At 40.3% G+C, this 115,343-nt stretch carries 74 protein-coding genes (2 of these 74 cut by a window edge); 27 read left to right on the forward strand and 47 right to left on the reverse strand.

Annotated features, from left to right (window positions below):
* The 6 genes from ABJD64_RS16850 to ABJD64_RS16875 form a co-directional block, all read right to left on the reverse strand.
* Nucleotides 1-2,605, reverse strand: partial view of a glycosyl hydrolase family 18 protein gene (locus tag ABJD64_RS16850; RefSeq protein WP_348181753.1) — the 5' portion only. The gene continues 2,084 nt to the left of window position 1, outside the view; the window shows 2,605 of its 4,689 coding nt (coding positions 1-2,605); its start codon is at nucleotides 2,603-2,605; its stop codon lies off the left edge, out of view.
* A 1,959-nt stretch (nucleotides 2,606-4,564) separates the two neighbouring features.
* Entirely contained in the window at nucleotides 4,565-5,008 is a 444-nt protein-coding gene (rplI, locus tag ABJD64_RS16855; RefSeq protein WP_348181754.1) for a 50S ribosomal protein L9, read from the reverse strand.
* Between the two features lie 9 nt (nucleotides 5,009-5,017).
* A complete protein-coding gene (gene rpsR, locus ABJD64_RS16860) occupies nucleotides 5,018-5,269 on the reverse strand; it encodes a 30S ribosomal protein S18 (protein WP_263050496.1) in 252 nt (83 codons plus the stop codon).
* Nucleotides 5,266-5,622: a 30S ribosomal protein S6 gene (gene rpsF / locus ABJD64_RS16865; protein ID WP_348181755.1), complete on the reverse strand. Its 357-nt coding sequence runs from the start codon at nucleotides 5,620-5,622 to the stop codon at nucleotides 5,266-5,268. The genes rpsR and rpsF overlap by 4 nt, the downstream gene beginning before the upstream one ends.
* An 86-nt stretch (nucleotides 5,623-5,708) precedes the next feature.
* On the reverse strand, nucleotides 5,709-6,479 hold the full coding sequence (surE, locus tag ABJD64_RS16870) for a 5'/3'-nucleotidase SurE (RefSeq protein ID WP_348181756.1): 771 nt from the start codon (nucleotides 6,477-6,479) through the stop codon (nucleotides 5,709-5,711).
* Between the two features lie 105 nt (nucleotides 6,480-6,584).
* On the reverse strand, nucleotides 6,585-7,217 hold the full coding sequence (locus ABJD64_RS16875; protein ID WP_348181757.1) for a DUF4136 domain-containing protein: 633 nt from the start codon (nucleotides 7,215-7,217) through the stop codon (nucleotides 6,585-6,587).
* A gap of 176 nt (nucleotides 7,218-7,393) precedes the next feature.
* Here ABJD64_RS16875 and ABJD64_RS16880 point away from each other — a divergent pair, with 176 nt between their 5' ends.
* Nucleotides 7,394-8,599, forward strand: a complete 1,206-nt coding sequence (locus ABJD64_RS16880; protein ID WP_348181758.1) for a saccharopine dehydrogenase family protein — start codon at nucleotides 7,394-7,396, stop codon at nucleotides 8,597-8,599.
* A 12-nt stretch (nucleotides 8,600-8,611) separates the two neighbouring features.
* A complete protein-coding gene (nspC, locus tag ABJD64_RS16885) occupies nucleotides 8,612-9,730 on the forward strand; it encodes a carboxynorspermidine decarboxylase (RefSeq protein WP_348181759.1) in 1,119 nt (372 codons plus the stop codon).
* 13 nt (nucleotides 9,731-9,743) lie between these two features.
* Here nspC and ABJD64_RS16890 read toward each other — a convergent pair whose 3' ends face one another.
* Together ABJD64_RS16890 and ABJD64_RS16895 are read right to left on the reverse strand one after the other, a co-directional pair.
* A complete protein-coding gene (locus ABJD64_RS16890) occupies nucleotides 9,744-11,609 on the reverse strand; it encodes a T9SS type A sorting domain-containing protein (RefSeq protein ID WP_348195185.1) in 1,866 nt (621 codons plus the stop codon).
* A gap of 53 nt (nucleotides 11,610-11,662) precedes the next feature.
* A complete protein-coding gene (locus ABJD64_RS16895; RefSeq protein ID WP_348181761.1) occupies nucleotides 11,663-12,520 on the reverse strand; it encodes a PASTA domain-containing protein in 858 nt (285 codons plus the stop codon).
* A gap of 255 nt (nucleotides 12,521-12,775) precedes the next feature.
* Here ABJD64_RS16895 and ddlA point away from each other — a divergent pair, with 255 nt between their 5' ends.
* Nucleotides 12,776-13,855 (forward strand): D-alanine--D-alanine ligase, encoded by a 1,080-nt coding sequence (ddlA, locus tag ABJD64_RS16900; RefSeq protein ID WP_348181762.1) that lies wholly within the window; start codon nucleotides 12,776-12,778, stop codon nucleotides 13,853-13,855.
* Between the two features lies 1 nt (nucleotide 13,856).
* On the opposite strand, the gene ABJD64_RS16905 is transcribed toward ddlA, so the two are convergent.
* From ABJD64_RS16905 to ABJD64_RS16915, 3 genes are all read right to left on the reverse strand, one after another.
* Nucleotides 13,857-16,718: a choice-of-anchor J domain-containing protein gene (locus ABJD64_RS16905; protein ID WP_348181763.1), complete on the reverse strand. Its 2,862-nt coding sequence runs from the start codon at nucleotides 16,716-16,718 to the stop codon at nucleotides 13,857-13,859.
* Between the two features lie 229 nt (nucleotides 16,719-16,947).
* Nucleotides 16,948-17,211, reverse strand: a complete 264-nt coding sequence (locus tag ABJD64_RS16910; RefSeq protein WP_348181764.1) for a NifU family protein — start codon at nucleotides 17,209-17,211, stop codon at nucleotides 16,948-16,950.
* A 27-nt stretch (nucleotides 17,212-17,238) separates the two neighbouring features.
* Nucleotides 17,239-18,327, reverse strand: a complete 1,089-nt coding sequence (locus tag ABJD64_RS16915; RefSeq protein WP_348181765.1) for an Mrp/NBP35 family ATP-binding protein — start codon at nucleotides 18,325-18,327, stop codon at nucleotides 17,239-17,241.
* Nucleotides 18,328-18,457: 130 nt separating this feature from the next.
* Between ABJD64_RS16915 and dnaG the strand changes: the two genes are divergently transcribed.
* The 7 genes from dnaG (at nucleotide 18,458) to ABJD64_RS16950 (ending at nucleotide 25,898) form a co-directional block, all read left to right on the forward strand.
* Complete coding sequence (gene dnaG / locus ABJD64_RS16920; protein WP_348181766.1) at nucleotides 18,458-20,377, forward strand: DNA primase; 1,920 nt, start codon at nucleotides 18,458-18,460, stop codon at nucleotides 20,375-20,377.
* Nucleotides 20,378-20,388: 11 nt separating this feature from the next.
* Nucleotides 20,389-21,594: a bifunctional 3,4-dihydroxy-2-butanone-4-phosphate synthase/GTP cyclohydrolase II gene (locus ABJD64_RS16925; protein WP_348181767.1), complete on the forward strand. Its 1,206-nt coding sequence runs from the start codon at nucleotides 20,389-20,391 to the stop codon at nucleotides 21,592-21,594.
* Nucleotides 21,587-22,201, forward strand: coding sequence for a hypothetical protein (locus ABJD64_RS16930; RefSeq protein ID WP_348181768.1), 615 nt, complete (start codon nucleotides 21,587-21,589; stop codon nucleotides 22,199-22,201). Before ABJD64_RS16925 ends, ABJD64_RS16930 begins: the two co-directional genes overlap by 8 nt.
* 82 nt (nucleotides 22,202-22,283) lie before the next feature.
* Nucleotides 22,284-22,805, forward strand: coding sequence for a hypothetical protein (locus tag ABJD64_RS16935; protein WP_348181769.1), 522 nt, complete (start codon nucleotides 22,284-22,286; stop codon nucleotides 22,803-22,805).
* A gap of 206 nt (nucleotides 22,806-23,011) precedes the next feature.
* Nucleotides 23,012-23,620 carry an RNA polymerase sigma factor gene (locus tag ABJD64_RS16940; protein ID WP_348181770.1) on the forward strand — a complete coding sequence of 203 codons (609 nt, stop codon included), beginning with the start codon at nucleotides 23,012-23,014 and terminating at the stop codon, nucleotides 23,618-23,620.
* Nucleotides 23,607-24,431 carry a hypothetical protein gene (locus tag ABJD64_RS16945; protein ID WP_348181771.1) on the forward strand — a complete coding sequence of 275 codons (825 nt, stop codon included), beginning with the start codon at nucleotides 23,607-23,609 and terminating at the stop codon, nucleotides 24,429-24,431. Before ABJD64_RS16940 ends, ABJD64_RS16945 begins: the two co-directional genes overlap by 14 nt.
* 9 nt (nucleotides 24,432-24,440) lie before the next feature.
* A complete protein-coding gene (locus tag ABJD64_RS16950) occupies nucleotides 24,441-25,898 on the forward strand; it encodes a hypothetical protein (protein ID WP_348181772.1) in 1,458 nt (485 codons plus the stop codon).
* A gap of 55 nt (nucleotides 25,899-25,953) precedes the next feature.
* Here the strand turns inward: ABJD64_RS16950 and ABJD64_RS16955 are convergent, their stop codons facing one another.
* Nucleotides 25,954-27,399 (reverse strand): aminotransferase class V-fold PLP-dependent enzyme, encoded by a 1,446-nt coding sequence (locus tag ABJD64_RS16955; protein WP_348181773.1) that lies wholly within the window; start codon nucleotides 27,397-27,399, stop codon nucleotides 25,954-25,956.
* Nucleotides 27,400-27,570: 171 nt separating this feature from the next.
* Here ABJD64_RS16955 and ABJD64_RS16960 point away from each other — a divergent pair, with 171 nt between their 5' ends.
* Nucleotides 27,571-29,490: an ATP-binding protein gene (locus ABJD64_RS16960; RefSeq protein ID WP_348181774.1), complete on the forward strand. Its 1,920-nt coding sequence runs from the start codon at nucleotides 27,571-27,573 to the stop codon at nucleotides 29,488-29,490.
* Between the two features lie 23 nt (nucleotides 29,491-29,513).
* Here ABJD64_RS16960 and ABJD64_RS16965 read toward each other — a convergent pair whose 3' ends face one another.
* From ABJD64_RS16965 to ABJD64_RS16985, 5 genes are read right to left on the reverse strand one after another with little or no spacing between them, the layout of a single operon-like run.
* The gene (locus ABJD64_RS16965) at nucleotides 29,514-30,947 is read right to left on the reverse strand and encodes a DUF4302 domain-containing protein (protein ID WP_348181775.1); all 1,434 of its coding nucleotides are present in this window, start codon (nucleotides 30,945-30,947) and stop codon (nucleotides 29,514-29,516) included.
* A gap of 3 nt (nucleotides 30,948-30,950) precedes the next feature.
* Nucleotides 30,951-31,850, reverse strand: a complete 900-nt coding sequence (locus ABJD64_RS16970) for a putative zinc-binding metallopeptidase (RefSeq protein ID WP_348181776.1) — start codon at nucleotides 31,848-31,850, stop codon at nucleotides 30,951-30,953.
* A 1-nt stretch (nucleotide 31,851) separates the two neighbouring features.
* Nucleotides 31,852-33,351, reverse strand: coding sequence for a RagB/SusD family nutrient uptake outer membrane protein (locus ABJD64_RS16975; RefSeq protein ID WP_348181777.1), 1,500 nt, complete (start codon nucleotides 33,349-33,351; stop codon nucleotides 31,852-31,854).
* Between the two features lie 49 nt (nucleotides 33,352-33,400).
* On the reverse strand, nucleotides 33,401-36,727 hold the full coding sequence (locus ABJD64_RS16980) for a SusC/RagA family TonB-linked outer membrane protein (RefSeq protein WP_348181778.1): 3,327 nt from the start codon (nucleotides 36,725-36,727) through the stop codon (nucleotides 33,401-33,403).
* A gap of 41 nt (nucleotides 36,728-36,768) precedes the next feature.
* On the reverse strand, nucleotides 36,769-37,368 hold the full coding sequence (locus tag ABJD64_RS16985; RefSeq protein WP_348181779.1) for a hypothetical protein: 600 nt from the start codon (nucleotides 37,366-37,368) through the stop codon (nucleotides 36,769-36,771).
* A 659-nt stretch (nucleotides 37,369-38,027) separates the two neighbouring features.
* On the opposite strand from ABJD64_RS16985, the gene ABJD64_RS16990 reads away from it, so the two are divergent.
* Nucleotides 38,028-40,862, forward strand: a complete 2,835-nt coding sequence (locus ABJD64_RS16990) for a PD-(D/E)XK nuclease family protein (RefSeq protein WP_348181780.1) — start codon at nucleotides 38,028-38,030, stop codon at nucleotides 40,860-40,862.
* A gap of 105 nt (nucleotides 40,863-40,967) precedes the next feature.
* Entirely contained in the window at nucleotides 40,968-41,507 is a 540-nt protein-coding gene (locus ABJD64_RS16995) for a DUF2911 domain-containing protein (RefSeq protein WP_348181781.1), read from the forward strand.
* 74 nt (nucleotides 41,508-41,581) lie between these two features.
* Here the strand turns inward: ABJD64_RS16995 and trxA are convergent, their stop codons facing one another.
* From trxA to ABJD64_RS17030, 7 genes are all read right to left on the reverse strand, one after another.
* On the reverse strand, nucleotides 41,582-41,905 hold the full coding sequence (gene trxA, locus ABJD64_RS17000) for a thioredoxin (RefSeq protein ID WP_348181782.1): 324 nt from the start codon (nucleotides 41,903-41,905) through the stop codon (nucleotides 41,582-41,584).
* Nucleotides 41,906-42,024: 119 nt separating this feature from the next.
* Nucleotides 42,025-42,606, reverse strand: coding sequence for a toxin-antitoxin system YwqK family antitoxin (locus ABJD64_RS17005; protein ID WP_348181783.1), 582 nt, complete (start codon nucleotides 42,604-42,606; stop codon nucleotides 42,025-42,027).
* Between the two features lie 40 nt (nucleotides 42,607-42,646).
* Nucleotides 42,647-43,237, reverse strand: coding sequence for a TIGR04282 family arsenosugar biosynthesis glycosyltransferase (locus ABJD64_RS17010; protein ID WP_348181784.1), 591 nt, complete (start codon nucleotides 43,235-43,237; stop codon nucleotides 42,647-42,649).
* The gene (locus ABJD64_RS17015) at nucleotides 43,230-44,528 is read right to left on the reverse strand and encodes a glycosyltransferase family 87 protein (protein WP_348181785.1); all 1,299 of its coding nucleotides are present in this window, start codon (nucleotides 44,526-44,528) and stop codon (nucleotides 43,230-43,232) included. Before ABJD64_RS17015 ends, ABJD64_RS17010 begins: the two co-directional genes overlap by 8 nt.
* On the reverse strand, nucleotides 44,521-45,975 hold the full coding sequence (locus ABJD64_RS17020) for a cellulose synthase family protein (RefSeq protein ID WP_348181786.1): 1,455 nt from the start codon (nucleotides 45,973-45,975) through the stop codon (nucleotides 44,521-44,523). The genes ABJD64_RS17015 and ABJD64_RS17020 overlap by 8 nt, the downstream gene beginning before the upstream one ends.
* Nucleotides 45,976-46,674 carry a glycosyltransferase family 2 protein gene (locus tag ABJD64_RS17025; RefSeq protein ID WP_348181787.1) on the reverse strand — a complete coding sequence of 233 codons (699 nt, stop codon included), beginning with the start codon at nucleotides 46,672-46,674 and terminating at the stop codon, nucleotides 45,976-45,978.
* Nucleotides 46,674-47,042 (reverse strand): hypothetical protein, encoded by a 369-nt coding sequence (locus ABJD64_RS17030; protein ID WP_348181788.1) that lies wholly within the window; start codon nucleotides 47,040-47,042, stop codon nucleotides 46,674-46,676. Before ABJD64_RS17030 ends, ABJD64_RS17025 begins: the two co-directional genes overlap by 1 nt.
* A 440-nt stretch (nucleotides 47,043-47,482) precedes the next feature.
* Here ABJD64_RS17030 and ABJD64_RS17035 point away from each other — a divergent pair, with 440 nt between their 5' ends.
* On the forward strand, nucleotides 47,483-50,392 hold the full coding sequence (locus tag ABJD64_RS17035; protein ID WP_348181789.1) for a reprolysin-like metallopeptidase: 2,910 nt from the start codon (nucleotides 47,483-47,485) through the stop codon (nucleotides 50,390-50,392).
* A gap of 322 nt (nucleotides 50,393-50,714) precedes the next feature.
* Here ABJD64_RS17035 and ABJD64_RS17040 read toward each other — a convergent pair whose 3' ends face one another.
* Both ABJD64_RS17040 and ABJD64_RS17045 read right to left on the reverse strand, forming a co-directional pair.
* Nucleotides 50,715-51,431, reverse strand: a complete 717-nt coding sequence (locus ABJD64_RS17040) for a hypothetical protein (RefSeq protein ID WP_348181790.1) — start codon at nucleotides 51,429-51,431, stop codon at nucleotides 50,715-50,717.
* Nucleotides 51,432-51,788: 357 nt separating this feature from the next.
* On the reverse strand, nucleotides 51,789-53,762 hold the full coding sequence (locus tag ABJD64_RS17045) for a lytic polysaccharide monooxygenase (protein WP_348181791.1): 1,974 nt from the start codon (nucleotides 53,760-53,762) through the stop codon (nucleotides 51,789-51,791).
* 826 nt (nucleotides 53,763-54,588) lie between these two features.
* Between ABJD64_RS17045 and ABJD64_RS17050 the strand changes: the two genes are divergently transcribed.
* The 3 genes from ABJD64_RS17050 to ABJD64_RS17060 all read left to right on the forward strand — a co-directional run bounded on the left by ABJD64_RS17050 (nucleotide 54,589) and on the right by ABJD64_RS17060 (nucleotide 60,765).
* The gene (locus tag ABJD64_RS17050; protein WP_348181792.1) at nucleotides 54,589-54,918 is read left to right on the forward strand and encodes a PadR family transcriptional regulator; all 330 of its coding nucleotides are present in this window, start codon (nucleotides 54,589-54,591) and stop codon (nucleotides 54,916-54,918) included.
* The gene (locus ABJD64_RS17055; RefSeq protein ID WP_348181793.1) at nucleotides 54,915-57,500 is read left to right on the forward strand and encodes an ABC transporter permease; all 2,586 of its coding nucleotides are present in this window, start codon (nucleotides 54,915-54,917) and stop codon (nucleotides 57,498-57,500) included. Before ABJD64_RS17050 ends, ABJD64_RS17055 begins: the two co-directional genes overlap by 4 nt.
* A gap of 595 nt (nucleotides 57,501-58,095) precedes the next feature.
* A complete protein-coding gene (locus ABJD64_RS17060) occupies nucleotides 58,096-60,765 on the forward strand; it encodes a CHAT domain-containing tetratricopeptide repeat protein (protein ID WP_348181794.1) in 2,670 nt (889 codons plus the stop codon).
* A 149-nt stretch (nucleotides 60,766-60,914) separates the two neighbouring features.
* Here ABJD64_RS17060 and ABJD64_RS17065 read toward each other — a convergent pair whose 3' ends face one another.
* Together ABJD64_RS17065 and ABJD64_RS17070 are read right to left on the reverse strand one after the other, a co-directional pair.
* Nucleotides 60,915-61,604, reverse strand: coding sequence for a hypothetical protein (locus ABJD64_RS17065; RefSeq protein WP_348181795.1), 690 nt, complete (start codon nucleotides 61,602-61,604; stop codon nucleotides 60,915-60,917).
* Entirely contained in the window at nucleotides 61,601-62,167 is a 567-nt protein-coding gene (locus ABJD64_RS17070; RefSeq protein WP_348181796.1) for a sigma-70 family RNA polymerase sigma factor, read from the reverse strand. Before ABJD64_RS17070 ends, ABJD64_RS17065 begins: the two co-directional genes overlap by 4 nt.
* A gap of 123 nt (nucleotides 62,168-62,290) precedes the next feature.
* Here ABJD64_RS17070 and ABJD64_RS17075 point away from each other — a divergent pair, with 123 nt between their 5' ends.
* The 4 genes from ABJD64_RS17075 to ABJD64_RS17090 all read left to right on the forward strand — a co-directional run bounded on the left by ABJD64_RS17075 (nucleotide 62,291) and on the right by ABJD64_RS17090 (nucleotide 77,941).
* Entirely contained in the window at nucleotides 62,291-65,476 is a 3,186-nt protein-coding gene (locus ABJD64_RS17075; RefSeq protein ID WP_348181797.1) for an RHS repeat domain-containing protein, read from the forward strand.
* Between the two features lies 1 nt (nucleotide 65,477).
* Nucleotides 65,478-69,626 (forward strand): DUF6443 domain-containing protein, encoded by a 4,149-nt coding sequence (locus tag ABJD64_RS17080; RefSeq protein WP_348181798.1) that lies wholly within the window; start codon nucleotides 65,478-65,480, stop codon nucleotides 69,624-69,626.
* Between the two features lie 28 nt (nucleotides 69,627-69,654).
* Entirely contained in the window at nucleotides 69,655-76,281 is a 6,627-nt protein-coding gene (locus ABJD64_RS17085; protein ID WP_348181799.1) for an RHS repeat-associated core domain-containing protein, read from the forward strand.
* A gap of 190 nt (nucleotides 76,282-76,471) precedes the next feature.
* On the forward strand, nucleotides 76,472-77,941 hold the full coding sequence (locus ABJD64_RS17090) for an IPT/TIG domain-containing protein (protein WP_348181800.1): 1,470 nt from the start codon (nucleotides 76,472-76,474) through the stop codon (nucleotides 77,939-77,941).
* A 310-nt stretch (nucleotides 77,942-78,251) separates the two neighbouring features.
* Here the strand turns inward: ABJD64_RS17090 and ABJD64_RS17095 are convergent, their stop codons facing one another.
* The 19 genes from ABJD64_RS17095 to ABJD64_RS17185 form a co-directional block, all read right to left on the reverse strand.
* Nucleotides 78,252-78,944, reverse strand: coding sequence for a LytTR family DNA-binding domain-containing protein (locus ABJD64_RS17095; RefSeq protein WP_348181801.1), 693 nt, complete (start codon nucleotides 78,942-78,944; stop codon nucleotides 78,252-78,254).
* A 151-nt stretch (nucleotides 78,945-79,095) separates the two neighbouring features.
* Nucleotides 79,096-82,365 (reverse strand): two-component regulator propeller domain-containing protein, encoded by a 3,270-nt coding sequence (locus ABJD64_RS17100; RefSeq protein WP_348181802.1) that lies wholly within the window; start codon nucleotides 82,363-82,365, stop codon nucleotides 79,096-79,098.
* Entirely contained in the window at nucleotides 82,362-83,231 is an 870-nt protein-coding gene (locus ABJD64_RS17105; protein ID WP_348181803.1) for a two-component regulator propeller domain-containing protein, read from the reverse strand. The genes ABJD64_RS17100 and ABJD64_RS17105 overlap by 4 nt, the downstream gene beginning before the upstream one ends.
* Before the next feature lie 1,039 nt (nucleotides 83,232-84,270).
* The gene (locus ABJD64_RS17110) at nucleotides 84,271-85,416 is read right to left on the reverse strand and encodes a cobalamin-independent methionine synthase II family protein (protein WP_348181804.1); all 1,146 of its coding nucleotides are present in this window, start codon (nucleotides 85,414-85,416) and stop codon (nucleotides 84,271-84,273) included.
* 33 nt (nucleotides 85,417-85,449) lie between these two features.
* Entirely contained in the window at nucleotides 85,450-86,469 is a 1,020-nt protein-coding gene (locus ABJD64_RS17115; RefSeq protein ID WP_348181805.1) for an ester cyclase, read from the reverse strand.
* A gap of 7 nt (nucleotides 86,470-86,476) precedes the next feature.
* Entirely contained in the window at nucleotides 86,477-87,217 is a 741-nt protein-coding gene (locus ABJD64_RS17120) for an SDR family NAD(P)-dependent oxidoreductase (RefSeq protein ID WP_348181806.1), read from the reverse strand.
* Nucleotides 87,210-88,064: an SMP-30/gluconolactonase/LRE family protein gene (locus ABJD64_RS17125; protein WP_348181807.1), complete on the reverse strand. Its 855-nt coding sequence runs from the start codon at nucleotides 88,062-88,064 to the stop codon at nucleotides 87,210-87,212. The genes ABJD64_RS17120 and ABJD64_RS17125 overlap by 8 nt, the downstream gene beginning before the upstream one ends.
* Nucleotide 88,065: 1 nt before the next feature.
* The gene (locus ABJD64_RS17130) at nucleotides 88,066-89,673 is read right to left on the reverse strand and encodes a sodium/solute symporter (protein ID WP_348181808.1); all 1,608 of its coding nucleotides are present in this window, start codon (nucleotides 89,671-89,673) and stop codon (nucleotides 88,066-88,068) included.
* A gap of 56 nt (nucleotides 89,674-89,729) precedes the next feature.
* Nucleotides 89,730-91,031: a histidinol dehydrogenase gene (gene hisD, locus ABJD64_RS17135; protein WP_348181809.1), complete on the reverse strand. Its 1,302-nt coding sequence runs from the start codon at nucleotides 91,029-91,031 to the stop codon at nucleotides 89,730-89,732.
* 68 nt (nucleotides 91,032-91,099) lie between these two features.
* Nucleotides 91,100-92,167 carry an alpha/beta fold hydrolase gene (locus ABJD64_RS17140; RefSeq protein WP_348181810.1) on the reverse strand — a complete coding sequence of 356 codons (1,068 nt, stop codon included), beginning with the start codon at nucleotides 92,165-92,167 and terminating at the stop codon, nucleotides 91,100-91,102.
* The gene (locus ABJD64_RS17145) at nucleotides 92,167-93,180 is read right to left on the reverse strand and encodes a cupin domain-containing protein (RefSeq protein ID WP_348181811.1); all 1,014 of its coding nucleotides are present in this window, start codon (nucleotides 93,178-93,180) and stop codon (nucleotides 92,167-92,169) included. Before ABJD64_RS17145 ends, ABJD64_RS17140 begins: the two co-directional genes overlap by 1 nt.
* A gap of 23 nt (nucleotides 93,181-93,203) precedes the next feature.
* A complete protein-coding gene (locus ABJD64_RS17150; protein WP_348181812.1) occupies nucleotides 93,204-95,474 on the reverse strand; it encodes an arylsulfatase in 2,271 nt (756 codons plus the stop codon).
* Nucleotides 95,467-96,474, reverse strand: a complete 1,008-nt coding sequence (locus ABJD64_RS17155; protein ID WP_348181813.1) for an ester cyclase — start codon at nucleotides 96,472-96,474, stop codon at nucleotides 95,467-95,469. Before ABJD64_RS17155 ends, ABJD64_RS17150 begins: the two co-directional genes overlap by 8 nt.
* A gap of 101 nt (nucleotides 96,475-96,575) precedes the next feature.
* A complete protein-coding gene (locus ABJD64_RS17160; protein ID WP_348181814.1) occupies nucleotides 96,576-97,565 on the reverse strand; it encodes an ester cyclase in 990 nt (329 codons plus the stop codon).
* Nucleotides 97,562-98,335: an aldolase/citrate lyase family protein gene (locus tag ABJD64_RS17165; RefSeq protein WP_348181815.1), complete on the reverse strand. Its 774-nt coding sequence runs from the start codon at nucleotides 98,333-98,335 to the stop codon at nucleotides 97,562-97,564. Before ABJD64_RS17165 ends, ABJD64_RS17160 begins: the two co-directional genes overlap by 4 nt.
* A 7-nt stretch (nucleotides 98,336-98,342) precedes the next feature.
* Complete coding sequence (locus ABJD64_RS17170) at nucleotides 98,343-99,032, reverse strand: alpha/beta hydrolase (protein ID WP_348181816.1); 690 nt, start codon at nucleotides 99,030-99,032, stop codon at nucleotides 98,343-98,345.
* A 61-nt stretch (nucleotides 99,033-99,093) separates the two neighbouring features.
* Nucleotides 99,094-100,557 (reverse strand): SusD/RagB family nutrient-binding outer membrane lipoprotein, encoded by a 1,464-nt coding sequence (locus tag ABJD64_RS17175; protein WP_348181817.1) that lies wholly within the window; start codon nucleotides 100,555-100,557, stop codon nucleotides 99,094-99,096.
* A gap of 11 nt (nucleotides 100,558-100,568) precedes the next feature.
* Nucleotides 100,569-103,688 carry a SusC/RagA family TonB-linked outer membrane protein gene (locus ABJD64_RS17180; protein ID WP_348181818.1) on the reverse strand — a complete coding sequence of 1,040 codons (3,120 nt, stop codon included), beginning with the start codon at nucleotides 103,686-103,688 and terminating at the stop codon, nucleotides 100,569-100,571.
* A 154-nt stretch (nucleotides 103,689-103,842) separates the two neighbouring features.
* Complete coding sequence (locus ABJD64_RS17185; protein ID WP_348181819.1) at nucleotides 103,843-105,057, reverse strand: ROK family protein; 1,215 nt, start codon at nucleotides 105,055-105,057, stop codon at nucleotides 103,843-103,845.
* Nucleotides 105,058-106,140: 1,083 nt separating this feature from the next.
* Between ABJD64_RS17185 and ABJD64_RS17190 the strand changes: the two genes are divergently transcribed.
* From ABJD64_RS17190 to ABJD64_RS17215, 6 genes are all read left to right on the forward strand, one after another.
* On the forward strand, nucleotides 106,141-106,515 hold the full coding sequence (locus ABJD64_RS17190) for a hypothetical protein (protein ID WP_348181820.1): 375 nt from the start codon (nucleotides 106,141-106,143) through the stop codon (nucleotides 106,513-106,515).
* Entirely contained in the window at nucleotides 106,508-107,371 is an 864-nt protein-coding gene (locus ABJD64_RS17195) for a hypothetical protein (protein WP_348181821.1), read from the forward strand. The genes ABJD64_RS17190 and ABJD64_RS17195 overlap by 8 nt, the downstream gene beginning before the upstream one ends.
* A 293-nt stretch (nucleotides 107,372-107,664) precedes the next feature.
* Nucleotides 107,665-108,132 carry a T9SS type A sorting domain-containing protein gene (locus tag ABJD64_RS17200; RefSeq protein ID WP_348181822.1) on the forward strand — a complete coding sequence of 156 codons (468 nt, stop codon included), beginning with the start codon at nucleotides 107,665-107,667 and terminating at the stop codon, nucleotides 108,130-108,132.
* 10 nt (nucleotides 108,133-108,142) lie between these two features.
* Complete coding sequence (locus ABJD64_RS17205; protein WP_348181823.1) at nucleotides 108,143-110,518, forward strand: hypothetical protein; 2,376 nt, start codon at nucleotides 108,143-108,145, stop codon at nucleotides 110,516-110,518.
* Nucleotides 110,519-110,572: 54 nt separating this feature from the next.
* Complete coding sequence (locus tag ABJD64_RS17210; RefSeq protein WP_348181824.1) at nucleotides 110,573-111,871, forward strand: DUF3500 domain-containing protein; 1,299 nt, start codon at nucleotides 110,573-110,575, stop codon at nucleotides 111,869-111,871.
* A 256-nt stretch (nucleotides 111,872-112,127) separates the two neighbouring features.
* Nucleotides 112,128-115,343, forward strand: the beginning of a protein-coding gene (locus ABJD64_RS17215) for a LamG-like jellyroll fold domain-containing protein (RefSeq protein WP_348181825.1). 6,816 nt of this gene lie beyond the right edge of the window; the window shows 3,216 of its 10,032 coding nt (coding positions 1-3,216); its start codon is at nucleotides 112,128-112,130; the stop codon falls past the right edge of the window.

Raw genomic sequence — 115,343 nt, forward strand, 5'->3', positions numbered from 1 at the left:
TAATACCGACAGTAGGTGGCACATTACTACCAATTGCTGTCACCGTAACATTCACAGTTGACGAGGTAGCTGTTGCCCCAAGATCATCAGTAGCTACTACAGATAAAGCATAACTTCCGGCTAAAAAAGATTGAGAAAAGCTGTATGGTGCTGAATTATCATCTCCTACTTTGGTTCCATCTACAAAGAACTCTACAAGCGTGACTGTGCCATCTGAATCACTGGCACTAGCATCTATTACAACATTTCCTTCATTAAAAGAGGAGTTATTGACTGGACTTGTAATTGAAACCGTTGGAGCCTGATTTTGAGGGTCTCCACAGGGGCCCAAGTCTAGCCAATGTGCATATTGTCCATTATGCGTAGATGGGTCATTGTTTTGCGTCCAATAATTCGCTTGATACAATATGCCATTATGAGAAACCTGATCTCCTCCGTTATAAACAGTACTCGCGTCCCAGGCGGGAGCCGAACAGGTACTTGGAGTAGAAGAGGTCACAGTTACTTGATCCGTTTCAGTCAAACCATCATTATCCGTGGCAGTAGCCAAGATGGTATGAGAACCATCGGCACTTGGAGTCCAGTTAGCTGTGTAATTACCTCCACTCAAAGTAGCCGCATAGCTCTGCCCATCTACGGTAAAAACAACACTGGCTATTGTACCATCACTGTCAGACGCATTAGCTGTCAAGATAGCTGACGCACCTGTCGTCAGTTCTTCTCCCGCTGATGGACTTGAAATAGATACCTGTGGGTCTATTCCTGTACCATCAGAAACACTTATCGCAATCGCAGATGAGGTTCCGGAAGCAGCCTCATTATCAATTGCCTTTGCAGTCAGAGCATAGTTACCAACGGCAGCATTGTTCCATGTAAAACTATATGGAGACGAAGTATCTTCGCCCAGCTTCGTAGTTCCTGCGAAGAATTCAACTTTGGTCACTGTTCCATCTGTATCAGAAGCACCAGCCTCCAAAGTGATTGATTCTCCTACTTGAAAAGAAGTTCCGTCTAGTGGAGCAGTTAAGGTTGCGGTAGGTGGTTGGTTTAGGGGTGTGCCTCCATCTGCGAATACTTCATTGATTTTATTGACTAATTCAGAGTTGACATTGGACCAGCGCTTCAATTTGGTTCCAAATGATTGAGCTGTACCACTGAACTCAAGATCGCCATAAACTGTCCATACAATCGTACCTGCCAGATTATTGTCTTTCACATACTGTGCTTTAAGTCCGATAGATTGCTCATTGTCATAACTCAGAAAGAAGTTGTCCTTAGTCAAATAAGGTACCTTGGCCTGATCATCCCAATGCTCAGTCCATCCACTACTTGCCCCAAGTGCTTGTTGCTTGATGAAGAAATAGTTTGGTGTGCCATCATAGACATCCTTCGGCCAATTTGTAAAATCAGCACACGTACTAATAGGACCATCCGGTTGCACATTTTCGTTACGCTTTACCGTAGCAGCGTTCAATGAAGCAGAGCCATTTGTAATCACTCCTCGACCATAAAAAGCAGACCCCATGTTGATCTTGGCTGCAGGAACACCCATTGCGACCAATCCATTAAACGTATCATGCCAGTTGGCCTGAGGGGCCTCTGCATTGTCATAGGTATAAAGTGGCGAATTATGTCCGGCCTTATTCGACCAGCCTCCGTTGTAATCATAGGACATCATATTGAAGTAGTCCATGGTGTTTGCCAATCCGGCCCAATCAAATCCTTGCAGCTTAGGAACAGCTGCAGAGAAAGCGGCAGTTATTAGTTTATCCGGACCTATGGCTACCCGAATTTCCTCTACCAAAATTTTGAAATTATTGTAGTCAGCAGTCGTTCCTGTAAAATTCATACCACTGTATGGTCCCGGATACTCCCAATCCAAATCAATCCCATCAAATCCCATATTGATAAGCTTTTGGCAATCTGCGATAAAAGTGGCCCTCTTTACCGGATCAGCAGCCATTTCAGGAAAATGCTTACACATACTCCATCCACCAATTGATGCCATAACTTTCACGCCATTCTGATGAGCCATCTCAAGAATCCCTGGAGCTCCTCCCTCTTTTGGTACCGGAATAGGTAGGGCACCGCTCAAACCCCAAGCGGGATGACTCCAGGTATTTCCACCCAGTTCTACCACATATCCATGCGATTCAGCCCTTAGCTTCGCCGCCTCATTGACATGTTGAATGGGATCGAGTTCACCAAATAGAATGTGGAAATCCCAGCTGCTATAAATGTCAGTGAACAGAATATCAGCTGGCGCCTGAACGGCTCCAGATTGATAGATATTCTTATTCCTGTGATCACCACTATGTAAAGAACCATCTTGTGCTACTCCAAAAAATGAATAGTTTAGAATTGTGTATTTGGAGTAATCAATATTCATGTGCGTAAGAGCACCTGCCGATGGCAGACCGGCATTCGCCGCTTTCCATGCATCCCATTGTGTGATATACCCAATAATCTGCTTCGAATGATTAGCCGTAGTTGCATTTCCGCCTGTATCAACCTGTGCGAAGGTCATAGGTACAAGCAATACTTGAAATAGTAAATAGAGAGATAATTGGTGCAGTTTACGATGGACGCACCTCTTCCAGCTCATAGTTTTATATGAGTGTTTCATAGTTAGTTTGGTATAAATGAATAATTAATTTACCTGGTATGCGCTTACCAATTTAGAAGCTAGCCAATCATTTATCCGTTTTAGAATTATTTAGCTCAATGGGGACAAGTCATCGCGGAATTGCAGATATATTCCATTGTTAAAAAAAATGTAGGATGTTTGTCGGAAGAGGTGCTTCGTATTTTTCAACGAAGGCCCGCATTCGAATTATTTATTGCACTTGCCATTCAATATTCACTTCAAAAAATTCCTTTTTAGTAATTCCAAGAATACATTTTTCCTTTAGGTAGGTAGAATTTATCCTTCTCAATGCATTTATCATTCAAATGAATCAACCGCTTTAACCTGCACTATTTATTATCTGATATAAAGTAATACAAACCATTTTGTGGTTAAAATATTATTAAAAGATGAAAGAGAAGTTCAGAAGTGTTTGCTATGCGTTTTGCGCCGTTTTATTGTTGACTGCGGGGCTTAATAATCAAAGCAGAAGGCTTAATAAGAAAAGCACTGATCTTTCATCTATCATTTCTGAGAAGTTATTCCTTATTCAATGCTATCGCACAAATAGTATAAAAAAAGAATCCGAAGTGATTCTAAGTTATCAAGAACATCTGATACAGAAAGTGGATAGCGCCCTATTCATCGTTTCGAAACCATAAACCAGCATCTAATTTTTTCTTATTAAAAATTTAATACATGACCACATTCTTTAAGATTTCACCCACGGTTATAATCTGTCTGTTTCTCTCAATCGCTTCATCATGTACGCAAAAAATATGTCCGACGTACGATGGAGCCGTACCTCCCAAAATGATTAACTATTAAAATAAAACCATCATGACGACTTGTTTAAATGATTTCAAACTGAAGCACTGTATGGCCCAGCTGGTTATAGACCTGACATCGCCTATTGAACTCTTATTGGCTATTTATCTAATTGCGACTTGCCAAAACCGTAATCCACATCAACTTAAAGTTCCTGATCTGAATCAGAACAATGAATTGAATATTAACCTAAATAGAAACCGATTTTAGATTGAAAAATATTAACTAAATAATTAATGACAGCTATTCTAAGGATAATAAGGAGCTATTATAGAAAAGTTAGAAGAGGTCGACCGGAAATAATTGACGTAGCCTATTTTCTCACAAGAAAAAATGTCCCTGACCAATAATTTTTATGTGATTAGTTAAGATACGAATTCGGGGCACCTTCTTATTTTAATCAATATTGGCAAAATAGGCAAATTGTATCCGAATCGGAATTGTTTGAATTTAGAATTGGATGGTACGGCTTAACGAAGTGAGGTGCTATAAATGAAATATTGAAAGGCCCATTTATCGAGCCTTATTTTGGTACTGAATTTATTCCATTTAAAGTTAGATAGGCTCATGGAGAGCACACTATGAGAAAAAACAATGAAAACCGATGGGAAGCAAATCGAAAATATTTTTTACGATTCAGATACTCTCCTTTCTTAGAGAGGCAAAATCTAAACAGCATAAATTAGGATTTCATAAAGGGTATGAATATACAAACTTGCGGGATGCAATGTTCAATTTATTGTTAGAACATGATTACCCCCTATGCATAGACACCTCTAGGTACAATTCGATCGATACTTCAAAACTAAAGAATCAGCTAGCAAAGGGCATAGCAGCAATTGTTAAAAACAAACTAAACCTTGAACGCCCAAATGTGAATAACTCAAAAAATGTTTATTCGATCGCAAAAGTTTTGCTTCTAAGAAGTGGTTAAGACTTTGTTGCCAAATTCAGCAATTTCCAATCAAGATACTTCATATCGATTATAGCAGATATTTAAGCGAAAATTGGCTTGATCCTCAATTTATGGCAATGTATCAATAATGAGAAAATAAAAAAAACGACCTCAAATTGAAGTCGTTTTTTTTTATTTTCTAGCTTTATATATTTCTATTCAGCTACGACGTTGATTGTTACATTGTGTTGAACTTCCTTGTGTAAATCCAAAGACACTTTATATTCACCTACGTTCTTTACCTGACCCTCAAAGCTTATTTTTTTTCTGTCTATTTCAAACCCTTTAGCAGCTAAGGCATCAGAAACTTGTAGTGCAGTAATAGCACCAAAAATCTTACCGCTTTCGCCAGCTTTAGTTTTGATTTCTAATACAACTTCTCCAATTGAATTGGCAAGATCCTGAGCATCTTGTCTTAGCTTCTCAGCCTTATGAGCTGCTTGTCTGATATTTTCAGCAATCATCTTACGATTAGAAACATTTGCTATCATAGCGAACCCTTGCGGGATCAGGTAGTTTCTACCGTACCCTGGCTTTACGTCTACCGTATCATTTTTATATCCAAGGCCTTTGATATCTTCTTTCAATATAATTTCCATGTCCTTGTTTTATTTAAGTGAATCAGTAACATAAGGTAACAAAGCAATATGTCTGGCTCTTTTAATAGCTTGAGAAACTTTACCTTGAAATTTCTGACTTGTTCCAGTCAATCTTCTAGGCAAAATCTTACCTTGTTCGTTTACAAACTTCAATAGAAAGTTGGCATCCTTGTAATCAATATACTTGATACCATTCTTTTTGAACCTACAGTATTTTTTCTTCTGATCGGCTCTGTTAATTGGCTCGTTTACTAGTGTCATGATTTTACCTCCTCTTTCTTTTTGTTAAATGCACCACTCTTTCTTTTTACATTGTAAGCCAGTGCATGCTTGTCCAACGCAGTAGTCAAGAACCTTAAGATTTTTTCATCTCTTCTATACTCAGTCTCAAGCATATCTACTAATGTAGGTTCTGCTTCAAACTCGAACAATTGATAAAACCCTGTTTTTTTGTGCTGAATCGGATAAGCTAATTTCTTAAGGCCCCAGTTTTCTTCGTTGATGATTTTCGCACCTCCATCTTCTAGTACCTTCTTAAACTTTCCGACAGCATCCTTCATCTGATCGTCAGACAAAACGGGAGTTAAAATGAATACCGTCTCGTAATTTTTCATTATGAAATATTTAGTTTAAAAAATTTTGAGGTGCAAAAGTAGGAAGTATTGTGATAATCACCAACAAGACCACCATCTTTTGAAGGTTATAAGTCCCATTTTTCATTCAAATGACTGAAGGCATGATGTCCTGTCAAGTCAAATTGACAAGGCACAATAGATATGTAGTTGTTGGCTATCGCCCACTCATCATTATCTTCACCTTTATCATGATTTACAAAGTTTCCGACCATCCAGTAATAATCCCTACCATGTGGATCCCTTCGCTTGTCAAATTCCTCTTCCCATCGCGCATTTGCTTGTCTGGTCACTTTGATTCCTTTTATTTTCTCATTCTGCTTAGGAGGAATATTTACGTTTAATGCAATTCCTTCAGGGAGGCCATGCGCTAAAGCCTCAGAAGCAATCTTCAAAATATGGTCATCAACATGCGAAAAGTCCGCATGCCAACTAAAATCACAGAGCGAAAATCCAATTGCCGGTGTTCCTTCAATGGCCCCTTCGATAGCTGCGGACATCGTCCCGGAATACAACACGCTGATACTCGTATTAGCACCATGATTGATCCCGCTAACAACCAAGTCCACTTTTCTGCCTTTAAGCACCTCATGTTTGGCAAGCTTAATACAATCTGCAGGAGTACCTGAACATTTGTAGGCCTGGATACCCCCAAAAATATCAGTTTTAGACAAGCGGAGTGTGTCCCCAACTGTGATTGCATGCCCCATACCTGATTGTGGTCCATCGGGCGCTACTACTACGACCTCGCCAATTTGACACATTAGTTCAACGAGTTTTCTAATACCAGATGAGGTAACGCCGTCGTCGTTTGAAATCAAAATTAGAGGTTTGGACATTTGATCGTCTTTTAATGTGGTCTTTAAATTTGTTGCGTGCAAAATAAACGAAAAAAAAGACCCAATTTTCATCGGGTCTTTAACAATAATTAAAGATTTTGAAAATCAGCCGCCCTTAATGACATAGCCATCAGCAATCAATCTAAATTCATTAAATATTTTAGATGTAGCTACTTTAATGTTTTTCCGTGAATCCTTGTTATCTCTTGAAAAAACTCCAGAAGCATAACCCTGCCAAACTGTTTGCTTCTTTTTTCTGTCAAAGAAAACTACAAGCAGAGTTCCATCGTTCATTTCATAATTACTCACCCGGTATTCTTCTCCTGCAACTTCTTCATCTTCAAAGAAATCCTTAGAAGGATTCTGTTTTTTGTCCTCCCCCTCTGCAACAATTTCATTGTTAACCCAACTTTCAAAGTGAGGCTGATTATATCCCCTTAAGGAGAAGTTGTCATAAAATATTTTATACATCACCAGCAAATCGGGCTTTTTTGCTTGCTTGAAATACCCCTGCGCTCCCATCCTGGAGGCAATAGTCTTTTCTAATATCTCACGATGATAAAGTGTATCATTTTCCGGACTAGACATAAAATTGTATGTCCTGTATTTTTTGAATTTACCTCCATAACTGTAATCCGAATCGGTTATGAAGTCTTTTTGTGAAAGACAACTGCCCAATAGAATGATGACAGCAAATAGAGAATAATTTTTGAGTGATGTTGAATATGCTCGTATCATTGGTTTTTTTGATTTACAATTGAAGTAACAATCCCATTGCTATAATGATTGAACCCTACAATTTAACTAAAATTTATCTATTCGTAATTATTAACAGTGAATTGAATTAATAAATTCAGTTCTTGTAAAATAGACGACAACGTTATATAAATTTGAATTTTCAAAACCCTATAGTGATGTCAAGAATATTAATTATTGGCGCTGGAGGTGTAGGTAGAGTTGTTGCCTACAAATGCGCACAAAACTCAGATGTCTTTTCTGATATTTGGATGGCCAGTCGAACGAAATCCAAATGCGAACAAATAGCCGGTGATGTATTTTCAGAACTAAAAGTCGAAATTCATACTGCCCGGGTCGATGCAGATAATGTTCCTGAATTAGTTGAACTCATTAATGAAATTAAGCCAAAACTAATTATCAATGTTGCCCTTCCCTATCAGGATTTAACTATTATGGATGCCTGTCTTGAAACTGGTGTCCATTATCTCGACACAGCTAATTACGAGCCCAAAGATGAGGCAAAATTTGAATACAAATGGCAATGGGCTTATCAGGACAAATTCAAACAGGCCGGACTTGCTGCAATACTAGGTTGTGGTTTTGACCCTGGTGTTACAAGCATTTATACGGCTTATGCCGCTAAGCATCATTTTGATGAAATTCACTACCTTGATATTGTGGACTGCAACGGGGGTGACCATGGTAAAGCATTCGCAACCAATTTCAATCCAGAGATTAATATTCGCGAGGTGACTCAAAAAGGCAGGTATTATGATAATGGCGAATGGATAGAAACAGAGCCTCATGAAATCCGACAAGAACTCTCTTATCCAAACATTGGTGAACGTTCTTCTTATGTAATCTATCATGAAGAGTTGGAATCACTGGTCAAAAACTTCCCTTCATTAAAAAGAGCAAGATTTTGGATGACCTTTGGTGATGAATACCTGACGCATTTGAGAGTAATTCAAAACATTGGGATGGCCGGTATAGAACCAGTCAATTATGAAGGAAAAGAGATTGTTCCTTTGCAGTTTTTGAAAGCTGTATTGCCCGATCCGGTAAGTTTGGGGGAAAACTATGAAGGCGAAACCTCAATAGGCTGTAGAATCAAGGGCATGAAAGATGGTAAAGAGAAGACATATTATGTCTATAACAATTGTAAACATCAGGATGCTTTCAACGAGACAGGTGCACAAGGGGTGTCATATACTACCGGAGTACCAGCTATGATCGGGGCCATGATGGTGTTGACGAACGAATGGACTGGCTCAGGAGTATTTAATGTTGAAGAGTTCAATCCTGATCCATTCATGGAGAAACTAAATATCCAAGGTCTTCCTTGGCATGAGCTGCACGATATAGATTTGGAAGTAAAATAGTACATGCAAATCATGATTCCCTCCCCCAGCTTTGTCCTTGACGAACAGGCTTTGGAAAACAATCTAAGGTTGATCAAGCGTATTGCTGATCAGGCCGAGATTGAAATTATTCTGGCATTCAAGGGGTTTGCTATGTGGAGTGCTTTTCCTACTGTACTCAAATATGTGTCCGGTGCTACAGCAAGTTCGCTGCATGAGATGATGCTTTGCAATGAGTTTATGCATACCAAATCCCATACCTATGCGGTTGCCTATAAAGAAAGTGAGATAGGTCAAATTCTAGATGGCACTAGTCACATTTCTTTCAATTCTCTGAATCAGTTACAACAGTTCGGTGAAAGAGCAAAAAAACAAGGTGTATCGGTAGGACTACGGATCAATCCTGAATTCTCTGACGTAAAAACCGACTTGTATAATCCTTCATCCCCTACATCCAGATTGGGTGTGAAATCTGATAGTTTAAAAAATGGAATTCCGAACTTTGTCGAAGGCCTCCACTTTCACGTACTATGCGAATCTGACTCTTATGCACTAGAGCAGACCTTAGCGGCAGTTGAAGAAAAATTTGGCCACTTGTTGCCACAAATTAAATGGCTCAACATGGGTGGGGGGCATCTGATGACTCGAAAAAATTATGACACAAAGCATTTGGTCGAAATATTGAGGGCATTTAAGGCCAAGCACGGCTTGAATCTGATTTTGGAGCCCGGTAGTGCCTTTGCCTGGGAAACAGGGACATTAAAAACAACTGTTCTCGATATAGTTGATCATGGGAGTGTAAAAACGGCCATCATTGATGCCTCTTTCACTTGCCATATGCCTGACTGTCTGGAAATGCCATATAGACCCAATCTTGCCTATGGCTATTCTGATGCAGATAGAGGGGAATTCAAATATCGGCTGGGTGGAGTAAGTTGTTTGGCTGGGGATTTCCTTGAAGATTATTCATTTGATAGACCACTTACTATTGGTGATGAAATTGAATTTTTGGACATGATACACTATACTATGGTGAAAACCACAACATTCAACGGTGTACAACATCCGGCTATTGTAATCAGAAAGAAAAGCGGTAAGCTCGAACTGGTCAAAACCTTTAATTATGAGGATTATAAAAACAGATTGTCCTAATCTGCATTTATTATCAATGTCGAACTATGATTTTATGTGTTTCGATTGTCTGTCCAGTACTTACCTTAAGAAGGTATATTCCATCTAAAAGTGCTTGCACAGATAGGTGGTTTGTAATTCCGGAGGTAATCATTCTGCCCGAAAGATTAAACAACTCATAGTGATCAAATTCACCTTCAATGTTCAATATATTATCAGTTGGATTGGGGTAAACATTTAGCTCAGCACTCATCAGGTCATTTGTTCCTGCAACTACAAAATCAGAGTCTGCAAAAACTGGTCGCAACATAATAATTCCTTCCACTTTTGCATTTCGAGTCCATCTCCCCTCTGTGTTCACTACTATTTTCTGGGTCCCAATCAGATTATTGTTGTCCAAACCTATGCCTATATAATCATTAGTGAATTGCTGGAGAGCAACATAAAATTCTCCGGAAACTATAACCGGAATATCAAAAGTGAAACGATCGAATACGTTGAGCCCTGCACCTCCCGTTATTACAAACTCCTGCAATCGCATCACATCCCTCGCTGCACCTGTAGTATCACTTAGAATAGATAAAATGATACGTTCGCCTGAAGCTGAAGGGTTTATCTGAGGGAAATAGATATCCACGTGAGTCAGGGTGTCCTGACTCGGAATATTGAAATAAACAGCAATTTGAGCTTCATTTTTGTTTAGGCCTGCTGCATATTCAGCTTGACCATCGTCATAGGCTAACGTTTGATGAATTTCGTGATACCTTCTGACTGTGTCATTAAGTCTGTAGTTGTAAAACGGGTCAACCAAATAAACTGTATCACTTCCGTTGATTTCAGTAATAAAAAAATCATCACTCGTTCTTAATATTAGCTCTGATTCAAGGAACAAAGAATCAGTTGCAGCAGCCTGTAAGTTAGCAGAATTTGCCGCTGCGACATTTATTGTATTACGGCCTAAATTTGCCAATGGAGGACCAGTTGTTGCTGGAATATTATACAAAATGCTATTGAGTAAGGTATCTCTGAGCGAATACTGATAGGATACTGGGTGTATGTTATTTTGCAAAGTAGAAATTTCAACATCAATGCTCTTATAAATGCTGTCAGGGAAATCAAATAGAACATCGTAGGGTATCATCGTATATTGGCTAAACATTGAGCTTGGTAAACTGGCAATGGCTCGATCAATTATGGACTCGCTATCTATAGTACGATCCTGATTGAGATAAACATAGTCTATATGCCAGGTATCATAGGGTCCACCACTGTTTCCCACGGCCGTGAATTGAAACTGAAATCCTGAATGGAAATATTCATCAAGTTCAATCTGAATAGCATGTTTTGTAAATCCTTCATGCCGATTTTCAGGAACACCAGCTAAGTCGAAGACTTTGACCCATTCTCCTGTAGCATCTTTGAATTCAAGTCTTAACGAATCTTTATTTTCCGGAACTTCACCTAATCCTCCCATTTGCCAATAAAAAGACAAATAGACCGATGCTCGTTTAGCCGCAGATACCAGTGACAAATCTATGGGCTGAGAAGTCAATTGATCTATTACTATGCTTGTTCCTTCTCCAGACAGGTGAGGATTGCCATTCAAATCATTGCCATCAAATGATGCCACATTAATTGTTGGAGCAATTTTTCCTAAAGTACCATTGACCAAAACTCCAGTATTCAGCTCCCAGAGGGTACTATCTGGAGTAATTGATGAAAAAGAAAAGTCATCCCAAAAAGGTAATGAAATTGTGTCCTTTGTTGCCAGGACACGAGATTGAATTGTATGTGATAACTCATTTTGAATCCTTTTGATTGGCTGAACCAGAAGTTGTGCATAACTGGTCACCGTACAGATTGTCAGGCAAACAATTAAACCAATACGAGATTTAAACATTTTCATACTTCTCTAAAACGATGAATCAGATTTTTATTTTGTAATTAAAAAGATCAATCTGACACCAAATCCAATGTCGGTATTTCTTCAATCTTAGTAGAGTCTACCTCAACTATCCACAAATCTATTTCTTGTCCGATTCTTGCTTTGTTTTTTGTGTTAGGAGTATGCTTGAATACTCGACCTGGTTCGGCTTCTATTGATTCAATCACGGCCTCCCCATTCGAGGCTTCCTTTTCCTTAATGATTTTGCCCTCTTTTTCATAAAAGACATCTCCAAGTTTCAAGCCATAACCCCTCATAACAAATACAGCCTCATCTAAATCCATATCTGTGAGGTTCATCATCTGAAAAGTCTGGTTGCCCAAACCATCCCCAACTTCAAAGTCAATTTTAGAACCCTTCGGAATTTCTTCTCCGGCCTTAAGCTTTTTGCCCTTATAATATTGGCCTAAAATCGTATTGAGTGCAAAATCCGGTTTATATCTTATTTCACCAAGCAGCAACCCCAAACTTCTCAATTCTAACTGCGCATTTTTCAATGAGCGTTGAATCAAGGATGGCATCTTTACTACTGGTGGCTTAGATGCATTAAGCGTGATATATATTTTTCTACCTTCCTTCACTTTGGCTTCGGCCAATGGGAATTGCTTTAAAACAGCTAAGGGTGGGAATTTTGGTGAGTATCCAGAGTCTGGCTCTACCTCATACCTCAAATCTCTTTCTTCTAGAAACTCCCCTAAATCGTCTAGCAATATGCCTTCCAGATTCGGAACCGTCATGCTTTCACCATGATTGGTTGTAATTGGTAAATAAATGTAAAAAACAAATAGCAAAATGCCAATTGAAGCTAATCCTGCTATCCCTATATGCATTAACAGCTCCTTCTTTCCAGGTTCGGATTTACTCATTTTTTTCTTTCAACTAGGTGACGCGGCAAATTACACGGAATCCTTGAAAAAAATAAATAAAAGGTATTCATAAAAACAAACACCTCACGATTTCAAAATAAAACATGAGCCAAGTATCACGCCTCTACATAACAGGCAGGCTAACCGCACAGCCAAAATTACTCTCTTTGAACTGGTCCCTTGTTATGTCATTTTTGAAAAGCATTATCTGATTGTATATGAAAATTAAAATTCTTCTTATTTACATTTGCCGCAATGATGGAGAACAAAATAAAAGTAGGAATCTTATTCGGTGGAAAGTCAGCCGAACATGAAATCTCGCTCAGGTCTGCCAAAAATGTCATTGAGGCACTTGACAAGGATAAGTATGAACCGGTGCTTATTGGGATAGACAAAAACGGAAAGTGGCTTTATAACGAACAGACTTCTCTGATTCTCCATGCAGACAACATTGAAAAAATAAGTCTAAATCAGGAAAGTGAAAACGTGGCCCTTATTCCTCAAAGCGAAGGTCAATTATCCGGCGCTGGTGAAAAAGTAGACGTGGTGTTCCCAATTCTTCACGGACCTCTCGGTGAAGATGGCACCATTCAAGGCCTGCTCAAATTAGCCAATATTCCTTTCGTTGGAGCGGGGGTGTTAGGTTCAGCTGTTGGAATGGATAAAGACGTGATGAAAAGATTGCTCAGAGATGCCGGACTTCCTATTGGGAAATATCTAGCCTTACGCTCACACCAGCAGCGCCCTACTTTCGAAGACGTGGCCAAGGAACTTGGAGTACCGTGCTTTGTGAAACCGGCTAATTTAGGCTCGTCTGTGGGTATTAATAGAGTAGATAATCAGGAACAATATATCAACGCCTTAGATGAGGCATTTTCATTTGATCATAAAATAATTATTGAAGAATTCATAGATGGACGAGAAATAGAATGCGCAATACTGGGAAATGAAAACCCTAAAGCTTCAATTCCAGGAGAAATATCGTTCACTCACAGTTTCTATTCGTATGAAGCTAAGTACCTTGATGATCAAGGGTATAAGATAGATATCCCGGCCAACATTACTGAAGAGCAAATCATGGCAGTTCAGAAAATTGCCATTCAAACTTTTCAAATACTTGAATGTGAAGGATTTGCAAGAGTAGACGTATTTCTTACAAAAGATGGAAAAATACTGGTGAATGAGATAAATACAATTCCCGGCTTCACCCAAATTAGTATGTATCCAAAACTCTGGGAGGCTTCAGGCCTAGCTTATTCTGATTTAATAGATGAATTGCTGCAATTGGCCATCTCCAGATTTGAAAAGGAAAAACAAATCAGAAGCTCGGTTTAGTTTAGTGCATAATCATGACTTTGCTAGACAGGTTTGTGAAATTACCTAGTACCTGCAGCACGTAAATACCACTATTTGCTACGTTCAAATTGTCTATTCGATAAACTTGATTAAGTGTGTTCGGAAATGATTGTTCTGCCATAATCTCTCCATCAAGACCAACAACACGAATCAATACCTCTTCTTTAATATTGAAATTGAATTTAACCTCTAAATGATCTGAAGCTGGATTTGGGAAACTCCTTAATGATTCGGTGATCTCTACAGGGTTTTCATCATCCGAAACATAAAGTTCGACATTATCCAGATAAAGATTATTTCCATTTTGATTGGTCACCACAAATGCAAGTCGAATATCCGAGTCACCGACAAATTCATTTAAGTTGATAAATTCTCTACGCCAATCCGTGTCGGCTTCAGGAAGCCATGTCGTTTCACTTTGTGCGACTGCTAGCTCCCCTCCTTTCTTATTATATACTTCTACATCATACGACTTACCACAATTCGTAGAAGCCAATACCCTCAACTGATCGTTTCTACCTGTTCTGTTGGCATAGGACACATCGAAAGTCATGGACGCAACGTCTGTCTCAGACAAATCCAGTAATGGACTCACAAACCAATTTTCTACTCCCAATTCCAGCACATCATGACCTTTGAATACTAAGGCATAATCGCTTGTATTTCCTTCTCGAAATTCTGAAATCTCCCAATCACTCAGTGCGTCTGTTCGAATAAAATGCCAATCGGATGACTCAAGTGTTTTGGAGAATCGTTCGCGTATAGGAATGGTCTCTATACCATTGTTAATAGCAAAAAATGTTACCACCTTATCATTAGTCGTATCTTCATCGGCCACTCCATTAGGCTTGCTTGATTCAATAGAAATTTGATAACTGCCATCCATAATATTAAAAGATTCTATCTCAACAACTTCAGTTTTACCAGGATCCAAAGTCAAATTAGTAATTGGTGTTTCTAGCTGACGAATATCAAATGCATAACTAACGCTAAAATTATTAACGGTTTTTTTACCATAATTTTTCACATAAACCTGCATGGTCATATCTTCCAAACAGGTAACGACAGGTATATCATCGACTTTCACAATACCAACATCATATTCGTTTGCGGCGCTTGAAAATATCTCTATGTCATCTAAGTACAACTTATTTCCGCCTCCATTGTTTCCAATAAAAGCAAGTACCACTTCAGAGTAATCTGCAAATTCCCCAAAATTCTTTTCGACTTCCAACCAGTCGCTGGGGTCGCTAGGTACAAACAACGAACTGGTCGAACTTGTAGTAGCCAACGAAGCACCAATTTTCTGAAACAGAATATTTTCTTCAGGAAACGTTGCACCGCAGTCAGTAGATACCACAACCGTAAGTGCATCGCTGTAATTATTCGGAAAACCTGAATAGGCATATTTGAATTTTAAGTCTGCCGTGGCAAGACCAGACAAGTCTAAAACCGGACTTATTAAATAATCAAGTTCTCCAAATGATCCAGCAGGTGCTCCATAGTAGCTCAAGATGGCTGCTTCATTGTTTGCCGTGATGTTTGGAGCCATACCATAGCTCCAGGCAGAAGGATTGTTTTTACTATTCTTTAACTTCCAAAGAACGCTGGCTGAGCTACTGGTCCCCGTAAATTCGTCTACAAACGGCACTGTCTGAGTTGATGGAAAAAAAGTGTTTATCCATTGACAGTCATTATCCGAATTGCCATCACCTCCTCCGTTTACTTGGTTTACTTTAAATGATACTTGTTGAGCTTCAGACGAAACATTAACCGAGGAAAAGCTTACGAAGAGTGTTTGCAACGAGGTTAAAGGCTCTTCAAATAGTTGCGTTTGAATTACTTCTTCATCTACGAGTAAATCCAGGCTAAAACTGTTAATCGTATTTGAGCCATAGTTTCTAACCTCTATCTCTGGAACAATGGTTACACTGCAATTTCCAAATGCGGGTGACTGAATGGATTTAATTCCTAAGTCATTTGCGACCTGGACGACTGTCGCCGCTCCCTGACTACTCAATAATTCCTTTCTTCTAGGACTATTTTCAAGTACAGTTCGCATACGATCTCCTTGGCAATTAGTAAACAAATTCATGCACTCATCATCAGTATAGTCCATGTAGTTTTGAAACATATCCACAGAGCCACAAGAACTTTGACTTATCGAAGGGCAACCAGATGAGCTACTCCCTTGTGTAGGCGTATCATTGCAAAAATCATCTACACTGCAACCTCCATCTCCCCAGATATGGCGTAACCCCATCCAATGACCTATTTCATGAGTCAACGTTCTTCCCTTTGAAAATTCATCAGCATTATGACCTGTCCCAAAATATTCAAAGTCTAGGTATACACCATCAATCTTTCGGTTGAGGTTTGGGTCTTCATCCATTCCAGGCTCATTGGAAATTGGAAATTTTGCAAAACCCAACAGTCCGTTACTTAGATTCGCAACCCAAATATTAAAATATTCTTCAGCAGGCCAATAGCTATTAGCTGCTAATGCCACAGCTTCATTTATAGTAAAATTAGATTGATTGCCTTGTACGCGTATAATGCCATTAGTTGGAAGACCTTCAGGATCTCTCTTTGCTAAAACGAATTCTATCTTGACATCCGCGGCATCAGTTAAGAAACCGGACGGTGTATTGGACTGATCTACGTTCAAACGTCTAAAGTCATTATTTAAGGAATCAATTTGATTGAATATTTGCTCATCCGGAATATTAGATGCAACTCCTATTGATTCTCCATTGTGAATGACATGAACAACAATTGGTATTTGATATACAGTTTCACTTTGAAGGTCCAAATAGCGGCCCTGAACTTGTTTTTGGTTCATTTTGGTTTTTAACCAATCCTCGAATTGTATTTTGGAAAATTCAGAGCTTAGTCCAGCTGGCGCCTTATTGAATTGCATGGTACCACATCTATCTTGGGAATAAGATAATGCTGGAATTACAAATAAAATTAAGAATATTAAGTATTTCAAGTCAAGAACGTTTCTTAATAATTGTCTTGAGAAAACGTTCATCTTCTCAAATAATTGGATAGGCGCGTTGAAACTTCTCTTAGCTAACAGGCGCAATATTGACAGCGTTAATGGACTTTACTTCAGGAGCTACTCTCTTGACTGCTTCTTCTATTCCCGCTTTCATGGTCATTGGTGACATAGGGCACGCTTCGCAGGCTCCCAAAAGTTCTACCTGAACCACAAATTCATCATCAATATCAAGCAATTTCACGTCACCGCCATCAGCCTCAAGATAAGGCCTGATATTATTGATCGCCTGATCAATCTTCGCTAATAGCTCTTGTTTTGTATTTGCATCCATCTGTGTCAATGACTTGTTAAGGTAAATTTAGTTCATTTGAACGATCTTTGTCTTCTCTTTCGAGGCATTTCTAATGGCCACTCTCCTAGCCACTCCTTGTGCCAGCTCACTGAAGGCCTCTTCAGTCACTCCATCTTTCATCACCGCGGGATAACCGCTATCTCCGCTTTCACGGATTGATTGCACTAAAGGAATTTCCCCTAAGAAGGGAATTTCGTATTTCTCAGCCAATGTTCTTCCTCCACCCTGTCCGAACAAATAATACTTATTGTCAGGTAATTCTTCTGGTGTGAAATAAGCCATGTTTTCAACAACACCCAATAATGGCACATTGATTTGAGGTTGCTTAAACATTGCCAACCCTTTCTGTGCATCAGCAATCGCTACTTTTTGTGGAGTCGTAACTATCACAGCTCCTGTCACCGGTACTGATTGTACCAACGTCAAGTGGATGTCACTAGTTCCAGGAGGAAGGTCGATCAGCAAATAATCTAATTCTCCCCATTTCACATCACTAATGAATTGCTTAAGTGCCGAACTTGCCATAGGGCCTCTCCAGATGATCGCATTATCCTTTGGAGTCAAAAATCCAATGGAAAGCAACTTTACTCCATATTTTTCAATTGGAATCAGCATATTCTTTCCATTCTCTTCAACCATATTTGGTTGTTCATGCTCGCAATCAAACATTGTAGGCATGGATGGCCCAAAAATATCCGCGTCAATCACTCCTACACTAGCACCCGTTTTGGCCAAAGCTACTGCCAGATTTGCTGTCACTGTTGACTTACCTACTCCCCCTTTACCTGAAGCTACAGCAATTATATTTTTGACATTTGGCAAAATCATTGACTTACTTCTCACACTTGTCACATTCGAAGTCATTTCAATGTTGATCTTTAAATCGCCAGTGATCGGCTCTAGAGCTTTTAAACAATCATTTTTAATGAGTTCCTTCAGAGGGCAGGCCGGGGTCGTGAGTACCACTGAAAAATTTAATTCCTTTTCTGAAATTTGAATATTTTCAATCATACCCAGTGTAACTAAATCCTTCTTCAGATCCGGGTCCTGAACCTTAGTCAACGCCTGCAATACTTCCTTTTCTGTGATTTTCAAGATTAAAAATGGCTCGTTATACAATTTTTTTGCAAGTTAAGTGATATCCCTGTTTTTGTATCACATAATCAGGCAATTTCGTTTTAGATTTGCACTCCCATACGGGAAAAAAAATAATCCATACAGTTACTTGATCAAAAGTCAGACCATAGAAGAAATCAAAAGCCGGATGGATATCTATGAAGTTGTCAGTGACTTCGTTGCCTTAAAAAAATCAGGATCCAGCTATAAAGCGCTTAGTCCATTTACGAATGAGAAAACGCCATCCTTCATGGTATCTCCGGCAAAGGGCATATTCAAATGCTTCAGCACGGGAAAAGGAGGTGACGCCATTTCATTTTTGATGGAAGTTGATGGGCTTAGTTATCTAGAAGCTCTGAAATATCTCGCTCAGAAGTACGCAATTACAATTGAGGAAGATGAGGCTGACCCAAACTATCTTGCTGAACAAAGTATACGTGAAAGCCTTTTTATTACACTCAATTTTGCCAAGGATCATTTCATTGAGAATTTATGGGCCTCAGATGAGGGCAAAAGCATCGGCCTCTCCTACTTCAAAGAACGAGGGTTCAGTGAAGATACCATAAAAAGATTTGATTTAGGTTATGCGCTGGATCAGTGGCAAGGCCTAATGGATGCAGCCCAAGCTGCAGGTCACAAGGACGAATTTCTTGAACAAACCGGACTGAAGATTGTCAAGGAAGACAAAGCATACGATAGATTTCGGGGGCGAGTGGTTTTTCCGATTCACAACATTACCGGCAAAGTGATCGCCTTTGGTGCCAGAACGCTCAAAAGCAATGAAAAGGGCCCAAAATACATCAATAGCCCAGAGACGGAGCTTTATACAAAAAGTAAAATTCTTTATGGAATATTTCAAGCGAAAAATGAAATAAGAAATCAGGAAAACTGCTATCTGGTCGAGGGATATACAGATGTCGTTTCATTGAGCCAGGCCGGAGTCACCAATGTGGTTGCCTCATCAGGTACTTCACTTACGGAGGATCAGATCAAGCTGATTCAGAGGTACTCTAAAAACGTAACAGTTCTTTTTGATGGCGACAAAGCCGGCATCAAGGCCTCTATGCGAGGAATTGACATGATGCTGACTGGTGGTCTGAACGTAAAAGCAGTACCATTCCCAGAAGGTGAGGATCCAGATAGTTATTCGAAACAATTAGGCGCAGCCGCATTCAAAGAGTACCTGGATGAAAATGCCCAAGACTTTATAGCCTTCAAAACTGGAGTATTCCTTAAAGAAGGAGGAGACGATCCGATTAAAAAAGCTGAAAGCATTAGAGAAATTGTTGAGAGTATTTCTCTCATACCTGATCCTATCAAAAGAACCGTCTATATACAGGAATGTAGCAAACTTTTACATGTAGATGAGGGAACCCTTATAAGTGAGACCAATAAGCTTTTACTTAAAAGTAGTAAGGACAAGTGGGAAGCACCTCTACCCGATGTACCTGCCGAAGCTTATGAACCTCAGGAGTCGGAAACTAAAATTAGTGCTGATGAAATTATTCAGGTTCAGGAGCGCGAAAGTATCCGGATGTTGATTAATTATGGCTCGGAGGTTATTGAAGGGCTGGAAGGTGGTGAAATGCATCTGGCAGATTATTTTATGGCTGAATCTGAGGACATCAGTTTTGAAACGCCCGTTTATAATCAAATTCTTGAGATATTTCGATCGAATTTGGAAAACGGGCAAATCACTACGATCAAGCATTTTCTTGATCACGAGGACAAAGAGATCAAGCAAGCTGCAGTTGATTTATCCACCGAGCGTTACGAGATAAGCACCAATTGGTCTGAGAAATTTCAAATCAATGTGGCACATGAGTCACACACATTAAAAAATTCAACATATACCAATATTTTAAGACTCAAATTCCGTATCATTCAAAAGATGATAGCTGAGAATATGGAAAACATTAAATCAGCAATCGAAGAAGAGCAAGTAAATAAATTTTTAAGTATCCAGGGTGATTTAAAAAATATGGAGATGACTATCGCCAAAACCCTAGGAAATGTAACTGCGAAGTAAACCCAAAAGACATGCTAGATAGTGTATCAGAAGCCATAGAGGCAATAAAGAATGGAGAAGTAATCATTGTGGTTGATGATGAAGATAGAGAGAATGAAGGAGATTTCATCTGTGCAGCTGAAAGCATCACTCCGGAAATTGTGAATTTCATGGCCACGCATGGAAGAGGCTTAATCTGTACCCCATTGATCGAAGAGCGATGTGATGAGCTGAACCTCGAATTAATGGTGGGAAAAAATACCGCCACACATGAAACGCCATTCACCGTCTCTGTTGACCTTATTGGGTATGGTTGCACTACCGGTATTTCCGCAAGCGATAGAGCTAAGACCATAAAAGCACTAGTTGACCAGAATATAAAACCGGAAGAACTTGGAAGACCAGGTCACATTTTTCCTTTAAAAGCAAAAAAAGGGGGAGTTCTTCGAAGAGCTGGACACACAGAAGCAGCAATAGATTTGGCTCGTCTGGCAGGTATGTACCCAGCCGGTGTATTGGTAGAGATTATGAATGAGGATGGCACAATGGCCAGGCTCCCTGAGCTTAAAGTTGTTGCTGATAAATTCAAGTTGAAACTCATCTCCATCAAAGATTTGATTGCCTATCGAATGGAAAAAGAATCTTTGATAGAAAAGGAAATCAAGGTCGATATGCCTACAGAATGGGGTAATTTCAAAATGACGGCTTATAAGCAAATTAGTACAGGAGAACACCATCTTGCCTTGGTAAAGGGTAATTGGGAGAAAAATGAGCCCGTTATGGTTAGAGTGCATTCGTCTTGTCTGACCGGGGACATCTTCGGTTCTTGCAGATGCGACTGTGGAGAGCAATTGCACAATGCGATGAAAATGGTTGAAAAAGAAGGTAAAGGTGTAATCGTCTATATGAACCAGGAAGGTCGTGGAATAGGATTGCTGAATAAATTAAAGGCCTACAAACTGCAAGAAGAAGGACTAGACACAGTGGAAGCAAATGAAAAATTGGGCTTTCAGGGAGATCACAGAGATTACGGCGTAGGTGCTCAAATTCTTCACGATCTTGGTGTTGAAAAAATCAAACTAATTACAAACAATCCTACAAAAAGAGTAGGATTAATGGGTTATGGCCTGGAAATTGTGGAGAATATTCCCATTGAAGTAGACCCCAATATTCACAATAAAAAATATTTGGAAACGAAACGAGATAAAATGGGACATAGTATTTTAAAGAATGGTTAAAAAAGTATTCACATTTTGTTTACTCTGTACACTTGGGCTGCCGTATGGGTTTGCCCAGGAGTTTTCCGGACGTACATTTCACAAGGGCTGGCTAGTCACTGACAATCAGGATACTGTCCGGGGAGATGTGAAATACGATATGGAAACGAATGTTGTACAGGTGATCATTGGTAAAGAAAAGGTCAATACTTATAGCAGTAAAAAAATTATCTATTTTGAAATCTACGATGGCATATTGAAAAGTTATCGTCAATTTTATGCTATTCCCTATCAGGTAGAGTCAAATTATAAAGTTCCAATCCTGTTTGAAGTGTTGTATGAAGGTGAGACTTCCCTACTCGTGAGAGAAAAAATAGTAATGACTACCGACCCCTACAGTCAGGCCTATTTCAACGGCCCTGCAGCCACACAGGAACGTCTTTCTTTTACTTATTACTTTGTAGATACTAAAGGAAAAATGGTGATGTACAATGGTAAAAAGAATCATCTCTTTGAAATCTTATACAAGAATTCCGGTAAGGTTAAAGAGTATGTAAAGAGCAATAAGCTAAAGACGGACGAGATGAGAGATATCGTGAGAATAACTGCCTTTTACAACTCTCTCTAGCATCTTAACCTACTATTTTTCCGTTTCAGAAATTGCCGCAAAAATGGTAAATTAGCTAACTTCTTAAACACCACAGATGCTCATGAAATACTTATCCTTTTTATTTATTCTCGCCCTCTCTCTATTTGCTGGTTTCGGCTGTGGTAGTGATGATAATAATGATCCTTATGAAGGAATACCAACCGGTGAGATTGTAGAATTAGACCTGCGCGATACTGCACTATCAGGCTCCGGTTCTTCAGGTGGTCGGTTTGCCGTAGGTCAAAAGTGGTGGAAGCACCAAAACGGACAATTCAGATACAATGGCACATGTAGTGAAGAAACTAAGGATATTAGCTTATCTGATATCTATTATGGTTTTTACTCTTCCAATCAATTTTTTATAAAAGAGGGATTAAATGGTGATCCGGAACTAGGCGGCAGTTGGCAGTGGGAAGATACTAACACAAAAGAGGCCTTATTGATCAACTATTCAGATCTACGCGGACTGGAACTAAAGTTGAGAGCATTGAATAATGACAAACTCGTTTACCTTAGTGAAGTTGCCGTCGGTGAATGTACAACCTTAATTTGGGAGGAACTGGGCGAACCTCAGACCGAATAAGAAGAGGGAATAAATACCAGGTCCTCACCCACCTTTAAAACCCTTGATATCAACACCATCCTACAAGAATACCTGCAAGAGTAACCAGCTCATTCTGAAGGTTCTTGAATTAAATCTGTATCTTTTTATAAACAATTAAAACTATTCTACTGTCACCTTCATCTTAATACCGAAACGCACAATTAACCGAAGAAGTATTTATGGGTATGGCGACATTGCTAGACATTGCGATGAATCATTCAGAGAACATCATTGACCGAGCCAAACTTGGAGATAAAGGCGCATTTAACAAGTTGGTGAGTCTTTGGCACAAAAGGATTTATAATTTTTCTCTGAAGTATTTCAATGATCACGATCTGGCAATCGAAGCAACACAAAAAACCTTCATAAAGGTATTTGACCACCTGGGGCAATTGAAAGAGATTGAAAAATTCAAGTCTTGGATCTATGTGATTGCATTAAATCAATGTAGAGAAGAGGACCGGAAGTTTGGTCGTTTGTCTAAAATGTTTGTTTCTTCAGACGAGGTAAGTGAAGTCAAATACAAACAGGAACATACTACAAGTCCTGAGTCAGATTACGTCAGAACCGAAATGAGCGACATTGTGACACAGGCCATAAACGAACTAGGAGAAGAACAAAAGGCTGTTCTCATTATGAAGGAATATGAGGGGCTTAAGTTCAGAGAAATTGCAGAAATATTGAGCGTTTCCGAAAATACGGTAAAATCCAGATTGTATTACGGGTTGAACCATTTGAAAAAAATATTAGAAAAAAGTAGAGCATTTAATGAATCATACCATGATGGAAAATAAAATTGATGAGGCAAAAATCATCGACTACTTGTATGGTGAATTGCCTAAGGAAGAATCAAAGGAAATAGAAAAAGCACTGAAAGGCAATCCAGAACTCAAAGCTGAGATTGAAGGCATGCAGGCCACTCGCGACGTGCTGGGGAAGCTGGAGGATAAAGAGATGATTGCCCCCACTTTCGTTTTTGATCAAAGGGCGAATTCCATTTCTTTCTTCCAATCTGACGCCTTCAAATGGGTAGGCTCAATAGCTGCCGGTTTGACCTTACTACTCCTGTCAGCAGCTCTTTTGAATTTCAATGTTTCGAACACAACTCAAGGCCTGCAAATTGGATTTGGAGAATTGGCCCCATTGCAAGATGAAGAATTAAATAAAGAAAATGTGAAGGCATGGATGTCTGAGGTCATGAAGGATTACGAATCTTCGACTGATGAAAAAATCGCGGCAGTACAAACACAATTAAGTGCTGAAATGGAAAGTCAAGATCAGAAGAACATGACTCTGATGGCTGGCATGATGAAAAAACATGCAGCTGGTACGGGTCAACTCATGCAGCAATATGTCGCTCAGCTCAATGACGAAAACAAGGAAATTATTCAAAACTTTTTCACCGTTTCTTCAGAGAAGCAAAAGAAATATGTCAAAACCGTCATGGCAGATTTCAACGAGTTTTATCAAAATCAGAGAAACTATGACCTGAGATTGATAGAGACCAGCCTAAGTAAAATACAAAACAATCAGGATGTAAAGCAGTTGGAACAGGACCAGCTACTTGCCAGCTTGTATGATATGGTCAAAACTCAGAGTAAATAAGAAAGCAGTATGAAAATTAAGTATTTATTAATTGCAGCCATTTTTTCTTTCCAGCACACAATTCTGTGGGCGCAGGAAATAGATCAGGCCAAAATGGATCGTGATCTGAAAATAGCCGAAGATATTGTATCCTCACTAATAAAGAATGAGTCCAATGATGGAAGATTCTTTGCTGCCAATCCAAAAGCCACCTATATCCCAAGCTTTGGAGTCATTATAGATATCAGTGCGGCAGGTAGATTCTATTCCCCTGGCTTTGGTGACTCCTTCAATTTAAATTTCAACATAAATGATGAAAATTTCAGAATAGATATCGATGAAATGGTAGAACTGGAAATGCAGGCAGAGATGCTGCAAAAACAGGCTGAAGAAATCGAACGTCATTCTGAAATAGTGGCAAGAGAAAACGAAAGAATTGCCCGAGAACATCAACGAGCACTCGAAGAAAAGGAAAGAGAATTGGAACGAGAAATGGAGCGAGTAGAACGCGAGCGCGAAAAAGAAAGGGATAGACTAGATCGTGAAAGGGACAGAATGGAGATCAAAAGAAGAGAAGTAGATAGATATGTCACTGAGAGCCAAAATAGTGATGACGAATACACCTATAGGTATTCATATAGTAAATCCGATGACGATGACCGAAGTTCAGACAAAAATTATGAAAGAGAATACGACAAAGAGTATGAAAGACGGGGCTACCAAAAAGACTTTGAAGATTTAAAGCCTCTTTATATGGGGGTAATCACGACTTTTTTAGCCGACTATGCAGACTTAATTGGCCAACTTCAGGATCATGAACAAATCATGCTTGTGGCTAAAGGCGGACCTCAATCTTATGGCCAAATTCACTTTCTAACACCAGATGAGGGAGGTAAATTCAGCGGAGCATCAAGTAGAAAGAATGTAGCTGACTTCAAAGCAGGACGAATCTCAAGAACAGCTTTTGAAGATCGGATCAACTTTGTAGAGAGCAAGGGATCCGAAAAGAAGGCAGCCGATCTTGAACTTTTCTCGAGCATCTTTCAACGATTATACAAAACTGACCTAGCGACCACTTACTATACCTCAACTCCGATTTCCTACGAAAGATTGAAAAACTTTGGGGTCATCTACAAAATGAGGCTCAATTCCTTTACTCCTATGGGAAGGGACAATTATCGAATAGCTACTCAAAAGTATAGTAATTTAAGTCGGGACGAGCGTGACAGAAAAGTAAATGAACTATATCCTCAGTTTATAAGCGAACTCAAGCAAAACATAGTTGACTACGGAAAAACAATCAAAAGTCTCGAGGCTGATGAATCCATTTTGTTTCAGATTAGAATGAACGAGTGCAACAGCTGTGACATACCCAGAGAAATCAACGTTTTGGTGAAAAACCAAACCTTATTGGACCTTGAGTCTGGCAAAATCAACGAAGGAAACGCCATTCAGCAAATAAAAGTCCACGATGATGGCAAGTCGTAAGATTAATTTCAAGTATAGTCTGGGGACGCCTTAAGCAAGCGTCCCTTTTTTATTGTCATAGAACAAACATCTTAGCAACCTGTTCTTCATCGTCCTCTATCGCTTGCTTCTGGAGAGTAAAATCATTCGTTTTGACGTCATAGACGTAATCGTTCTTTAAGTCTTCTTTGTTCTTAGCAATAAACTCAATTGCATCCAATGCATAATCAAGTTCCTGATCGGTCATTGTCGGATGCAAGGATATTCTGGCCCACCCCGGTTTACCGGTAAGGTTCTGCTTGTCGATTCCATCAGTTAGTCGCTTAGATTGTGAAGCATCCAACTCAAATAAGTAATGGCAATAGGTACTTGCACAAGCCCAACCTCCTCTGATCTGAATGCCAAATCTATCATTCATTATTCTTACAACGGCATTGTAATGAATGTCATCAATATTGAACGACACGACTCCGATGCGTTTGGATTGTTGCTCTCCTACGATCCTCACCCCTTCTATTTTATTCAGCCTATCAAATGCCATCTTTACTAATTCCTCCTCTCTATCCTCAATATGATCGGTACCCATTTTTTCTTTTAGTCGAATAGCCAAAGCTGCTCTTATCGCTTGCAAAAAGCCTGGAGTACCGCCGTCCTCTTTTGCTTCTTCACTTGAAGTAAACCCATACTCCCCCCAAGGGTTTGTCCAGGTCACATTGCCTCCACCGGGCACACAGGATTTCCCATTATACATTTTTTTATCGAAAAGCATGACACCACATGCGCCCGGACCACCCAAAAACTTGTGTGGAGAAAAGTAAATTGCATCTAACCTTTGCAATTCATTCTCAGGATGCATATCTATTGGTACATAGGGTGCTGTGGCGGCATAATCTACAAAACAATAGCCACCATTGGTGTGCATTACTTCTGCCATTTCATGAATAGGTGTAATTGTCCCTGTTACATTCGACCCTGCCGTAAAGGCCCCGATTTTAAGTTTTCTATCCTTATATTTATCAATCTCTTGTTGAAGTAAATTAAGATCAATTGTCAGATCCTTTCCAGGTGGAACAATGACAACATCCGCGATAGTTTCCATCCAAGAAACGTGATGAGAATGATGTTCCATATGTGTGATAAACACAATTGGGCGTTCACTTGCTGGTACTTTCACACTGTTATTTTGAACACAAAGACCCAAAATTTGCTGCAGCCTAATCACCCCTCCTGTCATTCCTGAACCGGTTAAAACAAGCATGTCGTTTTCAGAGGCATTTACATGATCTTTGATAATCTGCTTGGCTTGGTTATAGGCCATGGTCATCAGACTTCCAGTCTTATTCGAGTAAGAGTGAGTATTTGCAACCCAGGGTCCGAATTTATTGGAAATGGCGTCTTCAATTGGTTTATAAAGTCGTCCGCTAGCCACCCAGTCGGCATATAACATTTTAAAACTCCCGAAAGGTGTATCGAAAGATTGGCTAAGGCCGACGATATTTTTTCTTATCTCATCGAAATTCATTGGATCACTGTTGTTTGGGTTGCAAATTTACACATCTCGTTGAATGAACAAATTAATTCAAGACCTTAGTCAATAGAATAAAAATTGACACTGGCCTTCTGAGCAAAATTTGTTTATTTTGTCCCATCTTAATATCCCTTTGGTCGCTCATATTCACCATAAAACTCAAAAATGAGATTTTTAATTTTTCTGTCGTTCTTCTTGGGGATTAGTATAAAGTCAGTCGCAACCACATCACTCCAGCCCATATCTCAAATTGATAGTTTAAAGCTAGTCTTAAGTACCTCAACGGACAGTGTTCTGGCAGATGTATACAATCAGATCAGCTGGAATTACAGAAATGTTAATATAGATTCTTCCATACACTTTGCTCAACTCGCAAACGAGTTGTCGATACAAATTAATTATCTCAACGGGATCAACCATAGTCTCAACTATCTCGGAATTGCCTATAGGAACAGAAGCAACTATTCCAAGGCCTTGGAACTCTTCTTTGAGGCACTCAAATCTTCCGAATATTCAAAGGATCTTGAGGAAATAAGCTACACGCTAATCAATATAGGTAACATCTATATCTTCCAGACCAATTATGATGGAGCCATTGATTATTTTCAACGTGCACTTGAAAATGCCAAAATGATAAACAACGATAATATCATTGCTTATTGTTATTTAAACATCGGTAGATCTTTAGTAGGTCTTAAACAGTATCAAAAAGCTGAGGAGAACTACAAAAAAGCACAGGAAATAAGGGTCAAAATGAATGACCTCGAAGGAATAGTAATATCCAATGTCGATATGGCCGAATTGTATATCAAGCAAAACCTTCCAGACAAAGCCCAAAAACTTCTTAAAGAGAATTTGGTCAATGTAAAATTGATGGACCATAAAAGCACTTTGAGTTACAGTTACATCAATATTGCACGTACCTATTTGATGAAAAAAGACTTGGCCCTTGCCAAAAAGTATGTAGAAAGAAGCATGGAGATCAATAGAATTCATGGGTTAAAGAACAACGAAACACAAGCGTTGCAGTTATTGTCAGAAATACTAGAAGAATCGAAAAATTATAACCAGGCTTTATCTTATTTCAAGAAGTATGTCGCAACCAAAGATTCTATTTTCAACGAAGAGAACACCAGAAAGATCGAGTCCTTGCATGATCAGTATCAGACCGAAAAGGCCGAGGTCGAAACCCTTCATCTTCGAGAGCAGTCTCGTTTGAACGGAGTTATAATAAAACGCCAACGAGCCATTATTATACTAACTGTAATTGCTAGTTTATTATTTCTCACGGTAGCTTTAGTGGCTTTTTGGTCTAGTAACGAACGAAAGAAGTTGAATGCTAAAATAGAAGAGCAAAAGGAACAGGCCTTCAAACATAATAATGACTTGATTGATATCAACAATGAAAAAAATAACCTGATACGAATTCTTTCTCATGATTTGCGCGCACCAATTAATAATATCAAGGGACTAACTGAAATTCATCAAACTGATCATAAAGAAGACTTTTCAGAATCAGAAAACCGAACGCTGAATCTAATTAAGAGTGAATCTGATAGAATCTTGTCAATGATTAGTAAAATACTGAACGTGGAAGCGTTGAATGTAGAATCGAAAAGAGATAAGAATGAAAAGGTAAATATTACTAAAGTGCTGGATGACACCATTGTGAGTTTTAGCACAACGGCCAAATCAAAGCAGATCAAGATAGAAGGTTCTTATCCTAGACAGGAATTGATGATACTTGGAGACAAGGTTCACTTGCATCAGGTGTTAGAAAATCTCGTTTCCAATGCTCTTAAATTCTCTAAGGCCGAAACTAAAATAACAATTGATCTAAAAACCACTGGAAAGCTGGTTCAAATTTCAATTCAGGATGAAGGACCAGGACTGACTGAAGACGATAGAGAAAAAATATTCAAAAAATTTCAAACACTGAGTGCAAAACCAACTGGAAATGAAGTTTCCACCGGTCTTGGGTTATCAATTGTCAAAAAGTATGTAGAGCAAATGAAAGGAAAAATTTGGTACGAAAGTCAATTTGGTAAAGGCACCAAGTTCATCGTCCAATTTTCATTAGCTTGACTTCCCGTAACTAAACAGAATAATTACTTAACCAATAAAAACTCATAGTTGTTGCAAGCATTGTACAATGCATAAACTACAAGGTCCGGTTGTGTAGGAATGGGGTAGTACAAGGCAAATATTTCCCCTCCTCCTACTCCAAAAATTTCATCCGTAATAGACCCTAGATTAGTTCGTTCTTCAGCCGTCAAAGTTGAAGGATAATAATCATCAACAGGATCGGCGCTAGTAGTAAATTGAATCTCAAGTTTATTACCCGTTGTTGCAACCACATCAAACTTTCTTAATGCGATTTTTTGATTTCCCGCATCATCTTCGTAATAAAGACCAACAGCATTTTGTGGTTGTGGATCTGCGTCTGTATCTACGTATCCATAGTTAAACCCAAATCCTGTTGCCTCAGGAAAGTACTTGTTGATAGAACCATTTTCGGACTCTGACATAGAGAGGCCATTTGCATCTGCTACAAAGAAAACATTAACGCTATACGGAGACTCCGATTGGGGCACGAATTCAGTCCCCTTCACGTCGAATAAGGTCTTATACAAAGTCGCATTACCTAAACCTGCCGAAGATCCAGTATATATGGGAGAGTTGGTAGTTCCTCCAGTACAGAACACTTCGCCCGTTTCTGTAAAATTACTTAATGTGATTTCTGAAAAGGTATAATTTGACCCTGCATGACTAAAGCTTATTGGTTCGCTTAACACCAATTTACCATTGAAGAAGCCATAACCAGTAGTGTGATCCAGCTCCTGCATATTGTCATTAGTAATCACTTCCATCGTAGTGAGTCCTTCTGCTACTCCACGGATTGTCAAATTACGCTGAGCAACGTCTATACTCCAAAAAATGGAAATGTTTTGATCTGTCAATGCAATCTGCTGAGTGGATCCCGCAAACAGTGAGCTGATGGTATCATAGGCTAATAAATTTTCGGACAGCTCCCTGGAGAAAACATTTGCCGCACTTGCTCCTGCCGGAACTAATGAAATAATAGTTTGATCACTTAAGTTGTCAGACTTACTTAAGAAACGAAGGTTTTCGTTTTCCCAATCAAGATAATAAAACTCGAACTCAGCACCGAAAGTGGAAGAATTCTGTTCGAACAAATAGTGAAACACGCCATAAGTCTCAAATATGAGTTCCAGATTCAGGCGAGAATCAATTCTGTATGCAACAGTTTGATCAAAAAAGTAATCATTGTCTCCTGGTACATCAGATTGGATGCGCACACTTCCATCATCGTTGAAATTGAGAAGCATATAATATACACCCGACTCTTCAGTGGGTTGATAGTTCAATGTCCAACCATTTGCCGGAGCAATAAGGTCATTTTCAAGATCGTTAATGGCCGCTGCAGTTCTCTCAGCAGGTGGTGTCAATTTCTCTAAATCATTACTACAAGAAGTAACAAACAAAAAAGCAGCTATATGTATGACTTTAATCCCTTTCATGATTTATAATCTAGATTGAACAGCAGCTCTCAAATCATCCAAATCAACACCAGTTACTTTTAGGTAGTGGTCCTTGATTGAATTCAATTTCTCCAAAACAAATTTTCTTCCTTCATTTCGATCTTCACAAGCTGCTGTGGTGCAGTTTTCTTCCAATGTGATATAGGTATCAAAGAAATCTTTATCAAACATGTAGAAGGCTACTGTTTCTGCAAAATCTTCATTAGGGCTACTTGTTGCATATGGAGTAACATATCCCCTTTGCAAAGCCTGCTCTTCGGTCACATTAAACCAGGATCCCGCACTGCTATATCCTGATGAAGTAATTTCCTCAAAAGCTGTAGGTAATTTGAACTGCTGGTGAACTGTATGAGAAAATTCATGATAAACAATATTTAATTGCCTGGTTAACCACTCTTCATCAGTCAAATCAAAAGAATTTACATCCGTAAATGTAATTCGAGCCCCGGCATCTGCAGTACCAAGCGTCTGTGTACCATCGCCGTTAAATATCGGGCCGCCCAAAAACACCAATTCAGCTGGAACATAACTTCTGAAAAATTCTTCCCCTCCCGGAGCGTCAGCAAACACGCCAACCCAAAATTCATCAACAAAATCAAGCATCGGTCTCACCAATTCAAGTTTTGGAGGAGCTACTCGCTGGCCTGGATCAACAAAATTATCTACAAACTTATAACGGATAGCTATTCCATATTTCTGAACAAAATTTTCATCAATGTACTTGTCAAGATCAGAAACAGGCTCATCTACAGCGTTTACCGGAGTATCCAGCTTATCTTCTTCAAAGCAGGAAACGGTCAGAAATAGCAAACCTAAAAATAGGAGTGAACTGATACCTGTTAAATACCTCCTTACTTTACCATGATTAATCTTTCTGCTCATATTATCTCGCGTTAGGTTCTAACCCTCCCACTTCTATAGCTGAAGTAGGAATCTGCAATACTTTTCTCTTATCATCGCTTTGCAACGTACCTATTACCGAACCACTCGGACCCAGATGATCAAATGATATGCTATATCTCTTAATATCAAACCAACGCATCCCTTGTCCCAAAAATTCTTTACGACGTTCCAATAGAAGGTAATTGAGCAAAATATCCTGATTCGAAAAGTCGGGATCACTATCTCGCCCAAAAAATGTTCTTAAACCTGCAAGAGAAAGAGTAACATCGGCACCAGAGTACCTCCTATCTGTAAGTACCTGAAGGTCCGCCAATGCTTCATCCAGATTATTGCCATATAAATTCGCTTCTGCCCTATTTAGCAAAACTTCTTCTCCCCTAAAAACCGGTGCAATGTGATAAGGAGTACCCACGTTTGAATTGATACTATTTCTCTCAAATAAACTTTCATACCTTACCGGAAACAGTGCATTCTGACCTTTGACAAATGCCGGGTTTTCCCTTTCATCTGTGGCTTCATCAAATGGGTGCGTCGCAAACAAACTCCCATAATCATTTCTATCAATACCATAAGCGAAATCAGTACGCTGTACCAGTGAAATTTTCCTCATCAACATCAAATTGCTGGATAAGTCCGGTGAAGCATATAGCTGAGGAAAACCCGTAATCGATGACTCTGCTGCTTTAAACTCTGTGGAAGTCAGATCACGTACAAATGCCTCGGGGTTACTTCCTAATAGTTGATCGCTGTATTCCAAACTTCGGATGAAGTCTGCCTTGTAAAGATAGAATCTCGCAGCAAAAGCCAACGCTGCGTTTCTATTAAAATGATACTTACCACTATTTGTAAAATAGGTATCATCCAACAAATCCAATCCAAGCCTCATGTCATCTTCTATCTCGTCATACACTTTCTTAACCGTTGGTCGTTCATATTCTACTAAAAATTCTGTTTCAGGGGTTTCGATATACGGCACACCCAATCCAGAACCCCTATTCACAAAATTGAACTCTTCGCTAAATAAATTAACCAGCATAAAGTGTCCATATGCCCTTGTCAGCAATGCTTCAGATTTAATTGCATCTCGTCTTGCTTTTTCTGAGTCGTCAATTTCAAGATCATCGAGAATCTGTAAGACTTCATTGGCATGAGAAATCGCGGTATAAGTCTGATACCAGAAAAAACCAGGAGTATCTTGCTCGGTGGGGTCTGAGGTTGGATCACCCCATGTGTACATTTGCTGATGTGACGGTCTCAAAGTAGTTCCAACGGTATAAGTGAAGTCATCTGTCATCCAATCTGTAAAGGCAAAGCTTGCATCCGAATAGGCATTCGTCAACAACTGTGCTGCTTTATCCAAATCGTCTAATGACACTCTGTCATCTGGCACTTCCTCGAGAAACGAGTCACATGATGTAAAGGCCAACATAAGCACCAGGCTTACCCTTCTGAATTGAGATGAGAGCGTTGTCAAATTCATTAAGCTCAGCTTGAAAGTCCTCAATATTTGTATCAATTTCTTCATAGGATTAAATGCCAATATTTAAAGAAAATGTTACCAATCTAGGCTGTGGCAGTGAAACACCTCCTGAGCTAAAAAACTCAGGGTCCTGACCATTTAAAGCATCATCTGAATAGATTAACCAAAGATTTTGTCCTTCTACACTCAGGTTTACATTGCTCAAGCCAATTCTTTGCACGAATGGTGCAGGCAATTGATAAGACAATCTCACATTTTTCAATCTGATATAGTCTCCATTAGCCACTCTGATATCACTAAGATTATACAATGAGTAGCTATCCAAATCCGTGCCCCCCGCGTCCACTAAGTTTCTATCCAGTATGGCTGGTACATTAGTGATATTTTCATCACCTGGAACTACCCATCGGTTCGCTAATTCTGCCGGTAAGGCATCGAAATCAGTATATCGTGCCTGTACAACATCATTTAGCCTTATTTTGTAATCAAATTTATATGACAGCAAGAAACTAAAGGACAAGCCTTTCCAAGTCACTGTATTCGTTAAGCCACCACCACCGCGTGGTTCGGTCGATCCTTCGAATTTCAATGTCTCAGATAAATTCTCCCTTCTTTGCAAATCATATTGAAACACTACTTCATCATTTTCATTGTAGAATGTTGGAAGACCATTGCCGTTCAGCCCAGCGAATTTGGAGGAGTACAACCCTCTCCTGGGTCCTCCTACCACAGCTGCACCATTTTGCCCAAGGGCGTCTACCAGTCGGGGGCCAAAATCCAGCCTTGTGATTTTATCCTTGGTATAGCCCACATTGAAATTTGTCGTCCATGAAAAATCACCTCTTGTAAGATTTATCGTATTCAGAGTAAATTCGAAGCCTTGTGATTCCATATCAGCGAAGTTTCCGGTCTTTACGCTTTGTCCTCCTACACCACTGGTGAGCACATCACCAATCAAATCAAAAGATTTCCTGCTATACCAATCAACAGATACATTTACTCTATTTTCAAGCAAGCTAACATCAGCCCCTATATTTAACTCCTTAAGTTTCTCCCAGGTCAATTCAGTGTTAGTCAAATCCTGAACAAACAATAAAGGCTCCTGATCTGTCGGGCGTACGGTTACATCCGCCTGGAGATTGAGCAATGCACTTGCATTTGGAGGAAGATTTCCAGAAATACCGTAGGTTGCTCTAAGCTTCAACTGATCGATTAGACTTATGCTCTTCATAAAGTTCTCGCTATCTACATTCCAGGCACCACTCACATTCCAAGTAGGTAAGTATCTCGCACTTTGGCTTTCTCCAAGTTGATTTGAGCCATCATATCTCACTGTGAAATTGGCAATGTACTTACCCTTATATGAATAGCCACCATTCAAAAACACGCCAACAAAACGATCTCTCAGCTGATTTTGTGCGAAGATGTCGATGTTCTGAGAATTGAAAAATTCAATGATATTAGGGTCGGTCACGGCAATTCCCCCACTTTCGTAAAGTACGCCTAGTCCTGTGGTATTCTGTTCGCTTCGATTAGTAAATCGAATTTCCTGTCCTGCCAATACGTTTACCTGATGAATTTCATTGAAGGACTTCGACCATTCTGCGCTAACTCTACTAAAGAAATTAAGTAAATCGCTTCTATCCAAATAGTTGAATCCACCAATTGGTAGAACAACTACCGGGTTCAAACCCGGATTGTCTGGGTCTCTGTACAAAAGATTATTGGCATCTTGTATAAATTGTGTTCCATTAGCTCTATAAGCTTCTGCTTGATTCGATTTTTCATGAACCGTATGATCCCGTTGAGTAGAAGCATACCTCAACTGCATAACTCCCTTGAATGAAAGATTCTTGACTGGGTTCAATTCAAAATCAGTTTGTGCAGAAATGTCTGAGACCGTAATATCGATGAAGTTGTAATTCAACTCGTCCAGTATATTGAAGTCTGCGTAATTTCTTCTGAAATACTCGGGATCACCGTTAGAATCAAAGGGTCTGATAGATCGACTCGTATTCAGTGCATAACTCAATGGATTGATATCAAAACTACGGCTATATTTCCCTGTAATAGGGTCGAATTCCCTGTTTCTGGTACCTGGTACTGTTTGATCTCTATAGCTGGCCGATAACTTCAACCCAAAAGTGAATTTTTCCGATAAGAAGTAAGTATTCCTTGAACTCGCTGTCAGGCGCTGTACTTTATCAGCAATCGTCTGTCCCTGATCATTCAAATAACTGATAGAATAGTAACTATTCGATTTATCCGTTCCAGATGTGAAACTCAACGAGTGCTGTTGCTGCAATCCATAATCTCTAAACAAAACATCGAACCAATCCGTGTTTGCATTTTCATATTGATTGAGATATGATTCATTCAGCCCTCCACCTGCTCCCCAAGGAATTTCATGATTTGCAATTTTGGTATACATTTTCCCAATAGCTCCAAAGTTTTGAGCACGTACAGAGGTAGTAATATCAATCAATCCCTTGCGATGCATCTCACGGTAAACAGACATTTCTTCCGCCGAGTTGAGCAGGCTAAATTGGCTGTATGTAGGTCGTAACTTAACTGAATAATTACCTGAATAATTTATTCGTAAAGCTCCACTCTTTCCTCTTTTGGTAGTTACTACGATTACTCCATTGGCAGCCCGAGCACCATAAATGGCAGTGGCTGAAGCATCCTTCAGAATCTGAAATGATTCGATATCGTCCGGATTGATGTTAGCAATAGATGAGCTAATCAGAGTATTCGCATTTCCTGAAATAAAGTCATCCGTATTTACATTTGCCAAATCTTCAAGGATAACTCCATCTACCACAAACAGAGGTTGGTTGTTTCCGTTTATGGAAGCATTACCACGTATTCTTATTTTAGGAGAAGAGCCGAAAGTTCCTGATACGTTGTCAACATTTACACCTGCCACACGGCCTTCAAGCACTCGACTAACGTCAACAATACCCTCGGCATTAATGTCAGCCATTCTAAGGTTTTCCGAAGCTCCTGTAAATAGTTTGCGATCTACTTCCTGAAATCCATTGACCACCACTTCCTGTAGTGCCACCGATTCTTCAAGAAGTTTAACCTTAAATGGCTGATTTTTTTGAGTCACTTTCAAGCGCTGCTCCTGCATGCCCAGCATTCTAACAATGAGCACATCACCTTCATTGGCTTTCAATCGGAAGTTCCCATCCAGATCTGTAATAGAGCCAGTAGTCGTATTCTCAATGACCACGGAAACTCCTATCATTGCCTCACCCTTAGCATCCACGACCTGCCCAGAAATATCAAGTGTTTGGGCAAGCATCTGACCATTCAAGAAGAACAGAAAAATCAAACTAAAAATGTGGACAAAATATCTCCTTGTAGCCATCAATGCAACAGTTAATTAAAGGAATAAATGAAACTCTTCGTTTACTCTGACTTTATAAAAGTATAAACCAAATTGAATGTTGGCGTGTCAAAATAGCTATTTAAGAGATCAATATCAGCTTGGTCTGTAGAGTTTGCTAAGGCGTTCAGGTGAGCATTTGCACCATCAACATCTCCATGATCCGTAATTAATTGTTCTCTGGTAGCATCAGACATAAAAAAATCAACTCCACCATTAGGGTCAATACCTTCACTATACCACAATTGATTAGACTGATTTCTTATTAATCCAAATTCGGTAGAAGTTTCATCTTCCGTGCCCGCATTTGTAGTAAAAATCAGTTTATCTTCTGTCAGCTCCCAAGTGCCTTCTATCGTTCCAGTTGGCGAATTGGGTCTCTTAATACTGGTAAGAAATGTTTTATCCTGATTAAGAACAATACTATAACTCTCAAACCCATAATAACCAATTGTTCGTACAATACCTTCTGCATTTGAATAGGTAGACGGAAGGTCGGTTACTACAAAGTTTTCCAATGTCCAGGTTCCCATCTCGTGTGTAGGTTCCGGATCATCACTACTACAAGAAGCAACAAAAATTAATGAGAGGGCAAATAATGTGGCGTGTAAAAAATTTTTCATATGTCGTTTTTTTTGTACGGTCCCAAATGGAACATTTTATTCATTAATTGTAATACATCAAAACTCCCTTAATACAATGAATAAACGCTTCATTTGATTTTGTTTTGGTTGAAGTTTTTGAAGCTTTTAAATATATCAACTTAAAAGGCAAAGACCCTTGTTTTAAAAATAAAATTTTGCCAGGTCCTAATAAACAATCTAATAATTACGCAAGCATGCATTCATCTATCCAAATAACGAATAATCTATAGAAAGAGTCTTAATACGCAATTCAGAACACATACTAAGTAAACAAAAAAAAGTCAGAATTGGTTTGGGTTCGAACAATTACACAATTGTTGACGTAAAGAATCGACCTAAAACTTGGGAGTTTTCTTCATATGAATACCGCATCACTTTTCAAAGAGCCTCTTGAACCATCTGCTGACAAGATTCTCCAGAAAACTACGCGATGACATTTATATAAAGGGATATTATTCAATAGTGCACCTTTGTTGACTTGTGGCTTGTCACAATTATGTGAAATCTATCACATATAATAGATTCGACTTCTAGCCTCAAAAATGCCTTTGCTTGCTTCAAAACCAGCGATACGGATGACCATGTAAAATCACTATATTTCCTCTTAATTTACGCTTGCATTAATTAAAACCAAACAGTTGAAAAAAGAGCCCCACTTCCTCCAATCTCTGGCACAAAGGTGTCAAAATCAATTTGGCCATCAATGTGAACAACTGACGGTAATTTTTCCAAACAAAAGAGCTGGAGTTTATTTTCTCGATTATTTGGCACAATTGTATGATCAACCCATCTGGTCTCCTTCTATCATGAGTTTTGAAGAATTTGTTGAAGGTCAACAGTCTAAGAACTTCGCTGATGACTTACAGATGATTTTTCTTCTATACAAAGCTTATAAGCAGATTGTAAAAAAACCGGAAAATTTTGATGCTTTTTTCCCCTGGGGTGAGATGATATTGAAGGACTACAACGATATCGACAATTACCTGGTGGACGTAGCGCACATTTTTCGAGTGGTAAAATCTCAAAAGGAACTGGACGAAGCCTTTCAGCATCTGTCAGAGAGAGATCAACAAACTATTCAAAGTTTTTGGAAGGGTTTCCTTCCAACTCCTAATAAAAAGCAGAACGAATTTATTGCGACCTGGTCCATTTTGACTAAGCTATATGAAAGGTTCAATCAGTTGCTATCAGAAAGCGGACTCATCTATAAAGGGCGTATGTTTCGTGAATATGTCGACCAGATCGCACCCCTTGAAAATACCAAAACACTTTGGTTTGCAGGATTCAATGCACTGACCAAGGCCGAGGAAAAAATCATTAAGGTTCATTTGGAACATGGGAATGCGGACATCTTTTGGGACGTAAATGCATACTATTTCGAAGATGAGAATCAAGAGTCAGGCACATTTTTCAGGGAATATGCACAATATCCAGCATTCAAAGATTCAATCCTGCGTGATTTAAGACCTGCTTCCGATCTTTCCAACGTCAACATTGAAGTTTTATCTGCTCCATTCAGCATGGGACAAATAAAGGGTGCCTCTCAAAAGCTGGAAAATCTGGAAATCACTCAAGCGGAACAGGCTCAACTTCTCATTATTTTAACAGACGAATCCTTGCTCCAAGGTGTCCTGCATGCATTGCCGGAACAATTTGAACAAACCAATGTAACCATGGGGTGGTCGGCATCTCAATCCAGAATTTACATTTTTCTGATCAAAATAATAGCGCTACACGATAAATATCAGAATAGTCAACTTTCCAAGATTCATCACAATGAAGTTATTGACTTACTTGAATATAAGGATCTTCTGGGAATAGCATCACAAGATGTAATCGCATTCAATACCTATGCCATTGAAAACAACACTGTATATCATTCGATAAGTGATGTAAAAACAAAGTTTCCAACGTTGGCCATTATCCTGGAAACTGCAAAAGATGCCAGTGGACTCATCAATCACTTGATATCCTTTGCGGCCCAACTGGATTCACAATTACTTGGAGATATCGACCAATCTGTGTTGGTACTGATTCATGGAACTTTAAAGAGAATAGAGGCTGCCATTAATCAACATGCCGTACAGCTGAACTTCAATTCGTTCTATAAACTTTTCATAAAGCTGGGATCAACTTTAAAGCTTTCGTTATCCGGAGATCCAAAACAAGGGATACAGGTGATGGGTATATTAGAGACAAGAAACTTGTCATTCAAGCATGTGCTGATCCTGGGCATGAACGAAGGTCAATGGCCCAAGGACAGTTCCAACACTTCTTTTATCCCTTATAATATCAGGAAGGCGTTCGATCTCCCAACTATAGAACATCAGGATGCCATGCAATCCTATTTATTCTATCGATTGCTGCATAGCGCAGAAAATTTGTGGGTTTCATATAACAACATTTCCGAGTTCAATCACAATGGAGAACCTAGTAGATACATTCGACAGTTACAATACGAATCTAATCTTGTGTTCAAGGAGTTAAATTTGGTCAGTCCAATTACAGCAGAACCGGAACCGACTATTACCATCGAGAAAAATAGAAACGTTACGGAACTACTGAATGATTTTCTGGTAAAAAAGGATGAACCATTCAAAAGACTCTCTCCGTCGGCACTCAATACTTACATCGATTGTAAACTCAAGTTCTATTTTCAACATATCGAAAAAATACGAGAGCCTGATGAATTACTCGAAGACATGGACCCTTCCCTATTTGGTAATTTATTACATGGTGCCATGGAGCAGTTGTATAAGGGAAAGAACTTTTGGCCCCCCGAAGACATCGAGGCCATATATATGCAATTAGATGAGGCTATTAGACAATCTTTTGCAGATCAAAAACTTGGTGGAGAAAATGAGCAAACCGGTCGGCAATTAATCGCTTTTGAAGTGATTAAGGAGTATATGCAGCGTATTTTGTCCTTCGACAAAAGAAATGCCCCCTTTCGTATATTGGGCCTGGAAGCCACGGATTACCTTGTAGATTTTCCCATTGAACTGCATGGAGGAAGTGCTAAAGTTGGATTAAAAGGAATCATCGATCGAATAGACGAATATGGCGAAAGCATCCGTGTACTCGACTATAAATCAGGAAGAGACGACCGCAATTTTGGATCGATGTTCGATTTGATAGATGGTAATTCTAACAAGAGAAACAAGGCTGTTTTTCAGCTGTTTTATTACTGCTTATTGTATAAGGAAAATCATCAGGATTCGAATCGGAACATTCAGCCCGGGTTGTTCAATAGTAAGGATTTATTTGATAATCAGTTCGATACATTACTGACTCAAACGGTGGAAAGAAAGAAAAGGCAGGTATTGAACTATACTGATTTCGAAGAAGAATTTAAGGAAGTGATGCTGCACCTACTTACGGATATATTCAACCCGGAGGTTCCATTCAGTCAGACTGATGATGAAAAAAAATGCTCATATTGTACTTATCGGCAAATTTGTCGAAGAGGTTAATACGTGAACACCGTTTTGGAAGGTCCCTCAAGTCTTTGAATATGCAAAGCCGCTAAGCTCATTTACGATTTATTTACTACATTTCAACAACCAAAAAACTAAACTATGATGAAGAAAATTATTATTGGAGTAGTGCTGGCCATTGTCGCATACTTCGCGTACGGCGTACTAACGACACGATCGCATAGTCCCCTGGATACTGCTGAAACCAGTATTGGAGACTTGTCAGTCAAAGTGGTCTATTGCCAGCCGTATAAAAAAGGACGTTTGATATTTGGAGATGAGGCTGATGAGGCGTTGGTGCCATATGGAAAGTACTGGAGGCTTGGCGCAAACGAAGCAACTGAGATTACATTCAGCAAAGACATCAATTTCGCAGGAAATCCTGTGGCAGCCGGTAGTTATCGCATGTATGCAGTACCAAACGTAGATTCATGGGAAGTATCTCTAAACAGCCAATTAGGTGAATTTGGCTATTTTGAACCCGATTATAGCTTAGATGTGCTGAAAGCTAATGTACCGGTACAAAGTGCTGCTGGGGAATTAGAGCAATTCACTATTCAGTTTGCCAATGACTCCATTGGAACACAAATGAACATGATGTGGGATAAAACGCTAGTCAGTGTTTCGATTGCTGAGCAATAAGCTACTGGGATTGACATAAAAAAATCCCGCACTATCGTGCGGGATTCAATTTTTTCAAAACTTATATGTCTTGCTTAAGCCAGTTGCGCATCTAGTTTGCCCGCAAGGACGCCCTTAGGTACTGCTCCTACTTGCTTATCTACTACTTCGCCGTTTTTGAATACAAGCAAAGTTGGAATGCTTCTTACTCCAAATTTTGCAGACACTTCAGGATTAGAATCTACATCTACTTTCCCTATTACTGCTTTGCCTTCGTAATCTCCTGCAAGCTCCTCCACTACAGGTCCAATCATCTTACAAGGTCCACACCATTCTGCCCAAAAATCTACTAATACCGGCTGATCTGTTGATAATACCTCGTCGAAGTTGCTGTCTGTAATTTCTACTGCTTTGTTCATGTCTATAATTATTTTAATATTCTTGTTGCATCCAAAGACGCAAATATAGTAGAAAATGTTGATGCCTACAGATTGATTTTAACGATGAAGGCATAAAGAAAAACTATCTCCCCATGGCATTACTTGAGCAGAACTCCATTCTCGTATTGGTACTCCAGCGTAACATTCCCTTCCTGATCATACCACTTGGCTTCACCATGCATTTTGCCATTTTGCCAGGTACTCTCTTCCATGATTTTACCATTGTCGTAGTATTTCGATTTTTTCCCTTCTAGTTGTCCCTGATAATAATTTTTCCGTTCTACAATTTTACCATTACCGTAATAGATAAATTCTCCGTCCTCAGTTCCGTTGACATAATGGGCCTTTAGCGTAAGATTGCCTTTATCATCCATCTCCAAATGCGTACCATGCTGAGTCCCACTCACATAGGTAGATATTGACTTCACTAATTCATTCGGGTGATAGGTTGTCCATGTCCCATTTCTAAAGCCATTTAAATAGTCACCTTCCTGCTCAATTTTGTCACTGAATAATACGGTTGCTTTGACAAGGCCTGGCATATAATCAAACTCCGACTTTTCTGCGTAGTCAGGCAGTTTGTCCAGATGCTCCTGGCCTCCACTAGAGACAACTCCGCTCCCAGAACTACAAGCGCTTAGCACAACCATTACCAAAAAAATAGAAAGACTGTTTTTCATTTTTTAAAGATTTTGATTCAAATGTTCAAATGTAAAATGATTATTTAAAATTTTCCATTACCAGTTCCCAATCTTTAAGTGTGTCGACATCTATTAACTCTGGCAACAGTACATAGTCTGCGTTCATTAATTTTATTTTTTCAATGGTTTGGTTCAAAACGGCAGAAGTGCTCCATTCGACATCCTCGAACAGCTGTGGATGATGGTCTTTCATCCCTAACAAATAGTATCCTCCATCATTGGCCGGACCCAGGACAAAATCCTTTGAATCCAGGGCATTAAAAGCCTGATCAATCACTTCGGAAGTAAGCTCTGCACAATCTGTACCTATAATACATACCTTTCTGTAGGCAACAAGTTCTTCCTGAAAGGCTGCGGCCATTTTAGCCCCCAGGTCCCCGGAATGCTGTTTCTTCTTTTGGGCGTTGACCCAAATGTCTTTCTTTGTGATTTCCGATGAATAGTAGACCTTGCTGTCAGCGTTAGCTTTGGACGACTCTTTTTGAGTAAAGTCCAGCAACTTTTTGTAGATCCGTAAGGCCTCATCATCACCCACGTTCTTTGCCAAACGCGTCTTTACTTTACCCAATTCCGGGTTTTTCACAAAAATGATAAGTGCGTGATCAGACATATGGCAACAGAGGTTTTCGTTTTATGATTTCGTAAAATCCAACACCCATGATGACCGAATATTCTAAAGCAATCCAAAGCATGGGATGTGTATAGCCTGCTGATGAATAACCAATATAAGAAAGGACAGCCAAGAAAGACCAAACTATTGGAAAGGCATATCCGGTCATACAACTAAAGGCAATCAGCGGAATCACATACCAGGGATGTACAGTTGTCGCCAATATTAGTTGTACAAAAAGAACGAGGGTCAACGCCTTGAACCAATCTGTATTTCTATTGACCACAACAAAACTGTAAACCATAATTATTGCAAAAGCTGCGTAAGACATCCTCGGACCGGCTGTTTGGACAATATCATATCCCATCACCCAAAAACCAGTTTCTCGGATCAGAAAAAATAGGCCGGCATTGAACTCAAATTTCCTAAAGAACAAATCCAATCCACTGAACATACCTTTTAATATTTCGAAGTCGAGAATAGGAAAAGAAAGCCCCACCAAAATACTACCAATGATTATATAACCTATAGCAGCCCGCTGAAATCCCGTTTTTTTGAGTAAGACTGGCAGAAACATGAGTGGCGTTAATTTGGCCAGGATGCCCAACGAAAGAGCAACAGCTGCCTTTCTCCACTGCTCCTTTTGATAAAGCCAACCAGCTAACAATACGAAAAAAACCACAAGCCCTTCAAAGTGAAGGTTACCTATGAGTTCTAAAATCACAAGCGGATTGAGGGCATAGATCATCACTTTGGAACTGTCGGAAGTCAATTGAAAGAGTAAGTAAATTGCAGCTACCTCAAACAAAAGCAAGACGATTCTAATCAAAGTCATGGAAAGAAATACATCTTTAATTCCGAACCAGGCAGGGATTGAAAAAATGTATTGACTAAGAGGCGGATAGGTCGAATGATATTCCGGTGAATTCAAACGCTGGTATAGTTCGTCATAACCCGCAGGTAGTTCATTCATCAAATCAGCAGGAGTAGATGAATAAGGGTTGATACCCTCTACCCAAATCTGACCATCCCAGATAAAACGATAGTAGTCATCTGACAATCTTGGTGATCCAAAAAAAAGGAGCACGCGCATGACAATCGCAAGAAGCAGTAGTTGATTAAAGTTAAGGTCTACTTTTTTGTAAAATACCAGATAAGAAATGAATGCAACGAGATAAGAAACTATCAGCCAGTTACTGCTTCTTTCAGTCCCATAATGTATAGTCAAAATGGGTAATAACAATCCTAAGAAGAGTATTACGGTTTTAACGCCGAAACCCCATTTAGGCATGTTTGACATTTTTTAAAGAATGAAAAAATATAATACCGAAACCTGTCGCCAACATGATATGAAAGATAATCAATCCGAAATCATGCAACCACCAAGCGGATACAATGCCCATTACAAAATACAGACAAAGCACTCCCTCTAACAGCGTACCCCAGGTCAATTTGGTCTTGATATATTGATTGCTCACCCAGCTCTCGTTTTTCGTGGTAATGTTAAACTTAGGGGTTCGGATGAACGGTGTCTTGAAACCCAGAAAGCCTTCCATGACAGCCATTGCGTTATGCAGGGCCAAGCCCATAGAAAATGATAAAAAAAGCGGGAATTTCTTTAGAAAAATGACTCGGGTTCGCACTTTCTCGATCTGCTTCAGGCCTACATAATAAAAGGTGGCAATGGAAAAGAATCCTAATAGGAAGAAACTGCCCAGGTTGAACAACCATTCCAATCCAGCATTGGCATCTTTGATATAAAGCATGGGTATGCTCAATACTGATGCGGTCAGTAATAGCACAAAAACACTGCTATTGAGTAAGTGCATGGCAGCGTGAAGTTTGATCATGAAGGACATGTCAGAACGAAAAACATTAAATAGATTTTTCTTTGCCGTCTCAGCGGCGCCCTTATTCCATCGATACTGTTGGGACTTAATGGCCGACATAATCACGGGAAGCTCGGCAGGAGACTCCACGGTTTCGTCAAACTGAAACTTCCACCCTTTAAGCTGTGCCCGGTAACTAAGATCAAGATCTTCTGTCAGTGTATCTGCAGACCAACCACCGGCATCCAACACACAGGATTTGCGCCAAATTCCAGCGGTGCCATTAAAATTCATAAAGCTTCCCGAACGATTACGTCCACCCTGCTCTACGGTGAAATGAGCGTCCAGACCAAATGCCTGCATCTCGGTTAGCATAGAATAATCCTTGTTGACATGCCCCCAGCGGGTTTGAACCATACCAATTTTTTCGTTGCCGAAATAGCCAACAGTTCTTTTTATAAAATCGCTACCTGGAAGAAAATCGGAGTCAAATATGGCCATAAACTCCCCTCTGCAAATCTCAGTACCGTGGGCCAAGGCTCCTGCCTTAAAACCTTTTCTATCTGTACGTCTGATTTGAAGTATATCAAACCCTTCGGCTTGATACTGTGCCACTTTTCTGGCAATAATTTCCACCGTTTCGTCAGTAGAATCATCGAGCACCTGAATTTCCAACTTGTGTTTGGGATAATCCAGTTTAGTAATGCTGTCAATGAGACGTTCGGCAACATATTTCTCATTAAAAACCGGCAGCTGAACCGTTACAATAGGTTCATAGTCCGAATCAAAATTGGAAGTATCCGTTGATTTGGGTCTGGTATATATCCAAGTGAGATGCAGCTGACTCAAGCTGAATAAAAAGATGGCAAACAAGGCTGTACAGTATACAACTACTACGATCCACTCCATTTACAAATATCTAAATATAGTTTGAATGATTTTGTATCCGGCAAGGATTGTTCCTTTGACCGTTCCTGATATCTTAGATACACCAATTCGGTTGCGATAGTTCACTGGCACTTCAGCTATTTTCATTTTTTGCTTGGCTGCTTTGAGTTGCATCTCCACCGTCCAGCCATAGGTTTTGTCCTGCATCTGCATTTGAAGCAAACTCTGGTAGTTGATTGCTCTAAAAGGACCAAGGTCGGTATAGCGCACTTTATATAATTTTCTGAGCAAAAAAGTGGCGAGCCAGTTGCCAAAAATCTGTTGCGGAGTCATGGCGCCGGATTCTTTCCGACCAAGTGCACGTGAGCCAATTACCAAATCTGCATTTCCGGTTCTGATGGGTTCAAGTAAGGCGTGCATATGCTCAGGGTAGTCCGAGTGATCTCCATCCAGAAAAACAACCGCATCAGGTTTGGGGTCAGTTTGGTCTGCGATATATGCCATTCCCATCAGGCAGGCATAACCATAGCCCCTGGCCGATTCTTCGAGGACTATAGCCCCACGTTTTTTTGCTACCTCAATAGAGTCATCCGTAGAACCATTGTCTACTACGATGATATTTCGTACTCGCTCTTTTGGTATTTCATCAATGACCAAGCCGACGGCATTTTGCTCATTGAGAACGGGAATGATAACATCTACGATCTGAGATTTAGCCATCAATCCTCTGGATAAGGAATGAATATGAAATTAGTGAACTCTTCGTCAACTACGAACAAGCAACAAAACTCATCAGGATTCTTGTAGGCCTCTTTGAAGATATCGATGTTCTTTTCTTTGACCAGGTCTCTCTGTACAAACTCATCCAAAAAAGACGCTGAATAATTCCACTCAGCATCCAGTTCTTTTTGTTTGATCAAAATCTGACCTACGCCTACTTCTGTTTTCGCTATTGCGAAAATGGGGTAGTCAGAAAAACCACGACTTCTGATCTGATAAGAAGCCTCTTTCAGATTGTCTGATACCTTGATAAAATCCTGAGTAATTGTACCCAGGTATTTGCCGCTTAGTTCCGGATCGTTATTCATAAAATTGTAATGCTCTTATGTTAATTTTTTGGTAACACATCTAATGACAGAATAAATCCATCCAGGCCGTCAAAAGATTTAATACTCTCCTTTTTAGTCTTGATCGTTTGTGTAATAATTATCTCTGCTCGTGCAAAGAACGAACAAATGCATCTCAATTTCCATTTTTTTCAAATCGAAAAATTGAATCTGGGTTCATTAATTTTTGAAGAGCCTGTATTAGAGCTCATCATTTTGCGGTTGTTAAATATTTGACTGCCCTACCTTCTGATAACACATAATAACTCAAGTTGGGGCAGATGCATTTGGAACCGGTAGAGTTGAACAATTGAACCATACTAGCAACTGTCGGAAAAGTTATATCATTTGCCGGAATAGTACAACATCATACATCAGGCTAACCATAGTTTTGCTCCTAAAAAAATTAAAATAAAGCTTTCATGATTCATTATAGAGCAAAGTTTATCCTGTTTTTTATCTGGTTGGTTCCATCTATACTTCCGGCGCAGCCTCAGAAAGCACTGTGGGAGGCAATGGATTCACACTCAAGAATCTCAGAGCAATGGCAGGGAATACCTGTGAATAGAAAAAAACTCAATCGTGACATGCTTGTCCATGTTTTAAGCGATATTGATAGGAATGGCAGTTCCACAATCAGTATTCCTCATCCTTCCGGTGCAGAAACGCAGTTTGACATCCAGCCATCAAATCTTTTGTCAAGGGAAGTCCAGAATCGGCATCCTGAAATTCAAACATTTAAAGGGTTCAACAAAAGCGGAGAGTTGGTTCGGATGAATTGGACCACAGATGGTTTGCACGCCATGATCTTTTCAAAAGATGGCACGATCTATCTCGATCCAATGAGTCATGAGAGAGATGAGTATGTATCCTATTTTGAAGCAGATTATAGAAGTGCTCACAAAGACGGATATCAACCTGCTTGTGGTAGCAATGATATTCTTTCTGAAGATAATCAAATCGACCATAACGGTAGGCTTCTAAATACTACATTTCAAAAAGGTCAGGTTGGAGATCAGTTCAAAAAGTATCGCTTAGCCCTTGTTGTCAAGTCGAATTTTACCAACGAAAGAGGGGGCGGCAATGTGAACACTGCGTTTAACAAGGTTTTGAGTATCGTAGACCGCCTGACGGGTATTTATGAATCTCAACTAGGTATCACTTTTGAGTTGGTGACAGGCACAGAAACCGTTTTTTCCGATAGCAATCCTGGACCATACGTACTTTCAATCAATAGATTAACAGGAAATGACAATGATCGTATCCTGGCTATTAACTATCTAAACGATGACAATAACCTAGGCGCAGACAACTATGACATAGGACATGTCATAGCAGCAGGGCATCAAGGGGGTATTGCTTCTATTGGTCGTGTATGCCAAGATAACCTGAAGGCCGGCGGTATGACAACATTTCCTTTGGGAGTGGACATAGAGGTAATTTTGATTCGGACTTTTGTTCATGAAATAGGCCATCAATTTGGTGCACTTCACACCTATTCTTCAGTAGATGCTGGGTGTAATGGTGAATTCCAGATTAACGGAGCCTATGAAATAGGCAGTGGAAATACGCTTATGTCATATGCTGGTGTTTGCGGAGACAATAACCTTCAGTCCCTCAGTGATGATTATTACCATGCCATATCTACACAGCAAGTATTAGCTTACACGACAACAGGTGATGGAAAGGGTTGTGGGGTTCCTGTAGATCAGGATAATACACCTCCGGTAGTCAGCATTCGGGAAAGTGGTTTTGTAATACCTGTTAATACTCCGTTCGTTTTAGAGGCTGAGGGAAGTGATGAAGATTTAGATGATCTGACTTACAACTGGCAACAATTTGACCAGGCGACTGCAGAAGAAAACATGCAGGGGACGACTGAAGGCGGGGAACCTCTTTCCAGAGAGGAATTTATTGCAGCAGGTTTTGTAGATCCTAATCTTGCTGACGAACTCATTGATTTAGCGTACCAAGCTTATTTGGTAGATTTTGAGTATGCGTTTAGAGGAGACGGCCCTCTCTTTAAAAACTTCAAACCTACTGCCAACAACAAAAGATATTTTCCCGGGCTCGAACTTGTCTTAGCCGGAAACACCTCTAGCACTGAAGTGATGCCTTTTACCTCCAGAGCACTAAACTTTGCGATCAGTGTCAGTGACGGTGTAGGCGGTACAAATAACGATTTGATTTCATTTACTTCCACCACGGAAGCGGGGCCGTTTCAAGTCACAACGGAATTCTCCAATCCTTCTTATAATGGTCTAAGTAATATCACGCTCAATTGGGACGTGGCTAACACTAATTTAGCACCCGTCAACTGCCAGAAAGTAGCTGTTCTTTTTTCCACAGATGGTGGAGAAAATTTTGATATCACGCTTTTGGAAAGCACCGATAACGACGGCTCGGAGACGATCAGGTTACCGAATTTGCCTACCTCAGAAGCCCGAATCATGGTCAAAGCTGTTGATAACATTTTCTTTAATGTCAACGATACTGATTTCAGTGTATCAAAATCCGATGTGGATATACCAGAGGCACCTTCTACATTGGCTGGAATCAGAGAGAATAGTACCACCATTGATCTATCCTGGTCTGACAATAGTGAAGTTGAAGACGGGTTCATCATAGAAAGACAATCAGAATCTGATACAGATTTCGCAGAAGTGGCAAGGGTAGCGGTCAACATTCAGAAATACCGTGATCAGAATGCAGCAGCTAGTGAATTACATACCTACAGAGTGGCAGCATTCAACGCCACAGGTAGTTCTAACTATACCCATTCGATTTCGATCGGACAAACGGCATCTTCCGCTACCGATATCTTAACTTTTGAGCTGACACAACAAGTCGGCAACACAGAAATTGATGATGAAGCTCATACTGTAAGTGTCAACTTAGCCGCCGGAACAGACATTAGCGCTTTGAACCCTACCCTCTCCCTCTCTGATGGTGCTACAAGCACTCCTGCAAACGGACAGACGGCAGACTTCACTAATCCTGTGACATATACCGTAACTGCCGAAGATGGAGTAACTGTGCAAGATTGGACCGTGGAGGTAACTGTAGACCAAAATGTATTGGCCATAAACAAAGAAAAAGATTGGGACATTTACCCAAATCCTGTGAATCGCATCTTGCATATCAAGACTCTGGAACCCGTGATGGTATATCTAACCGATATATTTGGTAGAATGGTGTTAGGTACGAAGACTGGTAGTCATATTGAGTTAGACCTGGAAGGGTTGTCGACAGGAACCTATCTGCTGCTCATGGAGTATCAAGGGGCGACAAACATTCAAAAGGTTATCAAAACCAGCACTGAAATCAATTGAAGATCGACGTGAGCCGCATCTATCCAATAATTGACCTCAACAACACTTTGTTCAATTTCTTATAGGTAAAGGCATTCTTTTAATCCGCCTTGACTTAAGACTGCCATCTGGCAGTCTTTTTTATTCCCTATTTTAATTCCTCAGTTCCAACAGTACAATATTCTCCACAGCGTGCGAGTACAGCGTATTAACCTCTCCGTTTTCCCGCAGATAGGTTGAGAACAAGCCAAGAAATGCTTCCTATTTTTTTGAAAACTCAAGAGCAATAAGATTTTTCCAGAAATATACATACGGTATTGTATCAGGGCAAAGTAGAATAGTTCTAATGCATAATTCCCTTTTCCTTTAGGAGTTTATACTTTTCTCCACAATTCATACTTGTCAGTTGGTTACCATTGGATCCTTTACCCTTTCCCTTACGATATTGAGCCTTGTTTTCGGCGACGAACGCATTCCAATAGGCTTGGGCCTCCTCTCTGAAAATATCAATAACATGTCCATCTACTTCCTGATTATGGGCATCATTATCTGGGTAAGTCTGGATTAACGCGGCGAGCTCATTGTCTATCTGAATTAGATCGTAGATGTCGAGTTCTCCATGATTGAATCTCGGAACACCGAGAACGAATTTGGTGATGTACTGAACTGCATAGATATCTTCGGCGTCCAAGGAGGCACCTTTTGTCTCAAGTTCCCTTTGCATGGGAAGGGCAAAAGATTCTGCAATAAATGAACGTTCAGTACCATCAAGAAAAACTAACTCATCATATTTCTCCTGTAATCTCTTGGTTCCTGCCAATGGATCTTTACCATTTTGCCTATTTTCCTTCTTTCTGATTTCCAATGCTTTAGCGGCAGGCTTTAATCTAGGAGCTGTAGCATTCCAGGTATTTAGGAATTCGTATAGCGGTTTTCTGATTTTGCTTTTTTCAGAATGATGAAGTGAAGCTACCTTTTCTGAAATGGTCAGTTGCGCGAAACATGGTAAGGTAAAAAGGCAAACCATTAAAAACACCAGGGAAGATTTAGCGGTAGTCATGATTATACGTCTTGAAATTCGAATGATCAATTTAAAAAAAGAATTACAAAAGATTTAGCGCGAATAAATTAAAATCATAAATCAACTTGTTTTTGTTTATGACCTCTGGTAGACACTTGATAGATTCGATAATCGACACACAAACTATACTCTGAAAATTAGTCAGTTACAAAAAATGAGATGCATTTTTGTTTTCTTAATATTCATAGTCCGACCCTCGTCACGGACTAGAGAAGACTCCATTTTGTTCAGATGAAAACGCGCATGGGTTAAAGCATATCAATAAAAAGGGCTGCCTAGATATTTATAGACAGCCCTTCCCATGTATGGGATTAAAAATGAAATATCATTTTTAGATTATTCAATAATAAACTTTTGGACCCGTGTTTTATCACCAGCAATAATATTTACAAAATAAATACCCGGCGATAGTTTATTTATTTTTATGCTTTTATTTACTCTAATTGAACTTTTAGGCACCTTTTGAATTATAGTTTCTATAGTTCTTCCATCCATTCCATTAATAGCAATGGTATAAGATGACGATTGAAGGTTAACGATTTCCAGATTAATAAAATCTTTTGCAGGGTTGGGAAATACTACAAAATCCAACTCTCCAAATAGCTCTTCTTTGTTCATGGCACCAGCATCTTTTTTGTTCATGAAGCGAGCATTTGAATTTGCAGAACAAGGGCCAAGATCTTTCCACCAATGGGCTGCCGTGCCCGGAGTAACATTGAAGAGATTATCAGCAAGGCACTCATAGTTGTTGCCATTGTAGCTAACCACATCTCCAGTCATATAAACATTTGGATAAGGACCGTAAGCTGTAGCACATCCGCCTGTATTGCCATTGCAACTTCCTGTAGAATTGTAGGTTGCCTGATTACAAACTATGGTAAAGTTACTTACCTGTTCTCCAGACGGTTCGTGGGCATCCCATTGACTCCCTACCGTAGTACTTGCCAAATAAGTACCTCCTACACTAGCAGATCCTTGTAAAGAATTATTCTGGTAATACTCTAAAGTACAATCTGTATTATTGGTAAATGTAACATTCACTGCATCTCCAGTATTACATCCACCATTGGAACAAGGACCAAGATCCTTCCACCAATGGGCTACCGTGCCAGGTGTAACATTGAATAGGTTATCAGCAAGACACTCATAGTTATTGCCATTGTAGCTAACCACATCTCCAGTCATGTAAACATTTGGATAAGGGCCGTAAGCTGGAGCACATCCACCTGTATCTCCAATACAGTTACCTGTAGAGGTGTATGTGGTCAAATCACAAACAATATGAAAGTGACTTTTTTGTTCGCCTGAAGTTTCAAGGGCATTCCAGTGACTGTCTACCGTAGTATTTGCTATATATGTGCTACCTGCAACAGCAGATCCCTGCAAGGAACCTCCCTGATAATATTCTAAGATACAATCGGTATTATTTTGAAAAGTAACGCTTACCGGATCGCCGGCAGCGCATGTGCTTCCGTTGCACGCTCCTTCAGAGGCATAGATGGATTGCCCACAAGCAATTGTAAAGCTATCTACTTGCTCTCCCGAAGTTTCACGGGCTTCCCACAGACTCCCTACCGTGGTATTAGCAACATAAGAGCTTCCTGAATTGGCAGATCCCTGCAAACTATTATTTTGAAAATACTCCAGGGTACAATTCGTATTGTTGGTAAAAGTAACGTTTGCCGGATCACCAGTAGTACACCCAACACCGCCAGAGACCAATACATCGCTTACCGAATAAAATGCCTCATGGCTATCGTTATAATCTCTTTGCCATACACTTACTATTGCTGCTCTTTTACCATCATAAGAATCAGGAATAAATGACTGAATCGTGGTGAATGGTGCTGCAGGCCCTTTGCCCACACTGCCAATCTCTATGAGCTCATTCCATAGCAATGGTTTTGTGGGGTCCCAATTTAATGGAGTGATATACACTTTGTAATATTCCGTTTTGTGAGGAGCAGTATTCTGCCAGAGTACATCAATGTATCCATGGTTAACAGTTGTTGTTGACCAAGCAGTTGTTAGCGCATCCAAACAGGTAAAATCTATCGCGCTACCGTTACCTCCACTGGCGATTTGACCACCTGGAACGAAAGCCTGATGATTTCCAAACTGGGTATCAGGCTGTAATACCCCCATCCAATTATAGATGGCCTCACCGCAAGAACCGCAGCCAGCGTCAGATGGGTTGGTATAACAATTATAAATCCTACTTGCAGGGTAAATAACAGTACCATGCGAGAATACGGATTGAGCCGTACTCAATAGAAATAAAAATCCGAGAAGTTTAAAAGTTTTTTTCATGATGTTAAAAATTTCAGTTAGAATGGTTTAGTTAAAGGTTTTTATAAGTGGAATGCTTTGCCTTAAAAAATTGGCAAACGCAGAAATTGATAGTAATAAGGAAAAGATTATGGAATGCCCGTACTTAGGCGGGAGCTCCGAGGACAAAGGCCGTCCCTTGAGTCGTAAACTTAATAGCATGGTTAGGTATAGGTTTGGTTTAGAGTTGATGACCCATCCGGCTATCAGAGCTCAATTCCGTAATTTGTTTTTTCTTGTACAGCCTTAAAAATAAAATCGACCAACGGTGAGGTTTGGTATCTAAAAAACATTAAAGAGTCGCTATATTAATATTCTCATTCAGTTCTGTCATGACGAAGGAACGATGGAAGGTAACCGTACCTTCCAAGCTGGACCTTATTGCCTTTATTGGACGAATTAGAGATGTCTTACTGTCTGAGTTTATAACCTTAAGTATATGAAAAAGAGGTATTGGAACTATCTCAATAGGATTTGCCGCTCATGCTGTGATCTCTGCAGTGGTTAGATGTATCAATCCTAAACCTATGGAAATCATTGCTGATTCGTCTTGTTCGGGCAAGAATATGCTGAGAATTGAGCTTACTTTAAGAATTGTCAAAAATGCAGACGCAAAGCGGGTCAGCTTGACTCTGAAGCCGCCTTGTTGAAAACCCCAATTTCTCATTTTAGTCATTGTTCAAGTCTGAACAGATTTTGTTCAGACTTGAACAATAGAAGTGTGACTAGAAGGCCTTTGCTTCATTTTTTGGACGTTTTTTCATTTGGCAAACTATTTGTTCTACAGAATTTGAATAAATAGATAATTGTGAGAAAAACATACATTGGAGAGCTAGAAGAAGTTGTTCTACTTACAGTCGCCATACTACAGGAAGGGGCATATGGAGTGGCCATTACTCAATACATAGACACGCAGTTAGAACGTAAACTTAGCATCAGTGCGGTACATGCTACTTTGCATCGCCTTTCGGAAAAAGGATATGTCAATTCCAGTATGGGAGGTGCAACTTCCGAACGTGGCGGAAGAAGAAAAAGGTATTTCAAAGTAACTACGGCGGGAAGCCGTGTACTGAATGAAATCCAGGACGCCAGAAGTCTGCTCTGGAGTCAGGTTCCACCAAACATTTTGGCAACATGAAGCGATCATCCCTTCCCCCAAAATGGATAAACTCCTTACTCACCAAAGTTTGTAAACCCGAACTTCTCGAGGAGATCGAGGGAGACCTTTTGGAATATTATCAGCTATGGGTCGAAAAATATGGGTCGAAAAAGGCAAACAGGCTTTATGTATTCCATGCTATAAAGTTCTTGCGGCCTTTTGCAATCAAAAAATCAAAGTCACACAGCTCAAATTCACTAACTATGTTAAGACATTCACTTCTTTTATCATTTAGAAATTTCAAACGTTACAAGAGTTCCTTTTTGATTAACCTGATTGGACTTTCCTGTGGGCTGGCCTGTACTTTATTCATTTATCTATGGGTGAATGATGAACTAAGTGTTGACAAATTTCATGAGCATGAAGGACAACTGTATAAGGTCATTGAACATGTGAAATTCGATGGTTCTGGTGTTACGACCTGGAAAGAAACTTCTGGCCCAATGGCTAAAGCGTTGAGAGAAGAAATGCCTGAGGTTGAATTTGCTGTCGCCGTTATTCCTGGTTCCTGGTTTGGAAAGACTTCACTTTCTGTTGGAGAACATGACATTAAGGCGAATGCCTATTATGTTGAGAAGGATTTTTTCAATATTTTCTCCTATGAACTGATATCAGGGAATAAGGACCAGGTACTATCCGATATAAATTCAATCGTCCTGTCTGAAAAATTGGCTCTGACCCTGTTCAACACTACTGAGAATGTTATTGGTAAAACAGTGGAGTTTGAACAAGAACGGCAATTTCAAGTTTCTGGCATTTTTGAAAACATTCCTTCCAATTCAACGGCTCAATTCGATTTTGTCTTGTCCTTTGAATTGTTAAAGGATAAACCTTTGGGCGTAGATAGTTGGGGCAATTTAGGACCTCAGGTTTACGCGGTGTTAAAAAAAGGAACTCTTATTGACAATCTAAATAAGAAAGTAGGCATGATTATTAAAAACATGTATAAAGAGTCTACGCGAACCCCAAGCTTAATACCCTATTCTCAGGATTATCTTCGCGGTACCTATGAATATGGAATTCAGATCGGGGGTAGAATCGAATATGTGAGATTATTCTCTATTGTTGCCCTGTTCATTTTGTCTATAGCTTGTATAAATTTTATGAATCTGTCTACGGCCAGGGCTTCCCGAAGAGTAAAAGAAATCGGAGTAAAGAAAGCCATGGGGGCCAATCGTATGGCGTTCGTTTTTCAATTTCTCACCGAGTCGATTTTTATAACCGGCTTAGCCTTGGTAGTTGCTCTTTTGTTAGTCATTCTTTTACTTCCACAGTTCAATGAGGTTATAGGAAAGCAATTGGCGCTGGAATTAAATGCAAACCTTGTTTTTAGAGCTTTCGCAATCGTTTTGTGTACAGGACTCATGGCCGGGAGCTATCCTGCACTTTACCTATCCAGTTTTAATATCATCAATGCATTGAAAGGAAAGCTAAGTAGTTCTATTGGGGAGCTCTGGACTCGGAAAGGATTAGTTATCATTCAATTTACACTTTCTATCATATTGATTCTATCCGTGTTGGTAGTTTATAAGCAGATTGGGTTTGTGCAAAATCGAAATCTTGGTTACGACAAGGACAACATTGTGCATTTTAAGGTAGAAGGAACAATCAAAAAACAGTTGGAATCTTTTGTATTTGAATTGAAAAAGATACCAGGTATAGTCAATGCTTCGAGTACTACCCATGATATGGTAGGCCATAACTGGTCGGTTGGTATAGATTGGGAAGGAAGGGATTCAGACAAGCCGATCTCATTTCAAGTTGTTGGAGTAGACTATGACTTGATAGAAACCCTGGAAATGGAAATAACCACAGGACATAGTTTTAGTAAAGACTTTGGGTCTGATAGCAAAGGCATTATTTTTAATGAAACAGCTATAAAAGCTATGGGTCTTTCCGATCCCATTGGTAAGACCATAAGGTTTATGGGGGAGAAAAAAATCATCGGAACAGTTAAGGACTTTCACTTTAAATCACTGCACGAAACTGTTGAGCCATTGTTTTTAGTTATGATGCCTGAAGCAGTTAAAAAAGTAATGGTTAGGATTGAGGCTGGAAGGGAGCGTGAAGCCATTGAAAAAATACGGGCTTTCTATGAAAACTTTAATCCGGGATTTCCCTTTGAGTATCAATTTTTAAATGAAGATTATGCGACACTGTATGCCTCGGAACAGCGTGTTGCGACATTATCCAAATATTTTGCTGCTATAGCCATTATGATTTCTTGTCTGGGATTATTCGGTCTTGCTGCCTTTAGTGCCGAAAGAAGGATGAAAGAAATTGGCGTTCGAAAAACATTGGGTTCAAGTGTATTTGGCATAGTAAGGCTACTGTCTGAAGATTTTACTAAAATGGTGATCTTTTCAATTACCATTGCTTTGCCGATCAGTTATCTAGTGGCCAAAGAATGGTTGGACAGTTTTGCCTATCGCATCGCCCTGGAATGGTGGTATTTTGCTTTTGCAGGTTTGTCCGCACTTCTTATTGCCTGGCTGACTGTAGGTTTCCAAACCTATAATGCTGCCAGAATCAATCCAGTGAAGTGTTTAAGAGATGAATAAAATTCAAAACTATATTGATCTTCCAAATGGCTAAACCTATTCCACATGACACGTATGCGAGGCCAATAATAACTCCTTAATGAACGCATAAATTGTTTTTAAGGACTCCCCTTTCTAAGCGGACAAAGAACTGACAAAAGCATGTCGATTCTCATCATTTTCTCATTTTAGATAGGAAAAAAACAGGAAACCCTCCCCACTTTTAAAAAAGTGGAAAGGAATGAGAAAAACAACCGTGGCTTAGCCGTAAATTCTGATGACGAAATAGTTCGATACGCTTTTGTGCAATATATAACCCACTGAATAGAGTAACCCAGCGAACCTTTTAGAAGTAAATTGAAAGTGAGAAACTGACATGTTATTACATTTCTGGCGCCTGAAGAGTACCATAATAAATTACCTTTCGCAGTCAAACTAAATTTCAGCCCTGATAGTTCTATCAATTATTCATACTTTACAATACAAAAGACACAGTTAGACGGTTTTCTATCTTATGCTCATAATTTGATAATCATTATAGTCCTTAATTGTAATTCAATAAATCAGCAGAATGTCCAATATGATCTTAACTTTTGTTATCAAATCTTTCAAATCAATGAAATCAACCCTATCCACTCTGATTATAACCATAGTTTTATCACATACTACTTTCGGGCAAACCTTGGATGAGTTAAGCGAAAAGGTCATGGAATCTTATTCCAAAGGAGACTATGAAAATGCTTTGTATTATGGCGAAAAGAGTGTAGCGCAAGTGGAAAAAGAATTTGGAAAAGAACACGAAGATTACCCTATAGCTGTCCGTAATTTGGCTCTATTTAATAGGTTATTGGGTCACTATGCAGACGCCGAATCTCTTTATCAGGAAAGTATTCAAATAATAAAAGAAAGACTAGGCGAAAACCACCTGAATTACGCTGTCTCCGTTAATGGCTTAGCCATATTATACCAGGAAATGGGTCGTTATATTGAGGCAGAAACTTTGTATAAAAAGAGTAGTGAAATACGAATAAAACTATTAGGAAAAAATCACCTTGGCTATGCGAAATCGCTTAATAGTTTGGCTACGTTATATCTCAAAATGAAACGATATAAAGAGTCAGAGGGGTTGCATCTGAAAAGCATAGAAATAAAAAAAAACATATTAAGTGAAGATGACCTCAGCTATGCTTTCTCCATTATTAATTTAGGGTACTTGTATCAATTAATGGGGCATTACGAGAAAGCCGAGAAAATGCTCAAACAAGGTTTAGAAATACGAAAGAAGAGCCTGGGCACAAATCATAATTTGTATGCGGTTTCTCAAAACAATTTAGCCCTACTTTATAGAGAAACGGGGCGATATACTGAGGCAGAGGTTTTATACAAAGAGAGTATTAAAATATTTAAGGATCAATTGGGTAAAAAACATTCAAGGCATACCACAGCTCAGGTTAATTTGGTGATGTTGTATCAAGGCATTGGAGATTTGTCTAAAGCGGAACCTTTGTTTCTGGAAGCCATTGACAATAGACTGAACCAAATGGATTTGAATTTCCCATCGATGAGTGAGAAAGAAAAAAGACAATTTTGGAAAACTATAACCAATGATTTTCAACTTTTCAATTCTTTTGTGGCAGAAACAATTGAGAATGAGCACGTAAAGAATCTAACAGGTCAGATGTACAACAACCAGTTGGCCATAAAAGGAATTCTACTCAATGAAATTTCCAAAATAAAAAAGGCAGTTACGCACAGTGAAGATACTGCTCTGATCAACTTGTATAATGAATGGAAAACTAAAAGAGACAACTTAAGTAGAGCGTATTCATTATCCATAAAACAAAGGGAACAACAAAACATTAATATTCCAGAAATCCAGCAATCAATCAATAACCTGGAAAAGAAATTATCTTTAAAATCAAAGGCTTTTGCAAACGCGAATAAACGCTTTACCTGGAAGGAAGTCCAACGACAGCTTAAACCCAAAGAAGCAGCAATTGAAATCGTACGATTCAGGTGGTATAATAAAAATTGGACGGACACTGTTTATTATGCTGCTTTGATTGTTACTCCTGAAATCGCGGATCAACCAGAAATGGTCTTACTAGAAAATGGAAATGAACTGGAAAATAATTGTTTAAACTACTACAGAAACTCGCTCAAGAAATTATCTGTGGATGAACAATCATACATTCATTATTGGCAACCTATTCAAGATAAACTTGAAGGAATAAAGAAAGTCTATTTTTCTGCAGATGGTGTTTACAATCTTATCAATTTAAATACACTTTTGAAGCCCCAACTGAATACTTATGTGCTTGACGAAATAGACATACAATTAGTCACAACTACCAAGGATATTGTTGAATTCGCATCGTCCCCATCTGCTGTCCCAAAGAGTAGCTTAACTGCTCACTTATTTGGAAATCCTTCTTACAACCTCGCATACGACCAGTACCAACAAGTGATGGATGTTAATAAAAACACCTCTAGAACACGCGGCATTGAAAGCTTTGATGAAACATTACCCCTTGGAGAATTTATCCCTCTGGCTAGAACTGAACAAGAAATTAATAATATTCATCAACTACTAAGAACTAATGATTGGAAAACGACAACCTACCTGGGAACTGAGGCCCTGGAGGAGCGTGTGAAAGAATTGAATAGCCCAACGTTGTTGCATATAGCCACTCATGGTTATTTCAAATCAGTGGAGAATAAAAATGGAGTAGAAATTAAGGGAAATTCGGACGAGTCTTCAATGCTAAACTCAGGATTGATATTAGCAGGGGTTACCAATTATTATGAGTCTGAGGAAAAACCTCTAATAGAAGATGGAATTCTTACCGCTTATGAGAGCACAACATTGAATTTGGATAGTACAGAACTGGTTGTGCTTTCCGCTTGCGACACGGGCTTAGGTGAGTTAAGTCACGGAGAAGGAGTTTATGGACTTCAGAGAGGACTAAAGGTAGCAGGAGCCAATAGTGTAATGATGAGTTTGTGGAAAGTAAATGATGAGATCACTCAAGAATTGATGACCCAATTTTATAAAGAATGGCTAAAAAATGGAGATAAACTCAAAGCTTTTAGAGTAGCCCAACAAAAAATTAAAAACAAACATCCACATCCGTATTACTGGGGAGTTTTTGTACTTGTCGGGGATAATACGCTTATTGAGACAGAAGCTAGAATAAACGGTGTTATCTTTTCATTGGCTGGGTCCTTTATCGTGATATTAGTGGGGTTTGCAGTACAAAAGTTTCGAAACAATCAATTCAGCTAGTTTTTGATAAGCCGCTGCAATGCTGGATTTGAAAACATGTAACCCAATTATGCTTAAAAGATCATTTAGCCCCAACCCCATCAACGATAGCTCAATTCAATTTTACAAAAGCGAATGGGGTAGTACAAATGATGGCAGCGACTAGGGAATTAGTTAGCTATTTCATCAAGCAATTGCGATGCCTCTTGATACTTATACTCGCCAATTTCAATTTCCCTTAATATCTGAACTGCTTGCTCGTTACTATTCATTTTTAGATAGCAAAGAGAAAGATACCATTGCGCGTAGGGCTTCTGATCTGTTTGAAGCAACTCTTTAAAAATGCTTTCTGATTTTTCCTGTCTATTGGCGGCTAAATAGGATATCCCGAGATAAATTTTTTCTTTGTTGTTTAGCAAATTCATATTTTCAAATTCGGTAAACGCTTTTTCATATTCAGCATTACTGTAATGGAACATTGCCATTGATCCGTCAGATGCTGATCTGTGTGATATGAAGTTTGTGTAAGGCTCAAAGTATTGATCAAATAGGCTTTTACCTGGAGTAAGTAGATATACCGTACTTATTATAATCGTAATAGATGCGGCTATTCCAGCCCATCTCCATGATGATAATTTTATTATTTTGGTCGCCTTATTTTTTTTATCAAAAATGGCACTCATTTCGTTTTTAATAGCAACTACTTTCAAAGCATTAACACTCTCTTTATAGAGGTCAAACTGACTTTGGAGTTCTGGCTCCGTAGCTAACATTTTTTCAAATTCCATTTGACTCTCCTCGGAAATATCATTGTTGATATATCCATCAAATTTTTCGATGAGTTCCTGATTAATTTTCATTCTACGAAATCTTTAATGGCCAATTTTTTTTTGCTTATTAGTTGCATTAAATGTTTCATGCATCTCAACTTCTTGTTTTTAGTTGCTTGAATACTCCCAAGCCCAAAGAGTCTTTGTATTTCCTCCATACTTTTGGATTCAAAATAAAATGCCTTTAAAACTCTTTGACAATCCGGATTTAATTCGTTGATGATTTTCTCCAATCTTTGTAAACTGACATATTCATTTTTTACATCCTCTACTTCTACTTCGCCTAAGATATCGACTTCAGTAATCTTACTATTCTTTCTGATTTTCATCAGCCATAGGTTCTTGCATATGGAGTAGGTATAAGTATTTAAAGAAGCCTCCTTCTTAAATTTATTTTGTAATACATTCTGAAACACAATGGCTATTCCATCTTGAAAAACATCTTGTGCGTCTTCCTCCGAGCCGGAATTATTTAGCACAAAGCTTTTTATAGATTTAAAACAGGTATCATAAAGATATTCTAAAGCCTTATTTCTCTTCTTATAGTCATTTGAGCGGATTTTACTTAACAGTGTCTCATCAGGTATTGGCAAGAGTCGGTTTGTTTATTGGTTGATTTTAAATCGCAGAAGTCATCAAAAGTAAAAAAAAAATGATAATGATGATGACCTCGACAATTTTCATGCAACAAACACCTGTATTTGAAATTAGGAAGAATGAAAAAACAATACCAACTTATACTTTTATTTATCTCCATTGGGAACCTTAATCTATTGGGACAAGGGATGCCTGAGGTAATACCACCTTCACCCAATTCGGCATCTTTGGGAGAATATGGTAATATCCCTGTTGATAAATCCAGCGGGACACCCAATATATCCATACCGTTATACAACATACAAGTAGATGATATCAGTGTTCCCATTTCGATATCCTTCCATGCTTCAGGTCACAAAGTAGGCAGTCGTGCCAGTTGGGTTGGACTCGGATGGAGTCTGAATGCAGGTGGAGTAGTGACTCGGTCTATGAGAGGTAGACCAGATGAAAGCGGCTTTTTTTATAATATGTCAAATATAAAAAGCTGGGAGGACGATGGTCTAATGCCTTGGGTCTGGCTTGATCATACAGGAAATGATCCTGCAGTAATTGATTTGAAGCATAAGATGTTTAGCTACTATGCTCAAAGTTTTGACGTTCAGGCAGACATTTTTTATTACAACTTTCCAGGTGGGGCAGGCAAGTTCATGTTCAACCATGACGAGTCCATCACGCAATTTCCTTATCAAGATCTCAAAATAGTACCTACAGGTGTAGCTTTTTCCCAAAATGTCACCACCGGTGAGATCGGAGGTTTTGCTATCTCAGATATGAACGGAATACAATACAGTTTTGGTGAGGAAGAAGTGACAACGGTGAATTACCCCATTTCAAATACTGGTATTCCTAAAGATACATATCATTCAAGCTGGTACTTGACATCCATGTTTTCAAAGCGTAGCGGAAAGACTGTCTATTTTGGATATTCGGGAGGCATTAGCTTGGTGGATGATGTGGTGACTTCAGATTCTTATGTGGAGAGCATAAGCATGACTGGATCGGATCATTCAGTTGACCCCCAAAGTAGCACATCATTACCAGTGACTTTAGCAAAGTACGTAGACAATATTGTTTGGGAAGGCGGTAAGATTATTTTTTATAAGAGTTCTAATAGAGAAGATTTTCCAATAGGCGGACAACGACTCGATTCAGTCAAAGTACTTGACGTCAATGACCATGTGATCAAGTTCTTTGTTTTCGAGTATGACTATTTCTCAATTGGATCAGAAGCTGCTGATAAACATTTGAAATTGATCAGTGTAACCGAACGATCAGTAGATGGAGAGACGAACAAACCTCCACATTCGTTTGAATACATTGATGGTGTACCTTCCAGAACTTCCAAGGCGATGGATCATTTTGGGTACTACAATGCACAAGTCAATAATTTCACCTTGGTCCCATCTTTTGAGAATATCAACAATGTGACGGTGAACCTCGCAAATCGAGAACCCGGAAATGCCACTTCAAAAGTAGGCATGCTCAAAAGAATCATCTACCCTACCGGAGGCTCTTCGGAATTCGAGTATGAAGCACATGAATACACTACTGGTTCATCAAGTATTCCCTTTAATCAACTGGCCACTCGGGTAAGAGACGTGAGTGCTGAAAAATGTGATGTAAATGGCTTATTGTATTATGTAGGAGTTAATGGGTTAGAAGGGTTTCATTGTGAAGAAGTTCAGTCAGATACCATCACCATTCCAAGCAATGCGAGAGCTAATAAGGTAGAAGTTACCGTTGGGTATGATCCGAATAATGCGCCAGCTATCACTCCTGGAGCACAAGACTTTTATGTAAAAATATACCTGGTCGAAGGTGCAACAGAGACGTTAGTATTTAGTCACGAATACCTAAGCGATTTTTCTATAAATGATCTTTTGATAAATGGAGGAGTTTATAGAATAGAAACAAAGACCGATGTGCTCGGCACACGAATTCGTGGAAGAATAACCGCGTGGTATGACGACACTTCGATAGCAACAGTTTACCCTTCAGTATATACAGGCGGTATTAGGATTGCTAAAATAGGACATTACTCAGGCGATGGAAGATATAGAAAAATCAATTACGAGTACAATTTAGAATCAAATACACTCCAATCAAGTGGTATTAAGCTGTCTAAAGAACCCAGTTATTATTCTACCTATGAAAAATTCATAAACGGTACCGTTGGAGGTCAACGTATTATACAACATTCTGCCAGCCCCAGCGGGTTACTAGGACATCTCAACGGTTCCCATATTATATATAAGGAAGTTGTGGAAAAAGAGAGTGGCAACGGATATAAAAGAACTGTTTTCAGCGCACAAACTGACGAACTCACACCATTTAACTTATACAGTCCTTCGAGCGCCGAAAGTGTCTCTTCTTTTTGGAAAAGGGGCCTTTTGCTAAAGGAAAAATCATTCGATGAATCAGGGAATGTCATTCAACAGATTGAGAATCATTACTCATACATTAAAAAGGATACTTCTCTATCGTTTGTTTTCGAACCTCATACGCTTCCGGGGATTGTGAAATGGAGTAAATATAGATATGCATTCAATAGACAAGTGTCAGGTTGGGCCCGGTTGGACAGCACGGTAGAAACTTACGCTGACCATACAAAAGACTTGATTAAGAAGACTCACTATGGTTATGAACCTGACATTGCACTTATTCTACCCACATCAATGGAATATGAACTCGGCAGCGCATTGGATTACAAAGAAACCACCACCTACCTTAATGATAGGATCAATCATGTGATTAGTCCGGTGACAGAAAAACGTGTGTTTAATGAAAACGATCAACTGCTTTATTTGAATAAGAGCATTTACAATTCGAATTTCAAGTTGACCAACTCTCAGGTTTTCAATGCTTCCAATGAACTCACCAAAGAAGTGGTTTTCTCGAATTTCAATGGATTGAAACCATCTTTTGTTCAGGAGTCAAATGGTATCAATACGGTGTACCTCTGGAGCTATGGCAAGTCTTATCCAATAGCAAAAATCCTAAACGCGACGTATAGCGAGGTGGAGACGGCAGTTGGAGCAGTATTCATAGCGGATTTAGCCGCTGACAACCAACAATCTGTGATTGACACAAAGCTGACCACTTTGAGAGCAATTGTAGACAGTAACCTACCCGCTGCTCAGCTAACAACTTATACCTATAAACATGGCGTCGGCATGACATCAGTCACTGACCCCAATGACCGGACAACAACCTATGAATACGACAAATTCAATCGTCTGAAAAATGTATTCGATCAAAAGGGCAACCTTATTAAAGCAAATAAATACCACTATATCAATCAATAAAATGAATCGATTAAACAAAAAAAACTATTTATTAGTCTTACTAATATTTATCTGTGGTGTTTCATTTGGACAGCTTCCGCCTCCATCGGGTGGCGGAAGTGGAGGTAGCATATTTGGACATACAGCAGTTTGTCAGTCCACGGCTTACAATTACGCCTCTACGTCAAACAATGGACCATATATCTGGACTGTTGATGGAGGATATATTGATGGTCCTTCGAATGGTAGTGGAATATCAGTAGTATGGACCAATACTACTTCAGGAAGCATAAATGTCTCTCATGGTAGTGGTTCTGCTAATTTAAATGTAGTCATTACCGGTAAAGTCTCAGGAGGCGTTAGTGGTACCTCATCAATATGTTATAACACATCCACTACCTTAACGACTGGAGTCAGCTCAATCGTACGCTGGGAAAAATCTACGAATGGAGGGTCTACATGGTCCACAATAAGTCATACAGCAGCTAGTTACAATACAGGAAATCTAATAACCACAACACAATACAAGGTAATCTACAGTTCAGGAGGTTGTGCAGAGAGAGAAACATCTCCAAAAACGGTATCTGTAAGTAGTGCTTTAGTAGCAGGCTCAATTTCGGGAGGAAAAAGTATCAATTATGATTCGCCCGGAGGGACATTAGGCAATACGGCCAGTGGCAGTGGAGGATCTACCTATCAATGGCAAAAACAAGAATCCGGACAAGCTGGCTTTAGTAACATCTCAGGTGCAACCGGATCTACTTATAACCCAGGCCATGTCACCATTACAACGAGTTACAGAAGAGCGTACTCTGGTAGCTGCGGTACAGTATATTCTAATACGCAAACGATCTCGGTGAACGTAGTTCCGGGGTTTGGAGGTAATGGCATCTTTGGTAGAGAAGCAGTTTGTCAGTCCTCCGCATACAATTATGCGGCAATGTCTAATAGCGGTCCTTACATATGGACAGTTTCAGGAGGCCATATCAATGGCTCATCGAGTGGCAGTGGAATCTCAGTAACCTGGACCCATCCTACTTCTGGAAGCCTTCACCTGTCTTATGATAACGGCAATGGTTCAGCTAATATGAATGTAAATATTACGAGTAAAGTATCAGGAGGTATCAATGGAACTTCAACCCTATGTTACAATACGGGGACTACATTAACTACAACAGTAGGATCTATAGTCCGCTGGGAAAAATCTACGAACGGAGGATCCACTTGGTCTGCGATAAATAATACCACTGGTAGTTACCCTACAGGAAATTTAACAGCAACAACAAAATACAGAGTGATCTATAACTCCGGTAGTTGTGCGGAAAGAGAAACAGGAATAAAAACAATAGCGATTGATAATCCTATGACTCCGGGCTCAATTTCTGGTAGTAAAAGTATTAGCTATAATACTTCCGGAGGAACCATGGGCAATTCGCAAAGTGGTAGCGGAGGTCATGGAACATCAACCTATCAATGGCAAAAACAAGAGGTTGGACAATCAGGTTTCAGCAACATATCAGGAGCTACCTCTTCTACCTATGGACCCGGTAATGTTACGATTACAACGAACTATAGAAGGGGGTATTCAAATAGTTGCGGAACAATTTATTCAAACACACAAACGATTACCGTCAATGTAATTCCAGGATTTGGTGGTAATGGCATCTTTGGTAGAGAAGCAGTTTGCCAATCTACTGCTTATAACTACGCAGCAATGTCTGATACCGGGCCTTACCTATGGACAATTTCAGGAGGTCATATCAATGGTTCATCGAGCGGTAGTGGAATCTCAGTAATCTGGACCAATGGCACAACAGGAAGCCTTCACCTGTCTTATGATAATGGCAATGGTTCAGCCAATATGAGTGTGAATATTACGAGTAAAGTATCAGGAGGCATCAGCGGTACTTCAACCCTATGTTACGATACGGGGACTACATTAACTACAACAGTAGGATCAATAGTCCGCTGGGAAAAATCAACCAATGGAGGATCTACCTGGTCTGCGATAAATAATACCACTGGCAGTTACCCTACAGGAAATTTAACTACAACAACAAAATACAGGGTGATCTATAACTCCGGTAGTTGTGCGGAAAGAGAAACAGGAGTAAAAACGATAACTGTGAGCAATGTTCTTGCACCAGGAATAATCAATGGAACTCAAACGATTAATTACAATACGTCAGCCAGCACATTAGGCAATCATACAAGTGCGAGCGGCGGTCATGGAACATCAACCTATCAATGGCAGAAAAAGGAGGAAGGAGAAGGTGGCTTTACCAATATTCTCGGGGCAACCGCAGCAAATTACAATCCTGGAAATGTTACGATTACAACGCACTATAGAAGAGGTTATACTAATAGCTGTGGAACGATCTATTCAAATGAACAATCGGTTGTCATCAATGTAATTCCGGGGAACGATATTTTTGGACAAGACAGTGTGTGCCAACTTAGTACGTATAATTATGCAGCCATGTCAGCCACCGGCCCCTATATTTGGACGGTTTCGGGAGGTTATATTGATGGCCCATCAGGAGGAAGTCAAATATCAGTAGTTTGGACCCATGCTACTTCTGGAAGCCTTCATGTATCTTATGATAACGGCAATGGTTCAGCAAACCTAAATGTAAATATTGGCCTCAAAGTAAACGGAAACATTGGTGGAGAATCCAATATATGTTATAACACTTCGACAAACTTAACAACCGCAGTAACCCCTATAGTTCGTTGGGAAAAATCAACCAGTGGAGGATCGACCTGGTCACAGATAAACCATATCGCAGGTAGTTATCCAACGGGGAATTTAACGAATACAACACTGTACAAAGTGATCTCCGGCGGGGTTTGCTCAGAAGCAGAAACAGCAGTACATACAGTAAATGTAGATGCCCTGACCGTTCCGGGAACACTTTCAGGTGGAGATGAAGCTTTTGGCGAAAAAAGTGGAACACTCAACTTAGAAGGAGAAACCGGAGCTGTTATGAGATGGGAAAAGAAAGAAGCTGGAGGAAACTGGCAAACCGTTTCCAATACGACTACTACCCTAACCTATGCCAATGTAACGACTACCACTGAATACAGAGCCATTGTGAAAAATGGTGACTGCTCCGAACTGGAATCAGGGATAGCCACTGTTACCATTTATGACATACCAACCATAAACATCACAGGAGATACAGAAATACACTTCGGAGACAGTGTGATACTGAGTACAAATTCAGGGTATTATTCTTATCAATGGATCAAAGACGGAGTCGATCTCTCAGGCAAAACAACGACTGATCTAGTGGTCAGAATTCCCGCTTCTTACAAATTAAGAGTAGAAGCTACCAATGGAGGAATCACCTATACCACCGAAGAGGTTACGGTGACCGAAGCGATTGTCAATCAAAACAGAAATTATATCACTACTATTGATATATATAAACCTGAGATCGCCCATCAAGACCAACTCTTTGACTTGAATGCTGAAGACTTGCAGGTAACCACCGCCTACTTTGATGGTTTAGGAAGAACCATACAATCTGTATCCCTGGGAAGCTCACCAAATGGAAAAGATGTCGTTCAACCTGTCGTATACGATCAATACGGCAGACAAACAAAGAATTATCTACCCTATGTAAAAGACGAACGGACCGGGACATTTATTGATAATGTAGTAGACACACCTGCTCAACAATATACAGGAAGCCTACATCAGCTGTTTTATCAAAATGAAATAAACGTTGCCACTGACAATCGTCCTTTCAGCGAAACGGTATATGAAGCCTCTCCACTGAATAGAATAGATAAACAATATGGCCCTGGTGAAGACTGGAAAAAGGCAGGAATAGATAGGCCGATCAGTTACACATATGAAGTCAACAATATTACTGATAGCGTAAAACTGTGGGTACTTACTGCAAATATGCCAGTAACAACCGCCAATTATGAGGCGGGTGAACTTTACAAAAATGTGACTACAGACGAAGAAACTCATCAAGTGATCGAGTTTACAGATAAGCTCGGAAGAACAGTCCTTAAACGCGTGGAAGCTCCTGATACAGACAACCATGCGGTCACCAAAGAATGGGCAGACACTTACTACGTGTACGATGACTTTGGCAACCTGCGATTTGTATTGCCACCAGAAGCGATCAATAATCTTGATCAATACAATAATTAATAAGCCAGTCTATAAAGAACATATACAGATGAGAAACTTATACATATTATCACTAGTTGTTAGTTTATTGGCAATTGGCAAAAATTCTAAGGCCCAATCACCATCTAATGACGAGAAAATCAATGCTCAAGAGCTAACTCAAAAAAACAACTGGTGCAGTGCTTCGGGTGCTTATACGACCACAGCTGCCACTGGTAGTCTAAGTGGCACCTGCGATGGCAGTATCTATAAGGATGTATGGTTTAAATTCCAGGCCCAGACTCCATTTATCGATATAGGTTTGACCATGGTAGGTTTGCGTTACGGTACCATAGTTTTACAGGACGCTGGTGGTGTTGAGGTAGGATGTAAAGCCGGCTCGAGTAGTGGAATAGTTGAATATATTGGTGAAGCATTGACCGTAGGTGATTGGTACTATGTTTCTATAGGTAGCGGACGTTCTAGCAACTCATATAATGGTACTTTCACCCTCTGTGTCAATGACCAGGCACCATTTGATTATAAGGTTGGAGCAGTTGAGTTAACAAATTTGAACAGCTGGTGTAGTACGACCAATGAATATACTACAGTTGGAGCCACAGGTAGCTCTACCATGAGTTGTGATGGCAGTAATTACGATGATGTCTGGTTCAAGTTCCAAGCCCAGACCGAGTTTATAGCTATCGATTTAACACAAGGCACGATAGATTATTCCAGACTTGCTTTACAAGATAGTCAGGGCAATGAGATCGGTTGTGCATCAAGTAACTATGGTTATGGGACAACCATATCAATAGTAGAAGAATCCTTGGTGATTGGTGAATGGTATTATATTTCAGTTGGAGACCGGTCATCAGCCTCTATCTATAATGGTACTTTCACCCTCTGTGTCAATGACCAGATACCATTTGATTATAAGGCAGGAGCAATTGAGTTAACAAATTTGAACAATTGGTGCAGTGATACCAACGCATACACCAATGTAGGAGCCACAGGTAGCTCTATTATTAGTTGTGATGGCAGCAATTATGACGATGTTTGGTTCAAGTTTCAAGCCCAGACCGAGTTTATAGCAATCGATTTAACACAAGGCACGATAGATTATTCCAGACTTGTTTTACAAGACAGTCAGGGCAATGAGGTTGGTTGTGCATCCAGTAATTATAGTAGCGGGATTACAATATCAATAGTGGAAGAATCCTTAATTATTGGTGAATGGTATTATATATCAGTTGGAGACCGGTCATCAGCCACTATCTACAACGGTACTTTCACACTCTGCGTCAATGACCAGGCACCATTTGATTATAAGGTCGGAGCAGTTGAACTTACAAGTTTGAACAATTGGTGTAGCGGCACAAACGAGTACAGTACAGAAAATGCTACAGGGACATTAAGCGCAAGTTGTGATGCGAGTATGTACAATGATGTTTGGTTTAAGTTCACTGCTCAATCAACAGATGTGGACATCAGCATGACCCCGGGCACATTAGGCAATGCCAAACTAGTTTTGCAAGATGTTCAGGGCAGCGAGATTGCTTGTAAGGAAGCTGGGAATCTATCAATAGTTTCTACAAATCTATCTATAGGTGCGGTATACTATTTGGCTGTTGCTAGTAATTATTCGAGCGGGAGTGATCGAGGTACATTTTCTTTATGCATTGATAACCAGAATGGTGACACACCAGATTATTTAGAAATCTCGGCCCTCAAAGACCTTTACGAAAGTACTAACGGAGCTACCGATTGGACTGATAAGTCTGGCTGGCCGACTAGTGAAGCTGAATGGAATACCATCACCAATGTGAATCAAACAACTGGTTGGAAAGGAGTCTCAGTAGTAGCAGAAGATATCACCGGAATAGATTTACCCGGCAACAATCTAACAGGTACATTACCAACGGCTATAGGCGATTTGAAAAAGTTACAGTATATCTATATGAATGATAACGCCATTGCAGGATCAATACCAGCCAGCATAGGGAATCTAAAGGCACTCTTATATTTAATTCTAAATGGAAATAGCCTTGATGACCAACTACCGGATGAATTGGGTGATTTGGAGTCATTGAAGAGTTTATACCTTCATGATAATTTATTTAGTGGAACGCTTCCTACCACCCTAGGCAACTTATCCAATCTTCAACTTTTATATATCCGCGGTGGAACCATCTCTGGAATTATCCCTTCCAGTTTTACTAATTTAACAGCATTGAGATTGTTGTTTATTGCTAATTGTGATATTGGAGGAGAGTTACCCGCCTTTTTAGGAGACTTGTCCGAACTGTATTACATCTACATTGGCCAAACCAATGTAGTTGGTAGTATTCCTGATCACTGGCAGAACCTTAACAAACTACAACACCTTTATCTATTCAGTAATCCTGGTGTGACAGGCAATGTCCCCGATTGGTTGGGAAACTTAAGTGGAATGGTTACCATTCATTTGGGAAACAACTCTATGATAGGCTCCATCCCAGAATCTTTAACCAATTTATCAGATTTACGATATCTCTATTTACATAAAAATCAATTGACCGGAAAAATCCCGGAAAATATAGGAAATTTAACAAATCTTGTAAACCTCTATTTATCCGATAATCAGCTTACTGGAAATATCCCTACTTCCTTAGGTAATGCTTCGAAATTACAATATCTATACGTGCAAAATAATCAATTGACAGGTGCCCTTCCTACCTCATTGAGTAATTTGACCTCTTTGAAGAACTTTCATGCTTATGGAAATAACCTAACTGAAGATATAGGGGTTGATTTCAATATGATGCCTTCATTGGTTTCTATGTACTTATATGACAATAAGTTCTCTTCCATCCCCAATTTGAGTACACATACCAATGCGGCTAACCTGAACTTTAAAATAGAGAACAACAACATCCCCTATGCAGATATAGAAAACAATCTGACAGGAACAAACACACATAATTTCAAAACCTTTACTTATTCAAACCAATCAAACAACAACCCTACCTATCCCCAAGAAGACCTGTTAGAAGGCACTCAATTGGTGATCGACACCCATGATGCCAGCACCAACAATACCTACTTGTGGGAAAAACGCAATGCCAGCGGTACGACATGGACAGATATAACGGCTCAAAACGAACATGTGACTGGGGATAAATATGTGAAAGTGATCACAGCTACCGAATCAGTAATCTACCGCTATACCATTACCAATGGTGTTGTAAATCAGACAAAGGTTTCAAACGAAATGAAAATTATTACGATCAATCCCAAACAAGTTTTCTTAAACCAATGGACCTTCCAATACAAATACGATCAGCGTCAGCGCATGACTGAAAAACAAGTGCCAGGAGCTGGAGTAGTATACATGGTCTATGACAACAGAGACCGATTGGTACTGACCCAAGATGCTAACCAGCGAGAACCTTCGACAGGCTCAGGGCGAGAATGGATCTTCACCAAGTACGATGTACTGAATCGTCCGGTGATGACAGGAATCTATATTCACACCTCATCAGTGGATCAGGTGCAAATGCAGGCTTATGTCAACAATGAGTTGGCCACAGGAAACGCTTTATGGTATGAATCAAGTGGGAATATTCACGGATACAATAATGCTTCATTTCCGAGCGCAACCAACGAATCAAACTACCTGACCGTCACCTACTACGACAACTACGACTTTAAAAACAATTGGCCAGCCGTCTACAACTATGATTTCACTCAACTCACCTGCCAAACTACCAATGACACCTACTGCTTTGAAAATACCGAATCCCTGAGAGTCAAAGGCCAAGTGACAGGCAGCAAAGTGAAGAACTTAGATGACAACACCTGGCTGAACAGCGTGAGCTACTACGACGATCGTTATAGAGTTACTCAAACGATCACGGCCGACCAAAAAGGAGGCTTTGACCGAGCGAGTAATTTGTATGACTTTGTGGGCAAAGTGTTGCAATCCAAAACAGTACACGATAATGGTACCCAGACTTATGATATCCTTAGAACGTTTGACTATGACCACGCTGGTCGATTGTTGAGTGTTGCTCACCAAATTAACAGCGACCCAGCAGTGACTATACTGGCCAACGAATACAACGAATTGGGCGAACTCATCACCAAGAAGCTCAACAAAGAGGGCAATGATGAATTCAGTCAGGAAATCAACTATCAATACAATATCCGAGGCTGGCTGACCCATATCAACGATCCGGCGGTAGCTGATGCCACCAAATACTTTGCCATGGCACTCAATTATACAGATGCAGCTAACCCACAGTATAATGGAAACATAGGAGCTACCCGTTGGAAAAACCCATTCGAAGGAAATTCCAATCGTTATGACTACACCTATGATCCACTGAACAGGCTGAAATCTGCTGCCTATACCCATGGAGAAACGAATGGCATGGACTATGATGTATCCAACATAGACTATGATGCCAATGGTAACATTTTGGCCCTGGAAAGAACAGGTGATCAGATCGTGACCGCTGGGGCTAATATTCCGGCACAGGTTATAGATGACCTAAGCTACGAGTATAGCGGGAATCAACTGACCAAAGTCACCGATGTCTCAGGCCTTGACATGGGATTTAAAGACGGAGCCAATACCAATGAAGAATACCGCTATGATGCCAATGGCAATATGATCAGCGACGCCAACAAGGGCATTGCTAATATCGAATACAATCACTTGAACCTACCGAGTAAGGTGACTAAAGAGGATGGTCAATACATCAAGTATATCTATGATGCAGCGGGGATCAAACTCACACAAGAAGTCTATGATGGCACCAGCCCTGATCCTACGAAGGTAACCAATTATACAGGAGAGTTTATCTATGAGAACGATACCCTTCAGATCATTCAACATGAAGAAGGAAGGATTGTGGCTGTTCCAGAAGTTCCCGGACCTCCCGAACCTGTTCAGGGACTGGGATCTGGAACTCAAACTTTTGATTACCAATACCATCTGAAAGATCACTTGGGCAATGTGAGAGCTACATTTAAGACAGAAAGTGATGTAGAGTCCTCAGAAGCCACCTTTGAATCGGCAGTGGCAGCCAATGAAACGAGTTACTTCTCAGGTTATGATGGCATGCGAAAGATTACCGCCGATCTGTTCAACAATACGCCTGGGGGAAATACCAGCATACGACTAAATGGTTCAGCCACAGAAAGAGAAGGTTTGGGCAAGTCGCTGATGGTGAAGCCAGGAGATCAAATAGATATGGAAGTCTATGCCAAGTACTATGATCCTGCCGATGTATCAGGCTGGACCAATGTAGTGAATACAGCCGTGGTCAACTCGATTTTGGCCAATGCCACCGGAGTGGTCACTCCTGATGCAGGAGGCATAGGCGAAGCAGCGTTTCCATTTGCAGACTGGACTGGCAAAGACAACCCAACTGGAGCTCCCAAAGCCTACCTGAATTATATGGTTTTTGATAACAATTTCAAACTGATAGCCGATCAATCAGGCTTTAAGCAGATATCATCAGCGGCGAAAGAAAACGGCTCTGATGTAGATCATGAGCACTTGAGTCATTCGATCACTATTCAACAAGCGGGATATATCTATGTGTATTTATCCAATGAACAGGATGCAACCGCCTCATACGATGTGTTCTTTGACGATTTTAGCGTGGTGCAGCATCACACACCAATTGTGCAGAAGGATGATTATTATCCTTTTGGGCTGACTTTTAATAACGGGTATAAACGAGCGGCTGGTAAGAAAAATGGTTTCTTGTATAATGGGAAGGAGTTACAAGATGAATTGGATTTAGGGTGGATGGATTATGGAGCACGGATGTATATGCCTGAGATTGGAAGGTGGAATAGCGTTGACAAGAAAGTTGATGCTTATGCGTCATTTAGTCCATATAATTATGTACTTGGCAATCCTATTGCTAATACAGACATAAATGGTGAATGGACTGTAACAAGACATCACAATATGACTTTAAATGCACTATCTCTTGCAGGAATTGGCGGGAAACAAGCAGAAATGATAGCTCATTATACTTCAGTCTACGCTGACAATCCAGGAAAACATTTGCAAATTAACAATATGGTTCACCCTCTTAATCAGTTGAGTTATAAGGACAATGAGGGATATCTCTATTCTGAAACTGCAAATTCTCAGGTAACGGCTTGGAGAGGTAAAGGATATAACTATAATGTATGGCACTCAATGAGGTCACCTTGGGAGAAGAAACAATACAATGCACGAAAAGGAGGTATATCTGCTCAAGGTGCGATGACAAGGGGTATGAGGGCTGGCTGGAATAAAGTTTTTGAATCAGCAAGTAGAGGTAAACTAAGTGAGCTTAAAAAAAATAGCGTTGGTATACAACAATTTGGTCAAGGGGTGCATGCTTTACAAGATGCCTATGCTCATGAGGGTATATCAATTGAAGAACATGAACTTTTTGATTCAAAAACCATCAATGATAGAACAGGTGATACTAGTCAAGCAGTAGAAATCAGCACATCTGCAGTGATGGTTCACAGTATTATAAGTGGCGATTCGGATACCTTTAACAATATGCTTAAAAAAGGAAATAACTCACTTGATTTAAAAGGCATTTCGGGAGGTAATCTGATGCGGTTGAATAGTGAAATTAGAAAAAATGGCGGGAAAATGCAGTTCAATTGGGATACAGGAAAATATGATATTAATTAAAAAGCAGTACCCTAGGTTTAGTGCTAGCGATCCCCACTATTCGACATTTGGAATGTCGAATGTATATCATAGGATTTTTAATCCGATAAATGAAGAATACCCAACCGGCCCATTTAGCTTTTTCAGCGCAATGCGTGTGATGCATCAATAGTACAACAACAACAAACAAAATATTTTACCAGTCAGAATAATGAAAAAAATCATACTAAGTTTAATAGGAGCCTCAATACTCTTGAGTTGTTCAAAAGATGAAGAACCAATTTTGGTTTTGGAAGTTACCACAGAGGTCGCAACAGATATCACTCCTGTATCTGCTGAGTTGAGTGGAACCATTACTCAATTGGGAAGTTCACCAATAACAGATCATGGTTTTTTCATTTCTGAGTTTTCAGACTTAGCAAATGCGACTAAGCTGACTTTAGGTCAGAAGTCAGCTATTGGAGGTTTTTCAATTATTGTTGAAGAACTGATTGCGGGAACAACCTATCATTACCAATCCTATGCCAGCGACAGCGAAGCAGAGCATCTTGGAAACGTTATAACCTTCGAGTCAACTACACCACAAATATCCGGAGTAGCACCCGAACAGGGTTCTGCCGGAGAAGAGGTAATTATCTCAGGAGCAGGATTCGTAGAAGGCATGAAAATACGGATTGGTATTGGAGAAGCGGAGATTATAGCATTGGATAATACGTCTGCCAAAGTACTGGTACCAAAAGGCCTGGGTATAGAGCCGGTTAATTTAGTTGTGGTTCTTGGCAGCACAGAATACCCATCTGATGTAGAATTTCTTCCTATCTATAGTAAGTGGGAAAGAGTTACTGATTTCCCCGGAGTAAGTCGTAATAATGCAATAAGTTTTGCGATTGGAAGCGTTGGTTATGTAGGTTTTGGAGCGAACGTCTTAAATGGTGATGTTCAGAGTTTCAACGATTTTTGGAAATACGATCAAAGTAGTGACAGCTGGACGCAATTAAGAGATAAGATAGAACCTGGATTTGGTGCCTCTTTCGCGATTGATGGTGTAGGCTATGCAGGTGTAGGATTTACTTCGAATGAATTTTGGCAATATGATGCACAAGATGATCTCTGGCTAAGAGTAGCCGATTTCCCAGGTACAGACACAGGAGAAGTCTATTGGTTTGTGATAGATGGAAAAGCCTATGTAGGCAGAGGGGAAGTTGGAGAGGAAGATCGTGAATTTTGGATGTATGACCCTCTAAATGATATGTGGATTTTGAAAACTACTTTTCCAGGTAAATGGGCTCAACAAGCTTTCAGCTTGTCAGCAAACGGAAAAGGTTATTTGGGACTTGGGTCCGGAAGGAAAGATATCTGGGAGTATACTTTGGAAACCAATTCCTGGAAACAACTAAGTGACTTTCCTGCAGAGAATCAAACTAATCGATTCCCCACAGCATTTTACATCAATAATGAAATATTTCTGGGTATTACTTATGGTGGAGCAGGTATTGAATGGGACACTAATTTTTGGCGATACAATGAGGTTGATGATTCGTGGGATAAACTATCAAATTTCCCGTTTAGGCCAGCAAGATTCAGCGCTGGTACAGTCATGGTGATTAATGGGAATGGATATATGGGTTTAGGTTTAGATATAGGATTAAACTTCTACAAGTTCACGCCACCAGGTGATTAATTATTTTTATGTACCATGTAAAGATATTCTCATATGTTTGATACTAAAGATGACAAACTGGTGAAGCATTGAATGATGTAAGATTAAGTAAGAAGAATTCCCCTCTACCCTCTCCTTCCCAACAAAACCACAATCTCCGCATGATAGGTTTGTTTGACCTAAAACCGGCTTCTGTTGCACGTCAATGGCGTTTTTGAATGATTATACTTTGTACGCAGACAAAAACATGTTGATTTCCCATTTATTGAAAAGACAGGAAATGGGAAAAATCGAGGCGTACTTTTTGAAACAACTTAAGGGGTGAATTCTATTAAAAAGTATCTAACATCTCTAAGAGCAGTTCTTTTTTGCCTTTTGAAAGCGGAATTTTATGCCCATCCAGGTAAACGTGTGCAGAACCTATACGGGTAATCTTATTTAAGTTGATCAGGTACGAACGATGCACCTGGAGAAAGGCATGATGGGATGCCTTTTCTTCAAAGCTCTTCATAGTTTTTTTGAGTACGCTGACCCGGTTGGCCCAATGTATCTCAATGTAATTTCCATCAGATTTCACATAGTCAATCTCATCGAAAGTGACTTTTAAATAATTGAAATTGTCTTTTATGAAAATTGAATCCGTCAGCTGATGTGGCGATTTCTTTTCAGTTTTCTCAATAGCCTGTGTGGTCTCATTCGCCAGTGATTTTGACAGTGCTTCAAGCATTTGCTGGCTTGATCCATTCAAATAATTCTCCGGGATGGTGATTGATGCTTCAGCGGTGGAATGACTCATTCCATTTGAATTAATAAGAACAAATGGTATGTTTAATTGATCGGCTAGCCGGTTGGCCAACTGTATCCCAGCATCTTCACCACTCAGCAGAATGTTCAGTTTAGCCGCTGCCAGATTATTCGTATCAACGACTTCTTTAGAATCCAGCACATCTTCCTGGTGCTGATCAATGCCAATTTCCTGAAACAATTCATTCAATGAATGGCCATGGTTTTCCCTCTTCCTCATAGAATACTTTTTAGCTGTAATCAAAATTGAGGAAGAACGGAAAAGAACGGGTCTCATTATTTTCCTTAATTGTCCACTTATTAGACAAAAGGTCACCTTATTCGTCATCATAAGTGATAAGTAGCTGATAGCATGATATTTAAATCAGAGATTAAGGAGACTCGCGGTCGGATTTCAACACTTGACTGGGAGGGAAATTGTATTTATCAACGAATACCTTATGAAAATACCGTCTATTGCCAAATCCGGTCATATCGGCGACTTCGGTTACATTGTATGTGCCTGTTTTTAAAAGCTCAAAGGCTCTGCCCAACCGGTAGTTTCTCACGAATCCTGCAATGGATAAATTAGTAAGGGCCTTAATCTTCCGGTACAGCTGACTATGACTCATGGCGACTTCTTTGATCAGCTCATCGATAGCAAGTTCCTCGTTGCTAAGGTGGGCTTCAATGAAGGCATGCAGCTGATCGATGAGTTCCTGATCCATTGTACTAAAGTCTGCCGGCTCCTGGTTCCCATTGTTCGTTTTGCCCGAATATTTACTTTGTAACAGTTGTCTTGTTTCGATTTGATGATTTACTATGAGCATTAATTCATCTACATTAAAAGGCTTGTTGAGGTAAGCATCGGCCCCTTGGGTTAGGCCCTCCACTCGGCTTTTCAGGTTAGACTTAGCCGTCAATAGGATGATAGGCACGTGGCTGGTAAGTGAGTGGTTTTTGAGTGCTTCGGTCAACTCATACCCGTCTTTTTCCGGCATCATCACATCAGAGACGATTAGGTCGGGAACGTGCTTCAACGCCAGAGCTATTCCCTCAGCGCCATCTCTTGCCGTCAATATTTGATACTTTTCACGTAGTACGGATTGTATAAACATCCTTAAGTCATTGTTGTCTTCTACGATGAGCACAATTTGTTTTTCGGATTCCGGATCAATTACTCCGTTTTCGATTTCCGGCAGGTCTTCGATCGCAAAGGTTTGATGCGTAGCATTCCATTCAGAGCGCGCAGGTTCGGATGCATCTGCTGCTTGCGCCTGCACTATGGACATCTCAATAACGAACCGGGTCCCATGCCCCTCTTCACTAGTCACCTGTATAGTACCCCCTTGCAATTCGATAAGCTCTTTTGTAAGCGCCAATCCAATACCGGTACCTTCATATTTTCTGGTAGAGGCACCCTCCACCTGATAAAATCGATCGAAAACATGTGGAAGTTTATCTGCGGCTATGCCTATTCCACTATCCTGAACGCCAAATATAATCTTATTCGCATCTTCGTCTGAAGGACCAATGGTCACTTCGATGGTGCCATTTTCAGGTGTGAATTTCAGGGCATTGGACAACAGGTTATAGATCACCTTATCCAATTTGTCGCGATCGAATAAATAGTCGGAAACAGGCAGTTGAGAATTCAGATTCAGCCGAATATGCTTTTGGTACGCAGCACTCTGAAAATTTTCTACAATGCCTTTGACAAATTCGTTCAAATCCCCTCTGTAAAGGTCCACCGACATTTGTTGGTCCTCCAGCTTGCTCAGGTCCAATAGTTGATTGATCAATTGCAGGAATTTTTGACTGTTTCTCCTGATCAGCTCCACTTGATTTCTGGTAAAGCCTTCGTCCAGCTCGTTTTGTCTCAATATTTGCTCGGAGGGCCCAATGATCAATGTAAGCGGGGTTCGGAATTCATGCGTAATGTTCGAAAAGAACTGAGTTTTCAATCGATCCAGAGCTCTGTACTGTTCGGCTTCTTTTCGTTCAAGGTTAAGCCTGTTTTTGAGTTGTATCTTTCTCCATTGAAAACGGGCAATGAAGAAAACTACCACAAGTGACAGCATCACATACAGCGCAATGGCCCACCAGGTCTTCCACCAGGGAGGCAGAATAGTAAGCTTGATGCTTCGCCCCATCTCATTCCAGTAGCCATCATCATTAGAAGCTTTAACTGAGAAAGTATAGGATCCTGCCGGAATTCTGGTAAAAACAGCTTTTCGGTCCCTATAATCAGTGTAAATCCAATCCTCATTGAAAGGCTCCAATTTATATGCAAACTGATTTTTTTCGGGTTGCTTATAGTTTAGTGCAGCAAATTCAAAAGCAAACATGTCTTGATCATACTTGAGCACAATTTCTTCTTCATGGTCCAATGAGCGTTTCAATACGGTAGTATCACCAACACTAACGGACCGGTTGAACAGAAGAAAATCGGTGAGTATCACAGGAGGCAAATCAGTGTTCTCTTTTAGGCTGTCGGGGTGAAAAATACTCAAGCCATTTACACCTCCGAAATACAAAAAACCAATTTTATCTTTATAATAGGCCTTACCATTAAACTCATCGCTTTGTAAACCGTCCGCCTGGTCGTAAACGACAAATGTTTCCTTTTCAGGATTGAATTTGTTGATTCCTTTATTTGTGCTTAACCACAGGTTGCCATGATCATCAGCCAATGCTCCATAGATGACGGCATTAGATAGTCCGTCTTTTTCATGATAAGTTTTGAAGACATTCGTTTTTGGGTCAAAAAGATGAAGGCCACTATTCGTTCCTACCCAAATTTTTCCATTGTCTCCCTCAGTAATATTTCTGACGTCATTGCCTTCAATAACTTGACTCTCAACATGCTCAAAAATTTCTTTATTTGGATCGAACAGAAACAATCCGGCCGCCGATCCCACCCAAATTCTTTTTTCCGAATCTTGCGCAATGCACGCGGCTGTAGATTGACTAAAAGTAGCCTTGTCGCTTCTTACGGCATATCTTTTAATTTCCTCACTATCAAAATCTATTCGAAACAAGCCTTCTTTTTGAGTTCCTACCCACATTCGATGCTTATGATCTTGCAGGATAGATTCAATCTCGATGCCTTTTAAGGACACTTCGTCATTCCCCTCATAGCGAATAAAACGATCGCCTTCCGGTTGATAGATGTTCAATCCATCTCTCGTTCCAAGCCAAATTCGATCGTCATGATCTTGAGAAATACTTATGACATAATCGGCACTTAAAGAATAGGAGTCACCGGGAATATGTCTGTATCTGCGACTGTTATTGTTTTTCCTATCAATGACTGTCAATCCAGTAAAGGACCCAACCCATATCCGGTCCTGATCATCCAATAAAATACTTCGCACTGCATTGTCTTGTAGAGAAATGATACTACCTGGGCTGCTACGATAGTGTGTCAGATTCCGGGTTCTGGGATCATGAAAATTTAGCCCTTTGTTCGATACACCCACCCATAAGTTACCTGAACGGTCCTCCACTATGCCTCTGGCCGTGTTATTGCTAATCGATTCAGGGTCGTTCTCATGATGTTGGTAACGAACAAACCTTTCATTGGTAGCATCCCATAAGTTCAAACCGCCAATCGCAGTACCAATCCATAGTTTTTCATCGGAGTCCTCATATATGCTCAATATGTGACCGTCGCTGATTGAAGTTGCATCAAACGGACTATGACGAAACCTTCTGAATTCATTTTTGTCGGGTCCAATTGATTCAACCCATTGCGGGTACCCACCCAAATCTGTTCTTTACTATCTTGAAATATTTTCGTGATCTCATCAGAGGTCAATGTAAAATCGTTGGACGGATCGTGACGAAAGGAAACAAAGGTGCTGTTTGCTACATCCATTAGATATAGCCCGTACTTTGTCCCTATCCAGAGACCACCATGGGCATCTTCCCAAAGTGTAGTGATATAATTATTAGCCAGTGATGTTGTCGACGACGGGTTTCGATTATAAGACTCAAAGGTCAAGGTGGTCGGGTCCATGAGGTTAAGGCCATTTTCCGTTCCTACCCAAATTCTATGTCTACTGTCTTCTAATAGGGCCGTTACATGGTTATGGGATAATGTAACGGATTGCTGCGGATCACTCAGAACAACCTCAAACATTTCCTTTTTCCTATCGAATACATTCAACCCACCTGTTGTACCAATCATGAGCCGACCATAGCTATCCTCAATCATGCACTTGATATGACCGTTGCTTATGCTCTTGGGGTTTTCCGGATCACTCCTAAATGTCTTGAAATTGTATCCATTAAAGCGGTTGAGGCCATCTTGTGTGCCCACCCAAATATATCCCTGCTCATCTTCCAATAGACAGTTTGCAGTGACTTGCGACAGCCCATGCTCAAGACCATAATGTTTAAATTTTAGTTCAGGTGCATTTTGCCCAACAACTGGAATAATACCGGCAAAAGTCAGGAGCATTACAAGGCTACTCAGAAGAACTCCTTTACTAAGATGAATTGTGGTCACTGGATATTTTCTCACGCTTTTCCTTAATGTTCAAAAATATATGATCAGTAGCGAAAGACCACCGGATACCATCCAAATTCTGGCAAACCGGAGCTGATTCGCTATGATTTGTCAGCAATCGGAAAATATGAACCATTGATTTTAAGTCGTCACCTCAATTGGCCTGAACTTCACCCCAATAGGTCATTTCATCAATTTTATTATTAAAGTAAATATTAAATCAGTTAATTGATTTCGAATTAAGATTTTGATCACTTTCGTTTTACTCTTTATGCCATGACTTTCGTCATTGATACTCACCAATTGAAGAACATAAAGATCGAAGTAGAATCTTCTTTGATCGATTCTATGAAATACTCTCAACAAGATCTTTCATTGAAAGTGACGTACAAAAGGCTGTCTCGACGAATTGAGGCAGCCTTTTTTCATTGCCCTAGACGAGTATTAAAACGAATTTTCAGTTGGATTCGCCCTACCCTCTCCTTTCCAACAAAACGATATTTTCCACGTGACATGTGTGCGGGGCCAAAAGTCACTCTCTATTAAACGTATAGGCTGTATTTTGAGACTCCCTTACCTTCGCGGACAAAAAACGGACAAAAACGTGTTGATTTCTCAGTATTTTCTTATTCTCAATGAGAAATTGATGGGAAATGCTTCCCATTTGTTGAAAAGATGGGAAATGAATCGGAAATTCCCAGCAATGTTAGCCTTGGCAAAGGTATGTATCCTCATATTATAAATGTCCGAAGACTCATAACCCAATGACCACAGGCAGTTGGTCTCTGCAACCGAGGCCTGCCATCAATTTACTGCTAATCAATAAGTTACCCAAAACGATACTGCCTTTCTGATGCTATAACTACGACACAAGTACAACAAATAAAGGTTTTAAACCTCTAACTATTCTGCGGGTCTTCACGATTTATTACCTACCGGGGGACACCTTACCTCTCAGTAGTGACCCCTCCCAATAATGTTTCAAATCAAACTTTTAGTTGTTGGCTACCAGTACACTGCTGACAAAAAAAAACAAATCTGATCTACCACTACATCACTTCCACAAGCTCTTACTTGCCAGCTCGGCCCCTTCAGCCATAGCCTTTAGCTTGGCGTATACGATATCTTCATCAACAGCTCCAAATCCTGCGAAAGTAGAAAACCCGCAGTCAGTTCCAGCTATAACCCTTTCTCTACCAACTATATGAGCGAACTGCACAATCCTCTGAGCCACTAATCTGGGATGTTCGATAAAGTTTGTTGTAGAATCCAACACGCCTGGCACAAGGATTTTATCTTCAGGGACTTGAGCATCTTTAAAAACTTCCCACTCATGTGCATGTCTGGGGTTTGAGTTTTCAAACAGAAGAGCTTGGGGCTTGGCTTTGAGAGCAATCGGAAGTACTACCTCCATTGGAGCATCGTGATGATGCGGACCTTCATAATTGCCAAAACAGACGTGCATGCGAATCTGTTCTGATGGAATGTTGCGCAGGGAATGATTCATTACTTCTATGTGCTGATTGGCCAATCGCACATAGTTTTCCTCTGGTTCTCCTTTGAACATCATGTGGCGACCTAGCCCTATATCTGGGGAATCCAATTGCAAATTGAAACCTGCCGCGACAATAGCTTCGTATTCTTGCCGCATCGCTTCAGCAAGTGCCTCCAGGTATTCATCCTGAGTATTATAGTGCTTATCTGGCAGAAAAAGGGCTATTACACCTGGAGAAGCCGCATTCATAAAAGAATCTGTGGGATTGTGCTTTTCAATAGCCGACCGAAAGTGTTCAATATCTTTTTCCAGTGGCATGGTGCTCTTAACCTCAATGTCTGAAACGCAGCATGGCCTGGAATACGTAGGTGTACCTCCTCCTTTCACCGCTCTTTGTAAAAAACCGGGAAACTCCTCCAAATCGCTCGGGGGATTCCTTGGGCTATCCCCTTCAAATCCCGTAATCCTATCTTTTATGTAAGTAGCGTAACTGATTTTACTCATCTCTCCGTCACTGACAATGTCTACGCCAGACTCAACCTGCCTTCGAACTACCTCATCGACAGCTTTTTGTACCGTAGAATGAAATTCTTCTTCGTTCACCGGTTTTTGATGCTCCTTAGCAAAAACCAAATCTGTAACAGCTTTTGACCTTGGCAAACTCCCCACATGGGTGGTAAGTATTCTAGCATTGCTTGTCTTCATATTTGCTCATTTAGTTTGGCCAAATTTCTTTGATCAATAAGTCCTGTTTATTTTTTTCATACGACCCAATACATCCAAACCTTGTTCAAACAGGTAATGAAGCATATCGATATACACCCAGTTTTCGGCAAGCTTATCCCCATCCCTTCTATATATATCCACCACTCTCATAGGTGCATGCACTTCACTTTTGGGCAGGCCTAAAAAACCTCCCTTATTTTTGTTGTTCAGGTTTGGCCAGCCAAAAAAACCACAATAGTTCCCTTCTGCTAATCGTGCTATATGGCCATTAAATACTTTGTCTTCCAGATTTTCGCGAAATGGAAATTGATGCTGGTCTTGGTATCTTTCTATGGTATAACTGGCTCCAATCCCTGTCGGGCCATACCAAATCATATCCTCTGCCCATGTCCTTGAAAGTAACTCTGGTGAACAGTGATCGTTACCTGATTTATTCAGCTCATCCAGGTCGGCAATCATTTGGTTCAAGACTTTCATGGTGTCTGCAGCCTCTTCAGGCTCTTGTTCACCAAAAAGCAACCCATCGTGTGTTCTTGGGCCTGGATATAAAAATGAAGCACCTGTCATTGGTGGCAAAGGATATTGCCCAGCTTGATCCATGAGGCTTAAAATATCACAAAAAAGTGCTGTCTCGGCAATTTTACCATCCTGATTGACTCTATGAAATTCGACATATCTCAAAAAGGCCATTTTGCCTGTAGATGGTATTCCCAACCAGTTTTTGTCGAACAATCCAAGAAAGTTACCAGTACTCACAACCCATTGAGTATCCCCATTATCACACTCATTTGCGCCTGCAAAGAAAATATCCTCACGTCGTTGTACAGGAGCGAAAGCATTCCGAAAAGGTCGCCAAAATGTGTCGACCACTGCCTCTGCTCCTATTTGCTCATAAAAAGGGTGCATCCCTCTCCAATAATAGTCGGAAGCAGTATGCTCAGCTAGTACGCTTTCCATTTGATCTTGACTTGCCGTGTCAAATGCGGCTATGTAGTTTCTAACTACTTCTTTAGATTTCTGAAAGTTTTGCATATTCTATTTACAACAATGGCCTTCCGCCATCCACAGGAAAAATGCATCCAGTGGAAAACGTGAAAGATTCTGAAATTGTGACAACTGCTTTGGCAACATCTTCGGGATTGGCAATTCGCGCTAAGGGAGTTTTGTCTTTTTGCTCCTGTATGTACTCCGGAGAAAAAGTCGAAGCGTATTCTCCCATTACCCAACCTGGGGAAAGTGATACAACCCGAATATCAGGAGCCAAAGCTCTACCGAGAGAACGAGTCATAGAATCAACTGCTGCTTTGGAAGCACAGTAGGCCACATTGCTCCCAATTCCTGTTTGTCCTGCTATACTTGATATGTTAACAACTATTGCGTTGCTTCCTTTTTGCAATAGGTCTTTGAATGCCCGAATACAAGCAAAGGCTCCACGAAAATTTACCTGCATGATCTTATCAATCCAATCATCGTCCAAAGCATCCATATCCTCGTGTGGTACCGGCTTGGTGACTCCTGAGTTATTGACCAAAACGTCGAGTCTTCCATATTCTTTTTCTACAAAACCAGCCATATCTGACAACTGCTCCTTTTCGGTATTGGAAGCCTGGCAGATCTGATGGCCGTCTCCTTCCAAACTGGAAAGCGTGGATTGCGCTTTTTCAAGATTTGAGTTGTAGTTCACAACGACCTTAAAGCCTGCAGCAGCAAGGTGACGGCAAATTTCCGAACCTATCCCTCCACTACCGCCTGTTACTAATGCTACTCTGTCTCTAGTCATATTTAAAAAAATTAGTTTTACACCCCTTTACTCCAGGCTTTACAGCGAACAATGCCCCTCCATCATCCTTTCCATCATTAGCTGCCGTCGTAATGTAAAGTGTGTCCAACACTTTGCCTCCAAAGGCGCATGAGGTAGGATTGGCTACGGGCATATCTATTTGCTCTAGTTTATTCCCATTCCGAGTGTCAAAACAACAAACGCTTGCTCCTGAATAAAAGGCTACCCACAAGTTATCATTTTCGTCAATGCACATACCATCGGGCAACAACGTATCGAATGTCAGAAAATCACTCCTATCATAGATATTGCCTGTTTCTATCTCATAGTCAAAGGACATGATGACATTGTTTCTGGTATCTATATAAAACATCTTATCTGCTTTGGATGTCCAGGCCAATCCGTTGGAAACTTTTATTCCAGACAATTTCTTGGTGGTTTTCAGATCTGAATCAAGGCAATACAAGCTACCTACAGCATCTCGAGGCGGGTCAGTACGCATTGTTCCGGCCCAAAGTCTGCCTTTGGGGTCGCATTTGGCATCATTGAATCGGTTGGTGGGTATGTTTGACTCAGGGTCGAATATGGGCTTCATTTGGTGGTTTTTGGGGTCAAAAAAGGCAAATCCGTTTTCCAAAGCCAATATCAACCCTCCTTCCTCACAGGGAATAGCTGCCCCTACCATTTGGCCGACGGAGTACGTTTTATTCTCTTCATTTTCAGGGTCATAGCAGTATACCAATCCACGAGGAATATCTACCCACCAAAGTTGATTGACCCGATGATCCCAAACGGGCCCTTCGCCCAAAATGGAATCATTGACATGCAATACAAGTTCAGGGTTCATGCTATATAAAGTATTGAATTGCCACCAAAAACAGTAAGCTTATTACAAAAAAACCAAGCAAATAATAGCTTGCACTGTCTATTTTGCCCGGAACAATGTACCAACCGTTATCTTTCTCTTGCAAACCCTTTTCTTTAAACATGGCTTTCTGTGCTCTGATAGTATATGGTGACCATTCCTTTTGAAAACCATCCAAAATGATACTGGCAGGAATTGTAACACCAATATTGATTACTGCTCCAATAAGACAATACCATGGCCAGGCTATGCTAGTGGTAACGGCTATGATCCAAACACCGATCATACCGGCTGCTACACCAATGAGCAAGCCTTTTTCAGTAGTATGCTTTGAGTAGAATCCTAGTGCATACATGCTTAGTTTGGCACCTACAAAGTAAGATCCCACTTTACTTAACAATTCCAGAATTGAGCCCTCAGTTAGTGTGTAGCCTATTGCGGGAAGTACGATCAGTACGGCCCAAGCTACAGTAAACCAGCGGGATGTTTTCAGGTAATGTTCTGTAGACTGATTTGGTTTGAAATATTTTTCATAAAAATCCACTGTCGTAATGGTAGACAGGGAGTTGAGTGCCGAATCGAGACTGGACATGCTGGCTGCCACAACTGCTGCGGTGAGTATGCCCATCAAACCTGGCAAACCATAGCTTGCAGCAAATTCAAGGATGATCATGTTTTCATTCTCGAAGGGTTTGCCCTCATAGTAGTGATAAAAAAGTGCACCCAGGAGAATGAAAAAGAAGTAGATGAAAAATGCAGCAAAGCCCATCATCAAAAAGGATTTTTTTGCATCACCTATATTTTTGGCTGCCAGCGTTCGCTGAACCATCATTTGGTTGGCTCCATATACCGTAGTGTGATAAAGGGTCATGGCGATCACGCCGGCCCAAACAGTAGTTGTTTGTGTCCAGTCAAATGACCAGTTTACCGGATTGATTTTTCCAGACGATTTCAATTCAGCCAATGTCTCAGCAAATGAGAGGGACATATCACTTAGCAGGGCGTACATGATCACAACTCCTCCTAGAATCAAGATGGCCGACTGAACAACATCCGTCCATATTACGGCTGTTATCCCTCCTAGGGCCGTATAAACCAAGGCAATTGCCGCAACGATCAGGATGCACTCTATCACTCCAATACCAGTAATGAAACCAATCACCAAAGATGTACCATAAAGTACAGCTGCTGAAGACAAGGCTTGTGTAACCATAAATATGATGGATATGACAGACCTGGAAGTCTTTCCAAAGCGTTTTTCCTGATAGTCATATATGGAGACTACTTTACTGTTGTAAAAAAAGGGCAGGAAGTAGGTAATAACTATGAAAATTACGATTGGATAATTCAAATGTATGGCTATTACAGACAGGCCTTCTTTGTATGCCCAGGCAGGTGCACCTAAAAAGGTCATCGCACTTACATAAGTAGCCACTACTGAGATACCGATGGCCCACCAAGGGGTGGTTTTCCTACCTACATAAAAATCCTCCGCAGAATCTACCTTTTTACTCAGGACATAGCCAAGTAACAAATTGATTGCTATGTATCCGACAAGAATAGTCCAATTTAATACACCAAATTCTACCATACCCAGCTTTTAATATGTTTCCCTACTTCCATTTTCTATGCTTTAACTTATCAAATTCAGGCCAATTCCTCGACACTTCCATATCTTCTCACTCTTAAGTCAGCTTGAGCTTGATGCCCTTTGAAACCTTCAATTTCGCAAAGACGTGAACAATAGCTCCCCACCAGGACACTAGCCTCATCCGTCAAGACACGTTGATAGGTGCAGGTCTTGATAAATTTGCCTACCCAAAGTCCTCCTGTAAACCGGGCTGCCTTTTTTGTAGGCAAAGTATGATTAGTACCAATCGCTTTATCACCGTAAGCTACATTCGTCCTGTTCCCTAGGAACAACGCTCCGTAATTGGTCATGTTTTTAAGAAAATAATCTGGATCTGCAGTATTCACCTGAACATGTTCACTAGCGATGTCGTCTGCTACTGCTACCATTTCCTCAATTGTATCTACCAGGATAATTTCACCATAATCCCTCCACGAAACACTGGCAAGATCAGCTGTAGGCAAAACCGCCAACTGTTTCACTACCTCATCTTCTATTTGGTTGGCCAGTTCCTCACTATTTGTCAACAGCACTGCCGGTGAATTGGGACCATGTTCGGCCTGCCCTAGCAAATCAGTCACGACCATCTCTGCATCGGTAGTCTCATCGGCAATGATCAATGTTTCAGTAGGTCCAGCCAATAAATCAATTCCCACCTGTCCAAATAGCTGTCGCTTCGCCTCTGCCACAAAATGATTACCCGGCCCTACGATCATGTCCACCTGATCCATGCCAATGCATCCATAGGCCATGGCGGCCATGGCCTGGATTCCTCCAAGGATGTATATCTCATCTGCACCTCCAAAATGCATGGCAGCAACAGTTTCTGCTGGTGGCATTCCACTTTTGGGGTCTGGAGGGGTGCAAGCAATAACTTTCTTCACTCCTGCGACCTTGGCCGTCAACACACTCATATGAGCCGATGCCACCATGGGGTATCTACCTCCCGGCACATAGCAACCTGCACAATTGACAGGAATATTTTTATGACCAAGCACCACTCCTGGAATAGTTTCTATTTCTACATCCTGCAAGGTCGATCTCTGAATTTGGGCAAACCTCCTTACTTGTGCTTGTGCCCACTTAATATCCTCAACTGTTTTTTCAGGAATCTGCGCAATAATACGCTGTATTTCCTGATCGCTTAGCCGAAATGACTCGGGGTTCCAATTGTCAAATTTCTGTGATAATTTTCTAATCTCATCATCACCATTTTTTTGAACATCGCTTAATATCCCTTCAACTATTTGTCTGGTTTTAGCTTGGTTTTCAGCCGACTCCTCAGCTTGCATTCCTTGTTTTATGTACTTGATTGACATGTTTACTAATTTTAAAATCGTTCGTTTTATTTTTTTTTTGGATCGTCTATCTGAATAGACTCTTCCTACTAATTCAGATTACCATATTTATTAAAAAAGCTAATATCACGGTCAAAGGCCAGCATCCTGTTTTCATCTATTAATAAATGATTGCCTGATTGATAAGTATAAAATTCAAAGCGTTTCTTGTGGGCAAATAACCTGGCGACCAAACTTTCTGACCACATATATGGCACTGATTGATCTCCGGTCGCATGATGAATGATCACCGGTACATTTAACTCTCGAATAAAATTTATTGGGTCTCCCTGCTCTACTGAATATTCATAGCTCAAACCATTGAGATTATCTTGAAGAGTGGCCATGTACTCGTCAATCTTCTCCGTATTTATCACCTTTCCTTCTTCTTCATATTTACCGTAATACAAAACCTGCTGCCATGTACTTGCGGCTACCGGAGACCATAGACTTGCGGCACTTATCTTATTTGTTGTCAACAACAGCCTTAGCCCTACATCTCCTCCCATGGAGTGTCCCATGTAATACACACGATCAAGATTGACGTTTTCCAGCGACGGTAGGGCTGCTACCAAATGAAGCAAGTCAATGGTATAGAAGTTGTGCGCCAGAAACCCCATTTGAGTAAACTCAAAGCCGTCTGACACATTGTGCCCTCGATAATCTGGCGTAAGAACTACAAAGCCCCGTCGTGCGTACGATTCAGGAATCCCTCTGTAATAATCACCTGGCCTCCAGCTTTTTCCTGAAGCCTTACTAATTCCATATTTTTTTGGCTCCGGATGAAACCCATGTCCGAAAATAATTAGAGGATAGCCTCCTTCAGGTTTTTCTGTTTTAGGTTTGCTTAGTAAGGCATAAATTCTCAGGCTGTCAGAGTAAAATGACAACAATTCGGCATTAAAACCTTCCCCGGACACTAGCTCCTTTTCAAACTTTAAAGAAGTCGTAAAATCTCTTTTTCTGAGTGCTTCAATTGAAATAGGGGCAAGTTCTTCATGGCCTAAAACGGTTGCTTTCTTTTGCTGACAAGATGAAACCAAACTAACAAAAATCACCCCAGCCATAAGCAGGCGAGCTAATTTGTAATTTTTATATTTTACCTTCTTCCTGTTCATTAATCTACAGTTGGTCGTTTTGGGTAATCACCCCCCACTACGAGATAGGCAAACCCTCCACCTTTGGGATTGACGCTCCGGACCGATCCTGAGGGAAAAGACACGATGTCGCCATCCTTGAGTATCTCATTGATTTCTTCTCCATCATGTTCGCAGGTTACTTCGAATTCCCCTCGATGTACCAGCATTACTTCCGTCTCTTCTCGGCTATATTTCCCTGTTGACCCTGCTCCAGCTGACTGAATGCCGTACACATTGAATTGATCCCCATTGCTATCTCCTGGCTTAACCTGAAAATTATGGTCTACACTGTCCTGAGGGCCGATAATATCATAATAGGTGAGTTTCTCTGGTGTCTCATTTGGAAAACCCTTGTAGGATGATGGTACATATGTACCTTGCTTGCCTACATATGCGCTCATTTGATCAGGAGAGTATTGGTCAAAGCCATCCAATTGACTTTCAGTCAACGGCGGCATAGGTTTTAGGCCTTCTGGGATTTTTTCACCGATTGTGGTATCCACCAGTTTCCCATTTTCAAGTAACACCAGCCCATGGCCTTTGGCTTCATCAATCACTCTAGGCAACCAAACGACACCGCCACCTGCATCATCATGCCCAAGAATTGAAAAGATCATTCCGTATTCGTCACCTATATTTTCAAAGCCCCTGAACATATTAGTGGGCAGTGAGATGATATCGCCAGGCTCCAGGATAGCCTCCGACTGGCAGTCGTTGTTCCAATAAAACTTCCATCTACCGCTATACACCATAAATACCTCGGCTGTAAAGTGTGAATGTGGAGAGTTTTTTATTCTCGGGGGCTGACCTGCAGCGCCAATGCAATACCCATGGTTGAGCGACAGGTTTACCTTTTGATGGGTGCTCTCTGACACACCACCACCAATAATGCTAAAATTATCTTTGAGGTCGCTGCCTGGAGTTTTGGCATCAATAAATGCTGCTTTGCAGGGCATTAAATCTTTATAGCGTATGAGTCTTTCTTGAAGCATAATTTGTTAATTGAATAGTCATTTTATAATTCTGAAATGTTTAAATCCACCACAACCTTTTTAAGTCCATCTAGCACGAATGGTGGTTTATAGTCTCTGGATATTGGGGCATGCCTATTCTCGCCACAGCGTAATCCTGAATTCGGCACATATATTTCCCACATATCAGAGAGTTTTAAGGATCCTGTTTCTTTATCATTCAACATTAAGTCCAATGTTTTCTCCCCATCTCTCCCTTTATTAATATCAAAACCTAGAAGGTGCTTTCCGGCAGGTATTTTTATTTTTGATTGGACTCTGGCAACCTGGGTCCTTGTGTAGACATAAGTAAAGCACAGATGGCTATCTCGAATGTATAATTCATATCCTGCCCCACTGTCTCCGGAAGCGAGGATAACACCATTGGCATTTGTTCCTACCTCTACCTCTGCCCGCAGTTTTGAGTTGAAATTATAAATATCGGGGGCGCTTAATCTGTCTAATCTGGTTGATCCCCGAAAGAATAGGTACCTGGCCTTTGGCTGAGGCACAGTCTTTATATATAACCCCATGGCATCATCAGCCATTGGAAGAATATTGTACTTTTCCGCCTCTTGGAACCAAAGGTTAATCAGTTCTTTGAGTTTTTCAGGCTGCTGATCTGCGAGGTTATTGATTTCGGAGAAATCATTCTCTATGTGATATAGCTCCCATACATCTTTTTCAAAAGAATCTCCTTTTTGGTGTTTGGTTACTGCTTTCCAACCACCTGCCCAAATTGCCCTGTCTCCCAGTGTTTCAAAATACTGAACCTGTTTTCTTGTTTTCTGCTCAGGATTATCGAAGGCATATGCGAAGCTCAAACCTTGTATGGGTAGCATTACCTGGTGGCTGATTTCGGATGGGAAATCTATGTCTAGCATGTCCAATAAAGTAGGGACTACATCTATTGCATGGGTGTATTGCTTACATATTTGATTTTGCAGCAGATTTCCGTTGGGCCAACTTACCACGAGTGGAGACCTTGTCCCTCCTCCATAAGTATCGGCTTTATACCACTTGAGTGGCGTATTGCTTACTTGAGACCATCCTGTGGAAGAACCTCCGTATGATTCATCTGAGCCCAATTTGTCCAAGTATTTCATTTTTTCCTCCATGGATTCCGGCCCCATATAAGCGGCTCGACGCGTGTCTATGCTGGGCACGATCTCACTTCCAGGGGCGGCTCCATTGTCAGAAACCACCATAACAATCGTGTCATCAAACATATTTTCTTCTTTCAGAAAATCTATTACACGTTGTATTTGATGATCGGTATGTTCAAGAAAAGCGGCATATATTTCCTGACCTCTGGCGGCTAGTTTTTTTTCGTCTTTGCTCAATTCTTGCCAAGGTTTCACTGCTTTATTCAGGGGTGACAGTTCTGTTTCAGCAGGGATTATCCCTATTTCTTTTTGTTTCTCAAATCGCTTACTTCTTACGGATTCATAACCTTCATCATATTGCCCTTTTTTACGCCGAATGTTATCCGAAGGAGCATGCAATGGAAAATGACAAGCACCAAAAGCCAGATACATAAAAAATGGTTTTTCGGCATCAGAGGCCACATGATCTTTTATATAGTCAATCGACTTGGTAGCTAGATCTTCACTTAAATGATAGTTGTTCGATTTGTCAGGATATGCCGCCTGAGTATTCTCAAACATTTCCGGATGCCAATGATCCATGGCATTTCCATGAAATCCATACCACTTGTCAAACCCTCTACCCGTTGGCCATTGATTGAATGGACCTGACGCATTTTGTTCATCTAGCGGGGATAAGTGCCATTTACCAATGGCATATGTGGCGTAATCATCTGCTTTGAGCACCTCAGATAATGTGGCAGCATCTTGTCTGATCCAACCTCGGTAGCTTTCATGATCTCGTCCCCATTCTGCAATGTTACCAACGCCTACTGCATGTGCATTTCTTCCGGTAAGAAGGCATGCTCTGGTAGGGGCACACAAAGCGGTCACGTGAAAATTATTGAACCTTGTTCCTTCTGCGGCCAGGCCATCGATACATTTAGTCTTATGCTCGGCACCATAGCATCCTAAGTCACCAAAGCCGACATCATCTAAGACAACCATCAATACATTAGGTTTTCTTTTCGGAGATCTTGGACTCCATCCTTTATTTTTTGAGCTATAACTAGTCGAGGAGAAATTGACTTTATCATATTGAACATTTTGACAACCAACCGCAATACCTGCGGATGCCAATGCCGACAATTGAATAAATCCACGTCTATTTATGGACTTCCCATTACCCATTTCTGTGGTTTTTTAATTTTTCAAAAACATCTATCCCCAATTGGCCGAGCATATCGATCATATCGATAAATACCCAGTTTTCGACGAGTTTATTTCCTTCACGTCTCCAAAAGTCTACCACTCTTGGGTAACATTTGATACCAGAAGCTTTCAGCCCTAACCAGCCATCTCCCAGGTGTGTGCCATACATGGCAGGGAACCCAAAGTCGCAAGAGTAGTTACCATCAGCGAATTGGGCGAATTGAGTGGCATCGGTTTTTTCGGTAATTCCTCTATCGGGAAACGCTGTAATGAAAGGGACTTGATGGTATTTTTGAAATCCTTTAAGTCCCCTGGTAGTCCCTATCCCTGAGGGCCCATACCACATCATTTTTTCCTCATGCCAAAATCTCTCCTGCCCCATGGATTCGAGTGATTTACCATCATAGCTGCCCAGACCATCGAGCATGTTTGCTGTCAACTCCAGTGATTTTTTACTCTCCTTGGGATCAGAATCTTGCAATGACACTCCGTCTCCTGTCATTGGACCAGGGGGCACACATTCTATAGCTCGGTTGGGAAAAAAATTGAATCCTGCTTGTCTGAGTACGTCTAGCATATCAAAAAAGAACCAGGCCTTGGATATTTTACCATTTTCTATGACAAAGTGGGCTGCATATCTAATCCACATAGGTTGATCTGTTTTAGGAATTTCGAGCCAGTCTTGGCTGAATGTCCCAATTATATTACCTGTAGTAGAAACACATGAAGTCTCTTTGTATTCGCCGCCCATCAAAATATATGGCTGAATCTGCAAGTCGGGGAAGGACTTGAGCAGAGGTCCCCAAAGTCCGGAGATCCATTCCTCACAACCTTGCATGGGTTTAAAAGGGGAGCTTGCTTTTAATTCAATATTCCCATCCAGATAGGTCTTCAAAATAGACATTATTTGTTCGTCTATTTTGGCCTGAGACAGCTCATTTAAAAAATCAGCTACGTATTTTTTATTGGTATTGATCATTTATTATTCTCTATTTCTTTTGATACATTCTTAGTATGCTGAGATCCGCAAGTTGCAGGCATTGATAAAGCGTGTTCATCAAGTACTCGCGGTCGACATACCTAACTCCTCTCGTTGTTTATCTGGCAAAGCACATCGTAGCCATCAAATAACATCCACTCTTCAATGATCCTGCTATCTTTCACGATGTAGTGATTTATGCCTCTTAAAATGATTTGCTTGCCTGATGGTATCCCAAAAAACCCGCCTCTAGCGTGTTGGGCTTTCAGCACCCAGCGAGCAGCCAGCTCATGTTCTCCGTTCTTTTTGTTGACGGTAATCCGTTCCAAAATCACTTTCTCTTTTGTAAAACAGCTGAGTATTTCAAATAAATGTCTTTCAAAATTTGATGCGTTGTAATCTTTGTTTCTTATGCCATGGATGACTGCGTCGGTATGATAAAATGCTCCAATGTCTGAGATCGTTCTATCTGAATAGACACGTTGAAAGAGTTGTTGGATAAGATTAGCGGGACTTTCCGAATCGAGGTCTCCCAATTTCGATGGAGAGACGTCCACTGGCTTGATTGCCTCATAGCGGTTATCTTTTTTGGCTTCTTCAACAGGGTCAAATCCCAGCTGCTCTATGAGGTGAAGGTTATCCCTTACCAACCATTCTTCAATGATCATATTGGATTTGATGACACAGTCGGCAATTGTCCTGAATTCGACTCTTTTACCTGTGGCAGTGCCATGTGCTGTTTTTCCTGTATTGGTGGCATGAGACAATATACGGTGTGAACTATAGAATGCATCACCAAATTCTTCAGACCAGATCACCGCCTCACCAAGCATTTTCCTATCGGGAAATGATGAAAGTGTAAGCAAAGTACTCTTGACTACTTCTTCCACTCCCTGAATATCCAGTCCTCCAGCATGAACGACAAGGTCTTTGGCGTAGGTGTCGTAGATTACCCAAATGGCTCGCTGTTCCCAAATCTCTTCAGTGATTTTCAGGATGTAGTCCACAATATTTGAGTATTTCTGGTCGAACCCAGGCAGTTCCTGATTTTCTCCGTTCAGTCGATATTCTTTTGTTTCAGTATATATCATTGTTTTTCTTCAAAACTTGATTTCAAGTCAGCTACTAACTGCCTTGAATATTGAGTTAATATCATGCTATCCGACATAAATGAAATGAGTTGATAGCCCTTGTTCATCATGACCTTAGCAACTTCTAATGAGGGACTCCAAATACCTGGAATTCGCTGCTTCTTTTGTGTTTGTTCCACGATCATGTTCAAGGCCGAATCAAGTAGTTTCTGTATGTTGCCATTAGGGTTTTCAGCCTTGATCGATTGCTTCAGGTCTCCGGTGCCCACAAATATTCCGTCGAGTCCATCCACGTTCAAAATTTCTTTCAAATTTCTCACCGCCTCAGTGGTTTCTATCATCGCCAGTGTGAGAACCTGCTCGTTGGCCTTTTCCAGGTACTCATCTCCATGCAGTAATTTGGCCCGCGTAGGTCCCATACTTCGAATTCCCGATGGCGGGTATTTACAAGCTTGCACAAACGATTCGCATTCTTCCCTACTGTTAACCATCGGGCAAATAATGCCCATGGCTCCTGCGTCCAGTAGTTTCATAATTTGTTCAGGGCGGTTCCATCCTACCCTTGCCATTGGTACAAGGTTACTTGTAGAAATTGCCTGTAACATCTGCAAAGCGGTATCAAATCCAATCATCCCATGTTGTAGATCGACCGTAAGCGCATCCCATTTTGCTGTAGCCATTACTTCAGCAGTCCAGCCTGACGGAATATGAAGCCAACCATTGGCGATAGGCCTCCCTTCTTTTAATCGATCTTTCACTTCATTCTTCATTGTTTGATCAGATCCAGTTTGTGATTGTTTGATTTATTTTTTCTGGTCGTTCCATCGTACTCAAATGCCCACATTGTTCAATTATTTCCAACTTTGACCCTGGTATCATCTCATGCATTTCCTGATGCCACGCTACCGGGCACACCTTATCTTGTGCCCCAGCAATGATCAGCGTCGGACAAACAACCTCTTTAAGGGTTTGAGAAGAATCAGGTCTGCTGAGTTGTGCTTTCATTTGATTTCTAAACCCTTCAACACCCACTGAATCTGCCATTTTTATCACTTCATTAGACAGAGATTCTATTTTTGAATGGGATGGATAAAGCATTAATGGGAGCAGATAATCAGACGTAATATCTTGAAACCTTCCCTTCCTGGTCATTTCTTCAAACCTTGCAAAATTTGCTCTTGTTTGATCTGATGGTATTTTATAGTTACTATTCAATATGATCAATTTTTCTAGTCTATTTGAAGCTTGTCTGATGATCTCAAATGCGATGATCGCGCCATAAGATAATCCCATCAGAATAAACTTTCCCGGCACCTGTTCAAGGATTGCTTTTGCCTGGTCATGCAGGGTATCACGACTACTACTGTCTACTACATGCAGTTCGAATGTGTGTTTAAAATATTCGACTTGATGTCTAAAAAGTGACTCATTGCAAAGTGTACCCGGAATCATGACTAGTTTGTGCATATCACTTCAAATTGAACATCAAAGAAGGATTTACCTCCTTTAATGTTCAAAATAATTCAGTCTAATTCTGATACCAGTGCTTGGCGACGATGTTGTCTGCTCCAATGCTATTTACAGCAGACTCGTAATTTGCAGAATTGATGGATTGTTCCAAAGTCGGGTAGAAAACCCGTGTCGCGAATTCTCCGCTTGTTACGGTCGATGCCAATGGTCCTAATGTTAGATTTGGCAGGCCTGTACGTTTATGTTCTCCCCAGGACTCTACCGTGTTATTGAATAAATACGAAAGCCATTTCTGATCCATAAGTCTTTCCATGGTAGCATCGAAAGCAACCTCAGGTAGGGCTAAAAATCCCGCCGGCATCGTAATACCCCATTGGTCAAAGTTTGCAGTAATACCTGCATTGTAGTACTGTGTAGCCGTACCGGTTGATATCCAACCATTTAATGCTGCCTCAGCCAAGATAAACTGTACTTCTGCATGGCTAATGATTGTATAATTCAGCAAATCCGGATCTTCTACAAATCTGGTTGTCAATAAAGAAGTATTCGCATCTCCATTGCCGTTCCATGATTGGGCAGCTTCTCTTGTCAGACCATTTTGAACGCCTTCGTGATTGGGGTAACCAGTAGCGTTTTCAGGCAATCTGAAAAAGTAATCCATTCTGGGATCATCATAAACTTCATATACGTCCTGCATTCTTTTGGACATACTCATGCCTGAAAAGGTTGTGATGGCCTGAAGAGCAAAAGACGAAACATCAGGGCTTATACCAGAAAATTGATAAAATCCGGCATCGGCATTACTCGTGATGATGGGGTATGTACCCGGATCACTTACCATCTGATCTATCTCTGCGGCTGCATTTATTTCACTTTTATTTGACAAACGCAATAAGTATCTAAGCCTAAGTGAGTTTGCCAGTTTTTTCCATCGTGAAACGTCCCCATTAAACAGCACATCCCCTCCGTTTACAAATTCTGCGTTGGCGTCTAGTAAGGTATTTGCTTCTTCTAATTCCTGAAGTACACTTGCGTAGATGACTTGTTGAGAATCGTAAGATGGAGCGATATTTTCTCCTCCTAGCCCCGCCGCTGAAGCCGGCGCATTTATCCATAATTCTGCATTGGTTGCCAAATAATAGGATTTCATAATCTTACCGGCTGCGACATAGGCACTGAGTCCTTCTGCATCAGCTCCGGCCATCATATCATTCGCATTCCAAATGGCAGCATAGTTTTTCTGCCAAATTTCGTTAAAGAATGCTTCGCCTGTAGCAAAATCATACGCATCCAATTGGTTATCATTTCTCCTGACATAATAGTGCATGATTTGATCTGTCAACCAGGTTTGCAGGGTCATGTGAGCATTGATAGGTTCAAAAATCACGCTAGGCAGCAATGTCGCCGGGTTGTTTTCCGTTGGCACATTGTTATTTGTGTTTATTTCGTCAAACTCAGAAGTACAGGCACCTAAGCATAAGGTGATGCTACAAATGAGAACGAGCATATATATCTTTTTCATAGTTCTAAATTTTAAAATTGTACTTTAAGATTCGCTCCCAATGTTATCGGATTGGGTAATTGACCTACCTCGAACCCTGGCACTATTGTTCCACCGCTTTGAGAAAGCGCTTCTGGGTCGAAATGTCTTAAGAATCTATCTTTAGTTTTTATCCAAAGGTTTCTGCCAAAGAAGGACAGATGCACTTTTTCCAATGGAAGGTTTTTCAACCATGGTTTCAAGTCAATTCCAATGGAAATTTCCCTAAGTTTGAAAAATGTAGCATCATAAGTGTTGGCTTCTATATTCGCGGTCTGGAAGTTGGCTCTGTACCAATCCTGCCCTGTTGTGCCCGTGGTGTTAGCAGAAAAAGTGCCATCCGAATTCTCAATTACGCCCTCCGGAACAAAGTCTTCTGTCCTATGCGGTAAACTCTCGGTAATGATACCTGATCGATAAAGTAAGGCACTTGTATTAGATACAATTATCCCACCTTTTCGATAGTCAAAAAATACGCCTAAATCAAAGTTCTTGTACCTAATTGTATTTGTAACTCCCGCCGTCCAATCAGGGTTATAATTTCCCAAATTCTGAATATCGGTTTCAAGCCTTGGGCGCACCACGTCCCTGCTACCAGTATTGACAACGTCCAGGATAATGTCTCCTTCCGGAGAACGTGCGAATCCACGGCCGTATATATCTCCCATGCGACCTCCAGGTTTTGCTTCCACAGTACCACCTGTAGCTCCCTGAGCAATTATGAAGGTTTCAACTCCTTCTGTCAGTTTAACGACTTTCCCTCTATTTCTAGACCAGGCAACGGAAACATTCCAGGTAAATTGGCTTGTGGTTATTGGGGTGGCCTTTAGAAACAGTTCCAGTCCCTGATTCTCAATTTCGCCTGCATTAATTAAGCTACTTACAGCTCCAGATGCTTGGCTGATAGGTGTCTGCAAGATTTGATTTCGGGATATGTTTTTATAATAATTGAAATCAATTCCTACTCTATTCGAGAGCAATTTTATTTCTGTTCCTATCTCAAATGCGCTTGTTTCTTCTGGCTTTAAATTTGTATTAGGCAGCAATGAAGGGTTAATCACTGAGCTCGGTAACGTACCAAATGACAGTGTTCTTTGCGTTAAGAAGGGATCTGTGTCATTACCCACTTCTGCCCAGCTGGCTCGCACCTGAGCAAAACTTATAACATCTGGAAGTTCCATTAAATTGGAAAGCACAGCACTTACTCCAACTGAGGGATAAAAGAATGAGTTATTGTCACTTGGCAATGCAGAGGACCAGTCGTTTCTGGCCGTGACATCTAAATAGATAGATTCGTCATAGTTAAATTTAGCAGTGCCATATAAACTATTGATCCTCTTTTCTGCGTTGAAGTTGCTGGTAAATGGGGTATCTCCTGCATTTCCTTGATTGTATACTCCTAGAACACCTAAGCTCCTGGTTTCAAAGAATTTAGTGTTTGAAGTTATGTTCAGGTTATTGCCTCCTGCGGAAACTTCCAGGCCAATCTTTTCTGACAATGATTTTCTATAAGTCAGTAGCATATCAATATTGGTCTCATTGTAACCAATATCTTGCTCTCTATACATGCCATTTGGGAAATTTGGTTGTCCTGAAGGGCGTCTGGAATTTCTAGAATCATTATAATAATCTGTACCCGCTCTTACGAAAAGGGACAGGTCATCATTGATCTCGTAGTTGAGTTTAATATTACCAAAAAGTCGGTTACGCTTGAAGGCGTTTAGGTTTTCGTTGACAATTAGATATGGATTGGTTCCCCACGTTAAGAAGTGGTTTTGCTGCACACCCTCCTGTCCTGGCAACCAATAATCCCTAAAATCATCATAACTATAGTTACCCATCGCCCAATACATATTGTTAATAAGGCCTTCTCCTCCTGTTCCGATAACAGGTAAGTTACCTGACTGACTCACCACGTAGTTGGCTGAAATATCAAGGGTTAGTTTATCGGTAAGTTCAGTTCCTAATCTCAAACCAACATTATCTCTGTCGTATTCTGTATTTGGGACAATACCCGTTTTAGTCAATTTTGCTATAGAGATTCTACCCCAGGTATTGTCATTGCCAAATGATAAAGCCAGGTTGTTGTTGAAAGACACTCCTGTATCGAAAAAGCCTTTTCTGTCTAATCTGTACAAGTTTGGTGTGGGATCGGGCGTAATACCCAAACCAGCTTCTCTTCCTGTTGTTTGAGATATTAAAGCACCGTCGGTAGGAGCTCCATAATTACCACCCCAATTGGCTCTAAACACATTATCGAAACCGCCTCCATATTGTGTCTGCTCGTCCCAAAATCTAGTCACTTTATCTACCGCAAATCCAAAGTTAAGCGCAACTCCAATACCTTCCTTTTTTATACCCGATTTGGTTCTTATGACCAAAGCACCATTTGATGCTCTTGCACCATAGAGGGCGGCAGCTTTAGGCCCTTTTAGAACGGTTACATCTTCGATGTCATCAGTATTAAAATCAGTCAATCCGTTCCCGTAGTCTACTGGTAGATTGGACCAGCTTCCATTCGCGGTTCCCTGGATACCATCCAAATTGTTGGATACTACCACGCCGTCAACTATAATAAGTGGTTGATTTTTATCAAAGTTAAGTGAAGATTCTCCTCTTAAAATAATCCTTGATGATGAAACTCCTGATCCATTTCCTGTATTAATAGACAGTCCAGGAATTTTGCCGGACAATTGCTGGGAGACATCACCAATTCTTGAAGCATTGAGCCCTTTTGCTTCAATGCGCTGTGTAGCGTAAGAAAGTGAGGACTTCTTCTCTTCAATACCCAGCGCTGTAACAACAACTTCCTCGAGTGCCTGCCCTGGACTTAAAGAAACGCTTAATTGTGAGACGCCAACGACAGAAACTGCCTGCTCCTCGTATCCAATGAAGGATATGGTAAGCGTGGTTGCATCTGATGGCACATTCAAGGAGAATTTACCATCTATATCTGTAATCGTGCCTTTGCTCGTGCCAGATATTAATATACTAGCCCCAATTAATGCCTCGCCCGAATCGGCGTCACTTACTACTCCTGTAACAGTATTCTGGGCGAAAGCGCCAAAAACAATCACAAGAGATAAAATAATTGTTAGTACTTTTTGTTTCATGGTACATGTGTTTTGGTCTGTTTTACAAACACTAAATAATAAAATTTATTATTAACAACCAAGTATTTAATAAAATATTTTATTAACTATTCAATAAGAACTTGAACTCCGTAAACGAAATCCATCTATTATTACCGCATGGTATTATGACCCATCAGTAGTCAATCATTTCGGCTGATTTGAGCATAAGGCAGGCCCCGGCTTTCGAACTTAGATATCTACCAAGAGTCGTTGATCTAATTTCACAATTATTCAAACTATCTAGTAGCGCTGACTTCCGAATACCCATTTTGACTGCATCCATGAATATATCCATTACCATCACGAATTCTCCCCCTATGACCACTAGTTCCGGATTTAGCAGGTTAAGAATATTTCCAAGTGCTGCTCCTAACTTTTCACCTTGATCTTGTATAAGTTTGACCGACAAGCCATCACCTTTCTGAGCCGCTTCCAGGATTTGATGATAGGTCGAGCTATTGCTTGTCTCTAAGTCAAACTTGATAGACGTTTTGTTTTCCTTTAGCGACTCTTCCAGTTCATTTTTGAGTGCAGTGCCCCCTATTTCAGTTCCCAGACACCCTGTTTTGCCACAAACACAAAGACGATTTTTAGATTCATTGAATTGCATATGAGCCAAATTTCCTGCAAATCCTTTTGTACCTGATACCAGCGTACCTCCCACAATCATAGCGATCCCAAGGCTTCTACTTACTTTTACTATCAATGCATCTTCAAAATCTTTTGCGGCACCAATTGTCTGCTCAGCAATTGCTATTGCCCGGGTATCATTGTCAATAACAACGGGTAAATCCAACCTGGATTTTAGATGTTGAGTGAGCGCATCGCTTAATTCTGAATAATAATTTGAGGGTTGATTGACATGTACATCAATATCACCTATCATCCCTACACCTACTCCTATGATGTTTTCTTTAGAAATCTTTGAGTCTTCTATTGTTTTCGAGATGAAAGTTTCAATAAAATCAAGACAGGCAGGGCTATCTTCCAGTACAAATTCCCGACTCAATTGTTCATGAACACTTTCGAGGTTCGGTTTTCGAATACTGACGTGAATCCATTTTGAAAGTACTTCAACGCCTACTACATAAAATTTTTCTTGATTGATACGATACTGCGTTGGTTTTCTCCCATTTTCAACAACACGTTTGCCATCTTTGACAATGTAGCCATCGTTGACCAAATCCATAACTACTTTAGTTCCCGTCGGCACGCTGATATTGAGATACTCTGCTATTTCTGGAATAGTCGGCGATTCGATTGACTTGGCTAGATATTTTAGTACTGAGCTCTTAGATGAACTATGCCGATCACTTTCTTTTTTTTTATTGTTTTTTAAAATACCCAAGATATTATCTGATTTTATTTACAAACTAATACTAATATAATAAATATATTAAGTAATTAGGCTTCCGATGCATATTGTAAGAAAAACCGGCAAACTGTTCAAGCCCCGGTCTCATAACCCTAAGATCTAACGCGATCTGCTAGTCAGGTACTACTTCGTTCACATTAAAAATCAGATATCAATTGAATCCCTCTCCTATTGTAATATGTGAGGTTAATCAATTGTTATATTTTCCGGGTATCCAGCTATTTATTCGGACAAAAATATGCTGAGAAATTACGATTTTGGATGAGAAAAAATGAGAAGTAATAGGAAACGATAGGAAACAAAAAAGCCCTTAAACAGTTAATTAGGAGCTTTTTTCTCATCCAGATTGGAAAATTTCCTATCCAGTTTCCCATCTACTTTCTCAGCTCAAGTAACACGATATTTTCCACATGGTGTGTTTGTTTGGGTTAAAAAAAGCCTTCTCAAGCTGTTAAGGCTACCTTTTCAAGGATCAAGTCTTTACTCGGACAAGGTTCGGACAAAAACATGTTCGTTTCTCATCTTTTTCTCATTATAAATAGGAAAAAGATGAGAAATCCTTCCTAGTCCTTGAAAAGAAAGGAAATGGATGGGAAAAATTTTATTCGGTTAATCTTTGCTGTTTTTTAAAAGCAGCTTTCACTATGTCGCAACTACAGGCATATCACAAAACCAGCATATTTAAGAACTGAAGTAAATAATTTGATACCAATCAAACTATTTGATGAAACAGCCCTTACTGAAATTGAATTTTTTAGGATACCCAAAAGGAGCATCTTCGATGCAGGTTTAATGCATCGCTTTCGCAGCACAGAGGGACAAGAACAATCGATTAACATTTATAAGTGATTGATAATCAAACTACTGAATTTTTCGCCCTATTTACCCATCAGAGCTCATTTCCAAAATGGCAGGCAGCATTTTTCTATAATACCTTGAACAAGGTCCTTTGTTTATCGTGAATACCCTACCTCCGGACCAACCATCATAAGGCAATATCTTTTTGTTTCTCACCAGCTTCGTAAAGTGAGTGCAAAACGTTATTTTTAAAATTGAATGTCAAAATCAGATTATCAGTTTTGGAGATACTACAAAGGCAGAGAGTTTATGCATTTAGGTTTTGAGGGCCTGGTCGGTGATGAGGCAATTATTCAGCGCTGTGTTGAAGGCGGCAAGGAAACGATCAAAAGGCCTGATAAATCTGTAATCGCTTTGATTCATATCAAAGGGGCTACTATCACACCATCAGCCATGCGAATCATTAAAAAGATCGGGTTAACTACACAACCTAAATTTATAAGATCAGCCATTATAGGTAACACTGGTCTTGTCACCATACTGATACAAATTTACATTTCATATACTGGAAGTAAAATGAAATTTTTTACCAATTACGAATCTGCCATGGAATACCTGATTGCTGATGAATAGCACTAAGGAATATCAAAGATTTAAAATCGCTTATTTAAGCAGCAAAGGAATAGAGGATGTCATTGTCGATTTATTCGCCGATATCTATCTGGAACCTTATGTATACAAAAGTGCTTCTTATGTCCTGGAGGAGCCTTCCTTATCACTGTTGTCAGTAATCGTCATGGATGCAACTGCATTAGATGATTGGGCGTTTGAATTTCAAAGATTGCATACCAATATTTCAATAGCCGAAATACCTATGTTGCTATTGACTGAAGAGCGATTAAATGTGCAAGCCCAACAGACATTTCTAAACCAGGGAATTTACACGTGCATTCAAAAAAAACAACTGAACCAATTATTACTAGCATGTATTTCTGCTTCTAAAAGTTTTAATCGTATTTGCGACAAAAACGACGAGATAAGCAGCCTCAACAGAAGATTAAGTACCAACTATTTGATTCTCGACTCTAAAAATCACTGTATTGAAAGTATTCGTAGCAAAGCGGATGACTTAGGCGAGAAAGAGATACTGAATTCTTCCCTACTAAAGAAAGAATTGAATGCTATAAGCAAGGAAGCAAGTGCTCACTTAAATAATGAGTATCAACTCGAATTGTTTAAAGTTCATTTCGAAGAAGTTCACCCTTTGTTCTTCGAAAGTTTGCTCGCTGTAAACAAATCGCTCACCACCAACAATTTGAAGCTGGCAGCCTTTTTAAAGATGGGATTCAACAATAACGAAATTGCCTATCTGTCTCACGTCACACTTTCCACCGTTAAAAAATCTATTCAAAGGCTAAAAACCAAACTACGCCTGGCCCCTGATAAAAGCCTAAGAAATTTTATCAATGATGCGGTATACAAAGTTTGAGATACTTGGCCAAATGTCTCCCAAATGTCTCCCCATATAGTCTCCCGTATGTCTCCCCTGTTCTGTTGGCAGAGTTTGAGAAAACCAAAATATTTGTAAAGTATATATAAATAGAGCGGCCACTCACATATTAAGGAAAGAAAGCAACAGCCCAATTTTCAGCAATACCATCAAAGAGGTATAGGTTGACTAATGCGCTACCACCTGCAGCACTTCCGCTTAATAACAATTTTTTAGAAGAATTAAACCAAAGAATCACTCGAATTGATTCTATACATATAGCTATGGTCAAAATGAAAGTAATACTGGTTCTAATTTGCTGGACACTAACCACCTGGGTACATAGTCAGTCCCTGGAATTGCATTTTGTCAATGCCAATTATCAAACACTACAAGGTGAAAAAATAAGTGTCAACCAAGCTATAGGAAGTCCTTCCTTGACATTAATGGGCAATTCAGAAATCAGACTTGTGCCTATTTTGTCAACCGGGCAAAAGGAAACAATAACCCAATTGGCCTATGAATTTCCGCAAGGAGAAATATCAGTATATCCCAATCCATTCGTCTCTTCAATTCGAATAAAAACAGACAGCTATACCCTAAGCGAAATTCATATTTTGGATACCAAAGGGACAGAAATCCAACACATGAATTACAAAGATGAAATTGATCTGACCTACCTCTCTTCCGGCTTATATTATATCCGCATTTTTGATGACAAGCTAGAGCAGGTCACTACTTTAAAATTGATTAAAAACTGATCATTGAATTATGAAAAATTTCCTATATACAATACTCCTACTTATAGTTCCTTTGGGCTTGTCCGCTCAATCTCCAAACGAATTTTCGTATCAGGCACAGGCTTGGGATGCTGCCGGTGATTTGGTCAGCAACCAGGACATAACTGTTAAAATCGGAATTATCCAAGGCACGGCTGAATCGGCAGTGATTTACGAAGAAACACATGCCGTGTTCACAAATGACCTTGGGATCTTTGCCTTACCGGTGGGAAGTGGGTCAATCATTAGTGGTGATTTCAGTACCATTGATTGGGGAGCTACCAATAGCTTCATACAAATTGCTATAGACCCGGATGCTGGTAGCAATTTTAATGATGTGGGTACAGCAAAGTTACTTTCAGTTCCTTATGCCTTTTATGCCAAAAGCTCGGGAGGAGATGGTGACGCCGACGCAACCAACGAAATTCAAGAACTTTCTATTTCGGGAAGAGAATTGACACTGAGCAATGGCAACACTATTTCACTCCCTGAAAGCGTTGTGGATGGAGATAGCGATGCCACCAACGAAATACAAGACATCTCTTTGAGCGGATCAACCATATCCATTTCGGACGGCGCTTCAATCGATCTTTCTGTAATAGACACAGATACAGACACCCAGTTGACAGAAGCGGAAGTAGATGCCTTTGCTGATGATAACGGGTACCTGACCGCAGAAGTAGACGGTTCCATTATTAACGAAATACAAGACATCTCATTGAGTGGGTCTACCTTATCCATTTCGGACGGCAGCTCGATTGACCTTTCCGTAATAGACACAGATACAGACACTCAACTTACCGAAGCGGAAGTAGATGCCTTTGCTGATGACAACGGGTACTTAACTGCAGAAGTAGACGGAGATGTATCCAACGAGATACAAGACCTTCAATTGGTAGGTAACACTTTGAGCATTACGTTGAACGGTACACCCACTGAAATTGACTTGAGTCCCTATTTGGATAACAGCAACCTGTTACTTGAAGATGCGGATCAGGATACGAAAATACAGGTAGAGGAAAGTGCTGATGAGGATATTGTAAGATTAGATATAGCAGGCAATGAAATAATGACCATATCTGATCAAGGGGCTGTATTAAAAGGAACACTTGATTTAAGCAAGGGTATTGATAACATTGCAATCGGAAATAATTCTCAAAGTGCCATAACGACTGGCATTGAGAATGTCAGTCTTGGAAAAAATACGCTCCAGATAAATTCTGCCTCCAGCTCAAATACTGCAATTGGAAGCAACGTGTTGTCAAAAAACACTGCAGTTAATAATACAGGGCTAGGGTCGAGTGCACTCAGAAACATGGAAACAGGGGCTGGAAATATTGGCCTGGGTACAGATGTCCTTAGACAAGCTACTTCTGGTAACATCAATATAGCCATCGGTTTTCAGGCAGGTTCTAACAAAACAGGAGGGAATAATAATGTCATCATTGGTTCTTTTGCAGGCCAGGAAAATACAAATGGCGAAAATAATATTTTTTTAGGTGCCTTTGCAGGACAAAATGAAACCGGAAGTAATAAATTATATGTAGAAAACTCAAATTCTACAACACCCCTGATCTATGGCGAATTTGACAATAACCTGCTTCGAATAAATGGCACACTCAATGTCAACAATGCTTTTTCTTTCCCTACTTCAGATGGTACATCTGGACAGGTTATGTCAACGGATGGAAGTGGTACAATAAGTTGGGCGAGTACTTCTGGGGATAATTTAGGTTCTCACTTAGCATCACAGAACGTTCAAATGAATGGAAATTGGTTGACCAATGACGGTGGAAATGAAGGTCTGTATGTTGAAGCTGATGGTGATGTGGGAATTGGAACAAGTACACCAATTGGTGATTTTGAAGTGAATGGAACAGCCAAAACGAAAGACTTGACAGTCGATGGAACAATAACAGCCACCTCAGTTAAAATAACAAGCTTTCCTTCGTTTTCCGCAAAGTTGGCGGATCATCCAATTAGAAACAGCACAGGATGGCTTGAATTGAAAAATTGGCAAGGGGCACAACACAACAATGGAAGTAATTTTAATCCTACTACCGGAAGATTTACAGCACCACGAGATGGATTTTACTTTTTCTCAGCTCAAATACATGTCACTGGAGGTGATGCTGGTGGGTATGGACGCATGTTATTGTCATTAAATGGAGAAACAGATATTTACGCTATTAATAACGGACCTACTATTACGAAGACTTCTCCGATAGCACTTGCTTTTCAATCCAGTTGTGTTTTGAAACTGTCAGCTGGCGACTATGTTTCAGTATATACCTATGCAAGTGTGTTAGACATATGGACGTTTCAGGATAACTCTGATTTCAACGGGTATTTAGTCGGGGAGTATTAATGCTATAAACAGAAATTGGAAGAAATAATTAGTTAAACAGCTCAAAGACAATTCATGAAAAATACATTCAACTTATTACTCATCACCATTCTAATGGTGACTTCGGCCTGCTCAAATGATGATGATGACATGTCGGTTGCGGATTGTACGACTGTTACCGACCTTGGAACAAAATCTTCATTGGCCAGTGTAGTTGATCTGGCAGCTAAAGCAACTGCATTTAAAGCTTCCCTGTCTGACGACAACTTAGCCATCATGCAATATTGTCTGAACGATAGTGAACTTGCCCTCTGGGCTTTCCTTCCTGAAGGAGAAGTGGATCGCGAGGGACTGAGATTGGGAGAAGTAAGTGCATCTTCACTGGGCCTATTTGAAATTATGATGGAAACTTTCTTAAGCTCTCAGGGATATGACAAAGTAGATTGGATTATTAATACACTGGAGGTATTTGTGGAATCACAGCAAGGTAGCACCAACTATGGCTCAGGGTATTTCACGGTAACCATGTTCAATGATCCCGAAGTTGATGGTTCTTGGGCTGTGCAGTTGGAAGGCCACCATTTAGCCATGACTTTTGTCGTCAATGAAGACAATATACTTTTTACCCCTACATTCTTTGGTGGAAGACCTAGAGTCCATGAAGGAACGAATATTTTTGCTGATGAGGAAAGCCTGGGGCTTGCTTTTGTGAACTCACTGACTACAAGTCAGCTAGCTATTGCTAAAACCGCTGATCTCGCTCCAGAGAACTCTGGATATGCGGCAAATAAAGGAAGTAATGAGGATCGTTTTGGAGATTATGCCTATGATGAAGGTGAGAAAACAGAGGGTATTGCCTATAATGATTTAGATGCTAACCAACAGGTTAAATTGCATGAGCTGATACAATACTACGTAGCTAATTATAACAGTGATTTTACTGCTGGTTTGTTGACGGAGATTGAGTCAGGGCTGTCTTCCACCCAATTTGTATGGAAAGGCTCCACCGATGATACAAATGTGAATAATTTGGACATTACAACAGCCGATCGCTATTATTATAGAATTTACAATCCAGCCTTGTTTATTGAATTTGACATATCGGAATTTAGCGATCCGGCAGATACGCATCATGACCATTTTATTATCAGATCTCCAACTGATGATTTTGGCCCATTTGCTTCTATACTTCCGACATTGGATATTCAGCGTCATTTTGAAACAGCGCCTCATCATGAAATTGAGCGTCAATTACTGGCTCAAAGACATGGCCACAATCACAACAATGGACTTGCACATGCACACCATCCTATTAATGTGGAAAAGGAAATAGCTTTAAGATTGGTAGAAATGATGCATAAGACCAAATCTTAACCTGGAAAATGTTTAGAGTCATTATTTATGGAGTGTTCAGTTGGACTATCATTTTTATCCGCTGTACAAGAATTCGATTTATAAAACTATTTACGAGGCCCAATGAAAGGTACCAACTGTCAATATAACTGGCTCAGTCCTCAGTCATATTTACTTACACACTGGTTTCGGGACCTTATAGTGTTCGCAATTCGGCCTTTGCTATCAATGGAATATTTTTTTTAAGCCTGGAATCAAACCAAAAAAATCAAATCTCATGAAAAAGTCACTCGTAATTTCTATTATAGTCACAATACTTTTCTCTATGAGCAGTATCGCTCAGACTCCCAACCGCCATGGTGCTATCAGTCTCGATTTGGATGAAAATCTACTACCCTTCTTACAGATAAGCCGGGCCGATGATCAGGTTATGGGTATTGAAAGTGGCTCTTTCACGGTGGAGGCCTGGGTGCATATGAGAGGGAATGGCGGTGATGACTTCAACTTTTTTAAATTCCGTAGTGGAAACAATGAGTTTTCCGTGGCCTATTATGGTGATGGCCGAGTAGTGAACAACCTTCCTAACAACTGGTCATTTGAGTCGACCGGAGCAGTTGGTTTGAATAGACAATACTCCTATGACAACAACTACAATGCTCCTCTATTTAAAGATAATTGGAGGCATGTGGCCATCACTTTCGGAGAAACCGGGCGTCTTCGCTTATATATTGATGGTGAATTGGCAATCAGCCAGCAGGTAGATGGAATTGCCTCGGGCTTCTTGCCAAATAATGGCCCTGGGAATTCAGAGCTTGGCGGTCTGGGAAGGCTCAATGGCACAAAGGGAAGGTTTTATGTGAGTGAATTCCGTCTTTGGAGCGTTGAATTGAGTCAGGCAACAGTACAAAAGTACTATGATGAGGAGGTTAATGTTACGCACCCCAGTACGCAATACTTGCGCAGATATTATCATGGTAATGAATCTACTGGAAGTGGACTGGAGCAACGATTTGAGGATCGTGCTGCTGCGGGGGAATTTGATGCAAGACCAAGTAGAGCTGCAATCACTGTCACAAGTTCACTAACACCACCGTTGAAGCCTCCGGCTATGGGAGATGGGCGAATTGCAATTTCTTTGAACGCCAGTGAGTGTCAGAATTCTGTCGATTTGAATTGGACTGATCTTAACAACAGTTCAACGTTTTATCGCTACAATAGTAATCCTGATTATGGGGTCAATAACTTCGTAAACTACCGATTGACACGAGGCAACCAGGTGCTTTATGAAGGTCCGAACAGGTCTTATACAGATAACGATGTTTCCGCCGGAGATAGTCATATTTATAATTTGGAAACATACTGGTTCGTTGATGGTATCAAGAAGATATCAGACGAAAAGCTGGTGAGTAATGCCGGAACCATTCCTGAGGAGTATAGTGCTGTCAATTCATTTCAGGTAAGTACAAATAAGTGCGATGCTACTATCGATTTATCCTGGAGTTGGTCTGGTAATCAACCGCCAAAGTGGAAAATTGAAAGATCTATAAATAGTAACATGGCCAATGCAGTTACTGTAGCCTCCATCAATGGCAACATCGGAGTTTATACTGATAACAGTGTAAATATTGAAACCAATTACTATTATCGCATAGCGGCCAGTGGAAATGGCGGAAATGGATGTCCTGTGATTGGAGCGCCTTCCGGCGTGATCAATGGTTTTACTTCCCAACCACCTGTCTCACCCAATGATTTATCAGTTTTCGTGGATCAGGTAAATAATCAGTTTGACATTTCCTGGACAAACCCAGGTGGTAATAATGCAGACGGATTTGTTCTTAGAAGAGAAAACGAAGATGGCTCTGGTGTTGTAGATATTCCTTTAGGTGCAGGTATCACTACCTATACAGATGATCAGGTAGTTATTTGTCAGACTTACCGCTATAAGATTGCTGCGACCAATGAATGCTCAGCCTCAGGGGTTTTTTCTAATACGACCCAAACAGCGTTGCTGGGCAAAGATTTGAGTAATGTGATTGCTTTTGTAGAAGCCTCCAAAGGTTATTTCAGTAATTCTGTAAGAATTGAATGGGAAATTAATGGTAGCCTGTCAGCTGTGGATCGTTTCAGAATAGAACGAACCATAGCCGGTGAGGACAATTATCAGCTGATCAAAGTAATCGACAATGATCTATTGTTTGATGATGAAACAGCATCCGCATCAACTTTATATAACTACCGGGTTACCGGGGAATCTACTTGCAATGATGAACTTGTCTATACAAATGAAGTAAATGACGTAGGGTTCAGACAACCTTTTGGAATAGCCAATGGACATGTGGAATATGCAGGAGGTAATGCTGTGGAAGGTGTCAACATCATTTTTGAAAGACAGGACGGTGTCAACTCAGGAAAGAGTTTGCGTTTCGATGGCGTAAATGATCATGTGGCTATCGATGGACTCACTTACGAAAGAAGTAGCTATACAGAGATCACAGTAGAAGCATGGATAAAAACGTTGAACAGCGGTGATCAGCCTATAATTTCATTTGATCGCAACAACTATTGGCAATTGGAGATTAATGGAGATGCAGCTGATGAAGGCAAAGTTGGTTGGTCAGTCCAAACAAATACAGGGCCATTGGATTTAGGCGGTGTAACAAGAATAGATGATGGAGCATGGCACCATATAGCTGCAGTTTACAACAATGGTGTAGCTACTATTTATATTGATGGTCAACTTGATGCCACCTCTACGCTGGGTACTACCATGGGTACCGGAACAACCCGATTTGGATTTATAGGTGCTGAGTCAGCAGCAGATGTATTTAATGGAACACATGGCCCTGATTTGTTTTTCGATGGAAATCTTGACGAATTAAGGATTTGGTCTACCGCTCGGACAGCTGAGGAAATTGCTGGAAATTACAACAGGTACATCAACAACAATGTTTCAGGCCTGCTTGCATACTATCGATGCGATGAAGGAATAGGAAGTCAAATCTATGATACTTCTAAAGATGGAGAATTTTTCAATAAACATGACGGTACTTTTGCTGAGGGCGCAGGTTTTTCCAGTATCATCCCTGCATCTGTACAACTGGGAGTGAAGGGTACTGCTGATGCTTTTGGTGATTTTACAGTAGGTTATATCCCTTATAGTGGTTCTGGAAATATCTTTAGAGTGACACCGGCATTTGGCCAGCATGAATTTGAGCCTTCCTCCAGATCGATCTATTTGGGGGATGGGGCTCAGGTTCAAAATGAAGTGGACTTCACCGATATTTCATTTTTCACTGTCAATGGAAAAGTGACCTATAAGGATACCAATGTGCCTGTAGAGGGTGCTAGTATCCTAATTGATGGTTTGGAGGCCATTGGAATAGACAACAAGATTGTAAGAACAGATAACGAAGGGAATTACGAAATCAATGTGCCGATTGGCAATCATTACCTTTCGGTTGAGAAGGAAGGACATGTGTTTTCCAAAGGATTC

It is taken from the genome of Reichenbachiella sp. (assembly GCF_039944555.1).
In the GTDB taxonomy this organism is placed as follows: Bacteria; Bacteroidota; Bacteroidia; order Cytophagales; family Cyclobacteriaceae; genus Reichenbachiella.

Excerpts from the sequence above, each read along its gene's own strand:
- ABJD64_RS17005 (WP_348181783.1), bottom strand. The coding sequence starts at position 42,606 with ATGAAAAACAGTCTTTCTATTTTTTTGGTAATGGTTGTGCTAAGCGCT.
- surE (WP_348181756.1), bottom strand. The coding sequence starts at position 6,479 with ATGTCCAAACCTCTAATTTTGATTTCAAACGACGACGGCGTTACCTCA.
- ABJD64_RS16970 (WP_348181776.1), bottom strand. The coding sequence starts at position 31,850 with ATGAGCAGAAAGATTAATCATGGTAAAGTAAGGAGGTATTTAACAGGT.
- ABJD64_RS16890 (WP_348195185.1), bottom strand. The coding sequence starts at position 11,609 with ATGTTTAAATCTCGTATTGGTTTAATTGTTTGCCTGACAATCTGTACG.
- ABJD64_RS17170 (WP_348181816.1), bottom strand. The coding sequence starts at position 99,032 with ATGCACAAACTAGTCATGATTCCGGGTACACTTTGCAATGAGTCACTT.
- ABJD64_RS17110 (WP_348181804.1), bottom strand. The coding sequence starts at position 85,416 with ATGAAGACAAGCAATGCTAGAATACTTACCACCCATGTGGGGAGTTTG.
- rplI (WP_348181754.1), bottom strand. The coding sequence starts at position 5,008 with ATGGAAATTATATTGAAAGAAGATATCAAAGGCCTTGGATATAAAAAT.
- ABJD64_RS16935 (WP_348181769.1), top strand. The coding sequence starts at position 22,284 with ATGAAATACTTATCCTTTTTATTTATTCTCGCCCTCTCTCTATTTGCT.
- ABJD64_RS16910 (WP_348181764.1), bottom strand. The coding sequence starts at position 17,211 with ATGGATGCAAATACAAAACAAGAGCTATTAGCGAAGATTGATCAGGCG.
- ABJD64_RS17205 (WP_348181823.1), top strand. The coding sequence starts at position 108,143 with ATGAAAAATTTCCTATATACAATACTCCTACTTATAGTTCCTTTGGGC.
- ABJD64_RS17095 (WP_348181801.1), bottom strand. The coding sequence starts at position 78,944 with ATGAGGAAGAGGGAAAACCATGGCCATTCATTGAATGAATTGTTTCAG.
- ddlA (WP_348181762.1), top strand. The coding sequence starts at position 12,776 with ATGATGGAGAACAAAATAAAAGTAGGAATCTTATTCGGTGGAAAGTCA.
- ABJD64_RS16985 (WP_348181779.1), bottom strand. The coding sequence starts at position 37,368 with ATGAAAAATTTTTTACACGCCACATTATTTGCCCTCTCATTAATTTTT.
- ABJD64_RS17145 (WP_348181811.1), bottom strand. The coding sequence starts at position 93,180 with ATGCTTCAAGAAAGACTCATACGCTATAAAGATTTAATGCCCTGCAAA.
- ABJD64_RS16880 (WP_348181758.1), top strand. The coding sequence starts at position 7,394 with ATGTCAAGAATATTAATTATTGGCGCTGGAGGTGTAGGTAGAGTTGTT.
- ABJD64_RS17115 (WP_348181805.1), bottom strand. The coding sequence starts at position 86,469 with ATGCAAAACTTTCAGAAATCTAAAGAAGTAGTTAGAAACTACATAGCC.
- ABJD64_RS17015 (WP_348181785.1), bottom strand. The coding sequence starts at position 44,528 with ATGCCTAAATGGGGTTTCGGCGTTAAAACCGTAATACTCTTCTTAGGA.
- ABJD64_RS17090 (WP_348181800.1), top strand. The coding sequence starts at position 76,472 with ATGAAAAAAATCATACTAAGTTTAATAGGAGCCTCAATACTCTTGAGT.
- ABJD64_RS16895 (WP_348181761.1), bottom strand. The coding sequence starts at position 12,520 with ATGAGTAAATCCGAACCTGGAAAGAAGGAGCTGTTAATGCATATAGGG.
- trxA (WP_348181782.1), bottom strand. The coding sequence starts at position 41,905 with ATGAACAAAGCAGTAGAAATTACAGACAGCAACTTCGACGAGGTATTA.
- ABJD64_RS16875 (WP_348181757.1), bottom strand. The coding sequence starts at position 7,217 with ATGATACGAGCATATTCAACATCACTCAAAAATTATTCTCTATTTGCT.
- ABJD64_RS17020 (WP_348181786.1), bottom strand. The coding sequence starts at position 45,975 with ATGGAGTGGATCGTAGTAGTTGTATACTGTACAGCCTTGTTTGCCATC.
- ABJD64_RS17200 (WP_348181822.1), top strand. The coding sequence starts at position 107,665 with ATGAAAGTAATACTGGTTCTAATTTGCTGGACACTAACCACCTGGGTA.
- ABJD64_RS17030 (WP_348181788.1), bottom strand. The coding sequence starts at position 47,042 with ATGAATAACGATCCGGAACTAAGCGGCAAATACCTGGGTACAATTACT.
- ABJD64_RS17160 (WP_348181814.1), bottom strand. The coding sequence starts at position 97,565 with ATGATATATACTGAAACAAAAGAATATCGACTGAACGGAGAAAATCAG.
- ABJD64_RS17085 (WP_348181799.1), top strand. The coding sequence starts at position 69,655 with ATGAGAAACTTATACATATTATCACTAGTTGTTAGTTTATTGGCAATT.
- ABJD64_RS17055 (WP_348181793.1), top strand. The coding sequence starts at position 54,915 with ATGAAGCGATCATCCCTTCCCCCAAAATGGATAAACTCCTTACTCACC.
- ABJD64_RS17125 (WP_348181807.1), bottom strand. The coding sequence starts at position 88,064 with ATGAACCCTGAACTTGTATTGCATGTCAATGATTCCATTTTGGGCGAA.
- ABJD64_RS16945 (WP_348181771.1), top strand. The coding sequence starts at position 23,607 with ATGATGGAAAATAAAATTGATGAGGCAAAAATCATCGACTACTTGTAT.
- ABJD64_RS16975 (WP_348181777.1), bottom strand. The coding sequence starts at position 33,351 with ATGAATTTGACAACGCTCTCATCTCAATTCAGAAGGGTAAGCCTGGTG.
- ABJD64_RS16955 (WP_348181773.1), bottom strand. The coding sequence starts at position 27,399 with ATGAATTTCGATGAGATAAGAAAAAATATCGTCGGCCTTAGCCAATCT.
- ABJD64_RS17175 (WP_348181817.1), bottom strand. The coding sequence starts at position 100,557 with ATGAAAAAGATATATATGCTCGTTCTCATTTGTAGCATCACCTTATGC.
- ABJD64_RS17025 (WP_348181787.1), bottom strand. The coding sequence starts at position 46,674 with ATGGCTAAATCTCAGATCGTAGATGTTATCATTCCCGTTCTCAATGAG.
- ABJD64_RS17045 (WP_348181791.1), bottom strand. The coding sequence starts at position 53,762 with ATGAAAAAAACTTTTAAACTTCTCGGATTTTTATTTCTATTGAGTACG.
- ABJD64_RS16930 (WP_348181768.1), top strand. The coding sequence starts at position 21,587 with ATGGTTAAAAAAGTATTCACATTTTGTTTACTCTGTACACTTGGGCTG.
- rpsF (WP_348181755.1), bottom strand. The coding sequence starts at position 5,622 with ATGAAAAATTACGAGACGGTATTCATTTTAACTCCCGTTTTGTCTGAC.
- nspC (WP_348181759.1), top strand. The coding sequence starts at position 8,612 with ATGATTCCCTCCCCCAGCTTTGTCCTTGACGAACAGGCTTTGGAAAAC.
- ABJD64_RS17155 (WP_348181813.1), bottom strand. The coding sequence starts at position 96,474 with ATGATCAATACCAATAAAAAATACGTAGCTGATTTTTTAAATGAGCTG.
- ABJD64_RS17195 (WP_348181821.1), top strand. The coding sequence starts at position 106,508 with ATGAATAGCACTAAGGAATATCAAAGATTTAAAATCGCTTATTTAAGC.
- ABJD64_RS17035 (WP_348181789.1), top strand. The coding sequence starts at position 47,483 with ATGATTCATTATAGAGCAAAGTTTATCCTGTTTTTTATCTGGTTGGTT.
- ABJD64_RS16940 (WP_348181770.1), top strand. The coding sequence starts at position 23,012 with ATGGCGACATTGCTAGACATTGCGATGAATCATTCAGAGAACATCATT.
- hisD (WP_348181809.1), bottom strand. The coding sequence starts at position 91,031 with ATGTCAATCAAGTACATAAAACAAGGAATGCAAGCTGAGGAGTCGGCT.
- ABJD64_RS17190 (WP_348181820.1), top strand. The coding sequence starts at position 106,141 with ATGTCAAAATCAGATTATCAGTTTTGGAGATACTACAAAGGCAGAGAG.
- ABJD64_RS17060 (WP_348181794.1), top strand. The coding sequence starts at position 58,096 with ATGAAATCAACCCTATCCACTCTGATTATAACCATAGTTTTATCACAT.
- ABJD64_RS17130 (WP_348181808.1), bottom strand. The coding sequence starts at position 89,673 with ATGGTAGAATTTGGTGTATTAAATTGGACTATTCTTGTCGGATACATA.
- ABJD64_RS17165 (WP_348181815.1), bottom strand. The coding sequence starts at position 98,335 with ATGAAGAATGAAGTGAAAGATCGATTAAAAGAAGGGAGGCCTATCGCC.
- ABJD64_RS17140 (WP_348181810.1), bottom strand. The coding sequence starts at position 92,167 with ATGAACAGGAAGAAGGTAAAATATAAAAATTACAAATTAGCTCGCCTG.
- ABJD64_RS17010 (WP_348181784.1), bottom strand. The coding sequence starts at position 43,237 with ATGTCTGATCACGCACTTATCATTTTTGTGAAAAACCCGGAATTGGGT.
- ABJD64_RS17040 (WP_348181790.1), bottom strand. The coding sequence starts at position 51,431 with ATGACTACCGCTAAATCTTCCCTGGTGTTTTTAATGGTTTGCCTTTTT.
- ABJD64_RS16950 (WP_348181772.1), top strand. The coding sequence starts at position 24,441 with ATGAAAATTAAGTATTTATTAATTGCAGCCATTTTTTCTTTCCAGCAC.
- ABJD64_RS16995 (WP_348181781.1), top strand. The coding sequence starts at position 40,968 with ATGATGAAGAAAATTATTATTGGAGTAGTGCTGGCCATTGTCGCATAC.
- ABJD64_RS17075 (WP_348181797.1), top strand. The coding sequence starts at position 62,291 with ATGAAAAAACAATACCAACTTATACTTTTATTTATCTCCATTGGGAAC.
- ABJD64_RS17120 (WP_348181806.1), bottom strand. The coding sequence starts at position 87,217 with ATGACTAGAGACAGAGTAGCATTAGTAACAGGCGGTAGTGGAGGGATA.
- ABJD64_RS16960 (WP_348181774.1), top strand. The coding sequence starts at position 27,571 with ATGAGATTTTTAATTTTTCTGTCGTTCTTCTTGGGGATTAGTATAAAG.
- ABJD64_RS17210 (WP_348181824.1), top strand. The coding sequence starts at position 110,573 with ATGAAAAATACATTCAACTTATTACTCATCACCATTCTAATGGTGACT.
- rpsR (WP_263050496.1), bottom strand. The coding sequence starts at position 5,269 with ATGACACTAGTAAACGAGCCAATTAACAGAGCCGATCAGAAGAAAAAA.
- ABJD64_RS17150 (WP_348181812.1), bottom strand. The coding sequence starts at position 95,474 with ATGGGTAATGGGAAGTCCATAAATAGACGTGGATTTATTCAATTGTCG.
- ABJD64_RS16925 (WP_348181767.1), top strand. The coding sequence starts at position 20,389 with ATGCTAGATAGTGTATCAGAAGCCATAGAGGCAATAAAGAATGGAGAA.
- ABJD64_RS16905 (WP_348181763.1), bottom strand. The coding sequence starts at position 16,718 with ATGAACCAAAAACAAGTTCAGGGCCGCTATTTGGACCTTCAAAGTGAA.
- ABJD64_RS17180 (WP_348181818.1), bottom strand. The coding sequence starts at position 103,688 with ATGAAACAAAAAGTACTAACAATTATTTTATCTCTTGTGATTGTTTTT.
- ABJD64_RS16980 (WP_348181778.1), bottom strand. The coding sequence starts at position 36,727 with ATGGCTACAAGGAGATATTTTGTCCACATTTTTAGTTTGATTTTTCTG.
- ABJD64_RS16965 (WP_348181775.1), bottom strand. The coding sequence starts at position 30,947 with ATGAAAGGGATTAAAGTCATACATATAGCTGCTTTTTTGTTTGTTACT.
- ABJD64_RS17080 (WP_348181798.1), top strand. The coding sequence starts at position 65,478 with ATGAATCGATTAAACAAAAAAAACTATTTATTAGTCTTACTAATATTT.
- ABJD64_RS17065 (WP_348181795.1), bottom strand. The coding sequence starts at position 61,604 with ATGAAAATTAATCAGGAACTCATCGAAAAATTTGATGGATATATCAAC.